Origin of the sequence: Rahnella sp. BIGb0236 (genome assembly GCF_004364755.1) — a bacterium.
In the GTDB taxonomy this organism is placed as follows: Bacteria; Pseudomonadota; Gammaproteobacteria; order Enterobacterales; family Enterobacteriaceae; genus Rahnella; species Rahnella victoriana.
This window is the reverse complement of the sequence record NZ_SOAO01000002.1, coordinates 573,341-688,683: the sequence shown is the minus strand read 5'-3', so window position 1 is coordinate 688,683 and position 115,343 is coordinate 573,341. Positions and strand designations below refer to the sequence as shown.

The following is a 115,343-nucleotide window of genomic DNA, read 5'->3' as shown; positions in this document are numbered from 1 at the left end:
GCTTTCTGACAAATCGAAATCAGATAGTCTGTGCCTGCGTAGCTAAATGTTCCCGGTGTTCCGGCGAGGATCACCGGAGAGTTCATCATCGCGGCAGTTTCTGCCACCACCTGCACGGTCTCGAGATTATGGATATTGAAAGCCGGTACGGCGTAACCTTCGCGCTGTGCTGCCAGCAGCATTTCCCTGTTTGAAATCAGATACATTATTTCAGCTCCCTGTCATGTTCAGCAGGATCTTGCCCGTCATCGGTTTACCTGCCAGCGCCGTGACTTCCCGCACGAATTCGTCCGGATCACCGATACTGGCGATTAACGGCTCAAGATTTAATTTATTCTCAGCAAACAATTGCATGGCCTGTTGCCATTCGCTGCCCGGCCACGGGGCGGAGTAATTCATCCAGCTCCCCAGTAAGGTCAGTTCCTTGCGCAGGATATGGCTGAATGTCGCCACATTGAGGGTCAGATCTTTGTGTAAGGTGCCGACCAGTGCGACCTGCGCTTTGGGGCCGGCAATGTCCAGCGAAAGCGCAACGGTTTGCGGTGTACCGGCGGTTTCAATGATCAGCTGATTAAAACGGCGCTCGTGGGTTTGCTGGCGGATGTCGTCTGCACCCGTCGTCGCACTGTTAAAGACATGGCTGGCACCGGTTTCGCGTGCAAGTGCCAGACGCTGTGGATTGATGTCGATAGCTGTGACCGAGCTGGCACCTGATGCGCTGGCCGCCTGGATGATCAACTGGCCGATAGTACCGGCACCAATCACGATCACTTCTTTTCCGCGGCAGCCTCCCGCCAGTTTCAATGCGTGTAAACCGACGGTGACCGGTTCCAGAAATGCCCCGTGTAACAGGGAAGCACCTTGCGGCAATTTGAATAAGTTATGACGCGGCACTACAACATATTCAGCGTGGCCGCCGTGACGTCGGGATCCAATAAACTGGTAATGTTTACACTGGGAATAAGCGGTTTGTTTGCACTCTTCGCACTGAAAGCATGGCAATAAAGGTACGCAAGCCACAGCATCCCCTTCCTGTAAATCGTGAATGTCTTCTCCGGTACTGACTACCTGACCGCTAAATTCATGGCCGAGAGTGATCGGGTAAAAATGCGAACTGTTAGCAAAAATACGCGGGATATCTGAACCGCACAGACCGGAGTACGCAATACGCACCAGCACGTCATCGGCAGCGCTGATCACCGGCATCGGGCACTCCTCAACGGTCATCTTACCGCCCGCATGGACAACAACAGATTTCATAGTCGGTTTCCTTAAGCGGGGGATCCAATTCCCCCGCGTAGATGAAAGTTAAGAATGGGTCAGCGAAACCGCTGCCAGCTTTTCAGCCTGAGTGAACTGACGGGCGCGACGCCATGTCAGGAAGACGCCGAGGGCATAAATCACGCCAATGATGCTCAGCCCTGCCATGTTCTTCAGTGTGCAGAGTTGAATCAGCAGATAGGTGATCGGTGAGCCGCCCTGATCCATTGAGGCGACTCTGCCCCCCGCCGTCAGCGCGCCTGCATTTGCCGCCAGTTGGGTATGCAGATCAATCATTTGCGTGGCTATCCACAGTGTGATGCTCATGATGATGCAACCGGAAATCAGGGTGCGGAACAGATTGCCCTGATGCACGGCAACGGCGATAGCCACGAAGAAACCGATGGTGGCGAGGTCACCAAACGGCAGAACCTGATTTCCCGGCACCAGTACCGCAATGAGGATCGTGAGAGGAATAAAGATCAGGCTGGCCGATACCACAGCGGTATGGCCGAGCAACAGCGCAGGATCCAGACCAATCAGGAATTCCTCCCCTCCGAAGCGGGCCTGCAAACGGGTACGCGCATGGCGGGCAATGGGTGTCAGGCCGTCCATAATGGGTTTGATCACCCGTGGCATCAGCAACATGACGGCTGCGGTTTTGACAGCCAGTTGCAACACGCCTTTGACGTCATATCCGGCGAGGTAGCCGATAATCAATCCCATGACAAAACCGACGGTGACCGGTTCGCCAAACGGCCCGAAACGTTTTTGAACGTCGTCTGCGCTGAAATGGATTTTGTTCAGGCCGGGGATTTTCTCAATGATGGCATCAACCAGCACCGCGATCGGGCCGAGGTAGGCTGAAGAACCATGCGGAATGGCGATCCCTTCAAGTTGAAAGAAGTCACGTGTGTCCTTTGCAAACCAGTCGCCCAGTTTGTAAATGAACGCGGCGTGTACCACCACGCCCATAATCCCAAGCCAGTAAGAGCCCGTCGCGAGATGCAACATGGCACCGGTAAAGGTCATGTGCCAGATGTTCCAGATGTCCACATTGACAACGCGTGTCATGCGGGTCAGCAACATCAGGATATTCACACCAATCGCAATCGGGATGGCGACCAGTGCAATTTGCGACGCCCAGGTCATCGGTGAAGAACCTGGCCAGCCGATATCCACGACTTGCAGATTAATTTCAAAATGCTCGGCCATGGCTTTCGCCGCAGGCCCGATAGAATCAAGCATCAGGCCGATAACCAGCCCGATCCCGACAAACCCAATGCCAATGTGGATGGCCGATTTAAAAGAATCCCCCAGTTTCATCCCCAATATCAGGGAGAACACGATGATCACGCCGGGTAACATGACGGTCGGTCCGAGGTCGAGGATGTAGCGCATTATGTCGGTAAACATGGCTTACTCCTGCAACAGGGTGAGTATTTGTTTGCGCAAAATATCCATGCCAACGCCGGAGATAAACGGCATTCCGTGGACCACCGGAACATTGCCAAACGTCCTGTCGACTTTGGCTGTTGTGCAGATCAGGTGAGCGCCGTCCATATAGGTTTCGATCTCCGTGACACGGCACTGCACAAGGTCGATAGCGATGCCGTGGGCTTCGCACAACTCTTTGATTTCTTCCGCTGCCAGCGTAGATGTGGCAACGGCACCGCCACAGGCGACAATAATTTTTCGCTTCACGTTAAGGCTCCTTAACAGGTTGTTGTAGGTATTATTTTTTTAGGTAAGACGTCAGATTCATTGGCTCAAAAAGACGTTCAGGTACACACCGGCGCGCGCTGCTCTGGCACGGGAGCCGGGACAAAGATGTGTTGTTTAAACAGCGCGGACAGCTGATCTTCTGGCGCGGTCAGTAAGCTTTCTAAAAAAGCAGGCTCCTGTAACTGGCTGAACAACTGGCGCAGTAACTTCAGTTGCTCGGACGGGTGGGTGACAATCAACGCAATGATCAGTGACGCGGGAACCGTGCCGTCATCATCAGCCTGGAAAAATTCCACAGTGGTGTCAGGACGGATCAGATAAATAGCCGGACAGCGTGCATGTGTCGCTTCGCAATGGGGAATAGCCACCGCGTGGCGTTCCAGCTGGATCCCTGTCGGGAATTCAGCTTCACGCTTAACCAGCGCTTGCGGATAGGTGGCCCCGACCACACCCGCCTGCACCATGCGTTCACCGATATGCGTGAGTGCCTCGTGATAGTCGGTAAATGTGATACCGGTTTTAACGAATACCTCGCAGTTATGCATGAGCAGGCTCCTGCTGAAAGGTGTGATGAGGTGTGCAGCCAAAGTGGTAGGCGCGCAAAACATCCTGAATTTTATCGATGATCAGTTCATGGGGTTCGCTGGCGAGTTCGCCGGTCATCACTCGTTCGAACTGGGCGGGAAGATATTGGCTCAGCAGGCCGAGAGGAATGTCGACGGAACGCAGATTCGTGATCAGCACTTCCATTGCCCGGTTGATACGGGCGTGCGGCCAGTAATAACGAATCCGGTCCGATAAGCTGTAGCGCAGATCGATAAGCGACAGGCTGAACGTCGGGTTGTAATACTTCTTCCAGTAAGCCGGTTCATCGAGCATGACGCCATCGATCACTGTCAGGATGTGGCTGCGTGATTCAGGCGCGATCAGCACCTGTTCGATGTTGGCCAGAGCAAAGATGGCTTCACGTAATGCAAACGTCAGCGCCGGGCCGACTTTGAGGATCGCATAGTGGTCATTCACCAGCTTACGGTAGGACTCACGGGTCTGGTAATCGGTGGAATGTGCCTCATACACCAGCGGTGTTGTGGTGATGTATGCGGAGAGATCTTGCGCAAGTTCAGGCTGATAGTGGATCACCCGGCTGTGATCAAATTCGACGCCTGGCTGGACCACGACAGCGATGATCCGATCAATGGCATCCGTTAACCCAAGCTCACGAAATGCCTGATGGTGCATATCCAGCGTCGCTTTCGCGTCTTCCCTTTTGGTGACATGGACTTGCTGAATAGCCGACGCCTCGCCACCCGGTACCGGTACCTCAGTGCCAATCACATAGGTCAGAAGCTGTTTTTGCTTCGGTGTGGCAACACGTTCTGCGACCTGACACAGCCGCGCTGCGCGTTGTGCCACGATGAGCGGATCCAGAGGGACAGGATCGTCTGCACAGGACATCGATGCATCCAGATGTATTTTGCTGAAACCGGCTTCCACATAGCGGGCGATCAACACTTCTGCTTTACTCATCGCGCTGTCAGCATTTTCGCTTTGCCAGCAATTCGGCCCCAGGTGGTCGCCCCCTAAAATCAGACGCTCAAGAGGGAAGTTAAGTTTTTCCGCAATCGCGAGAACAAAATCCCGAAAATCGATCGGCTGCATGCCGGTATAGCCACCAAACTGATTCACCTGATTGGAGGTGGCTTCTATCAGTACCTTGCGGTCAGTGAGAAGGTCTTCGCGCAGGGCGGCTTCAATCACCAAAGGATGCGCGGAACAGACAGAACAAATGCCTGTGCTTTCGCCTTTCTTGTGTTTAGCAATAATATCTTTCATTTCATGCCTCCGTTTGTTTTCGAAGAGGATCATATCTTTTCGAAAGGTAAACAATAGCGGTTTTTGGTTTTCGTGACAGAGATCGTAATATTTCATAAGTGAATTTCATTCGATATCTTTCGTTTTTCGTGACGGATCTTGAAATGAAAGATAAGATGACGTCATGCCTTGCCACAGGCAGGGAAAGAGGGATGATTCACATCGTGTAAAATTTTTTCTCCTCATTACCTGGCCTTTTGTTTACACTAGAAGGAATGTGACCTTTCGGATCGCCAATCATGAATACCTATGAACGTCGTAATAAAATCATTGATTTAGTGAATGAGAGTGGCAGCGTGCTGGTGGCTGATCTTTCGAGTGCTTTCGAAGTCTCTGAGGTTACGGTGCGCTCTGATTTAAGTTTGCTTGCGCAAAAAGGGCTGCTTAGCCGTTTCCATGGGGGCGCATCAAAACGGAAAGAGGAGGCGGTTACGGAGCATGAAAAGCCGCAGGATGAGATGATGCTTGAGCAGCGTTATCTTCAGGCCACCGATCCTAAAAAACGGATTGCGCAGGAGGCGGCTGGAATGGTGAAACCGGGAGATACCGTGATCCTCGACAGCGGCAGTACCACCATGTTGCTGGCAGAAGAGCTGGTGAAATCAGGCGATATCACTGTCATCACGAATAACCTGCCCGCTGCTTTTGTGCTGTCTGAAAATCCGGACATTACACTGGTGGTCTGCGGCGGAACGTTGCGCCATAAAACCCGTTCCCTGCATGGCAACATCACGGAGTACGCTTTGCAGGGCATTGTCGCTAACCTGATGTTTGTCGGTGCCGACGGGCTGGATGCGGCTACAGGTATCACCACGTTCAACGAAGGCTATAGCATCAGCGGCATCATGGCCGGTGCGGCTCAGCGTGTTGTGGTGGTCACTGATTCCAGCAAGTTTGGGCGTCGCGGATATAACCTGGTGCTGCCGATGGAAAAAATCGACACCATCGTTACCGATACGGGGATCAGCGAGGAAGCGAAGCTGGCGCTGAAAGAGACTTCAACAACACTCATTCTTGTATAACCCTGTTTGTGATGTGACCTGTTGCCGCTGACTTTATGCCAGCAATAAATCAGGGAACAGCGGATATTTTGATTGTTGCGTAACGTCGTCTGAACAACAGAATAACTTGCAGCCGCAGACATTTTTTATGGGAAGGGGATCCGAAAAAACAGACTGCCGTGCGAATCGGTCGCGCGGCAGGGAGCAGCGAAAATCAGGACTTCTTGTTATAGACCTCAAAGGTGAAGTATTTTTTCTCCAGCTTTTCGTATGTGCCGTTTTTGTGGATTTCTGCCAGTGCATTATTAATCAATGTCAGATGTGCCTGATCATCCTTGCGCAGGCCAATGGCCGTGCCTTCACCCAAATAACGGGTGTCGTTTAAGGGTTGCCCGGCAAAGGCATAACCCGTGCCTTCCGGGGTTTTCAGGAAGCCGGTTTCTGCGGCTGCGGCATTGGTCAGGGTCACGTCAATGCGACCGGATGCCAGATCCTGATTCACAAAATCCTGATTCTGATAGGAAACCACATCCACCCCTTTTTTCTGCCATTCGCCCTGTGCGTAGGCTTCCTGCGTCGTGCCCTGAGCCACGCCCACTGTTTTTCCTTTCAGTGAATCCGCAGTGGGTTGCAGGCCGCTGCCTTTCTTCGCAATCAGCACACTGGGTACGTGATAAAGCATGTCAGAGAAAGTGACCTGCGTTTTACGTTTTGGGGTCATCGACATCGCGGAGAGCACGGCATCAAATTTTTTGGCATTCAGCGCAGGAATAATTCCGTCATACGCGGTTTCGACCCATTCACATTTCACTTTTGCCTGCTGACAAATGGCGTTGCCTAAATCGATATCAAAACCGACCAGCTTGCCATCTGGCGCTTTTGATTCAAAAGGCGGAAACGACGGATCTACACCAAATCGTAAAGTCGTCTCCGCATGTGCCAGGCTGCTGGCGGCCGATAATGCCGCGATGATCAGCAAAGTGCTTTTTTTCACAAGTCTTCTCCGGTGGTATGCAATAAAAAAACAAATCCCCGCCAGGATGCCGCGAGGGTAAAAGAATTATTCATATTTTGAATATGACGACCGGACTCATTGTGGTCAAGCGGCAAGCTTATGTTCAAAACGGGCATCAGTGTGACATAGGGAAGATTGGTTTTTGGGCGGAATAAATGAGAATGCTATGGGGGTGTATTAGAGGGTAAGTTCTGAATAATATTTCCAAAACAACAGGATAAATCTTCCAATTTCTCAAGGTAACCGGCAAAAAAAACGCCTTTACCCACAGGGATAAAGGCGATGTAAGGTTTACCTGTGACTTAATATGATATTGTCAAACGCCGTTCATGGAAGATTAATTGTCTTTGATGAACTTGATTGACGATGCTCGGTTGTCGAAATTCCTTCCCTTCAAATCAGGCACATTTTCTCCACCTTTAAAATCAAGGTGATAACCTTTGTAATGTTCATCTTCATAAACTTGGGCAGTCCAGCCCGGAGTGACTTTTAATGAGGACACCACATCGTTAAAGTTATTATGCGTGATAAGCTGGGGTATATCCCCCTCGACAGAAAGAGATGAGCCTGTGTAATTAGCATTTACATACAGTACAGCCTTCACTTCTTTAACCGGATCTGGTTGCGGAGCGGGTTCTGGCTGCGGTTCTGGCTCGAAACTTGTGACGACCATTTTGGCTACAGTCGCCGGGTTCGGTGACACACGTTCAATAACGATTGTTTCACCAATAGAAATATCTTTTTCATCAGATTTAACCTGTGAAATAGCATCTTTTTCAGTCATGGAGCTGTAGTAACATTTTCCATTATCGCAACTGAAAATATAGTTACCCTTTTTCTTATCGTCATTAATCACTTTAGCGACATAAGAAGAACCGTCCGCGTTGTGAAGCATCTCTTTATCAAAATCAACGAAAACGTAAGGTACGTTATTGATTTTCGACACGCTCATAGACTTCACACTGCCATCACTCATGACCGGATTGTTACCGTCCAGCATGTCTTGGGTCACCGTAAGTTGACCGATAACACCTTTATTCGGGTATTCGCGTGTCACTGTGATGACAGAACCCGCTTTCAGGCGGCTCGCGACGTCACCGGTACGCAATGAAGACTCTTTCCCATATTGGTACAGATAGCTGTAGTAATTTTTACTGCCTTCGGTACCAAAAAGATATTTGCCATCAACAGCAACAGTATAGGCATTACCACTGGTGAATTTTTTAGCATCCAGATTGATGGTCACACGGGTTTCATTGTCAAACAGACTAACAATAATGCCCTTCAGATCGGTCTTATCAATAACCGGAACCGGTTCGTCGTCTGGCACATCGGAATCATCCGGCAGTGGCGTGTTTTTCACTTCTTTAACGATATTACCCAGTTCATGTTCAGGCGTATCGCCGCTGATGTCCCAAAGGATCGCGCCACCAAAGCCTTGCTCATTGATATAGTCAACTTTCTCGCGAATGGACTGCGGATCGTCATAGGTCAGGAACTCTTGCGTAGTTTCGCTGTAGAGATAGGGCACGTGTGACTCTGAGTCCCAGTAGCGCGTGTATTCGCCAGTGTTCAGTTTTTGTTTCAGCACATACCACGGGTTGGTACCGGTTAACTGATCCGCGTCGTCCCATGCACCTTTGACAGTCGCTGCACCGGTGTTAAACATGCCCGGCAAACCAGGGATCAGCTCGGTTCCAGGGACATGGCCCCAGCCACGACCGTAATAAGGGATCCCCATCATCAGCTTGGCTTTTGGCACTTGCCAGGTGTTGACGTACGCACTCATGGTGTCGGCCACGTTCAGGTCTTTATCTTCATCATGGCTGTTTTCATACAGTGGCGCGTTATGACCGGTTAATGGATCAAAAGCACCGTGGATGTCATACGCCATCACGTTCACGCTATCCAGCAACGGCGCCGTCACGGCCGGGTTGATGAACTGAATGTTGTTGTGGTTAGTGGTGACCGCCGCAGAAAGTTGATAGTACTTATCATCTTTTTTGCCCTGGGCATCCAGTTTGGTACGCAGGGACTGGAGCAGTTTGGTAAATTGATTTTTCTCAGCTTCGGTATCCGGGTATTCCCAGTCAATGTCGAGGCCGTCAAAATTCCACTGCGCCATATAGCTGACCATGCTGTTGGCCAGTTTCTCAAGGCCTGCATCCGTGACCGTTGCTGCTTCGAAGACACCTTCCTGAGAGTTATTCCAGCCACCGACAGAAATCATATGCGCCACGTTGGCCGCTTCAGTCCGTTTATCCAGATCTTTGATCAGGCCCGGTGCTTTGTCGGTGTCATGCATGGTCACCACACCATCTTTCACTACCGCAAAGCCGTAGTTAAGGTGGGTCAGGCCAGAGTAGTCGACTTTATCCGGGGTAAAGAAATTATGAGCTTCATACACGCCCCATTCCGGGAAGTAGCCAATGACTTTACGTTGCGCGGCCACGCGGGCCTTTTCACGGTTCTGCAGATCGATAGCGTCCTGGCCGGTATACGGCGTGAACTGGAAAGTTGCATACGCATTGATATTGATTGCATCGCCAGATACCCAGACCGGATCGGTTCCCGGGTTGATACCCTGATCAACCCACCATTGCGCAGTCCAGTAGTATCCCAGGAAGCGAACGGTATCGCCGCCTTTATAGGTGCGGTTCGGATCGTAATCCTCTGAAATAATAGCCAGTTCTTGTTTTGGCGCGACTTGTGCTAAAACAGTTCCCGGGAAGTTGTTTTGGGAGGCGTCGGTATACGCAGTCCAGGTGTGACCACCATCTCTGGTGATCATCATCGAGTAATCGAGGCCGGAGAAGGTGTTTGTTTGATCATTTGCCGTCACGGTGGCGGCAGACGAAACTATTGGAAATCCAATAGCAGAAAACAGAATTGCTGCTGTTAATTTATTTAAACGCATAAGTATCTTCCAAATTTGTCCATAAACTCGTTTATTAACGAGGGATACAAAAAATGCACGACTTTATATCATTTGCGTTGTTTGCATAGTATTTAATTATATATTAAGGATGAATAAATCAAATTTATCCATATGTATTTAAACAACAATAATACCCGTATCATTTAAATAAATACTTACTCGAACAATTATATGTAAATGTAATTATTGAGAAAGGGGTAGGGGCTTAACTCACGAGCCTCCTTCTCCCGCACCACCGTGCGTAAGCGGCCGTATACGGCGGTGCAGTTATTTTCGAGTTTGATAAAACTTAATTTTAAACAAACTTAAGATATTTAATTAAAAGCTTCTACGAGGTACGTGAAACGATACCAGATCGGGTGCAGAATAAAATTTTGGAATCAGCGAGATTCATGTTGGGTTACGAAAATCCTGATATTTATATTTACCCAAAATACCTCACAGATGAATTTATCCCAGCCAACTATTTTTTCAGACTGTAACTTTTATTCACTTCTTTAGAATTTTGGCCCAAGAGAAAAATAGTGACGGGTATACGTTTATTGGTATATATCGTGGCGAATACCACTTTGTATACCAACAGACGCCGGTCACAGGCGAATCTTCCCGGACTTCTACAGACGTAAAAAAGCCGCAAACCCTTGCGGGCTGCGGCTTTCTTTGCGGTAACGGCCTTATCTGGTAATAACCGAAACCTTGTTTGGTGGAGCTGGGGGGATTTGAACCCCCGTCCAGAATTACTACACCGTCGGCACTACATGCTTAGTCCAATCTTTACATTCGCCGGTTAGCTGCGGATGGACACGCCACTAACAAACTATCCTGATTGGGTTTAACGCTTTCACCCCAGGCAAGGTGTCCACGCGATCTCTTTTGGGTTTGACCTCTCTTGATCCCCGTCCTAAGAGCGGAGGCTAGGGAGAGAGGGCTCTAAGCAGGGTATTAAGCTGCTAGGGCGTAGTTTTCGTCGTTTGCGACTATTTTTTTGCGGCTTTTTACGAGGCCAACCGCCCCTCGGCATGCTCCTTGGGCTTCGCAAATCCTGTCGAATCCAGAATCAGCCCCAAGTACTATTTCGCAGTATACCAGCAAAACACCAAGCTAAGCCAGAGGCTTAGCGATTTGCGTGCTTCATGATACGTGCTTTGTCTACTTTCCACTCACGATCTTTAATGTCATCGCGTTTGTCGTGCTCTTTCTTACCTTTAGCCAGGCCGATTTTCACTTTTGACCAGGCATTTTTCCAGTACATTGAAAGTGCGACGACGGTGTAACCATCGCGACTGACCTTGCCGAACAGCGTTTCTAACTCGCGCTTGTTCAGCAGTAATTTTCTTGTACGGGTCGGGTCACAAACGATATGACTGGATGCCACGTTAAGAGGTTGAATGGTTGCGCCAAACAAAAAGGCTTCACCGTCGCGGAATGTGACGTAGCTGTCAGTGATGTTTGCTTTACCAGCGCGCATCGATTTGACTTCCCATCCCTGCAAAGCAAGCCCCGCCTCAAATTCATCTTCGATGATATATTCGTGGCGAGCGCGTTTGTTCATCGCGATAGTCGCGGAACCGGGTTTATGTGCTTTTTTCTTTGTCATAGTGACACTTATTATACTGTAAGCGATGCCGATTGAAATCCCCACGCTGTCAGAGTCGGGTGTTTTTCCTGTTTGTGGCGTCCTGTGCTTCGTAGTTTTTATTACCGCGCGGATAAATGGTATTATCTGTACGTTTTATGACACCTGGAAAATGATATGCCACAGATAAGTCGTTCTGCGCTTGTGCCGTTCAGCGTGGAACAGATGTACACCTTAGTGAATGATGTTGATGCTTACCCGCAATTTCTGCCTGGTTGTACCGGCAGCCGCATCCTGGAAAACAGCGATACGTCGATGACCGCCGCGGTTGATGTTTCAAAAGCGGGCATCAGTAAAACTTTTACCACCAAAAATACGTTAATCAACAACAAACGCATTGATATGCAACTGGTTGATGGCCCGTTCCGTAAATTAACAGGTGGTTGGGATTTCATCGAACTCAGTCCCGACGCCTGTAAAGTTCAGCTCAGTCTTGATTTCGAATTTACTAATAAATTGATTGAGTTAGCATTCGGTAAAATCTTCAAGGAACTGGCGGGCAGTATGGTTCAGGCTTTCACCTTGCGCGCGAAAGAGGTCTACAGTGTCTGAGATCCGCGTTGATGTGGTTTACGCGTTGCCGGAACGTCAGTATCTGCGGACGGTAAAACTGGAAGAGGGAAGCAGCGTCGAGCAGGCAGTAAAGGCTTCCGGTTTACTTGAGTTGCGTCAGGATATCGATTTAAAACAAAATAAATTAGGTATCTATAGCCGGCCGGTGAAGCTTGCCGACGTGGTCAGCGACGGTGATCGCATTGAAATCTACCGGCCACTGATTGCAGACCCGAAAGAGTTACGGCGTATCAGAGCCGAACGTTCTAAAAAATAAGGCGCCTGAGGCGCCTTATTTTTTTTACCCTGAAAGATGATTTTTGGTAACTACCAGAGACCATCACACCGGGCGATTTATTTTTGATCGCTCAACTTTGGTTTGTTGTCGATGTTAGTCAGCGTATCAGACTGGTTGAAGGTCAGCGTTAAAGTCTGCTGAGTGATACCTTCATGACCTGGCTCCTGACGGAACACGTAATACCAAACATCACTGCCAAACGGGTCGTGCAGCATCGGCGTGCCAAGAACATAAGCAACTTGTTGTTTAGTCATACCGGTATGAATTTTTTGAACATCAGCAGGAGATAAGTAGTTCCCCTGATTGATGTCAGGCCGATAAACCACCTTTTCCAGAGTGGAACAGCCCGCAGTAAGCATTACAAGAGCTACAGCGGCGGCAGTTAGCGTTTTACAGCGCATAGTCATTACATTCCTTTAGGGCATAAGATGCCGATGATAATAGACCTTTCATCAGTTTGAAACCTTTGCGGGGCACCTGTATGACCGCTTAAATGTAAAAAAGTTGAGCTTTTTACGCTGCGAGCAACTCTTTTGCATTGGCCAGCGTGTTTCGGGTGACTTCACTTCCGCCCAGCAGACGGGCCAGTTCCTGCAATCGCGCCTTTTTATCAAGGCGGTGCATTTGGGTTTCTGTCACTTCGCCGTCGGTTTCTTTGCTGACAAAATAATGCTGATGACCGCAACCTGCAACCTGAGGTAAGTGGGTGACGCACATGACTTGCGTGGATTCCCCTAACTGACGTAACAGGCGACCTACGATCGCGGCTGTCGGACCGCTGATCCCCACATCCACTTCATCGAAAATCAATGCCGGTGTTTCCATTTTCTGCGCGGTGATCACCTGAATCGCCAGTGCGATGCGGGACAGTTCACCGCCGGAAGCCACTTTCGCCAGCGCCTGAAGCGGCTGGCCGGGGTTGGTGGTGACCTGAAACTCAAGGCGATCTGCCCCTTCCATATTTAAATGCTCAGGTTCGAACTGCACCTGAATATTAAATTTACCGTGAGGCATGGAAAGCGCCTGCATGCTTTGCGTGATCAGATGGGTTAATTCATTGGCAAAATATTGGCGTTTTTCGTGCAACTGCTCAGCGATAGCCACGGCCTGTTGATAATGGTGCTGTACCGCTTCGCTCAGTTCTGCCTGATTGGTTTCCTGATCGTCCAGCGCCTGCTGCTCTTCGAGCAACTGGCGATGTAATTCAGGTAACTCTTCAGCACTGACATGGTGTTTACGGGCCAGATTCATCTGGCGGGACAGGCGTTGCTCCAGCTCGAACAGACGGTTGGGATCCATTTCCAGACGTTCGCTGTAATGACGTAATTCATCGCTGGCTTCGCTGACCTGAATGGACGCGTCATCAAGCATCACAATCAGATCATTCATTTTGCTGTCGAGTTCTGCAAGCTCAGCCAACTGATGGCGGGCGCTGTAGAGCAGGCTGACAATATTTTGTTCTTCACCATCCGCCAGTAAATAAAGCGCATTTTGACTCAGTGAAAGCAGTTGCCCGCTGTTGGCAAGTCGTTTGTATTCTTCGTCAATTTGCTCATATTCCCCCGCCTGAGGAGCAAATTCATTGAGCTCTTTTAACTGGTATTGCAGCAACTGACGGCGCGATTCGCGTTCGCTGACCTGCTGCTGATACTGCGCCAGCAGGCGGCAGCTCTGATGCCAGTTTTGGTAAGCTTTGCGCATCTCAGCCAGCAGCAGAGGCTGATCGGAATACGCGTCGAGCAAATCTTTCTGATGCTCAGGTTTGAGCAGAAGCTGATGGGCGTGCTGTCCGTGAATTTGAATCAGATGCTGACCCAGTTCACGAAGTTGTGACAGGGGAACCGGCGTACCGTTGATGAAACCACGGGAGCGGCCATCGCTGCTGATGGTGCGGCGCAGGAGGCAATCCTGACCTTCATCGAGTTGATTCTCAGCCAGCCAGTGTTTTGCCGAGGGGGTATCCGCTAAAGTGAAGCGTGCACAGATATCGGCACGGCTGGCGCCGAGACGCACCATGCTGCCGTCTGCACGGTTACCCAGACAAAGCCCGAGCGCATCGATGGCAATGGATTTACCGGCACCGGTTTCACCGGTAATAGCCGTCATCCCGGCATGAAAATCGATTTCTACTTCACGGACAATGGCAAAGTTACTGATAGTTAATTGCGCCAGCATGATCACCTTCCTGTACATAACAACAGACCTGTAATTACATACAGTATAAACTGGTTTTATATACAGTAAAGGGGCTGGCGAATTATTTTTATCTGATCAGAAGAGTTTTTTTGACCACCCGAGTTTAGTGCTTAATGTATTGAAATAGCTGTAGTCTTTAGGGTGGATTAGGTTCAGGTGGAAGTCACTGCGACGGATGACGACCTCTTCACCCGGCTGGATCGGCAGGGCAATCTGGCTGTCGCAGCTGATTTCCAGGTCATTGCTCATATGTGAAAAACGCAGGCAAATCGTGCTGTTGCTGTTGATGACCAGCGGTCGCGCCGAGAGCGTGTGTGGAAACATAGGGACCAATGCGATGGCTTCTAAGGTCGGCGTCAGGATCGGACCGCCGCCGGAAAGCGAATAGGCGGTCGAGCCAGTTGGCGTAGAAATAATCAGGCCATCTGAACGTTGGGAAAAGGCAAATTTGTCGTCAATATAGACTTCAAATTCAATCATGTGAGCCACTTTCCCGGGGTGAAGCACCACTTCGTTAATGGCGGTACTGACGCGACATTGCTGGTCTTTGCAGCGTACCATCGCTTCCAGCAGGAAACGTTGCTCGCTGATGTATTCGCCCTGCAACACGTCATCGAGCTGTTGCAGCGCGTTGTCCGGATCCAGATCGGTCAGGAAGCCCAGGTTGCCGCGGTTGATACCGATGACTTTAATGTCATAGCGTGCCAGAACGCGGGCAGCGCCCAGCATATTGCCGTCACCGCCGACGACCACGGCGAGATCAGCCAGTTTACCGATCTCCGCCAGGCTGCCTGTCTGTGCGCCCTCCAGGGCTAAATCTTGCGCCACCTGTCGTTCAACGATGACCTGATAACCTTTGGAGATTAACCAGTGGTAAAGCATTTCATGGGTGGCAAGTGCGGAAGGATGACGAGGGTGTCCGACAATCCCAATGCACTCAAATTTTTTATTCATCGCTGTGGTTATCCTCAGCAGGGTGTGATGACTCCTGCATTATGACCGGTTTCATTAAAAACCAAACCTTGAAACCCCGGTTTTGATCCCCATAATAAGCCAACTAGCAAGATTAATGCTAAAACGCGGAGAGATTCATGAGTAGTAAAGAACATAAGACACCTGACGAGCAAGTCTCTGAAGAACTCAATCAGGAACAAGAGCTGCATGCGGAAGCGGAAACTCAGGCGGCAGATGTCGTTGACCCGCGCGATGAACGTATTGCTGAATTGGAAGCACAGCTGAAAGAACTCCAGCAGCGTGAGCGTGACAGCCTGCTGCGTGCGAAAGCGGAAGTGGAAAACATCCGCCGTCGTACCGAGCTGGATATTGAGAAAGCCCACAAATTCGCTCTGGAGAAATTCTCTGGCGAACTGTTGCCGGTTATCGATAATCTGGAACGTGCGCTGGATCTGGCTGATAAATCGAATTCAGAACTGGCGGGTCTGATTGAAGGCGTCGAGCTGACCCTGAAATCTCTGCTGGATGCTGTTCGCAAGTTCGGTATGGAAGTGGTGGGTGATATTCACGTGCCATTCAATCCTGAACTGCACCAGGCGATGACCATGATGGAATCAGAAGAGCTGGAACCTAATCACGTGATGATGGTGATGCAGAAGGGTTACACGCTCAATGGCCGCCTGTTGCGTCCGGCAATGGTGGCAGTTTCTAAAGCCAAAGCCTGATTCAGTTTTAAGCAGACTGATATAACGAAAGAGGCACCTTTGCGGGTGCCTCTTTTTTTACTATTCCGGCAATCGCGGTACCCAGTCAATCGGTGCCAGACCTTGCTGCGCCAGCAAATTATTTGCCTGCGAGAAGTGTTTACAGCCCAGAAACCCGCGATGCGCTGAGAGCGGAGAAGGGTGCGGCGCTTTCAGGACGTGATGACGGTTGCGGTCAATGATATTGCCTTTTTTCTGCGCATGAGATCCCCAGAGCAGGAAGATCACGCCCTCACGATTATCGTTCAGTGCGGCAATCACTTTGTCTGTAAAGGTTTCCCAGCCCAGTTTGGCGTGGGAATGCGCCTGCCCGCCTTCGACCGTTAACACGGTATTAAGCAACAACACCCCCTGATCGGCCCAGCTCTGTAAATAGCCATGGGCAGGGCGCTCAAAGCCCGGGATATCAGTGATCAGTTCTTTATACATGTTCACTAAAGAAGGCGGCGCCGGAATGCCCGGACGGACGGAGAAAGAAAGCCCATGCGCCTGATTTGGGCCGTGGTACGGATCCTGCCCGAGAATAACGACTTTGACGTCAGCCAGTTCCGTCGAGCGAAATGCGTTGAAGACATCCTGTTGGGGCGGATAAATCGTTTTGCCCGCGGCGCGTTCGGCGGCCACAAACTTCAGCGTATCCACAAAATAGGGTTGTTCCTTTTCCTGACCAATCACGTCATGCCAGGTGAGAATTGAAGACATTGACGCTCTCCTTTACCGGTAAATTTAACTGACGGTAGCTTACCTGCTCATCCTGCTGAGTGAAACCCGCCTGAGCTTTTGCTGATGTTTATCTGCGACTTAACCTTTCTGTATAAATTATTTTTGATAATTTACAAAAATAATTTAATCGGAGCCCTTGGAAAAATTGATATAAAACATAAATATGCTGAGAGCGAAGAATACCCACACGGTAAAGATTGATATTTATCAAAGAATGCAGGGTGCCGTGCTGTTATATCTGACAACAGGAAAGCAGGTTCAAGCCTGACACCCATCAATTAACAGTATCGTAGCCAATTATGGAGGCAACATATGATCACCGGGATCCAAATTACCAAAACCAACAACGAAGCGCTGAAAAACTCTTTCTGGCTGCTGGATGACGAGAAAGCGGAAGCGCGCTGTGTATGTGCAAAAGCGGGTTATGCGGAAGACCAGATCGTTGCTGTCAGCGAGCTGGGCCAGTTCGAATACCGTGAAGTGCCGATGGAAATTCAACCGACTGTACGCGTGGAAGGGGGTCAGCACCTGAACGTTAACGTATTGCGTCGTGAGACTCTGGAAGACGCCGTTAAGCACCCGGAAAAATACCCACAGCTGACCATTCGTGTGTCTGGTTATGCGGTACGTTTCAACTCACTGACTGCTGAACAGCAGCGTGACGTGATTACCCGTACTTTTACGGAAAGCCTGTAATCGCCTCTGATTTTTTCAGAGAGCTGCAGACTTTTGGATATAAAAAAACCGCCTTTCGGGGCGGTTTTTCTTTGCATTCAATCAGGCAATGCTTATTTCGAGGCGTCTTTCGCTGCGTCAGGTTTAACGCGGCGCTTGCCGACATTTTTGCTGTCACGATGGCGAACTTTCACTTTCACCTTCGATTTTTCCTGATCCGCTTTCTGCTTCTCTTTGCGTTTCGCCAGCACTTTCTTCGATGGCTTACCGGTTACTTTTTCGCTTGGCGCTTTGGTTTTCGGACGGAATCCTTCCAGCACACGAGCTTTAAGCGGTTCGTTCAGATAACGACCGATTTTACCGAGCAGCAGATGGTCATGCGCTTCCACGAAGGAAATCGCGGTGCCTTTACGACCGGCACGACCCGTACGGCCGATACGGTGCAGGTAAATGTCAGCGGTCAGCGGCAGGTCAAAGTTAAAGACGTGGCTGATGTCGTTGATATCCAGACCGCGGGCAGCAATGTCAGTGGCAACCAGCACGTTAACGCGGTCTTCAACCATACGTTTGACGGCCTCGGTGCGTTTGACCTGTACCATTTCGCCTTCGAGATAACAGGAGTTGATCCCGGCTTCACGCAGCCACGCGACCAGTTCATGTACCCGCTCACGTTTACGCACGAAGATCACTGATTTCGTGACGTCTTCCTGTTTCAGCAAATGGATCAGCATCTGGGTTTTATGCGCCAGATCGTCGGCACGGTAATACCATTGCAGAATTTTCTTGCGTTCGCGGCGTGACGGATCGGCTTCGATTTCTACCGGCTCTGTCAGAATGCGTTCTGCGAATTCACGGATGGCTTCCCCTTCCAGCGTTGCGGAGAACAGCAACGTCTGTTTACGCCAGCGTGCTTCGGCAGAAATGGTTTCGATATCCTGAGCAAACCCCATGTCCAGCATGCGGTCGGCTTCATCGAGGATCAGCGTTTCGATGGCACGGCAGTCAAAGTTTTCTTCTTTGATGTATTGCAGCAGACGACCGGTTGTCGCAACGACAATGTCCTGGTTTTCGCTGAATACTTCTGCGTGGTTCATATACGCCACACCACCGGTGATGGTAGCGATATCCAGATCGGTGTGTTTGGCTAACTCACGCGCCTGTTCCGCCACCTGCATGGCGAGTTCACGGGTTGGCGTGAGGATCAGAATACGTGGCGGACCAGATTTCTTACGCGGGAAATCCAGCAAATGCTGCAATGCAGGCAGCAGGAATGCCGCTGTTTTGCCGGTGCCGGTAGGAGCCGAACCCAACACATCGCGTCCGTCCATTGCTGGCGGAATGGCCTCTGCCTGGATGACAGTAGGGCGGCTATAGCCTTTGTCGCCAAGGGCGTCAATCAGGCGTTCATCGAGTTCGAGTTCGGAAAAAGTGGTTACAGTCATGGTCTACCTCTACTTGGGGCGCCGATTATAGACGTGTTAGACGCGATCTTCACCTATTTAAGCGGTTTGCGTGGCTTTTACTCTGCTTCTCTTTCCCCTATGCTACGACAGTTTTCGTTTACAGGCCTGTTGGCGGGCGTAATTACGGTGAAATCAGTGACCAGAGAAGTCAGTTCCGCACAGCCTTTACGGCGTAATGGATTTACCTTTAAACAGTTTTTCGTTGCCCATGACCGCTGTGCGATGAAAGTCGGCACCGATGGCGTTCTGCTCGGCGCCACGGCACCGGTCAGTAAAGCGCGGCGCGTTCTCGATATCGGCTGTGGAAGCGGGTTAATTGCCATAATGCTGGCGCAGCGCAGTTCCGATGAGACGCGCATTGATGCCGTGGAACTCGATCCGCCTGCGGCGGCTCAGGCCGATGAGAATTTCCGTGAGTCCGTATGGTCACACCGTCTGGCGGTGTTTGCGCAGGACGTCAATGTGTATGCGCAGGAACATCCCGCGCAATACGATCTGATTGTCAGTAATCCGCCTTATTTTGAATCTGCCGTAGCCTGCCGCGACGAGGCCCGAAATGCGGCCCGTTACACGGAAACCCTGACGCATGCAGCCCTGCTGGATTGCGCGCAGAGGCTGATCACGCCAGAAGGATTATTCAGTGTCGTGTTGCCGTATGACATCGGGTTGGCCTTTGAGGCGCTCGCGCATCAGAAAGGCTGGTACAGCGCATGGCAGATGGCGGTTCGCGACAGGCCGGGCAAGCCATTAAACCGTTTGCTGCTGACATTATCCCGGCAAGCCGTTGCACGGGAAGATCACGAGCTGGCGCTGCGGAAGTCGGAAGGGGTTTACAGTGAGGCGTTTTGCGCACTGATTACGGATTTCTATCTGAATTACTGACAGAGAGTGTTGCGGTGGTGAAAAGTGCGTTCCTTCGCACTTTTTGGCGTTATGGCTGCAAAATCGTCGGCTGTGGATTTTCCTGTAAGTCCGGATAATCGAGCGTGAAATGCAGGCCGCGACTTTCTTTACGTTCCAGCGCACTTCTTACAATCAGTTCGGCGACCAGCACCAGATTTCGCAGTTCCAGTAAATTGTTGGAAATGCGGAAGTTCGCGTAATACTCATCAATTTCCTGTTGCAGGGTCATGATACGGCGCAGGGCGCGTTCGAGTCGTTTGGTCGTGCGCACAATCCCGACGTAATCCCACATAAACAGCCTCAGTTCATGCCAGTTATGCTGGATCACCACCTGCTCATCGGAATTATCTACCCGGCTTTCATCCCACTGCGGAATGTTTTTTGCCAGTCTGGCATGAGGCAGACGCTTGATGATGTCTTCCGCCGCTGACCAGCCGTAGACCACGCATTCCAGCAGGGAATTCGATGCCAGACGGTTTGCGCCATGCAGACCCGTATAGCTGACTTCACCAATAGCGTAGAGCCCGTCGAGATCGGTACGACCGTGCTGATCGACCATGACGCCGCCGCAGGTGTAATGTGCCGCCGGCACAATCGGGATCGGCTCTTTGGTCAGATCAATCCCCAGTGATTGCAGCTTTTCATCAATCATCGGGAAATGATGCTTAATGAACTCCGGTGGCCGGTGGCTGATATCGAGATACATGCAATCCGCGCCGAGACGTTTCATTTCATGGTCAATGGCTCTTGCCACCACATCGCGCGGTGCCAGTTCGCCACGTTCATCGAAATCAGGCATGAAACGGGTGCCGTCCGGACGTTTGAGCAGTGCGCCTTCACCCCGCAGGGCTTCTGTCAGCAGAAAGTTGCGTGCCTGGGGATGATAAAGGCAGGTCGGATGGAACTGGTTAAATTCGAGGTTGGCAACACGACAGCCTGCGCGCCACGCCATCGCCACGCCGTCACCGGAGGAAATGTCCGGGTTGGTGGTGTACTGATACACCTTTGCTGCGCCGCCTGTCGCCAAAACCACGGCTTTGGCGCGCAAGGTTTCCACATGTTCTTTATCGCGGTTCCAGACATACGCGCCCACGACGCGTTGCGTGCCCGCTAATCCGAGTTTACTTGAGGTAATTAAATCAACGGCATTATAGCGCTCTTTCACGCAAATATTGGCGTGCGCCCTTGCTTTCCCTACCAGCGTAGTCTCTACTTCTTTACCTGTAGCATCAGCAGCATGCAGGATCCTGCGGTGGCTGTGACCGCCTTCGCGAGTCAGGTGATAGCGCTCTTCTGAGCTGGCGTTGGTTTCGGTATCAAACAGCACGCCCTGGTCGATCAACCACTGGACGCAATGACGCGCATTACTGGCGATAAATTCAACCGCTTCTTTATCGCATAAACCTGCGCCGGCAATTAATGTGTCATCAACGTGTGAGGCAATGCTGTCTGCTTCGTCGAAAACTGCGGCGATACCGCCTTGTGCGTAGAACGTGGAGCCTTCGTTGAGGGGGCCTTTACTGAGAACAGTGACATGACAGTGGTCTGCTAGTCGCAAAGCCAACGAAAGGCCCGCAGCGCCACTTCCGATTATCAATACATCGCTAACAAATTCAGATGAAGGTTGCATAACGTATGATGTTTGCAGAAGAAGAGGGAAATTCATGTTAGCCTAAACCTCCGTGCAAAAGCCACGGGCTTGAGACTTCAATAGAAAAAACAATGACGATGTGGAACTTAATGATCCATGTGAACTCCAAGCAGTACTTGCTCAGGAATATAATGATGAAAGCTGGCAGTACGACTTTATGCGCGGAGATAGTTTTGGGGAGATTTTACCTCGGATGAGCGAGCAGTTAGCCGATCAGGTTCTGGTTGAGCGGGTCCAGAAAGGTGATCAAAAATCGTTCAATTTACTGGTTATTCGTTACCAGCATAAGGTAGCGAGCCTTGTATCCCGCTATGTGCCACAAGGCGATGTGCCTGATGTGGTTCAGGAATCCTTTATTAAAGCGTATCGTGCGCTGGAATCTTTCCGCGGCGACAGTGCTTTTTACACTTGGCTGTATCGTATTGCAGTCAACACAGCGAAAAATTATTTAGTCGCTCAGGGGCGTCGTCCGCCATCCAGTGATGTTGATGCGAACGAAGCCGAGAATTTCGAAAGTGGCGGTGCCCTGAAAGAAATTTCGAACCCTGAGAACTTAATGTTGTCTGAAGAGTTACGGCAGATAGTTTTCCGTACTATTGAAGCACTTCCTGAAGATCTTCGCATGGCGATCACCTTAAGGGAGTTGGATGGATTGAGCTACGAAGAAATAGCCTCCATCATGGATTGTCCGGTGGGTACGGTAAGATCGCGAATTTTCCGTGCCCGGGAAGCAATTGATAACAAGGTTCAACCGCTCATCCAGCGTTAGAGATGACGGACACAGGAAGGGTACTTAGGCATGCAGAAAGAAAAGCTTTCCGCTCTGATGGATGGTGAAGCCATTGATTCTGAACTGTTAAGTTCTTTATCAACCGATCCTAAGCTTCAGCAAGACTGGCAGAGTTATCATTTGATCCGCGATACCTTACGCGGTGATATTGGGAATGTGGTGCATCTGGATATCGCAGACCGTGTGGCCGCAGCGCTGGCAAATGAGCCGGTTAAACTGGTTCCGGGTTCAGCCACTGAATCACAACCTCAGCCTCATACCTGGCAAAAAATGCCTTTCTGGCAGAAGGTGCGCCCGTGGGCGAGCCAGCTGACTCAGGTTGGTGTTGCTGCCTGTGTTTCTCTGGCGGTGATTGTCGGTGTTCAGCACTACAATCAGCCTGATGCGACAGGTGCTTCTCCGGAAACCCCTGCATTCAATACCTTGCCTATGATGGGTAAAGCGTCTCCGGTGAGCTTCGGCGTACCGAATGAAGGCAATACCGCCAGCGGGCAACAAAACGTGCAAGAGCAACGCAAGCGCATTAATGCGATGTTGCAGGATTACGAATTGCAGCGTCGCTTGCATTCAGAGCAGCTTCAACTCGAACCGATTACTCCTCAGCAAGCCGCTGTTCAGGTCCCTGGTACACAGTCTTTAGGAACGCAAACGCAGTAATGAAGCAATTTTGGTTTGCCGTTTGTTTAGCAACGGGCAGCCTGCTTACTCCAAGTATCGCCTCGGCAGATCCCACTTCCGAGGCGTTACTGCAAGAGATGGGCAAGGCCAGTCAGACGCTGAATTATGAAATGGGTTTTATCAACATCACGAAGCAAGGGATTGATTCCTTCCGCTTTCGTCATGCCGTTTCCAATCAAGCCTCACTCGCTCAACTGGTTCTGATGGATGGACCGCGCCGTGAAATTGTCCAGCGCGGAAAAGATATCAGCTACTTTGAGACCGGGTTGCAGCCTTTTACGCTGGATGGCGATCACATCGTTGATTCCCTGCCTTCCATTGTGTTCAGTGATTTCTCTCTTCTGACAAAATACTACGATTTTATCGCCGTAGGGCGCGCGCGTGCCGCCGATCGTCTGAGCCAGGTGATCCGTGTTGTTTCGCGTGATGGTACGCGATTCAGCTATGTTATCTGGGTTGATGAAGAGACGAAGTTACCTATGCGCGTGGATTTGCTGGATCGCGATGGCGAAACACTGGAGCAGTTCCGGGTCATCAGTTTTGATGACGGGAAACAGGCGCTTACCTCGCTTGCTGATCTCGAAAAAGCCAATCTGCCACCTGTGCTTTCTTTACCCGCTTCCGAGCAGGTGAAGTTTGGCTGGCAGGTGAAATGGCTGCCGGCTGGGGTGACCGAAGTCGCCAGCAGTCGCCGGACCTTGCCAAATATGCCAGTCACGATAGAATCACGGTTGTACACTGACGGATTGTTCAGCTTCTCTGTCAATATCAGTGCCACAACTAACGGCCCTTCTGAGCAACTTATCAGGCAAGGGCGCAGAACGGTGCAGACTGAAATACGTAACGGCAACGAAATTACTGTTGTGGGCGAATTGCCGCCTTCAACCGCCAAGCGTATCGCAGAGAGCATTGTTTTCGCAGCGAAATAGCATTACTCACAACGACTGTCTCAGCGAAAGAAATACAGGGTGATCACATGATGAAAGAATGGGCCACGGTTGTGTCGTGGCAAGATGGTATTGCGACTCTGCGTTGTGAAACGCAGGCTGGTTGCAGTAGCTGCCATTCCCGTTCAGGTTGTGGTGCCCGCGTATTGAACGAGCTGGGGCCGCAGACCGAACATAATCTCCAGGTCAGCATCAACGAACCTCTTGCACCGGGTCAGAAAGTTGAACTGGGGATACAGGAAGGCAGCCTGCTGCGTTCAGCATTTCTGGTTTACATGACGCCGTTATTCGGTGTGATCGCGGGCGGCGGAATACTGCAGGCACTGCTGAAAGCAGACATGTACGCAGTGATTGGTGCCGTGCTGGGTGGTGGATTAGGTTTTCTGATTGCCAAAGCACTGGCGGCGAAAGTGGACGGAAAGGCCGGATATCAACCTGTCATCTTACAGGTCGGATTACCTCCCGATGCCTTCCGGTACGCCTCAGACAGCAAACTTCCTTCCTGATATTTCTCAAACCGCAACATGCCAATGTGCCACCGTGTTTCTGAAACCGGTGGCATTTTTAGTTTCTGACCGGTATCCGGTTCTGGATCATATGTTCGATCAGCGCGATGAAGAGATCTGCGCTTGAGAGTGACGTGTAAGCCACAGAAAACAGGATACGACCATGCTTGTCCAGCAGCCTGATCAGCGGACTGTTACTGCCGCCACTGATAAACTGGATATCCTCAACAGGCACAGTTTTGCCTTCATCCGTAGTCAGCATCAGGGCGCTCAGACGGATCCTTTTTTCATGTCCGGCCAGCAGGTTGGCACCGATAAACCGTTTCAAACCGCAATGTGAGTTGTCGAGTTTAGTAAATAAAATATCCCCACCTTGCGCTAGGGTATTTAATGCCCATGGGCCACGGAACATCAGCTGTTCGTTCTTAATCACCTCGATCAGTCTTTCAGAATTGGCGATGTCGGGCGTGATGCGATGCCAGACTTTGCTATTTTCCTCACGAAACGTCATGGTATTTAAAATACGTCGCGTGTATTTCCCGGTTCTGAAACGATATATATCCATAATCCGTTCAAAAGGGATAAAACGGTTTTTTTGATCCGTCTGGCTTATAACTAAAATACCGTTTTCATGAAGCTGATAGAATTGATTTGGCCTGATAATACGCCTCAGCATGATGAGAACCACACCAAGTGCAATACTGAGCAGAGCAGACAGAATCACGCTGTGCAGCCCTTCTGCGGTATGGCCAAAAGCCAGCAGGAATGCAATTTGCACCGCGCCGCCAATCAGTAAAAGAACCGACAGGACCAGAGTGATCCAAGAGTTGGCTTTGGCAAAGCCATGCTGACTGAGCAGCCGCCCTTCATTGATCATATTGATAACCTTGTGACCGGATTGAATTAAAAAGAAAAAAAGATATTTAAGGAAGAAGTTTAATGAGAGCTTTATGAGTGTGAAATTATGTAATTTCTTTTATAACAATATATTAAGATTCAGAGCCGCTTTCTGTAAATGGGTATTTTCCTAAAACGGTGCGCGGGAAGCAGACACATAAAATACTTTCCTGATGTCCCGAAAAGGGGCGACGGCACGCACCGATGATGAAAACAAATGAAAACGGAAGGATTTCGTCTCGTGAAAGCTCGCATAATCTGGAGTTAGCATCTGCCGAGACTAGGTTTTCACGGTGCTGGCATGTAGAATGCTGCGACTTAGGCGAAAGACAGCCAACCTACAAACCGTCGCTGTATGTTCATGGCGAATGATTCAGAAATACCAAGGTAGAAAAACTTTTATAATGAAGCATATACGAAATTTCTCCATTATTGCCCACATTGACCACGGTAAGTCGACGCTGTCAGACCGTATTATTCAAATTTGCGGCGGCTTATCCGACCGTGAAATGGAAGCGCAGGTCCTCGATTCAATGGATCTGGAACGTGAGCGCGGCATCACGATCAAAGCGCAAAGCGTTACGCTCGATTACAAAGCGAAAGATGGTCAGGTTTACCATCTCAACTTTATCGATACGCCGGGTCACGTCGACTTCTCCTATGAAGTTTCCCGTTCTCTCGCAGCTTGTGAAGGCGCGTTGCTGGTCGTGGATGCAGGTCAGGGCGTAGAAGCACAGACGCTGGCGAACTGCTATACCGCGATGGAAATGGATCTGGAAGTTGTTCCGGTTCTGAACAAAATCGACCTGCCTGCCGCCGATCCTGATCGCGCTGCACAGGAAATCGAAGACATCGTGGGTATTGATGCGACGGATGCCGTTCGCTGTTCCGCGAAAACCGGTGTCGGTGTGCCTGAAGTCCTCGAGCGCCTGGTGCGTGATGTGCCACCGCCGGAAGGTGATCCTGAAGCCCCGCTTCAGGCATTGATCATCGACTCCTGGTTCGATAACTATCTTGGCGTGGTTTCTCTGGTGCGTATCAAAAACGGTACCATGAGAAAGGGCGACAAAATAAAAGTGATGAGTACCGGACAGGTGTATAACGCCGATCGTCTGGGTATTTTCACGCCTAAACGTGTCGATCGCGATATCCTGAACTGCGGCGAAGTAGGCTGGCTGGTTTGTGCGATTAAAGACATTCTGGGCGCACCGGTCGGCGATACGCTGACGTTAGCGCGTCAGCCTGCTGAAAAAGCGTTGCCTGGCTTTAAGAAAGTTAAACCACAGGTCTACGCCGGTTTGTTCCCGGTCAGCTCTGATGACTATGAAAACTTCCGTGATGCATTAGGCAAACTGAGCCTTAACGATGCTTCCCTGTTCTACGAACCAGAAAGTTCTACCGCGCTGGGCTTCGGCTTCCGTTGTGGCTTCCTGGGTCTGTTGCACATGGAAATCATTCAGGAACGTCTGGAACGTGAATACGATCTGGATCTGATCACCACGGCGCCAACGGTAGTGTATGAAGTGCTGACGACGGGCAATGAAACCATCTATGTCGACAGCCCGTCCAAACTGCCAGCCCTGAACAACATTCTGGAACTGCGCGAACCGATCGCTGAGTGTCATATGCTGATGCCGCAGGAATACCTCGGCAGCGTGATCACCCTGTGTATTGAGAAGCGTGGCGTTCAGACCAACATGGTTTATCACGGTAACCAGGTTGCGCTGACGTATGAAATTCCAATGGCGGAAGTGGTGCTCGATTTCTTCGACCGTCTGAAGTCAACCTCGCGCGGTTATGCGTCGCTTGATTACAATTTCAAACGTTTTCAGGCTTCTGACATGGTGCGTGTTGATGTTCTAATCAACGGCGACCGTGTGGATGCATTGGCGCTGATCACTCACCGTGGCAATTCACAGTTCCGTGGACGCCAGCTGGTTGAGAAAATGCAGGAACTGATCCCGCGTCAGCAGTTCGACATTGCTATTCAGGCGGCAATTGGTGCTCACATCATTGCCCGTTCCACTGTGAAGCAATTGCGTAAAAACGTTCTCGCCAAATGTTATGGCGGCGACGTCAGCCGTAAGAAGAAACTCTTGCAGAAACAGAAAGATGGTAAGAAGCGCATGAAACAAGTGGGTAACGTCGAGTTACCACAGGAAGCGTTCCTGGCCATTCTTCACGTGGGCAAAGACAGCAAGTAAATCCTTAATTGAGTCGTAGGGAGTATGCATGGCTAACATGTTTGCCCTGATTCTGGCGGTTGCAACGCTGGTGTCAGGGATTATCTGGTGCCTTGATCGTTTCAAGCTGGCACCTGCACGCCGGGCGAAAATTGCCAAAATTAAGGCTGAAACGGGCGGCGCCGTTGACGATTCAACACTGAGTAAAGTGGCAAAGCAGCCGGGCTGGGTGGAAACCTGTGCATCGGTATTCCCGGTATTGTTAGTCGTGTTTGTGGTGCGTTCATTTATTTATGAACCTTTCCAGATCCCGTCCGGCTCCATGATGCCAACCTTGCTGATTGGCGATTTCATCGTGGTTGAGAAATATGCTTATGGCCTGAAAGATCCTATTACTCAGACCAAGCTGATCCCAACGGGTGAGCCTAAGCGTGGCGATGTGGTGGTATTTAAATATCCCCTGAATCCGAGCGTGGACTATATTAAACGTCTGGTCGGCTTGCCGGGTGACCGCGTGACGTATGATCCGTTCAGCAAACAGGTCACGGTTCAGCCAGCCTGTGAAAGCGGTAAAAATTGCAATACGGCTTTAGCGGTGACGTATGACACCGGTGTGGCCAGCGATTTCGTGCAGACGTTTGGTCAGTCTACCGGTGGTGAAGCCAGCAGCGGTTTCTTTGAAACGCCACCAACCAGCAATGTGCCGCAGGACGGTGTCCGTCTGGTTCAGCGCAATGAAACATTGGGCAACGTGACACACCGTATTTTGACGGTACCGGGTGCGCGTGACCAACTGGGTGCTTATTATCAGCAACCGGGTCAGCCGCTGGGAACATGGGTCGTGCCAGCAGGGCACTATTTCATGATGGGCGATAACCGTGATAACAGCGCTGACAGCCGTTATTGGGGCTTTGTTCCGGAACAGAATTTAGTCGGTAAAGCCTCTGCTATCTGGATGAGCTTTAAAAAACAGGAAGGTGAATGGCCTACCGGTGTTCGTTTAAGCCGTATCGGTGGAATTCATTAATTTAATGGTGGCTATTAGCGCAGCATTATATTTCCACTCGTTGTAGAATATCCTTTCGGGCGATAAAAGTTGGCTCCCCTGATTTTAAATCTAAATTTAAAACGCACAGAGGGAGCCACTGCAAACGAAACAGCTTTGGATTGGCTTAGGGCGAAGCAGGCCTGTTCCGTATGCTGAAGTTTTTGACGCATTCTTGATCTATTGGTAACTCATGAATCCCATCGTAATAAACAGGCTTCAGCGGAAGCTGGGCTACACTTTTCAACAGCAGGAGCTTTTATTGCAGGCACTGACTCACCGCAGCGCAAGCAGTAAACACAATGAGCGTTTAGAGTTCCTGGGTGACTCAATTCTTAGTTATGTCATTGCTAACGCGCTGTACCATCGTTTTCCTCGCGTCGACGAGGGCGATATGAGTCGTATGCGTGCCACCCTGGTACGTGGAAATACGTTAGCTGAAATGGCACGTGAATTCGATCTCGGCGAATGTTTACGCTTAGGGCCGGGCGAATTGAAAAGTGGTGGTTTCCGCCGCGAGTCGATTCTTGCGGATACGGTGGAGGCACTCATTGGCGGCGTGTTCCTGGACAGTGATATCCAGACCGTCGAAAAGCTGATTCTCGATTGGTACCGTAGTCGTTTGGACGAAATCAGTCCCGGTGATAAGCAGAAAGACCCAAAAACCCGTTTACAGGAGTTTTTGCAAGGTCGTCATCTGCCGTTGCCTTCTTATCTGGTTGTGCAGGTTCGCGGTGAAGCGCACGATCAGGAGTTTACCATCCACTGCCAGGTCAGTGGCTTGAGCCAGCCGGTTGTAGGAACCGGTTCAAGTCGCCGTAAAGCCGAGCAGGCGGCAGCGGAACAAGCGCTGATACAGCTGGAGCTTGAATGAGCGAAGAAAAGAATTACTGTGGTTTTGTTGCAATCGTCGGCCGACCTAACGTCGGCAAATCGACCTTGCTGAATGAATTATTGGGGCAAAAAATCTCCATTACTTCCCGCAAACCACAAACCACGCGTCACCGCATCATGGGTATCCATACCGAAGGGCCTTATCAGGCCATCTACGTGGACACCCCGGGGCTGCACATTGAAGAAAAACGTGCCATTAACCGCCTGATGAACCGTGCTGCAAGCAGCTCGATTGGTGATGTTGAACTGGTGATCTTCGTGGTCGAAGGCACCCACTGGACTGCCGATGACGAAATGGTGGTCAACAAACTGCGTGATTTGAAATCACCGGTTCTGCTGGCGATCAATAAGATTGATAACGTCACCGACAAGTCTAAATTATTGCCACATCTGCAATTCCTGAGTGAGCAGATGAACTTCGTGGATATCGTGCCTATTTCTGCAGAGAAAGGGACTAACGTCGATACCATCGCGGCACTGGTGCGTAAGCGTCTGCCGGAAGCGGTTCATCACTTCCCGGAAGATTACATCACTGACCGTTCACAACGCTTTATGGCCTCAGAAATCATCCGTGAAAAACTGATGCGTTTCCTGGGCGAAGAGTTGCCGTATTCCGTGACAGTCGAAATCGAACGCTTTGTCAGCAATGAACGCGGCGGTTACGACATCAATGGCCTGATTCTGGTAGAACGTGAAGGCCAGAAGAAAATGGTTATCGGTAACAAAGGCTCTAAAATCAAGACGATCGGCATTGAAGCCCGCCAGGACATGGAAAACATGTTCGAAGCGAAAGTCCATCTTGAATTGTGGGTTAAGGTCAAATCCGGCTGGGCAGACGACGAACGTGCGCTGCGCAGTCTGGGTTATGTAGACGACTTATAAGGTCCGCGCCTATGGAAGGCTGGCAACGCGCATTTGTTTTGCATGGGCGACCTTACAGTGAAACCAGCCTGATGCTGGATTTATTCACTGAGGGACAAGGGCGGGTACGCATACTGGCTAAAGGTGCGCGTGGCCGCCGGTCCAATCTGAAAGGCTGCCTGCAGCCTTTTACGCCTTTACTGGTTCGCTGGAGCGGGCGGGGAGAAGTGAAAACCCTGCGCAATGCCGAACCTGTCTCTCTCGCCCTTCCTCTGTCGGGTCTGATGCTTTACAGCGGCCTGTACGTCAACGAACTCGTTTCCCGGGTTCTTGAGCAGGAAGCGAATTACTCTTCCCTGTTCTTCGATTACCTCAATTGTCTGCAAAATCTGGCGGGTGCCAGCGGCTCTCCGGAGTATGCGTTGCGCCAGTTCGAGCTTTCTTTGTTGCATCATCTGGGCTATGGCGTGGATTTTCTGCATTGCGCGGGCAGCGGTGAAGAAGTCAGCGACACCATGACTTACCGGTACCGTGAAGAAAAAGGCTTTATCGCCAGTCTGGTGATTGATAATTCCAGCTTTACGGGGCGGGATTTAAAAGCGCTGGCCAGCCGTGATTTTCCGGATGTTGCGACGTTGCGCGCCGCGAAGCGTTTTACCCGCATGGCGCTGAAACCTTACCTTGGCGGCAAGCCCCTGAAAAGCCGCGAACTGTTCCGCCAGTTTCAGGTTAAAAAGCCTGTTTCACCTTCTGACAATTCTTCCAGCTAATTCAGACTCCGGGCTACACGCCGCCACTCTCAAGGGTGTAAACTGCAGAAATTAGCGTTGTTGTTCCATTCATAAATCAATTCATTCTTAAATCTGGAGCTGTTATGGCTGAGTTGCTGTTGGGCGTTAACATTGATCACATTGCGACACTGCGTAATGCACGCGGTACGGCTTATCCTGATCCGGTTCAGGCAGCATTTATCGCTGAACAGGCAGGTGCCGATGGGATCACCGTCCATCTGCGTGAAGACCGCCGTCATATCACCGATCGCGATGTGCGCCTTCTGCGTCAGACTATCCAAACCCGTATGAATCTCGAGATGGCCGTCACCGATGAAATGGTGGGGATTGCCTGCGAAATCCTGCCACATTTCTGCTGTCTGGTGCCGGAAAAACGTGAAGAAGTGACCACCGAAGGCGGTCTGGATGTTGCCGGTCAGCTGGATAAAATGACGGTGGCAGTTTCCCGTCTCAGCGAAGCCGGTATTCTGGTGTCTTTGTTTATCGATCCTGATTTGCGTCAGATCGATGCCGCGGTGGCCGTTGGCGCACCTTACATTGAGATCCACACCGGTGCCTATGCCGAAGCGCAAACTGATCTTGAGCGTCAGGCGGAGCTGGAGCGTATCAAACAGGGCGCGGCTTACGCAGCGGGTAAGGGCCTGAAAGTGAATGCGGGCCACGGCCTGACTTACCACAACGTTCAGCCGATCGCGGCCTTGCCGGAAATGCATGAGCTGAATATCGGCCACGCCATTATTGGTCAGGCAGTGATCGACGGATTATCAGGTGCAGTGCGTGAAATGAAAAACCTGATGCGGGAAGCGCGCCGGTAATGAGCATTTTAGGTTTAGGTACGGATATCGTAGAAATTTCCCGTATCCAGGCAGTGATTGAACGCAGTGGTGACCGCCTGGCCCGGCGTATTTTGTGCGCCAGTGAATGGGCAGTTTATCAGCAGCATCAGCAGCCGGTACGTTTTCTGGCGAAGCGGTTTGCCGTTAAGGAAGCCGCCGCAAAAGCGCTGGGAACCGGTATCCGCAACGGGCTGGCGTTTGAGCAATTCGAAGTGGTCAATGATGTGCTGGGCAAGCCGGGGCTGGTTTTTCATGCCCGCGCGGCAGAAATGGCGGCACAGATGGGCGTGAAATCAGTGCATGTCACATTGGCCGATGAGCGCCGTTATGCCTGCGCCACAGTGATTATCGAAAACTAATACCCTTCATCCTTCACAATGCATCACGTGCCATTACACGGCGTGATGCAATACCACAAACTTATCCCAAAGCTGTTCGTTAGTTTCGGTGTGTTGCGGATTGATGATGATGGTATTGTCGATCGGACAGACGCTCTGACAGGTCGGTTTATCGTAATGGCCGACACATTCCGTACAACGATCGCTGTCGATTTCGTAAATCTCATTACCCATCGAGATCGCCTGATTCGGACACTCCGGTTCGCACATATCGCAATTAATGCATTTGTGTGTGATCAGCAGGGCCATGGCGTTTTCTCGTATCGTTCAGTCATCAGGGCGCGCAGTATAGCAGAATTGCGCTGGCGTAGGTTCTGCTCCTGCGCCTTTCCGCCTGCCAAATGATCCTGATCAAACCAGCTTTTTCACCAGTTCTTCGCTATGGCGGATGCGCTCCGGTGCGTGTGCTGTATCTTGCTGAACCAGCGCCACAAACAGTAAATCGGTCAGGGAGTATTGTGCCGTGGTGGCTGAAAGCGCCGCGCCGCGGGTCGCCGGTAATTCTGCCACGGTGTATAAACAGTGGTCGGCCTGTTGCTGCAACGGGTTAGGCGAAAAGCCGGTGATCGCCAGCACTTTCGCGCCGCTTTCCCGCGCTACCCGTGCCGCCAGATTGATCTCACTGCGCTCTCCGCTGAAAGAAATCGCCAGCAATAAATCCTCTTTTGACAGGGCCTGCGCAGTCGCCACCAGCACATGCGTATCGGATTCGGCGATTGCCGTGACCCCGATTTTCAGCAACTTATACGCCAGATCCCTCGCCACCAGTCCCGACGCGCCAATCCCGGTGAGGATAATTTTCCGGGCATCCGTCAGCATCGACAACGCAATTTGCAGGCGGGGTTCGCTGTTGATATCGAGGGTGGCGCGCAATGCCGATTGCTTTTCTGTCAGCAGTTTCTCGCCCACCACATGCAGGCTGTCGGTGCTTAAAATCTGATTATGGACGGTAACCGGCTCGCTGTGTTCGGCTGAGGCCAGCGATTCGCTCATGGCCAGTTTCAGCGCGGGGAAGCCTTTATAACCGAGTTTCTGGGCAAACTTCACCACGCCAGACTGACTGACGCCGGCCATCTCAGCCAGCTTTTGCGAACTCATATGACGGGCTTTTTCCGGCTGAGCCAGTAAAAAATCAGCCAGTTTACGGTCATTTTGCGCCAGTGTCGGATATAGCTGGCGGATACGGATCATACAACTCATGGTGGGTTATCCCGGCGTCTCTGAATACTTACATCACGTTTTACGGATTATGTTATCTAAAATAGCAAATATTCCTCGCATTGATGAATAATATATTCAAATATTGTGTAATAAATTTGAATTAAAAATTCAGGAGAGAAACATGAACACAACCCTCAATCTCGGTGCGCTGGTTTCAGAAAGCCGCAATCCGGACACGATGAATCTCGATGAAATGTCCACGCTGGAACTGGTGGCCTGCTTCAACCGTGAAGACCGCAAAGTGCCGGAAGCCATCAGCCATGTACTGCCACAGATTGCGCAGTCCATCGATAAAGCCGCAGCGTCATTTCAGGCTGGCGGACGACTGATTTACCTTGGTGCTGGCACCAGTGGCCGTCTTGGCGTTCTTGATGCGTCAGAATGCCCGCCAACATTTGGTGTTCCGCACGGCATGGTGGTTGGCCTGATTGCCGGCGGGCCAGGCGCGTTGCTCAAAGCGGTGGAAGGCGCGGAAGACAGCGAATCGCTGGGTGTGGAGGATTTAAAAAATCTCAACTTGAGCGCAAAAGATACCGTGGTCGGGCTGGCGGCCAGCGGCCGGACGCCTTACGTGATCGGCGCCCTGCGCTACGCCAGCGGACTGGGTTGCGCCACGGTGGCGATTTCCTGTAATCCGGATTCGCCGATTGCCCGCGAAGCGGCTATCGCCATTTCACCTGTGGTCGGGCCGGAGGCGCTGACCGGCTCCACCCGCCTGAAATCCGGCACTGCGCAGAAACTGGTTTTGAACATGATCTCAACCGGTGCGATGGTCAAAAGTGGCAAGGTTTACCAGAACCTGATGGTGGACGTGAAAGCCACCAACGTGAAACTGGTCGATCGCGCCTGCCGCATTGTGGTCGAGGCCACGGGCGCGGCGCGCAGTGATGCCGAAGCGGCACTTTCTCAGACTGATTTTGAAGTGAAACCGGCCATTCTGATGCTGCTGGCGGGCATTGATGCCGGACAGGCAAAAACGCGACTGGCGAAACACCACGGATTCCTGCGCGCCGCACTGGCGGATTAACCTCAAGGAGTTGAGCATGGCGATGGCAATGGATAAAACGCAGCGGCTGGCTTCGCAGATTTTGCTGGGGGTCGGCGGCGAGGGCAATATCAGCAAGCTGGAAAACTGCATGACCCGCGTGCGCGTGGAAGTGCGCGACGATGAACGGCTGGATCTGGCCAGCCTGAAAACGCTGGAAGGCATCAAAGGGTATCTGAAGCAGGGCGAACAGCATCAGTTTATTGTCGGGCCGGGTGCGGCGGCAAAAGTGGTGGATGCGATGCGTCTGTTGCTGAGTCCGGCCGGAGCGGTCAGCGGGGCGGGTGAAAACGAGATCGCCCGCAACAAAGCCAGCGCCAAAGCAAAATACTCTGCCCCGATGAGCGGGGCGCTGCGCAAACTGGCCGACGTCTTTATTCCGCTGATCCCGGCCTTTATCGCTTCCGGGCTGATTATGGGCATTATCAATCTGCTCAAACGGCCTGATATCGCCGGTTCCATTGCCCTTGATTACCCCAATATCCTCGGCCTGCTGGCGATTTTTGGCGGGGCGGTTTTTGCCATCATGAACATTCTGGTCGGCGTGAATGCGGCGCGGGTTTTCGGCGGCTCACAGGCGATGGGCGGCGTGATGGCGGGAATTCTCTCCAGCCCTGCGCTGGCGCAAATCACCCTGTTTGGCGAAGCGTTACAGCCCGGTCGTGGCGGGGTGATCGCGGTATTGCTGGTGGTCGCCCTGATGTGCTGGCTGGAGAAAAGATTGCGCCAGTGGCTGCCGGAATCGGTCGAACTGATCCTCAATCCGCTGATCACCACGTTGATCACCGCCACGCTGGCGATTGTGATCCTGCAACCCATCGGCGGTTACATTTCGGATGGCATTGCTCACGGCGTCAATATTGCTATCGATAAAGGCGGATTACTGGTGGGCGCGGTGCTGGCCGGGGCGTTCCTGCCGCTGGTGCTGTCAGGCCTGCATCAGGGACTGGTGCCGATACATGTTGAACTGATCCAGGCGCACGGCTCCAACCCGCTGCTGCCGATTTTAGCCATGGCCGGTGTCGGACAGGTGGGGTCGGCGATCGCGGTGTACATGAAAACCCGCAACGCACGGCTGAAAAAAGTGATCAAAGTGGCGTTGCCGGTGGGGATTTTAGGCATCGGCGAGCCGCTGATATTCGGTGTTACGCTGCCACTCGGTCGTCCTTTTATTGGCGCATGTTTGGGCGGAGCCGTCGGCGGTGCGCTAATCTGTTACTGGAAAGTCGCGACGGTTATCACATTCGGCATTTCCGGCCTGCCGCTGGCACTGACCATTATTTCCGGCAAGGTGATGTTGTATCTGATCGGTTTAGTCATTACGGTAATAGCAGGTTTTATTTTTACCTGGTTGATGGGGTTCAACGATCCCGAGGAGTAACGGATTGAGTACGAAGCCTGATCGACGGGTGGTCTTTTTTGATCTCGATGGCACGCTGCACCAGCAGGATATGTTCGGCAGCTTTCTGCGGTTTTTGCTCAGACGCATGCCGCAGAATCTCATCCTCGTCGTGCCGGTTCTGCCGCTGGTGGGGATAGGATTGTTTATCCACGGACGCGCCGCGCGCTGGCCGATGAGCCTGTTACTGTGGTCGATTACCTTCGGCCACAGTGAGGCACGGCTGAAAGCGCTGGAGCTGCAATTTGTCACTGCGTTTCGTGAGAAAGTGGTGGAGTTTCCGGTGGTGCAGCGCAGGCTGCGGGAATATCTCGACAGCGATGATACGGAAGTGTGGCTGATCACCGGCTCACCGGAAAATCTGGTGCAGCAGGTGTACAACACCTCTCTGTTTTTACCGCAGGTTCGTCTGGTCGGCAGCCGGATTGCGCGCGGTAAAGGCGGCTGGGTGTTGCCATTGCGTTGTCTGGGAGAAGAAAAGGTCGCCCAGCTGGAAAGCCGTATCGGTTCACCGCTTAAACTGTACAGCGGTTACAGCGACAGCAAACAGGACAACCCGCTGCTGTTCTTCTGTGAGCATCGTTTCCGCGTCAGTAAACAGGGCGAGTTACAGCAACTGGAATAACGGCCAGTGCAAAATTCAGATAACATGTCTGCCGGTAAAAAATGATTGAGGTTGAAGTGGCAGAGGCAGAGTTGGCAGTAATGAATGACGATGAACACTGGATGCGGTACGCCATGACGCTGGCGCTGAAAGCGCAGGAAGAGGGCGAAGTGCCGGTCGGCGCGGTGCTGGTTTTAGACAATCAGGTGATTGGCGAAGGCTGGAACCGGTCTATCGGCCATCATGATCCGACGGCGCATGCGGAAATTATGGCATTGCGTCAGGGCGGAAGTGCCGTGCAAAACTATCGTCTGCTCGATGCCACGCTGTATATCACGCTGGAGCCTTGCGTTATGTGTGCCGGGGCGATGGTTCACAGCCGGATCCGCCGCGTGGTGTATGGCGCGGCAGATGCCAAAACCGGTGCCGCCGGTTCCCTGATGGATATCCTGCGTCATCCGGGCATGAATCATCAGATCGACATCACTGCTGGCGTGCTTGCGGAAGAATGTTCGGAACAGCTGAGCGCCTTCTTCCGTTTTCGCCGCAGCCAGAAAAAAGCCCTCAGACAGGCCGAACGTGCGGCGCAAGCTGTGCAACCAACCGACGATAAACCGCAGGAATAAACCGCACCGGCGTTACTGCGCCAGTGCTTCCTGCGGAGCCACGGCCGGATAGCCCTGACCCAGTTGCGCCTGTAACGCGGCTTTCTGCGCCTGTTGCTTCTCTTTTTCCATCAGGTATCCCACCAGACTCAGCTGATAGCGGCGGATATTTTCCACGTAGTTATACGCCTGTGTGCCGCGCGCATAACCGTACGTCGTGCGGCTGAAGAAGCGTTTCTGGTTCAGCATCGGCAGGCGCTGTTTCACATCGGCCCAGCTGTCCGGATTGGCTTTTTGCTGTGCCGTCAGTTTACGGGCATCGAGCATATGTCCGTACCCCATGTTATAGGCCGCCAGCGCAAACCAGATCCGTTCATCCTGCGGAATCGTCTCCGGCATTTTCGCCATCAGATGCGACAGATACTGTGCGCCCCCGCGGATACTCTGCTCGGCATCGGTGCGGTCATCCACATCAAGCCCTCCCGCCGTTGCCCGGGTCAGCATCATGATCCCGCGCACGCCGGTCGGCGATTTGGCCTGCGGATCCCAGTGAGATTCCTGATAGGCGATGGCCGCCAGCAGACGCCAGTCGATGTCCTGCGCATACTTCTCAAACAGCGGTTGCAGGTCCGGCAGCGTACTGTCGATGGCTTTGAGGAATGTCCGCGTATCGACGTAATCAAAATCACCGACGTGACCGAGGTATTTCTCCTCGAGTTTTTCCAGCGTACCGTCTTCTGAAATCTGGCTGAAGAAGTCGAGCATGGCGGCAGACAGGCTGTCGTCATCCGGCACCTTGCGGTAATACCAGGTCACCGGCTCGTCTTCCGTCGCATCAAAAGCAACAGCCAGACGCGGATAAACGCGCTGCATCAGCGCGATGGTCACCGAGTCACCCAGTGTGTAATCCAGCTTGCCGGTTTCCACCTGTTGCAGCAGGTCACGCGGTGACATTTTGTCGGTGGTCGTCCAGGTCAGATCCGGGTATTTGCTTTTGGCCGCTTCCAGTGTCGGGATGTGTGCCGTACCCGCAGAGACCATCAGCGAGCCTTTCACATCCGCGAAACTCTTCGGACGCGGGGCACCCTGCCGGTAAACCAGTTGCTGAGAGATGGAATAATATTCAGGCCCGGCACGGTAGTTTTTCAGCCGCTCATTGTTGTAGACCAGACCCGACGCCAGTAAATCGGCTTTATTGTGATCGAGACTGTCAAACATGGCGTCAACCGTGGTGTGCTGCGTGACGACCAACTGCACGCCCAGATAATCTGCAAAGCGTTTAGCCAGTTCGTAATCGAAGCCGAGATTGCCTTCCGGGGAGTCCATAAAAGTCAGTGGAGAATTGAGCGTGCTGACGCGCAATTCTCCACGGGATTTTATTTGATCCAGCAGGTCGCCTTCACCTCTGTGCCACGGGACGGCTGGCCATAAGGCCAGTGCCAGCAACAGGGCGGCGATCCCCATCAGAACATAATTAATTTTTAGTCGCGTCAAATAGTTATCTCGCTGCGGCGCTCTTGTTTTTTTACGCTATGCTGTGCAGTTTGTATGGTTATATCCCCAGTGCTGACGCATTTTGCTCAACAAAACGGCAGTCTGCAACTTTATTCATGATACCCGTAAGATATGTGGGCCTATAAATGAATATCAAGTTTCACTACGCAAACGGTTTCGTCGGACGCCGGCTTTCTTTATAATAGCCCGCGTTTTCCCCCTGTTGCGCCCAATGAAGCACTGTGGTCAGTGTCTTCGAAGACGAGAGATCTGTGATTATGGAAATACTGCGTGGTTCGCCCGCTTTGTCGGCTTTTCGCATTAACAAATTATTGTCACGTTGTCAGGAAGCCCGCCTTCCGGTCAGCGATATCTACGCCGAATATGTACACTTTGCCGATGTCAGCGCGCCGCTGAATTCGGACGAACAAACCAAGTTACAACGCCTCCTGAAATACGGTCCTTCTCTCGCTGAACACGCTCCTTCTGGTCGTTTACTGCTGGTCACTCCGCGCCCCGGCACCATTTCTCCCTGGTCTTCCAAAGCCACCGACATCGCGCACAACTGCGGTTTGTCGCAGGTTCTGCGTCTTGAGCGCGGTCTGGCCTTTTATGTACAGGCACCGCAACTGACCGAAGCACAGTGGAACGAACTGGGCGCGTTGCTGCATGACCGCATGATGGAAACCGTCTTCACTCAGCCTGAAGATGCCAGCGCGCTGTTCGCGCAGCATCAGCCTGCGCCGGTGCAGCATGTGGATATCCTGGGCGTTGGCCGTGGCGCACTGGAAGCCGCCAACATCAAATTAGGTCTGGCGCTGGCGCAGGACGAAATTGATTACCTGATGGAAGCCTTTACGTCGTTGGGGCGCAACCCGACTGACATCGAACTCTATATGTTCGCACAGGCCAACTCGGAACACTGCCGTCATAAAATCTTCAACGCAGACTGGATTATCGACGGCGAAACGCAGCCGAAATCCCTGTTCAAGATGATCAAAAACACCTTCGAACAGACCCCTGATCACGTGCTGTCGGCGTATAAAGATAACGCCGCCGTGATGGAAGGTTCGCAGGTCGGCCGTTTCTACGCCGATGCGAAAGACGGTCTGTACGATTTCCATCAGGAGCAGGCGCATATCCTGATGAAGGTTGAAACCCATAACCACCCGACGGCGATCTCTCCGTGGCCGGGCGCGGCAACGGGTTCCGGTGGTGAAATCCGTGACGAAGGCGCAACCGGTCGCGGTGCAAAACCAAAAGCCGGTCTGGTGGGTTTTTCTGTGTCCAACCTGCGTATTCCGGGCTTTGAACAGCCGTGGGAAGAAGATTTCGGTAAACCGGATCGTATCGTCACCGCGCTGGATATCATGACCGACGGCCCGCTGGGCGGCGCGGCATTTAACAACGAATTTGGTCGTCCGGCGCTGCTGGGCTACTTCCGGACTTACGAAGAAAACGTTAACAGCCACAACGGACCTGAGCTGCGCGGTTACCACAAACCGATCATGCTGGCGGGCGGTATCGGCAACATCCGCGCGGATCACGTGCAGAAAGGCGAAATCACCGTGGGCGCGAAACTGATCGTGCTCGGCGGCCCGGCGATGAATATCGGTCTGGGCGGCGGCGCGGCATCTTCCATGGCATCCGGTCAGTCGGATGCGGATCTGGATTTTGCTTCCGTACAGCGCGACAACCCGGAAATGGAACGCCGCTGTCAGGAAGTGATCGACCGTTGCTGGCAGCTTGGCGAAGCCAACCCGATCCTGTTCATCCATGACGTCGGTGCAGGCGGTTTATCCAACGCCATGCCGGAACTGGTCAGCGATGGCAACCGTGGCGGCCGTTTCCAGTTGCGTGACATCCTCAACGACGAGCCGGGCATGAGCCCGCTGGAAGTCTGGTGTAACGAATCGCAGGAACGTTACGTACTGGCGGTGTCTCCGGCACAGCTGGAACAGTTCGATGCGATTTGCCAGCGTGAACGCGCACCTTACGCGGTCATCGGTGAAGCGACGGAAGAAATGCATCTGTCTCTGGAAGACAGCCATTTCGATAACCAGCCGATTGATATGCCGCTGGACGTGCTGCTGGGCAAAACGCCAAAAATGACCCGCGACGTCACCACGCTTAAAGCCAAAGGCGACGAGCTGAATGCGGAAAACATTCAGATTACCGAAGCGGTGAAACGCGTTCTGCATCTGCCTGCAGTGGCTGAGAAAACCTTCCTGATCACCATCGGCGACCGTACCGTCACCGGTATGGTGGCACGTGACCAGATGGTCGGTCCGTGGCAGATCCCGGTTGCTGACTGCGCGGTCACTACCGCCAGCCTCGACAGCTATCACGGCGAAGCCATGTCTCTGGGCGAACGCGCCCCGGTGGCCTTGCTGGACTTCGCGGCGTCCGGCCGCATGGCGGTGGGCGAAGCACTGACTAACCTCGCTGCCGTTGAAATTGGCAGCCTGAAACGCGTCAAACTTTCTGCAAACTGGATGTCGGCGGCCGGTCACCCGGGCGAAGATGCCGGTTTATATGCGGCGGTTAAAGCGGTGGGCGAAGAACTTTGTCCGGCGCTGGGTATCACCATTCCGGTGGGCAAAGACTCGATGTCGATGAAAACCCGCTGGCAGGAAGGTAACGAACAACGCGAGATGACCTCTCCGCTGTCGCTGGTGATCACCGCCTTTGCCCGTGTCGAAGACGTGCGCCACACCGTAACGCCGCAACTGCGCACCGACAAAGGCGACACCGTGCTGTTGCTGGTCGACCTGGGTGCCGGTCATAACGCGCTGGGCGCGACCGCGCTGGCGCAGGTTTACCGTCAGCTCGGCAACACGCCTGCCGACGTGCGCAGTGCTGAGCAACTGGGTGGTTTCTTCAACGCCATGCAGGCGCTGGTGTCTGAGCAGAAATTACTGGCCTACCATGACCGTTCCGACGGCGGTTTGCTGGTGACACTGGCGGAAATGGCCTTTGCCGGACATTGCGGCCTGACCGCAGATATCGCGGCGCTGGGCAACGATTCGCTGGCCGCGCTGTTCAACGAAGAACTGGGTGCCGTGATTCAGGTACGTGCGTCCGACCGCGAAGCCGTTGAGAAAACGCTGGCCGACTTTGGTCTGGCGGACTGCACGCATTACCTCGGCAGTGTGGAAACCGGCGATCGCTTCATCATCACTTCCGGCAGCAAACCGGTGTACAGCGAAAGCCGTACCACGCTGCGCACCTGGTGGGCAGAAACCACCTGGCAGATGCAGCGTCTGCGCGATAACCCTGAGTGTGCCGATCAGGAACATCAGGCGAAAACTCAGGATCTTGACCCGGGTCTGAACGTCAAACTGACATTCGCACCGGATGAGGACGTGGCTGCGCCATACATCGCCAAAGGTGCGCGTCCGAAAGTCGCTGTGCTGCGTGAGCAGGGCGTCAACTCCCACGTGGAAATGGCGGCCGCCTTCCACCGTGCCGGTTTTGATGCGGTTGACGTGCACATGAGTGACCTGCTGGCCGGTCGCCGCGATTTGCAGGATTTCCACACGCTGGTGGCGTGCGGCGGATTCTCTTACGGTGACGTGCTGGGCGCGGGCGAAGGCTGGGCGAAATCGGTTCTGTTCAACGACCGCGTGCGTGAAGAGTTCGAAGAATTCTTCCACCGTCCGCAAACACTGGCGCTGGGCGTGTGTAACGGCTGTCAGATGATGTCGAACCTGAAAGAGCTGATCCCGGGCGCAGAACACTGGCCGCGCTTTGTGCGTAACCTGTCTGACCGCTTTGAAGCGCGCTTCAGTCTGGTGGAAGTGACCGCCAGCCCGTCGATGTTTATGCAGGGGATGGCCGGTTCACGGATGCCCATCGCGGTGTCTCATGGCGAAGGCCATGTGGAAGTGCGTGATGCGGCACATCTGGCGCAAATCGAACACAGCAATCTGGTGGCGCTGCGTTTCGTGGACAACAACGGTCAGGCGACAGAAAACTATCCGGCGAACCCGAACGGTTCACCGAACGGCATCACGGCGGTCACTAACCTGTCAGGCCGTGTCACCGTGATGATGCCGCACCCTGAACGTGTCTTCCGTACTGTCAGCAACTCCTGGCATCCGGAAGAGTGGGGCGAAGACAGCCCGTGGATGCGCATGTTCCGTAACGCGCGTAAACAGCTTGGCTGATGCGTAAACGGAACCGGTAATAAAAATCCGCAGTGCGAAAGCCTGCGGATTTTTTTATGGCGCTGACTTATTTCTTACGAACTGTTCATATTTTGTCTTATTTATCCTGCTAGGAAAACTCCCATAATAAAACCCTCAATGCCTGATATTTCAGGCAATTAAACCCATTCTGACTGCTGTTCTTCTGTTGTTTAATTATTTCCTGGCCGGGGTTAGGTATAATAAAACCTTACGTCAGGGAGTTATTTAAAAGATGTCTTATAAAAAATTAATCAGGGATTTTAGCCTTACTGTTTCCATGGCTTTTTGTGTTCCGGCTTTTGCGGCCAGCAACGGAGATAATCCCGTCAGCGATCCCAACAAGGTACATAAAGAATCGATCATTCCCGGTATCTGGTCGTCGTTCACAGAGAAGGTGTCCACCACCTGGAATGAACCACAGTCGCAGGATCTGTATTTGCCGGTGATCACCTGGCATAACCGTTTTACCTACGATAAAGAGAAAACCGACAAATATAACGAACGTCCGTGGGGCGGGGGTTACGGTATTTCCCGATACGATGAAAAAGGTAACTGGAACGGCATTTATTTTATGGCGTTTAAAGATTCCCATAATAAATGGGAACCTATCGGGGGTTATGGCTGGGAAAAAATATGGACGCCTGCGCAGGATAAGAATTTTCGCTTAGGGTTAGGATATACCGCGGCCGTGACAGCGCGTGACGACTATAAATATATTCCGATCCCGATTGTCTTACCGCTGGCGTCCGTCGGATACGATCGTCTGACATTTCAGGCGACCTACATTCCCGGCACCTATAACAATGGTAACGTGTTCTTCGCGTGGCTGCGCTTCCGGTTCTGAGTGAGTTAACGCCTTTATGGGGAGAGGTTGTGAAGCTGATCCCCCACTTCTGCTGAATAATCCACTATGCTGAAAATTCACCGGACGAATCAATCTGTTGGCGCGTCCGGTGCTTTCTTATTACAGGGAATCAACAGAAGAGGATCACTCGTGAAAAAAGCATCCCGTTTTCTTGTGCTGTCTGCACTTGCCTGCGCATTACCGCTTGCCATGCCTGCCGCTCAGGCGGCGCAATCCGACAATTTAGAACTGCAACAGGTGCTGGTGCTCAGCCGCCACGGCATCCGTGCGCCGCTGGTCAACTATGGCGATGTGCTTGCCGAATCCACCACGCACACCTGGCCGGTATGGAAAACCGAAGGCGGATTGCTGACGCCAAAAGGTGGCCAGATTTCCGAACATATGGGGCATTATTTCCGCGCCTGGCTGGCGAAAGATAACCTGCTGCCTGCGGCGGAGTGTCCGGATAAAAATCAGGTGTTTACCTACGCCAACAGCCTGCCGCGTACCATCGATACCGCGAAGCATTTCAGCACCGGTGCTTTCCCCGGCTGTGATGTCGCTGTGATCAACCGCGTTGAAATCGGCAAAATGGATCCGGTCTTCAACCCGATTATCACCGCCGAAGTGAACGACAGTTTTAAAACCAGTGCGCTGAACTCAGTGAATCAGCACGCCGGGCAGGGCGGTCTTGATGGCCTGAATCAGCGTCTCAAGCCAAACTATGCGTTGCTCGAAAATATCCTCGATTACAAAAACAGCAAAATCTGCAAAGAGAAACAACAGTGCGATCTGGCGTCTCAGCCTTCGGACGTGGTGCTGACGCAGGGCAAAGAGCCGGGCATTACCGGTCCGTTGCGGATGGCGACCGGTGCGACCGATGCGTTCATGTTGCAGTATTACGAAGGTTTCCCGATGAAGGACGTCGCCTGGGGGCAAATCAGCACGCCGGACCAGTGGACCAAACTTGAAACCATCAAGAACCTGTATCACGAAACGCTGTTCGGCTCACCGGCTATCGCAGCGAATGCCGCGAAACCCCTGCTGACATTTATCGCCGGTGCGCTTGATGCTCAGCCTGCCACGTCAGACGATCAGAAAGCCGCGCAACAGGCAAAACTGGCGGTGCTGGTCGGGCATGATTCGAACATCGCTTCATTGCTCGCGGCGCTGAAAACTCGCGATTACCAGTTGCCGGGGCAGTATGAACGTACGCCGATCAGCGGCACGGTGGTCTTCCAGCGCTGGCACGATAAGAAAGCCAATAAAGATCTGATGAAAATCGAATACGTCTATCCGACGGCGCATCAGATCCGCAACAATGTGGCCCTGAGCCTGAAAAATCCGCCGGAGCGTGTCACCCTGCAAATTGAAGGCTGCACCGTTGATAAACAGGGCTTCTGCCCGATGGAGCAGTTCACTCAGGCCGTGCAAAAGGATCTGCAAGGCTGAGTCGCTTAGCTGCTGACTGGCAATAGATAGTGTTTTAAGTTAGTTAGCGGCGGTCCCCGGCTGCCCGATAATGTGCCAAAGGTTTCTGACTCTGGCACATTATGGCGTCCTCTTCGTTTTACCTCAGCGCCCGCCAGCGGGCCGACATTGCAGCCCGTCGCCGCAGCCTCGGGTGGCGGCTGGAAATCCCCACCTGGTTATTGATTGCCTCGGTTTATGGCGGCTGGTTTGCCGGCGTATTCTTCTGGCGCGATCTGGGTCCGTGGCTCGGCACGCCGTGGCTTATCTGGTTCACCACCTGGTATATGTCGCTGCAACACGAATTAATCCACGGGCATCCGACCCGCAAACCCTGGCTTAATCAGCTGTTCGGAATGCTGCCGCTGGCGGTCTGGTATCCCTACGGTTTATACCGCGACACCCATTTGCAGCATCACCGTAACGAGCATCTGACGCTGCCGGGCGATGATCCTGAAGCCTATTATTTCAGCCGTGCCCGCTGGGAAACCCTGTCACCGGCGATGAAGACGGCGGTGCGCCTGCGCAATACCTTGCCCGGAAGAATGCTGACCGGCCCGCTGCTGGATATCCTCAGTACGCTGACCGGCGCGCTGCTGGCTGTTTTACGCGGCGAATGGCGCACCGTCAGTATGTGGCTGGTGCATGGCGCACTGCTGGCGATGTTGCTCGGCTGGATGGCGCAGCGCGGATTATCGCCGCTGTATTTTATTCTGGCGGTGAGTTATCCGGCGCTCAGCCTGACCAAAGTCCGCTCCTTCTTCGAGCACCGCGCCGAACGCCTGCCACAGGCGAGATCGACCCTCAACGAAGCCGGTGTGGTCTGGCGGTTGCTGTTCCTCAACCTGAATTATCATCTGGTCCATCATGATTTACCCGGCGTGCCCTGGTATGCACTGCGACAGGTGTATGTCGCCGATCGCGAGGTCTATATTCAGCGCAGCGACGGGTTTGTGGTGAAAGGATACCGGCAGTGGTTCCGCGATCACACGCGGGTGCCTGTTGACGTCGAAGCGCATCCGTTTGCCACCGGCACAACAGCGGCGCAACCCGCGCGCAGCGACTATGATTATCAGCAGGAAACCCCCTGACGGAGTGGCCAGATGATGCTGATGTCTTTGCCGATGTATGCGATTTCTCCGCCGGATGTCGAGGCTTTCGCCGATATTTTGCGCCAAAAACTGAAAGATGCTGGCCTGAATGCCGTGCCGGATGCGCTGAGCTGGCCGCAGGATTTACTCCATCACTGGCAGACACCGGATCTGCTGCTCAGCCAGACCTGCGGTTATCCGCTGGTGGAAAGTCTGCCGCAGGTTCAGCTGGTGGGGACATTCAGCTACCGTGCGCCGGGCTGTGACGGATTCCGTTACCGCAGCTTTTTGCTGGCGCGGGAAGAAGATGCCAGTCTGCACCTTGCCGGTTTTCGTCAGCGTCGTCTGGCGTTTAACAGCACGGATTCGCAATCGGGTTACAACAGTTTGCGGGCGCTGGTCGCGCCTCTGGCGGTGGACGGACGCTTTTTCTCGCAGGTCACCGCCACCGGCAGTCACCGTGGATCCCTGCGCTACGTTCAGCAAAACCTTGCCGATCTGGCGGCGATAGATTGTGTGACGCTGGAACTCCTCCGCCGCACGGAACCGCAGGCGCTGGAAGGACTGGCGGTGATCGGACAAACCGCAGCCGTACCGGGTTTACCGCTGATTACGTCGGCGAAGACATCGCCTGAGGATTTGGCTGTTTTGCGGCAGGCATTGCGCGAGACGGCGCATGATCCGGTCAGCGCGTGTTTGCTGATCGAAGAGTTCACTGTGGTGCCGAGGCCGGCTTACAGCGTGATCAGTCAGATGAAAGACATGGCGCTGGCGTTTGGCGTCAGCGAACTGACGCCATTACCGCAACCAGAAATCAGTGGGTTTCAATCGGGAAGTCTTCGTTAACATCGCCCCATTCGGCCCATGATCCGTCATACAGCATCACGTCTTTCACCCCCAGAGAATCCAGGCCGAAAGCCAGCGCGGCCGCCGTCACACCGGAGCCGCAACTGGTGATCACCGGTTTGTTCAGATCCACGCCCAGACCTTCGAACGTCGCTTTCAGTGCCTGCGGCGATTTCAGGTGTCCGTCCTGCGTCAGTTCGGTAAAAGGTACGCTCAGGCTGCCCGGAATATGGCCGCCATGCAGCCCCGGACGCGGTTCCGGCGCTTCGGCTTTAAAGCGTGCCAGCGAGCGGGCATCGATAATCTGTACCTTGCCGAGGGCGTTTTTCACTTCTTCGGCGCTGACCACCACCGGACGCACCAGTTTTGCATTAAACGTCGACGGCACGCGGGTGTGCTCACCGCTTTGTGTCGGTTTGCCTTCCGCTATCCACGCATTCAGCCCGCCATCCAGCACGCGCACGCTTTTCGCGCCGAAACTGGTCAGCATCCACCACACACGCGGGGCGGAGAACAAATCACCTTCATCGTAAAGCACGATGGTTTGCGTGTCGGCCACACCCAGACGACTCATCGATGCGGCGAATTCTTCCTCCGTCGGCATCATATGCGGCAGGCCGGTGCTGCAGTCGGAAATGCTGTCGACTTCCACATAGATCGCGTTGGGAATGTGCGCTTCGAGATATTTGCCATGAAAATCCACCGGCGGCGTAATGCCCGGTTTGGATTTACGGCAATCGATAATGACCACGTCCGGTGAATTCAGATTCTTCGCCAGCCAGTCGGTAGATACGGTATGGGTAGAAAAAGTCATGTTCTGTTGCCTTATCTTTTTTGTGGAGCCAGCCTCAGAGATCGCCCGGGATCAGGGAATACATCCAGGCATCACGCGGCTGACCGTGATAATAAAGCCGGTTACGGTGCAGACCTTCGGATATCGCGCCGGTTTTTTCGGCCACCCGGCGGCTGCGGTCATTGCCATCCATCACCACGATTTCCAGACGGGTCAGTTCCAGCCCGGTAAATGCAAAACGTGCCGCAGTTCTGGCCGCCAGTGTCGCCAGTCCGCGGCCGGTATAACCGGTGCGGATCCAGTAACCGAGGTTGGCGAACTTATACTCCGGCGTGATGCGGTTGATGCCCACGCTGCCAATCAGATTTCCGCTGGCACGCTCAAACAGACAGAAATTAAACTCTGCGCCGCGATGGCGTTTTTGCTCGCAGTCAGCCAGATATTTCCGGCTGTCTTCCAGCGAGTATTTATCCGAACACCAGGATTCCCACGCGCCGATATCCTTCACGGATGCCTGAACGGCGGCAAAATGCGTGATGGCTTCAAGCTCGGTCGCGACGCGGATCTCGAACTCTTCATCCTGATAAATCTGGCGTGTCATCATGGGCGTTATCCTGTCATAAAGGAAACCAATCAAATCAGCCTCACATATCTGGCATCCGTATGTCAATTGGTGAAAAGGCGCATTAAGTGAGAAAAAACAGCAGGCTGGCCGGGCGATGCTGTCATGCGTCCGGCACCAGGATCACCAGCTTGCATTCTGCATAACCGGCGGGGAAAAAGGTCTGCTGGCGGTAACAGATTTCACCCTTGAGCGGATGATGGAAGCGCCGTTCTCCGCCTTCGCGCGCCAGTACTTCCTGCTGCGACCACCACTGATTAAATTCACTGCTGCGCTCCCGCAGACTGATCACCGACTGACGGACCGCATCAGAATGGGCGTAATGGCTGGTTTCGGCACGGAATTCGGCCACCACCCGTTTGGCGCGTTCGGCCCAGTTGGTGACCAGTTCGCGCGCCAGCGGATGCAGAAACATGAAATCCAGCAGATTAGGGTGTTCGTCAACGCCCAGCCAGCCGCTGAACAACGCCTGCGCCTGCGGGTTCCATGCCAGCACATTCCAGCCGCTGTCGAGCAGATAGCCGGGGCAGGTCAGCTGATTGACGCAATCTCTCAGGCTGGCATCCGGTGCGCCGGAGGAGGGCAACGCCTGCGGATCTTTCACCGAAGCTAAACTGAATAAATACTCGCGGGCGGCAGGCTCCATGCGCAACGCCTTCGCCAGACTGTCCAGCGTGGCGGCGGAGATGGACACGTCGCGCCCCTGTTCAATCCACGTGTACCAGGTGGCGCTGATGCCGCTGATTTGCGCCAGTTCTTCACGGCGCAATCCGCTGGTTCTGCGACGTGAAGAACCGGGCAGCCCGACCATTTCAGGTGTCACCCGCTCGCGGTGTGTGCGTAAAAATGTCCCCAGTGCCTTTGGACCGCTCAGTGAGTCTGCGTTATCAATCATGCTTTGCTCTTAAACAGGGAGTAACTCATACCAGTATAAACGCTCATATTGTACCCGTATAGAACAATGCCTATAGTGATTTTGAGGTCATTTGAAACCCGCTTTCTCAATACAAAAACAAGACAGACAGGAGCAATGATGAACATGAAAAATACCCACAGTCAGGCGGTCGATAAGCAGTTTGGTTCACAGGCACAGGATTATCTGACCAGCGCCGTGCACTCGCAGGGGGCGGATTTACAACGTCTGGCGACGCTGCTGGCACCCTTTCCGCATGCGCAGGTGATTGATCTGGGCTGCGGTGCGGGGCACGCCAGTTTTGTCGCGGCGGGCATCGTCAATAATGTCATTGCCTATGATTTGTCGGCGCAGATGCTGGACGTGGTGGCGCAGGCCGCCCGCGACAAGCAACTGGCGAACATCAGCGTACAACAGGGTGTCGCGGAATCACTGCCGTTTGCCGACCACAGCGCAGATGTGATCATCAGCCGTTATTCTGCGCACCACTGGCATGATGTCGGGCTGGCGCTGCGCGAGGTGGCGCGCGTGCTGAAGCCGGGCGGCAAATTCATCATGATGGACGTGGTGTCGCCGGGGCATCCGCTGCTGAATATTTATCTGCAAACCGTCGAAGTGCTGCGTGACACGTCCCATGTTTGCAACTATTCACCAGGCGAATGGCTGAACATGACCGCTGAAGCCGGGCTGATTACCCGTGAAGTGACGACAGACCGTCTGCCGCTGGAATTCACCAGCTGGATCGCGCGTATGCGTACACCGGAACATTTTGCTGTCGCCATCCGTGAGCTGCAAAAAACGATGTCTGAAGACGTGGTTAAACATTTTGAGATCCAGCCTGACGGCACCTTCACCAGCGATATCATGATGCTGGTGGCGTCGAAGAACTGAAGAGAAGTGCGATGAGTTGCGCCCTTCCGCGGAGGGAAGGGCGCAGAATGTGATCTTATGACGATTTGCCGAAGATCTTTTTCCCCAGTAGTACCAGCACCAGCACGGCAGCACCGACCACCAGACCAACCACTAAATCGGTCGCGCCGGTGATCAGTGTATTTACCCAGCTTTCATGGCCGTGGGTCAGCGGCTCAATCAGGCTGTGCATAAACGGCAGGCCGTGGCTGATGATACTGCCACCGACCAGGAACATCGCGATGGTGCCGACGACAGACAGCGTTTTCATCAGCAGGGGGGCGGCGTTGACGATACCGCGACCAAAAGCGCGTACGGCGTTCATCATCCCGCTTTCGCCGTTGAGGTTGCTCAGATACAGACCGGCGTCATCGATTTTCACAATCGCCCCCACCAGCCCGTAAACCCCGACAGTCATCGCCACCGCAATCAGTACCATCACGGTGACCTGATTCAGGAACGGTGCTGCTGACACAATACCTAACGAGATAACGATGATTTCAGCCGAGAGAATAAAGTCGGTGCGCACCGCACCTTTAACCTTTTCTTTCTCCAGCTTTTTGGCATCCGCTTCATTTTTAATTTCAGCGGCTGCCGGTTTTTTTTCTTCATGATGCTCGCCCGGCATCAGCTTATGGGCGACTTTTTCGAAACCCTCGTAACACAGATAAGCACCGCCAATCATCAGCAAGGGTGTGATGGCCCAGGGAATAAACGCACTGATCAGCAGCGCCAGCGGCACCAGAATGGCTTTATTGATCATCGACCCTTTGGCCACTGCCCAGACGATAGGCAACTCACGATCGGCTTTCACCCCCGTGACCTGTTGTGCATTCAGCGCCAGATCGTCACCCAGCACGCTGGCTGTTTTTTTCGCCGCGACCTTACTCATCGCCGCCACATCATCAAGAATCGACGCGATATCATCGATTAACGCCAGAAGGCTGCCACCCGCCATAAATCACTCCCTTTTATCATTGTGCAATGGGCTTTCCGCGCACGCGGTCACCCGACCTCTGTTGCCCTGACATGCAGGTGATCACAACAACAGAAAATTCATAAAAAATAATCATAACAGTGATTGCATCCCGGCGTCGATTTGTGCGAATGTTGTCCGGGTCATAAATAACATTAACAACTCTCCACACTTTCTCCATTAAATATCTTTATTTCCTCGTAAGTTACCTTCTCAGAAATATTTATTTTCATCCTCTCCTTATTTTTACCACAATGGTTGAAGTTCTTTACATTCGATTACGTCCGCTTTCATTGATTCGCCGATAATTATTTCAACGGATTGCTTCCGCCCCATTAATTAACGAAACTAACGAAAGAAAGGTGCGTAATATGAAAATCTTACCTGCAATTGCCGCTGTTGCTATTACTGTCGCTTCATTCTCAGCCCTCGCGGCTACGCCTATTTCAGAAATGCAGGCGCAAAGCGGTAACTTTCAGTCACTGGGTACCGTGTCTGTGAGTGCGCCGAATACGGTTCCGGGTAGCATGCGTGACCAGCTGAACCAGATTGCCAGCGATAAAGGGGCAACCCATTACCGCGTCATCGGTGCCGACACCCCGGGGGATTCCAGCCTGAGCCGTGCCAGCGTTGAGCTGTATAAATAAAATCGTCTGACGGAATATCCCTCAACGTTTTTTATTTAAGCGTGATTAAGTGAATGTAGTGTGAGAAGGCCAATGTCACCTGACATTGGCCTTTTTATTATCTGAATCCTGCCAGCGGTTGACGTCTTTTTTGAGAGTTATCCCATGTGATTTATTTTGTTTGAATCTTACTGGTCATTATTTCTCTTATTAATCATTTCTTAAGAATTTTTTGGCCTGATAGGGGTCTATCCCTTTCAGGAGGACGTATATATGCTGAACGCCGCAATAATGACGATTAAGAACACCGGACTTTCGATTCAGAACCGCTTTTTTTATTTACAGAATTTTATGACTTCACCCAGGACCATGGGCACGCTGATGCCGTCGTCACCCTGGTTATGCCATGCGATGCTCAGCCAGATTGACTGGACCACCTCGCTGGATATTGCAGAACTTGGCGCGGCCGACGGGGTGCTGACCCGCCGTATTCTCAGCCGGATGCGCGCCGATGCCAAACTCGAGGCTTTCGAAATTCAGCCTGCCTTTGTGCGTAAGCTGAATCAGATGGAGGATCGCCGTTTGCAGGTGATGGCGCATTCTGCGGAGCACATGAGCACGAATTACGACGCGGTATTTTCTTGTCTGCCGCTGCTGTCGATGCCCGTGCGTACCAGCATCAGGATTTTGCAGAGAACACAGCAACAGCTGAAGGAGAAAGACGGAGTGCTGATTTTGTTTCAGTACAGCCAGCTGTCAGAAAAACTGTTGTCACGCTATTTCACCTGGAAAAAAATCCGTGTGGTCAGGAATTTTCCTCCCGCGCTGGTGTATATCTGTAAACCCTGCTGATACAGTCACTTAAGGGCGGAGGCTCGCAAAGCTCATTGCAGGCCGTTGCGTAACAAGGATTTTTCAGTATGATGCCCTGAATGGCGTAAATAAAACGCTACAGAAGCTTCACCGGCAGGTGACAAAAATCTGCCAGTGAAGCTTTTTTGTTGTACTATCTCGCGAGTACAACGACAGTCAGCACATCAGGTAACGTTTGACGTTCAACCTCCTTACAGAGGATGGATTTTTATCAGGCGAGCAACGGGGCTCCCGGGGAATAAAGGAAGCGGTAATGACACAACCCATCTTCATGGTAGGCGCGCGCGGCGCGGGTAAAACGACAGTAGGTAGCGAGCTGGCGAAAGTGCTGGGCTACAAATTTGTCGATACCGATCTGCATCTGCTGCGCACTTCGGGTCTTAGCGTCGCAGACATTGTCGAACGTGAAGGCTGGGAGGGATTCCGTCGTCGTGAAACTGAAACGCTGAAAGCGATTTGTTCGCCGCTGACTGTCATTGCCACCGGCGGCGGCGTGGTGCTGGCGCAGGAAAACCGCGATTTTATGCGGGAAGCGGGCACCGTGATTTATCTGCGCTCACCGGCCTCGACGCTGGCAAACCGTCTGGAAGATGCTCCGCTGGAAGATCAGCGCCCGACGCTGACCGGCAAACCGATCACTGAAGAAATGACGGAAGTGCTGAACGAACGTGAAGCGCTTTACCAGCAGGCCGCCCATCATGTGGTCGATGGCACGCAGGATCCTGCCGACGTGGTGAATGCCATTATGGATGCGCTGGCCTTGCCCATGGCGCGCTAAATTCAGCATTGAACGTGATGATGTCTTTTCAGAAACGAGCCGCTGTGGCTCGTTTTTTTTGCCTGAACGCGGGCAGGGTGGCGGCATGTAAACAAAACGGGCCATCGCCTGTGAGGAAGATCACAGTCGTCTAAGTATTGTACTGGTGAATTAGTGGGCGTAAAATAATAACCCATGTGATTAGTTCAGTTCTAAAACCTGGAACCCATGATGAAATCCCTGATGTCGTTCTTCCACCAGCACGCCAAAGCCATGCCCGCTATCTGGTCAGTCACCATTATCCTCGTCGAAGCCTCCATCGCTTTGTATATTTTGCGTAATATTTAATCACGATAATCTGCTGAGTTTGACGTCCGTCACCTCATAAATACTCGGCATCCACTCTTTCTCTCCCAAAAATAAATGGCTTTAGGAATTTCTTTAAGCATATTCCTTTGCCTGTTCCGTTCTGAGTGAAAAATAAACGGCTTGACGCTGACACGTATCAGCTTTAGTTTTTATTTAACTTAACAGGAACCCTGTTCCATATACCGGAACTCACTCCTTTATGACCACTTTAGAAAATGCGTCGGCGGTACTGAAATTATTTTCCAGACAGGGCATCCGTCAGGGACATCCCGGTTTGTCATTCAGTGACGTGGTCGAAAATTTAAAATTACCGAAAAGTACGGTTTCACGATTACTGATGACCATGGAAACAGAAGGATTGCTGGAACGCGATCCGGACAGTCGCCTGTATCGCATCGGAAAATTATTACTGGCCGTCTCAAGTCATTATTTATCGACGCCGCTGGTGGATACCGCATCGCCGTATATGACGCAACTCAGTCAGCTGACGCAATGCACCGGCTATATCTCGATGCTGGAAGGGCGGGATATTTTGGTCATGCGGATGTTTCCCGGCAGAACCTATCTGCAGGTGGTGACCCCCGCAGGCAGCCTGCTCCCGGCGCATGAAACCGCGATTGGCCGGGCGATTCTGGCACGGTATTCCGATGACGAGGTGATGCAGCGTTTTCACGGGGAATATCAGGTGAATTCGGTGAATGCCCCGGCCAGTATGGCATTGTTATTAGCCCGTCTGGCAGAGGTACGGAACACCGGTGTGTCTTTTGCCAATAATGAAACCTTGCTGGGCATCAGTTCATTAGCCACCAGCATTTTTAATAAACACCGTAATGAAACCGTCGGATTATGTTTGTCTTTCCCTTCGCCTGCACAAGGGAAAGAAATTCCGCAAGGAATAAAAGAAGGGCTGATTGCTGTAACCCGGCAACTCGCCGAAAAATTGGGTGATGAATACTGGCATTTACCGACACGGGAATAATCCGCAAAGGGAATGACCGGTAACGGGCCCGGAATTTTTTTATGTGAAATACTTGCTCAACACCAGGGGCCTTATGTCAGATCAACCTGTTAAGAATAATAAGGAAAATCAGCTAAAGGATATTGGCACTCTCATCGTGATGATTCTGTTGTCTGTGTTAGGCGCAATCATCGGTGTTCAACTGATTACCACGTTAGGCGTGACGCCTAATACTTCCATTATCGGCGCGCTGTTTGCCATGCTGCTGGCGCGCATTCCGATGCAGGCGTTTCAGCGTTACCGTTCTGTTCATACCCAGAATCTGGCGCAAACCGTCATTTCCTCTGCCACCTTTGGCGCGGCAAACAGCCTGCTGATGCCCATCGCTATCCCGTATGTCATGGGGCAACCGCAACTGATCATGCCAATGTTTACCGGTGTGGCGGTGGCGATGTTGCTCGATGCCTATCTGCTTTACCGCCTGTTTGACACCAAAGTGTTCCCGGCCAGCAATGCCTGGCCGCCGGGTGTGGCGGCAGCGGAAGCCATTAAAGCGGGGGATAACGGCGGGCGTCAGGCCTGGCTGCTGGTCGCCGGTGTGGTGATCGGGCTGGGCGGCGCGATGCTTAAAATTCCGATGGCGGCATTTGGTACGGCATTTATCGGCAATATCTGGGCGCTGAGTATGTTCGGGATTGGTTTGCTGATCCGCGCTTACGCACAGCCGCTGGCCGGGCTGGATCTGAATGCGATGTATATTCCACACGGCATGATGGTCGGCGCGGGGCTGGTCTCGCTGTTGCAGGTGATTCAGGTGGTGCGAGCGAAAAATGCCGATGCCAGAACCACCTTTACCCAACCGGCGAAAGAAGTGCGAACCGCGCTCGGGCTGGGCGCATTTGGCTATATCGCCATTGCCGCGCTGCTGGCGCTGGCGGGCGGTTTATATAGCGAGATGTCCGTCGGCATGCTGATTGCGTTCGTGATTTACGCCGCTTTTGCCGCCTTCTTCCATGAACTGATTGTCGGCATTGCCGCGATGCACTCCGGCTGGTTCCCGGCCTTTGCTGTTGCGCTGATCACGCTGATTATCGGTATTCTGATTGGCTTCCCGCCGCTGGCCTTGTGCGTGCTGACCGGCTTTACCGCCGCGACCGGCCCGGCATTTGCCGACATGGGGTTTGACCTCAAAGCCGGATTTATCCTGCGGGGTTATGGCAAAGATTTGCAGGCTGAACTCGCCGGTCGCCGCATCCAGTTATTCGCCGCCCTGCTGGCCTTTATCATCGCCATTCCGGTGGTCTGGTATGCCCATTACGGTTACTTCGCACAGGATCTGGTGCCGCCGGTGGCGCGCGTGTATGCCAAAACTATTCAGGCCGGTGCGCAGCCGGGCATTGCCCACAGTCTGCTGATCTGGGCCATTCCGGGGGCGCTGATCCAGCTGATTGGCGGGCCGAAACGCCAGCTCGGCGTATTGCTGGCCACCGGTTTACTGATCAACAGCGTGATGGCCGGATGGGCTGTGGTCTGCGGCATTGTGCTGCGCATCATCATTATTCGTATCTGGGGTGAAAAAGGGCGTACGCCAATGGAAGTGCTGGCGGCAGGATTTATCGCCGGTGACGCACTTTACAGCTTCTTCACGTCGGTTTTCAGTGCCAAAAAGTAGTGAGTACCGCACCAACACCAGGGCTGATGTTTAGCCAGCATTAAACACCTGACTGTTCCACGATGAACAGCGCCCGCGACTGTTTTGGCTACTGCGTGAAATACGCCAGCCGCGATGTTTTAAGAGGATTTTGTGATGAGTTTGCAACAGACATTAATGGTATTCGAACTGATTGACAGTGCACACGTCAGCGGTCAGGACATTGTGGACTTATTCGCCCGCTATCCGGGCATCACGGCCAGCACGCATCGCGCTGATGGCCCGAAAGGCGGCACGGATTTTGTCCGTATCACCGTGCCGGGCAGTCAGGGTAAAAGCAGCGGCGGCACCGCGCCGACGTTGGGCATTATCGGCCGTCTGGGCGGTATCGGCGCACGTCCGACACGCATCGGTCTGGTGTCTGATGGCGACGGCGCGATTGCCGCCGTCACCAGCGCGCTGAAACTGGCTGACATGCAGCGCAAAGGCGATGTGCTTGACGGCGATGTGATCATCACGACACACATCTGCCCGAACGCCCCGACCCGTCCGCACGATCCGGTGGATTTTATGGATTCACCGATTGACGACGTGACCATGAATGACAACGAAGTGGTGGACGGTGTGGATGCGATCCTCTCCATCGACACCACCAAGGGCAACCGCATTATCAACCACAAGGGATACGCCATTTCGCCGACGGTGAAAGAGGGGTACATCCTGCGTGTTTCCGAAGATTTACTGCGCATCATGGAAATGACCAGCGGCAAACCGGCGGTGACGTTCCCGATCACCACACAGGACATCACGCCTTACGGCAACGGCGTGCATCACCTGAACAGCATTCTGCAACCGTCCACGGCGACCTGCGTACCGGTAGTCGGTGTGGCGATCACCGCAGAATCGGTGGTGCCGGGCTGTGGCACCGGGGCAAGTCACGAAGTGGATATCGCACTGGCGGCAAAATTTGCCGTGGAAGTGGCGAAAGAGTTTGGCCGCGGCACCTGTCAGTTCTTTGATGCCGATGAATATCAACTCCTGTTGTCGCTGTACGGAAGCTTGCGTCACCTGCAAAACCGGAAGTAACACCATGATGACATCCTTTGCGACGTTAACCATCGGACAGGCGCCACGCAGCGATATCATGCCGCTGCTGATGGCGCATCTGCCAGCCGGATCCGTGACCCATGTGGGGTTACTGGACGGGCTGAGCACGGAGCACATTGAACAGCGTTATGCCCCTGCGGAAGGCGATGCCGTGCTGGTCACGCGGTTGCTGGATGGTTCACAGGTGTCGATGGCCGCGCACCTCGTCGAGCGCGGTCTGCAGGAAAAAATCGATGTGCTGGAAGCGCTGGGTTGCCAGACCATTCTGCTGCTGTGCACCGGTGAATTTAACCGTCTGCATGCCCGCAACGCGCTGCTGCTCGAGCCTGACCGCATCATTCCGCCGCTGATCGGCGCGATAGTCGGGAAGCACCGGGCGGGCATTGTGGTTCCGGTGGAATCGCAGGTGGTTGAGCAGGCGAACAAATGGCGAAAATTAGCCACGCCGCCGTGCTTCGCGGTCGCCAGCCCGTACATTTCAGATGACCAGACGCTGACGGAAGCGGCCACACGTCTCGCAGAGCAGGGCGCGGAAGTGGTGGTGCTCGACTGCATTGGTTACAACCGTCATCACGCTGACGTGCTGCAAAAGCATCTGAATATTCCGGTGCTGTTGTCGAATGTGCTGATGGCAAAACTGGCGGCGGAACTGGTGGTCTGAGGTTGAGACGAACAGGGCGGACAGCCACCCACAATGGCACTGTGTGGCCGTAAAATCAAATCAGCGATACCGCTTTGCGGGCGGTGTCGTCTGGTGCAGATAAAGCGGTAATAATCAGTGACAGAAGACGGTTTCTGCCCCTAATATGAAGGCTCTGAAAATTATCGCAAAGGGCCAATCTATGTTGAAAAATAATGAGTATTTTGACGGGAAAGTGAAGTCGATTGGTTTCGACAGCGAAAGTACGGGTTCAGCCAGTGTTGGCGTGATGGCCGTCGGCGAGTACACCTTCGGTACCGCAAAACCGGAAGAAATGACTGTGATCAGCGGCTCCCTGAAAGTGCTGATCCCGGGATCGCCGGACTGGCAGGTGTTTAAGCCGGGCGAAACTTTCTACATTCCGGGTAAAAGTGAATTCAACTTGCAGGTCGGTGAAACCACGTCGTACCTGTGTAAATACCTGACCAAGTAATTTATTCAGACACCGTTAAAACAGAAAAGGCGCCGGTTAGCGCCTTTTTTATGTGCTGAATCTGGTGTTAACGCTGCGCTTCGCCGCCCAGTGCTTCGATCAGATTCTGAATTAACGCGGCCAGTTCACCGGTCATCAGCACGAAGTCCGCATCGAAACGTCCGGCGAAATCTTCGCGGTCGATGTCTTCGTTCTGATCGCGGATCACGTCGCTGAATTTCAGGCGTTTAATGCTGCCGTCGTCGGCCAGCACCACCGCAATACGTTCCTGCCAGTCCACTGCCAGTTTGGTCACCAGTTTGCCATTCTCGATGTGCGTGGCGATTTCGTCGCTGACCAGCGCCTGTTTTTTACAGCGGATCACGCCGCCTTCTTCCAGAATCGCTTTCAGCTCGGCTTCGTCCTGCAAGGCAAACCCGGCCGGAGTATCGCCTGAACGCACCCATTCGGTCAGCGTCAGTTCGATAGGGCTTTCCATGGTCAGTGGCACCACCGGCAGCGAACCGAGGCTTTTACGCAGCAGCGCCAGCATGTCTTCGGCTTTCTTGGCGCTGGCGGCATCGACCATGATCAGGCCGTTAACGGTGTCGATCCACATGAACGTCTGGCTGAAACGGCTGAAGGCGCGCGGCATCAGGCTGTGCAGCACTTCATCTTTCAGGGAGTCTTTTTCGGTCTTCTTCAGCTTGCGGTGTTGCTCGCCTTCAAGCTGTTCAATCTTGGCCTGTAACTCCTGTTTGATCACCGGAGAAGGCAGAATTTTTTCTTCTTTACGGGCGCAGATCAGGATCTGCCCGCCGTTGACGTGCGTCAGTGCATCGCCACCGTGAGAACCCATCGGCGAGACCCAGCCGGTTTTCGCCATATCCTGACTGCCGCACGGGGTAAAGGTGAAAGCACTGAGCTGTTTTTCCATTTCGTCAGCAGATAACGAAACTTCACGGCTCAAACGGTAAACCAACAAATTCTTAAACCATAACATGGCGTTATCCCTGTCCCGGCGCACCCGTGGTACGCTGAATAAATGAATGCAGGGCGGCATGATAACCAATTGAGCGCCAGTCGTCGTTAAGAAATCGCGGCACCCTGTAACATTGCATAACAGCTTATTCTGGTGACAGTCGCGTCTGGCTTCTAAACTGAATAAACTCAAAAAAAACTGACCCTGCAAGGTGTAAAAGGAGAACAACACGTGCGAATTGGCATTGATTTAGGCGGCACAAAAATAGAAGTGATTGCGTTATCTGATGAAGGCAAAGAGCTGTTTCGCAAGCGTGTTGATACGCCGAGAAATGACTACGAGCGCACGCTGAAAGCGATTGAGGGGCTGGTGCTGGACGCCGAAAAGGCGACCGGTCAGCACGGCAGCGTCGGGCTGGGGATCCCCGGCACACTGTCGCCGTTTACCGGCAAGGTGAAAAATTCAAACTCGGTCTGGCTGAACGGACAGCAGCTGGATGAGGATCTGGCGCTGCTGTTAAAACGTGAAGTGCATATCGCCAACGATGCCAACTGTCTGGCGGTGTCAGAAGCCACCGACGGCGCAGGTGCCGGTCGTCATACGGTGTTTGCGGTCATCATCGGCACCGGCTGCGGTTCCGGCGTGGCACTGAACGGCGCGGCCCATGCGGGCGGCAACGGTAACGCAGGAGAATGGGGACACAATCCGCTGCCGTGGCAGGATGAAGAGGAAATGCAGTTTGCCCGCGAGGTGCCGTGCTACTGCGGGAAATCCGGCTGCGTCGAGACCTTTGTTTCCGGCACCGGCTTTGCTGAAGATTACTTCCGTCTGTCCGGTCAGCGGCTGAAAGGCGCAGAAATCATTGCGCTGGTGGAGCAGGGCGACGAAACCGCAGAGCGGGCGCTGGGGCGTTATGAACGTCGTCTTGCAAAAGCCCTGGCGAACGTGGTGAACATTCTCGATCCGGATGTGATTGTCTTTGGTGGCGGCATGAGCAACGTCGATCGCATTTATCAGACCGTGCCGTTGCTGATTAAACAATGGGTGTTTGGCGGCGAATGTGAAACGCCGATGCTGAAAGCGGTTCACGGCGATTCGAGCGGCGTACGCGGCGCCGCCTGGCTGTGGCCGCAATCGCGTTTCGCGTTATAAAACAGGGCGTTGTCAGGCAATAAAAAGGGGCGCAGTTTTTGCGCCCCTGATCTCATTCCTCGCGTCACCGTTAAAGCGCCATCTCCCGTTTAAACACCTCCAGCGTATGCGCCTTCACGCGGATAAATTCCGGATGGCTCATGATTTCTGAACCACGCGGACGTGGCAGATCGAACGGCACGATTTCTGCGATCTGCGTCGGCCGCCGCGTCAGCAGTAAAATCTCATCCGCCAGAAACACCGCATCTTCCAGATCGTGCGAGACAATCAGCATGGTGACGCCGGTCGCCAGCTGCACTTCCTGTAATTTATCGCGGATAAACAAGGTCATTTCGAAATCCAGCGCCGAGAAAGGTTCGTCGAGGAACATCACTTCCGGCCGCGTTGCCAGCGCACGCATGATGCACACGGTTTGCTGCTGGCCGCCGGAAAGCTCGTACGGATAGCGTTTCAGATCGAAACGGATATCAAACATCTGCGTCAGTTCCTCCACTCGCGCATTCACATCCGCTTTGCTCATGCCGTGGCGGATCAGCGGGTAGGCGATGTTGGCGCGTGCGCTCATCCACGGAAACAGCGCGTCGCGGTAGTTCTGGAATACGTAGCCGATGGTGGTCTGTGCCAGCGTTTTTCCGTCAAACAGAATGTCGCCTTTATCGACCGGGATCAGCCCGGCGATCATGTTCATCAGGGTCGATTTTCCGCAGCCGTTCGGCCCGAAAATCGATACGATTTTGCCACGCGGCAGATCCAGATTCAGATCGGTGTACAGCGGCTGTCCGGCAAATGCCTTGCTCAGCCCGCGGATCGTTACATGGGTGTCGGGGCGGGTGGCGTATTGCGGCAACTGCGGGCCTTTATAATCCGGGTTCAGCGAGAGAGGTTGCGTCATGCTTTGCTACTCCAGTGGACGGTTTTTTTCTCGATCAGCAAAAAGGCCAGATTAAGCAGGTAACCCAGCGCGCCGGTGATCAGGATCGAGGCGTACATGTCTTTGATATTGAACACCTGCTGGGCATCAATGATCCGGTGGCCGAGGCCGGTTTCGGATCCGATAAACATTTCGGCGACGATGACGATCACCAGCGCTATCGACACGCCGGTACGCAAACCGACAAACGTCTGCGCCAGACTTTCCATCAGCATGATGTCTTTGAAAATATGCCAGCGGGAAATCCCCATCACTCTGGCCGCCATCAGGCGGGTTTTTTTGGCATTCATCACGCCGTAGGCGCTGTTAAACAAGATCACCAGCACGGCGGCAAAGGCGGCGATAGCGATTTTGTTGGCATCGGTGATGCCGAAAATCAGCATAAACAGCGGGATCAGTGCCGACGAGGGAGTAGAGCGAAAGAAGTCGATGAGGAATTCCAGACTGCGGTAAACCTTTTCGTTACTGCCTAAGATCACGCCGAGCGGCACGCCGATCACCGCCGCAAAGGCAAAGGACACCAGCGTGCGGTAGAGGGTTGCGCCGATGTCAGTGCGCATGGAAGCATCCGAAAACGACTGAAACATGTAGCCGATTGTCTCGACGGGTGAGGGCAGAAGCACCGGATTCAGCCATTTTGCGCTGACGGCCAGTTGCCAGAATAAAAACAGCAATACCGGACCGACCAGCGGCAGTAACCTTGAAGACCAGCGTGAAGTCATCCTGTTTCTCCTTATCCCTGATAAATCAGCGAGGCGACATCTACCGGCTTGCTGAAGATTTTTCTTTCGGTAAAGACGTCATAAAACTTCTGGAACCATTGCAGGTTGTCGCCTTTTAAATCGGGATACATCACAAAGCCCGGCAGCGGCACTTCCTTCACCAGCGCCGGTTCAATGCTGGTGTAACCGGCGACGTTTTCGCGGGCTTTGTCAGGCTGTGCGGCGATGAACTCCACGGCTTTCTGATAAGCAGCAATAAACTTTTTGGTTTGTTCCGGTTTGTCCGCGATAAAGCTGGCGTTCAGTGCCGCCGCGCCGCCAAACCACGGGGCGTCGGCATTGCCGAGCACGTATTTAGAAATCACGCCGGTTTCCAGCGTGCGGGAAAGATGCTTCATGCGCCCGACCGTGCCGGTCGGTTCCAGCGTATAGACGCCGTCAATTTGTCCGGTCGCCAGCGCCGGAGCGTGCTGGCCGACCGGCAGTTCGATCACCGACGGGTGAGTGAAGCCATTTTTCTCCAGAATAATTTTTGCCATGGTGACGTTCTGGATCCCCGGACCGCAGGCGATTTTCTTGCCTTTCAGGTCACTGATGGCGCTGGCTGTGCTGTTCAGCGGCACCAGAAATTCATCCAGCACCAGCTTATGGTTGGACGGGTTGGAGCAGATAATTTTGAACAGCCCCGGTGAGGTGATCGCCCCCAGCCCCAGCGCGCCGGTTGCCGTGCCGTTGGCGCAGCCGTGGATCCTGCCGGTGATCATCCCCTCGACAATTTGCTGGGCGCTGGCGAATTTGACGCCTTTCACATTCAGTCCGGCTTGTTTAAAAAAGCCCTGTTCCAGCGCCACATACAGCGGTAAACCGCCGACAATCGGCCAGTAACCGATGCGGATCTCATCGTCTTCGGCGGCAAAGACGGACGTCGGGATCATTCCGCCAAGGGTGGACACTCCGCCGGTAATGGCGAGCCATTTCATCAGCTGGCGACGTTTTTTATCAACTTCAGGTTTGATGTTTTTCATTGGCGGTTCCCTAAGCGGTTATGAGGGCGTTGCAACTTGTACTGCAACTTGTATACATAACGTTAAGCACAGGGCGTGCCAGTTCATTCCGGCAGCGGGAATAAACGTAAATTCAGCAGGTTGGGGAAAAAGCGCGCACTGAACTGGTGCGATTTTTGTGCACGCTTTCACAAAAAGGATCCACCGCAGGGCATGCGGCTAGCAATTTATCTAGCAACCTGCCCGGCGGTGGCGAGGGATCAGACTTTAAATTCACTGCTCAGGCGGCTGATGCCCAGACCGTTCACTTTGGTGACTTTAATCTGCACCGGAATACGGTCTTTCATCGCCTCGACATGGCTGATTACGCCGATGGTTTTACCCGAGGCATTCAGACTGTCGAGCGCATCCAGCGCGGTGTCCAGCGTGTCGGCATCGAGCGTGCCGAAACCTTCGTCGAGGAACAGCGAGTCGATGCGGGTTTTATCGCTGACCAGATCCGACAGCGCCAGCGCCAGTGCCAGACTGACCAGGAAACTTTCGCCGCCGGATAACGTGCGGGTGTCGCGCACCGCGTCCGCCTGCCAGGTATCGACCACCTGCAACTCCAGCGCATCGCTGGTTTTACGCTGCAACAGATACCGGCCATGCAGTTTTTCCAGCTGACGGTTGGCCAGATACACCAGATGATCGAGCGTCAGACCCTGCGCAAATTTACGGAATTTCGCGCCATCGCTGGAGCCAATCATCTGATTGAGATAGCCCCAGTCATCACAGGTCAGCTGCGCCTGCGCAATCTGAGCAATCAGCGCCTGTTGTCCGCTGTGACGCTGTTTGTCGCTTTCCAGCTGATTCTTCACTTCCCCCAGACGTTGCTGTAAGGCTTTCAGCTGTTGCGCCAGCTCCGCCTGTTGCGCGGTCAGCGCGTGAAGATCGCTGCCGGTCTCACTGAGATGCGCGGGGCGGGCAAGCCGCTGTTTTTCCAGCATGTCTTTGGCGTCGACCAGCAAGGCCTGCGCCTGCGCCAGTTGTTGTTGCAGATGTTCTTTACGTTGCTGAAGCTGCTGACGTAACGCGTCATCCAGCAACGCCTGTTTTACGGCGTCCTCATCCGCAAAGCCGCTGGCGCCGAGCGCCTGTTGCCACGCCTGTTCCGCCTGCGTCAGACGTGTCAGCGCCTGCTGCTGTTGCTGCTGCGTACTGGCGAGCTGACCGGCAAGCTGATCACGCTGTTCCTGCGCCTTTTGCAGCGCGGTCTGAGCATCGCTGACGGCCTTTTCTGCCGCCTGCTGTTGCTGATGTAAGTGCCCGCGTACCTGCGCCACCTGACGATCGCCGAACAGTTCGTGACGTCTGGCGTTCAGTTCCGCCAGTGATTTTTCACCCTCAGCGCACTGTTTTTGCAGCTTCGCGAGATGTTCCTGGGATTTCGCCTGCGTCTCTTCCAGCCGGGTGAAACGTTCGGTCAGCAACGCGCTTTGCTGCTGCACTTTCTGCTGTGCGTTCAGGGCATCATTCAGGGCATCTTTGGCCTGTTGCAGCGCCCGTGCCAGCTGTTCGTGCTGGCTGATCAGCGTCTGAGACTGCTGCTCTTCGTCGTCGCGTGCGGTCAGCCATTGTGTGATGTCAGCGGTGTCATGCAGCGTGAAGGTCAGATTCAGCGATTCGCGGAGCTGCTGCCACTGCGCGGTATGCGCATTCAGTTGCTGCTGATCCTGCTCCAGCTGGCTTTGCAGGCGGGTTTGCTGCTCTTTCAGACTTTTGATTTTCGCTGCCAGTTCGATGCCGCTGGCTTTCGCCGCATCAAACTCCAGCTGCATTTTCTCGACGCGCAGCGCCGTTTCAGAAGGTTTTACCTCCTGATAATGTTCAATTGCCGGATGCGATGTCGAGCCGCACAGCGGGCAGGCCTGGCCGCTTTGCAGGCTGGCGCGTTCGGCTTCGAGGCTGACGATCAGCATTTCCTGTTTATGCAGGGTTTTGACATCGTTGAGATGGTCCAGCTGTTTCTGACATTGCAGACGGATGGCGCCCAGACGCTGTTCTTCTTCAGCCAGTTGTGTCTGGTACTGCGCGGCATCGTTGTGTTGTTGCAGCACCCGCTGGTTCAGTTGCGGGAAAATTTGCATCAGCGAGAACAGCTGCTGACGCACCGGGCGCAGCTGGATGAGTTCAGTCTGCCTTTGCTGCAATGCCGCCCGCGGGTGCTGTTTTTCCAGCGCCGCCTGTTGTTGTTGTGCGCTGCTCAGTGCGTCGGTCAGTGCGGTCTGGCGGGTCTGATGCTGACGGCTTTCTTCGTCCAGTTTCTGACGTTCTGCCGTGATTTGCACCAGCGCCGCGTGTTGTTCAACGACCTGTTTCTGTGCGTCACCGGCCGACTGCTGCATTTCAGCCAGCGATTTATGCAGCAGGGCGATGTCGCCATCCAGCGGCAGGATCTTTTCCTCGATCAGCGTCTGCATCTGGCGCTGTGCTTCCGCCTGTGTCTGCCGCGCCGTTTGTGCCTGTTCTTCCGCCTGTTTCAGCGGCATCAGCTGCGCAATCTGCTGTTCCTGCTGCTGCGTCAGTTGTGTCAGCCATTGCTGAAGGCGTTGCGATTCGTCCTGACAACGCTGGCGATCCACGAGTAACGGACGCAGTTTTTCTGCCGGTTCACTGCGCGCCAGTTGCTGTAACTGCGGCGCGGCGGCCAGATTTTCCTGCTCTGCGGCGGTCAGTTGTTGCTGAGATTGCTGCTGTTTTTGCTGCACCTGCTGCCACTGTTGCAGCCAGTTCAGATCCTGCTGGCGCTGTTGCGCCTGCTGACTGAGCGTGATTTCCTGCGCGTTCAGTTCAGCAAGTTGTGCTTCAAGCGTCTGGCGCTGTTCTTCGCTGAGCAGTTCGATCCCGGCCATGCGCTGGTGCAGACCATCAAGCGTTATCCGCGCTTCTTTATGTTGCTCAAATACTCGCTCAGACAGCAGTCCGTAAATTTCGGTGCCGGTCAGTTCTTCCAGCAGTTCGGCGCGATCGTTGGCATCCGCATTCAGGAACGCGGCGAACTGCCCCTGAGACAGCATCATCGATTTGGTGAAACGTCCAAAATCCAGTCCGGTCAGTGAGGCGATGGTGTCGAGTTTGTCGCGCACTTTGTCAGCCAGAATTTTGCCGTCGGCCAGCAGAGCCAGCTCCACTTTCGGTGCCTGCAGGTTGCCTTCCGGCGAGTTTTTGGCGCGGCGCTGGCTCCAGAATGCGCGGTAACCCACGCCTTTGACTTCAAACTCCACCTCCGCCAGCGATTCGGCGGTGTGGCGGGTCATCAGTTCGTTCTGGCTTGGCGTGATGTTCAGACGCGGCGTCTGGTGATACAGCGCCAGACAGATGGCGTCGAGCAGGGTGGTTTTCCCCGCGCCGGTCGGGCCGGTAATGGCGAACAATCCGTTACTGGCAAAAGGCTCGGCGGTGAAGTCAATTTTCCATTCGCCTTCCAGCGAATTCAGGTTTTTTAAACGCAGGCTGAGAATTTTCATTGTGCGCTGTCCTCCGCGTTCTGACCGCTGGTGACCTGTTCAACCACCTGCGCAAATAAGGTACGCATCCGCGCCTGACGCGGTTCATCGGGATCGGGTTCCAGCGCCAGCCGCCGTTCAAAGACATCGCCGACGCTCAGTTCGCTGAGGGTTTCTTTTTCCTGTTGCTCAATGCGGTTGATGCGCTGTTCTTTGCTGCGGCGTAACAGCACCACTTCTACCGGTAAATCTGCCGTCAGCGCCTGAATACGTCGCTGAATATCGCTGAGATAATCCTGCGTGGAGACTTCAATATCCAGCCAGACGGGTTTTGCCGGATCGCCGCCTTCGAACTGTTTCAGTTGCTTTTCAATCTCCGCCAGCGAGCCTTTGATGATCTGCATCGGCTGGAAAACCGGGATTTCCAGCGTCTCGATGGCGTTGAGTGTCGCACCCTCGAAATCAAGCAGATAGACGCTTTTGGCCTTGCTCAGCTCGTCAAAACTCAGGGCAATCGGCGAGCCGCTGTAGCGGATATGGTCGGTTTTGGCGACGCACTGCGCGCGGTGAATATGGCCGAGTGCCACATAATCGACTGGCGGGAAAGCCTGTGCCGGAAACGCATCGAGCGTGCCTATATAAATGTCGCGCACGGAATCGGAGGTGCTGACGCCGACGGTGGTCAGATGGCCGGTGGCAATCACGGGCAGCGGTACGCCCAGTTCATCGCGTTTCGCCTGCGCGGCCTGCCACAGCGCGTCATAATGGGCGGCAATGGCTTCCTGTAATGCCAGCTGTTTGTCGCTGCCGGATTGTCCGGCCTGACTGGCAAGCAAATCACGCGGACGTAAAAACGGAATGGCACACAGCACCGCGCCGGGCGTTCCGTCGCGCTGACGGAGCACTAAAATTTGTTCCGCCAGGTTTTCACCCACGGTGGCAATCACCCGGGTATTCAGACAGGAAAGCAGTTCGCGGGATTCGTTGAGCGTGGCGACAGAATCGTGATTACCGGCCAGCACCACCAGCTGGCAGCCGGTTTGTTGTAATTCCACCACGAAGCGGTTATACAATTCGCGGGCATAACTGGGCGGTGATCCGGTATCGAAAATATCCCCCGCGACAATCACGGCATCGACCTGATGTTGCTGCACCTGACCGGTCAGCCAGCGCAAAAATGCCTGATGTTCGGCAGCGCGGCTTTTGGTAAAAAAGTACTGGCCGAGGTGCCAGTCTGACGTGTGGATCAGGCGCATGAGACTCCCGTATGGATCCTGGATGACAACGATGGGGCAAAGTATAAACGTCGGCGGGGGACGCTGTCCCCGATAAATCAGACCAATTTCAGCAAGATGCCCGCTAAATAGAAGAAATGTCTCTGTCATATTTGACTGTAATGAACCATCCTTTCTATTCATAAATCTGTCACAAAACTGACGCATAATGGCGCCCGCAATCAAATAAAAGATCGCTAACCTATTGGCAGGACCTACGATGGCTAGACGTATATTGGTGGTTGAAGACGAAGCTCCAATCCGTGAAATGGTGTGTTTTGTACTGGAACAGAATGGCTATCAGGCAGTAGAAGCTGAGGATTTTGATTCAGCGATCGGGCAGCTTGTTGAACCTTACCCTGAACTGATCCTGCTTGACTGGATGTTACCCGGCGGTTCCGGTATTCAGTTTATTAAACACCTGAAACGTGAAGCCCTGACCCGCGAAATCCCGGTGATGATGCTGACCGCGCGCGGTGAAGAAGAAGATCGGGTGCGCGGCCTCGAAGTCGGTGCCGATGATTACATCACCAAACCGTTTTCTCCGAAAGAACTGGTTGCCCGCATTAAAGCCGTGATGCGCCGCATCTCGCCAATGGCGGTAGAAGAAGTGATCGACATGCAGGGTTTAAGCCTGGATCCGTCGTCTCACCGTGTGATGGCCAACGAGCAGGCGCTCGATATGGGGCCGACAGAATTTAAATTATTACACTTCTTTATGACGCACTCCGAACGTGTTTACAGCCGCGAGCAGTTGCTGAATAACGTCTGGGGCACTAACGTTTATGTGGAAGATCGCACGGTTGACGTGCATATTCGTCGTTTGCGTAAGGCGCTGGAAACCAGTGGACATGACAGAATGATCCAGACTGTTCGCGGTACCGGATACCGTTTTTCAACGCGTTATTGAGCCCTCACAGCGGAGAATCTGTGTGCTAGAACGTTTGTCATGGAAACGGCTGGCAGGTGAATTTTTTCTCTTTTGCCTGCCCGCGTTAATCCTCGGTATCTTCGTCGGCCATTTTGGCTGGCTCCTCTTTGTGTCGCTGATGGCGGCACTGGGCTGGAATTATTACAACCAGCTGAAACTTTCTCACTGGCTGTGGCTCGACCGCAGCATTACCCCGCCGAATGGCCGCTGGAGCTGGGAGCCGCTGTTTTACGGCCTGAACCAGATGCAGATGCGTAACCGGCGTCGGCGTCGCGAATTAGGCCAGCTCATCAAGCGTTTTCGCAGCGGTGCCGAATCGTTGCCGGACGCCGTGGTGCTCACGACCGAAGAAGGCAATATTTTCTGGTGTAACGGACTGGCTCAGGATTTGCTCGGTTTCCGCTGGCCGGAAGATAACGGCCAGCACATCTTTAACCTGCTGCGTTATCCGGAGTTCCGGCTGTGGATCCAGACCCGTGATTTCAGCCGCGCCCTGAATCTGCAACTCAATAATGAGCATTACGTCGAGTTTCGCGTCATGCCCTATTCCGAAGGGCAACTGCTGATGGTGGCGCGCGACGTCACGCAGATGCGCCAGCTCGAAGGCGCACGGCGTAACTTTTTCGCCAACGTCAGTCATGAACTGCGAACCCCGCTGACGGTATTGCAGGGTTATCTGGAAATGATGGAAGACGCCAAGCTGGAAGAACCGTTTCGCAGCAAAGCGCTGGATACCATGCAGGAACAGACGCGGCGGATGGACGGGCTGGTGAAACAGCTGCTGACGCTGTCGAAAATTGAAGCCTCAGCGAATATCGATTTGCACGAGAAAGTCGATATTCCGCTGATGCTCGGCATGCTGGAACGTGAAGTGCAAACGCTCAGCAACGGCAGGCATGACGTGGTGTTCCGGGTAAACGACAAGCTGAAAGTGTTCGGCAACGAAGATCAGCTGCGCAGCGCGGTGTCGAACCTGGTGTATAACGCGGTCAACCACACGCCAGCCGGTACCCGGATTGAAGTCAGCTGGCAACAAACGCCGCACGGCGCGCAGTTCCAGATAAGCGACAACGGACCGGGTATTGCACCGCAACATCTGCCGCGCCTGACGGAACGTTTCTACCGCGTCGATAAAGCCCGCTCACGCCAGACCGGCGGCAGCGGCCTCGGACTGGCGATCGTCAAACATGCGCTCAGCCATCATCACGCCAAACTGGAAGTGATGAGTGAAGTCGGCACCGGAACCCGCTTTATATTTACGCTGGCACCGAAGTTGATTGTTCCTGAGGAACAGACCACGCAAAGCGATGTGAAAGGATAAACCACCACGCCACAGCACTCGCTGTGGCTTCTTCTAGCAGATGATCTGCAAACCTTTTTCTTCGATCAGCATCAGTAAGATCAGAGCCGCACCGGTGGGTTTGGTTTCATCCCGCTCCCATTTTTGAATGCTGTTAGCCGACATATTGATGAGTCTGGCCAGTACACCCTGACTGATTTTTTCTTTTTCCCGCAGCGCACGAATACGTTCAGCTGAACTTTCGGCAAAGGCTTTCAATCTCTCTTCCTGCATGGCTTCATCAACAATTTTGTTAATTTCGCGCATCGTGGTTTGGGTTACCACGCCAGATGAATCATGGAAGCGTTGAGCCATCCGCTGCATTTTTAGCAAACGTTCATCAACCATTAGAAATCACCTCTTTAATTAATCCATTTCGAAGTTCTGTTTCGAGTTGAAGCTCTGTGAAGTTGAGCAAATCTCTAGCAATTGCTTTATATAAAGACAGAAGTTTGTCGGGAATTTCATTGCCTTTCTTGCGGACACTATTTTTCAGCCACCCGTCGATATAAAAGATCTTATCTTCAAAACGAAAAGCGATGACTGCACGACCAAAGCCTGACTTCGATCTTCCTGAAGGCGCGATTCTCTTCTTGTAAACGTTGCCGGACAAATCCGCATCAAAAAGTCCGTTTGCCAGCTCATGCGCAGACTTGAGGATATCCTTTTCCGACAGTTTGCTGGCGTTCATGAAATCGTGAAAATCCTCTGTAACGAAAATACGTAAACAGTTCATGCTATCGTCCCTGGTAAAAATAACTATAGTATTTATTACCACAGATCGCAATGGGACAAATATTGTCCAGCATCATGAAACATCGCGAAGCGATCATGAATTTTATTCACGTCCCATGAAGATTCCTCTGTTGCCCCTGAACATTCTGCATGACAATATCGGTTTAAAGACGTTTAGACATCCAGATGTCTACATATAACGCCGCGTAATTATTTACTTTGTAAATCATTCGTATTCCGCCATTAGAAGCGGGGTGCCTAAAAGGAGTCATGCATGCAACGTACAACCCCTCCGTTCCGCGCCGATGTCGTCGGCAGTTTCCTGCGCCCTGCGGCGATTAAAGAAGCGCGTAAGCAGTTCCAGGCCGGTGAGATTGATGCCGCCCAGCTGCGTGCGGTGGAAGACACCGAAATCCGCCGTGTGGTGGATTTACAACGAGAAGCGGGTCTGCAAGTGGTCACTGACGGTGAGTTCCGCCGTGCGTGGTGGCACTTTGATTTCTTCGAAGGGCTGGAAGGGGTGGAAGGTTACGACGCAGTGCAGGGCATCCAGTTCAACGGCGTTCAGACCAAAGCGCGCAGCATCAAAGTGGTCAGCAAACTCGGTTTCGGTTCACATCCGATGCTGGAAGATTTCCGCTTCCTGAAAAGCATCAGCGGAACGGCCGTGCCGAAAATGACCATTCCAAGCCCGAGCGTGATGCATTTCCGCGGTGGTCGTAATGCCATCAGCAAAGAGGTGTACCCGGATCTGAAAGATTATTTTGACGATCTGGCACAGGTTTACCGTGATGCGATTAAGGCGTTTTACGATGCCGGTTGTCGCTATCTGCAACTCGATGACACCGTCTGGGCTTATCTGTGTTCTGAAGATCAGAAGAAACAAATCCGCGAGCGTGGCGATTCTCCGGAAGAGTTAGCACGCACTTACGCGGATGTGCTGAACAAAGCCATCGCCGGTAAACCGGATGATCTGGTGATTGGTCTGCATGTGTGCCGTGGCAACTTCCGTTCCACCTGGATTTCAGAAGGCGGCTATGAGCCGGTCGCGGAGATCCTGTTTGGCGGCGTGAACATTGATGCCTTCTTCCTGGAATATGACAATGAGCGTTCCGGGGGCTTCGAGCCACTGCGTTTCATTAAGAAGGGGCATCAGCAGGCAGTTCTGGGTCTGATCACCACCAAATCCGGTGAGCTTGAACTGGCAAAAACAGTGGAAGCCCGTCTGGCAGAAGCGGCCGAATATCTGGATATCAACCAGATTTGCCTCAGCCCGCAATGTGGCTTTGCGTCAACGGAAGAGGGTAACAGCCTGACCGAAGCGCAACAGTGGGAAAAACTGAAACTGGTGGTCGATATCGCTGCCCGCGTCTGGTAAATATCTCGCCGGCAAATTACCGGCTTGGTAAATATTCTGAATATTGTGCGTGAAATGACCTTCTGGTGGTGATTTCACGCATTTTTCATCTCATCGGAGCATATCTTGTGCTCTGTTAGCGCAAAAATCATACATATCATATGGCGCGTTTTTCGCTGTATTTAGTGAATATTACTGCTTTCCATTCTTAATCTGGTCGAAGACTCTGCTTTTTGGATCACGGCTTGCCTTTATACGCTATAAAAGATTACCTTAGCCTCCGCTGTCGCTCGATACTCCCTGCATAACAACGTAATCATCTGCATATCATCAGGCGTTTTTAGCTCACTTCGATCCTCACATTGGTGCTCTCTGGCTTTTTCAGGCCATTCATCCTTTTGACGAAGTAGCACGACGACAGCATCGGACACTTTATTCATTTGAACAGGCAACACGACACCAATCATGAGTACTCGTTTAACAAATAAAGATATTCTGGCGTTAGGTTTCATGACCTTCGCCTTATTCGTCGGGGCCGGAAATATCATTTTCCCGCCTATGGTTGGCTTGCAGGCAGGTCATGACGTCTGGTGGGCAGCCGCCGGATTTATGATCACTGCGGTCGGACTCCCGGTGATGACGGTAATTGCACTGGCGCGCGTTGGCGGCGGTGTGGATGCCCTGAGTACGCCGATTGGTCGTGGTGCCGGTATTCTTCTGGCCACCGTGTGTTATCTGGCTGTCGGCCCGCTGTTTGCCACGCCACGTACCGCGACGGTTTCCTTTGAAGTGGGTATCGCGCCGATGACCGGTGACGGCCCGCTGCCTCTGCTGATTTACAGCGTGATTTACTTCTCTCTGGTGATCGGCATTTCCCTGTATCCGGGCCGTCTGCTCGATACCGTCGGCCATTTCCTGGCTCCGCTGAAAATGGTGGCACTGGGTGCGCTGGGTATCGCTGCTGTGCTGTGGCCTGCCGGTTCGCCGATGCCTGCGGTTGACGCTTACCAGACGGTGCCGTTTTCCAGCGGGTTTGTGAACGGCTATCTGACCATGGATACGCTGGGTGCGCTGGTGTTTGGTATCGTTATCGTCAATGCCGCGCGTTCCCGTGGTGTGTCTGACGCCAAACTGCTGACCCGTTATACGGTGCTGGCCGGGCTGATTGCCGGTCTGGGGCTGATGCTGGTTTATCTGAGCCTGTTCAAGCTCGGCGAAAACAGTGCTTCACTGGTGCCTGACGCGACCAACGGGGCGGTTATTTTGCATGCCTATGTGGCGCATACTTTCGGTGGTGTGGGCAGTTTCTTCCTCGGTGCGCTGATCTTCATCGCCTGTATGGTCACGGCTGTGGGCCTGACCTGCGCCTGTGCGGAGTTCTTTGCTCAGTATCTGCCGCTGTCTTACAAGTCACTGGTCTTCATTCTGGGTCTGTTCTCCATGCTGGTGTCCAACCTGGGTCTGAGCCATCTGATTGCGATTTCTGTACCGGTGCTGACGGCGATTTATCCGCCATGTATCGCGCTGGTCGTGCTGAGCTTCACCCTGCGCTGGTGGAACAGCACCACGCGTATCGTGGCGCCGGTGATGGTCGTGAGTCTGGTGTTCGGCATTGTTGACGGTATCAAGGCCTCTGCTTTTGCTGACCTGATGCCAGCCTGGACTGCGAACCTGCCACTGGCTGCGCAAGGTCTTGCCTGGTTACCACCGTCATTATTAATGCTGGTACTGGTCGGGATTTATGACAAAATCAGCGGCCCGCGCAGCGTTACCGCGCACCAATGATCATCGGGTGAATGTTCGAAGACATAAAAGCATGATCGTCTGACGAATGTTTCGCCAATCAGGCCACGGAGACCCCTTCCGTGGCTTTTTCATTGGCAGGCTAAAAGTCATTTTTTAGAATACGATTTTTGAAAGTTAAAAAAACAATACGGGTCAATGCACATGCAGCAAGAAGCTGAACAACCAACCGCGCAGAATCAAGCGCCGGGCACGAAGTTAAAACGTGGCCTGACAACGCGCCATATCCGCTTTATGGCACTGGGATCAGCCATCGGAACCGGTCTGTTTTATGGCTCGGCAGATGCCATCAAAATGGCCGGACCGAGCGTATTGCTGGCGTATCTGGTCGGCGGGATCATCGCGTTTATCATCATGCGCGCGCTCGGTGAGATGTCTGTTAACAACCCGCAAAGCGGTTCGTTTTCACGTTACGCTCAGGATTATCTCGGCCCGATGGCGGGTTACATCACCGGCTGGACCTACTGTTTCGAAATCCTGATTGTCGCCATCGCGGATGTGACGGCATTCGGTATTTATATGGGCGTCTGGTTCCCGGATGTACCGCAATGGACCTGGGTGCTCAGCGTGGTGCTGATCATCGGCGCGATCAATCTGGTCAGCGTGAAAGTGTTCGGTGAGCTGGAGTTCTGGTTCTCCTTCTTCAAAGTCCTGACCATCATCATCATGATCGTGGCAGGCTTTGGCATTATCTTCTGGGGCATCGGCAATGGCGGTCAGGCGACCGGTATCCACAATCTGTGGAGCAACGGCGGCTTCTTCAGTCAGGGTATTATGGGGACGATCCTGTCGCTCCAGCTGGTGATGTTTGCTTACGGCGGCATTGAGATTATCGGCATCACTGCCGGTGAAGCTGAAGATCCGAAGAAATCCATTCCGAAAGCGATCAACTCCGTACCGCTGCGTATTCTGGTGTTTTACGTGGGTACGCTGTTTGTGATCATGTCTATTTTTCCCTGGAATCAGGTGGGTACGCAGGGCAGTCCGTTTGTACTGACCTTCCAGCATATGGGCATTACGGCGGCGGCGACCATTCTGAACTTTGTGGTGATCACCGCGTCGCTTTCGGCCATTAACAGTGATGTATTCGGCGTGGGCCGTATGCTGCACGGTATGGCAGAGCAGGGACAGGCACCGAAAATGTTCAGTAAGGTATCGCGTCTGGGGACGCCGTGGGTCACCGTGCTGGTGATGATGGCGGCGCTGCTGGTGGCGGTTTACCTGAACTACATCATGCCGTCTAACGTGTTCCTGGTGATCGCGTCTCTGGCGACGTTCGCAACTGTCTGGGTGTGGATTATGATCCTGTTCTCCCAGATTGGTTTCCGTCGCAAGCTGAGCAAACAGCAGGTGAAAGAACTTGAGTTCCCGCTGCGTGGCGGTGTTTACACCTCCGTGTTCGGTATCATTTTCCTGGTGTTCATTATTGGCCTGATTGGTTACTTCCCGGATACCCGTATTTCGCTGTACGTCGGGATGGTGTGGGTTGTGGCGCTGCTGGTCGGTTATGCCTTTAAACTGCGCAATGACCGCAAAAAACAAGCGCTGGCGCTGAACAACAAAGCGTAAGCAAGCACTTACCTTCCGGTAAAGAAAAGCCCCCGGGATCTGATGATCCCGGGGGCTTTTTGCTGTTTATACATTTTATTAACCCACTCGTTCGGGCTATATCAAGGCGGCAACGCAGAGACAGCCCGAAGGATGGCGGTTAATAACCGATGGCGGCACCAGCGGGGCGTCGCACATCATTCGCGCCATACAGATAACCTTCGCGAACCTTGCCGGACACCGCAGAGTCATTGCCTGAGTTCGCTGATGTCACGCCAGCAGCCCCCGGTAATCCCACCATAATCAGCTCTGTCGCGCCCCACGGCGTCTGTTCAACCATTTTGTAACCCATCTTCTGCAGGATGTTCAGGCTGTCCTGAGAAACGCCGCGCTGCTCGTAATACACTTCATCCGGCAGCCACTGATGGTGAATACGCGGCGCATCGACCGCTTCCTGTGGTGCCATGCCGTAATCAATGACATTCAGCGCCGCCTGCAAGGTGATGGTGATAATGCGTGAACCGCCCGGCGAACCCAGCACCATGAAGATCTTACCGTCTTTGGTCACCAGACTCGGGCTCATAGACGATAGTGGGCGCTTACCGGGGGCGATGGCATTTTTGGTTCCCTGCACCAGACCGTAGAGGTTTTTCTCGCCGACTTTGGTGGTGAAATCATCCATTTCGTCATTGAGGAAGAAACCGGTACCCGGCGCAATCACCACCGAACCAAAGCGGCCATTGACCGTATAAGTGGTGGACACGGCGTTGCCCAGGTTATCGACAATAGAATAATGCGTGGTTTCCGGCTTCTCGTGCGGTTCCATACCCGGCTGAACCGCCGTGGACGGCGTGGCTTTATCCGCTTCTATTTTCTTACGGATTTCATCGGCATAGCTTTTACTGACCAGACGGTCGATCGGGTTTTTCACAAATTCCGGATCGCCGAGATAGGTATTGCGGTCCATATAGGCATGACGCATGGCTTCGGTGAGGACGTGAATCGAAGCCGCGGAGTTGAAGCCCATGCTTTTCAGGTCATAGCCTTCGACAATATTGAGAATTTCACACATCGTCACACCGCCGGAGCTTGGCGGGGGCGCTGAGACGAATTTATACCCGCGATAGCTGCAGGAAATCGGTGTGTCTTCGGTGACTTTATAGTTCGCAAAATCTGCCGCTGTCAGGATGCCGCCGCCTTTTTTGGAGGCCGCTTCCACCGCCGCCGGGATATTGCCTTTGTAGAACGCATCCGGTCCGTGTTGAGAAATGGATTCCAGCGTGTTGGCTAAATCGGTTTGCACCAGTTTGTCGCCAGGTTGCAGCGGACTGCCGTCTTTACGCAGGAAAATACGCGCGGTTTCAGGGTCTTCTTTGAAGCGTTTCACCGTGGTATCGAGAATATCGGTATCGGCGCGGGTCAGTACAAAGCCCTGACGGGCGAGTTTAATCGCCGGTCCCATCACCTGCTGACGCGTCAGTTTGCCGTATTCCTTTTGCACGGTATCCATGCCCAACACGGTACCCGGCACGCCTGCGGCGAGATAGCCGTACAGGCTGGCACCTTTTTTCACGTTGCCGTCGGCATCCAGATACATATTGGCGCTGGCCGCCGCCGGGGCAGTTTCGCGGAAGTTGATGAATGTGTCCTTGCCATCAGCAAGATGCACCGTCATGAAGCCTCCGCCGCCGATATTGCCACAGCATGGGTTGACGACCGCCTGCGCATAGCCAACGGCCACGGCAGCATCGATGGCATTGCCGCCCATTTTCAGAATATCCACGCCGACCTGAGAGGCCAGATATTGCGAGGTGACGACCATGCCGTTTTTGGCTTCAACCGCAGGATTCGACGCGGCGTACAGCGGGAGACTGGTCAGCATGGCCAGCGCGATGAGTGATTTCCGTAACATAGGGGCTCCTGTTTATTACCCTGTCTTATGAGTCATAACCTTCAGGTTATTGTGTGGTAACGCTTTTTTGTGATTTCAGTCCGACAATGTTTATGCAATCAGCACGCCAGAATGACGCGGTCAGACCGTTTTCAGCGTAGACGCAAAAGAGGCAACACGAGGAGCGGGAAGGGGAAAATGTGATCGTGCCGGATGGCAGGCAAAAAAAACGGCCAGCGAGGCTGACCGTTATTGACCTTTACATCCGTGAAGGGATTACAGGTTTGATGCGTTTTCTGTCAGGTATTTAGCCACGCCGTCCGGAGATGCGCCCATACCTTTTTTGCCTTTTTCCCACTGAGCCGGGCACACTTCGCCGTGCTCTTCGTGGAATTGCAGCGCGTCAACCATACGCAGCATTTCGTCGATGTTACGACCCAGTGGCAGATCGTTCACTACCTGGTGACGAACAACGCCTTCTTTGTCGATCAGGAAAGAGCCGCGCAGTGCAACGCCAGCGTCCGGATGTTCGATACCGTAGGCTTTCTGGATTTCGCGTTTGATGTCAGCAACCATTGCGTATTTAACAGGACCGATACCGCCTTTCTCTACCGGAGTGTTACGCCATGCGTTGTGAACGAACTCAGAGTCGAAGGACACACCGACAACTTCTACGCCACGTTTCTGGAATTCTTCGTAACGGTGATCGAAAGCGATCAGCTCAGAAGGACAAACGAAAGTGAAGTCCATTGGCCAGAAGAAGATAACAGTAGGTTTGCCTGCAGTGTGTTTTTTGAAGTTGAAGTTTTCAACTACTTCGCCGCTACCGAGAACTGCTGCTGCGGTGAAGTCAGGGGCTGGACGAGTTACCAGAACCATAATATTACTCCTTATGAAACCCTTACGGGCGTCGTAGGTGAGAAGGAAGGGTGAACAAAACGACTGCCAGTATAGGGGCAACCCTCGGGTGAATAAACCCCATCGCACCAATCAATCAGATAGCATCCGGCTATCAGTCTTTGAAGTAAGTCTCATACTTCTTTAACAACAACCTTTTGTTTTGCAGGGAAATGTGGCGTATTTCACAAAATTCGCCGGATGTTTCAGAGCTGGCGGTCTTTGGCCTGTTGCATCATGACCGGATAAAACTGCCAGAACAGTTGCTCCAGGGCGTCGTAATTGAGTTCGATATCATGAAATGAGCCGGTCAGCGCGCTCAGCTTTGGTCGCCGGTTAGCCATACCGCGTAACACATTGCCGATAAAAGGCAGCGCGGCATACCGTTCCATCCAGCGTTCCGGCCATAAATACGCATTCAGATTTTGGAAACGTTCCGGCATGTCAGGCAACTGCGGTTCGATTTCCTGCTGGCAGGCCTCAAGAAAATCTTCCAGCGATTGCTGAGGATGAAGGGTGGACCAGTGACGTGAGAGAAAGTGATCCCAGACGACATCAAGGGTGATCGGCGCGACGCGGCGAAAATCCTCACGAAAATAGCTGCGGGCAATTTTCACTTCCGGCAGCGCATCGGTCATGGTATCTACGCGACGGTGCATGCGGATGCCACTGACGATTTCAGCAGAAAACTGACCGTCAGGATTGCCGCGAACGAAGTCTGCCAGCAGGTTGCCGGTCAGCGAGCTTCCGGCTAAAGAAGCCAGATGGAGATGGGCTAAAAAATTCATTCGCGAAGTATAACGCAGGAAAGTTGATCTCTGACAGGGCAGCGGATGCCTTTATTGACGCAGATGCTTGCAGGGGATGCCCCGTCCCACTAGACTAAGCCGCCTGTTTTTGTCGTTAAGTGAAGTGAAAAGCCATGCGTGTTGCCGATTTTTCTTTTGAACTCCCTGAATCCCTGATTGCCCGCTATCCGCAGACCCAGCGCAGCGGCTGTCGTTTGTTGTCTCTGGACGGGCCGGGCGGTGAGTTAACGCACGGCGTGTTCACCGACATTCTCGATAAAATTCATCCCGGCGATTTGCTGGTATTCAACAATACCCGCGTGATCCCGGCCCGCGTGTTTGGCCGTAAGGTCAGCGGCGGTAAAATTGAAGTGCTGGTTGAGCGTGTGCTTGATTCGCACCGCGTACTGGCGCATGTGCGTGCGTCCAAATCGCCAAAACCGGGTGCTGAACTGCTGCTCGGTGATAAAGAAGACATTAAAGCCACGATGGTGGCGCGCCACGATACGTTGTTCGAGCTGGAATTTAATGAAGACCGTGATGTCTTTACTCTGCTCAACGAAATCGGCCATATGCCGCTGCCGCCGTATATTGATCGTCCCGATGAAGATGCAGACCGTGAACTGTATCAGACCGTGTACAGCGAACGTCCGGGTGCGGTAGCCGCGCCCACCGCTGGCCTGCATTTCGATGAGCCACTGATGGATGCGCTGAAAGCGAAAGGTGTGGAATTTGCTTTCGTCACGCTGCACGTGGGCGCCGGGACGTTCCAGCCAGTTCGCGTGGACACCATCGAAGACCACATCATGCACGCGGAGTATGCCGAAGTGCCTCAGGACGTGGTGGATGCCGTCCTGGCCTGTAAAGCGCGCGGGAATAAAGTCGTCGCCGTAGGCACCACGTCTGTGCGTTCGCTGGAAAGCGCGGCCAAGGCCAGTGAAGATGCGCTGATTGCGCCGTTCTTTGGCGATACCAAGATTTTCATTTATCCGGGCTATCACTATCAGGTGATTGATTCCCTGATCACCAATTTCCACCTGCCTGAATCAACGCTGATCATGCTGGTGTCGGCGTTTGCCGGCTATAAAAATACGATGAATGCCTATCATCAGGCCGTCGCAGAGCAGTACCGTTTCTTCAGTTATGGCGATGCGATGTTCATCAACCGTAACCCGCTGGCGCCGCAGGAAGTGGTCGGCCAGTAACGATTTTTGTAACTACCGGCCCGGTCGCACTCGGTGCATCCGGGCTTTCTTTTCCGGGCGTCATGCCACGGACTTAACCTCATCAGACTGTTTCTCTGATGCTGGAGGCAATGTGAAGTACGAATTAAGCACTACCGATGGCCGCGCACGCCGCGGGCGTCTGGTCTTTGAACGTGGCGTGGTCGAGACGCCGGCATTTATGCCGGTGGGCACTTACGGCACCGTAAAAGGCATGACCCCGGAAGAAGTGAAAGAGACCGGCGCACAGATTTTACTGGGCAACACTTTCCACCTGTGGCTGCGCCCGGGTCAGGAGATCATGAAACTGCATGGCGACCTGCACGATTTCATGAACTGGCACGGTCCGATCCTCACCGATTCCGGCGGCTTCCAGGTGTTCAGCCTGGGTGCGATGCGTAAAATCAAAGAAGAGGGTGTGCATTTCCGCAACCCGATCAACGGTGATCCGGTCTTCCTGAGCCCGGAAAAATCCATGGAGATCCAAAACGATCTGGGCTCCGACATCGTGATGATCTTCGACGAATGTACGCCATATCCTGCTGACTGGGATTACGCAAAACGCTCGATGGAGATGTCTTTGCGCTGGGCAAAACGCAGCCGCGATCGCTTCAACGAATTGAATAATAAGAATGCTTTGTTCGGGATTATTCAGGGAAGCGTTTACGAAGATTTACGAGATGCATCATTAAAAGGGCTGGTAGATATCGGCTTTGATGGTTACGCTGTGGGCGGCCTGGCAGTCGGCGAGCCTAAGGAAGACATGCACCGTATTCTGGAGCACGTTTGTCCGCAAATTCCGGAAGACAAACCTCGTTATCTGATGGGCGTCGGTAAACCGGAAGATCTGGTGGAAGGCGTACGTCGCGGCATCGACATGTTCGACTGCGTGATGCCAACGCGCAATGCGCGCAATGGTCATCTTTTCGTGACCGACGGTATCGTGAAAATCCGAAATGCGAAGCATAAAGATGACACGTCAACGCTCGACGAGCACTGTGATTGCTACACATGTCGCAATTATAGCCGTGCCTACTTGCATCATCTCGACCGTTGCAACGAAATTCTGGGTGCGCGGCTGAATACGATCCACAATCTGCGCTATTACCAGCGTCTGATGGCCGGTTTACGTCAGGCTATCGAAGAGGGTAAATTAGACGCGTTTGTGACAGACTTCTATGAGCGTAAAGGCAAACCGGTTCCGCCTTTAAACTTCTGATTTCTTTCTCGCGTCGGCATCTTCGAAAGGGGGTGCCGATTTTATAATTTCTTGGGCCGGCATTATGGGGTATTGTGCGAGACGTTTCATCGCCAGACTCCGGGTCGGATCCCGGGTTAGTTTTACATCAATTTGCTTCACAACAACAATGAGGGAAGTTAAATGAGTCTTTTCATTTCCGATGCAGTCGCAGCGACCGGCGCACCGTCACAGGGAAGTCCTTACTCTCTGGTCATCATGCTGGTGGTCTTTGGTCTGATTTTCTATTTCATGATCTTGCGCCCGCAGCAGAAACGTACGAAAGAACACAAAAAACTGATGGACTCTATCGGTAAAGGTGATGAAGTTATGACCAGCGGTGGCCTGATCGGTCGCGTAACCAAAGTATCCGAAACCGGCTACGTGGTTATCGCACTGAACGACACTAACGAAGTGATGATTAAACGTGACTTCGTGGCAGCTGTTCTGCCAAAAGGCACGATTAAGTCTATCTAATTTTCGATTTTCCCGAAGGGAACTGCCGTGTTAAACCGTTATCCTGCGTGGAAGTATCTGATGTTGATCGTCGTGATCATCGTCGGGCTGCTTTATGCACTTCCCAACCTTTATGGTGAGGATCCGGCTGTTCAAATCACTGGTGCTCGGGGTTCCGACGCCAGTGAAGCAACGCTGGACCAAGTCCGTAATGTATTAGATCAAAGCAAAATCCAGATCAAATCAGTTGCTCTGGAGAATGGCGCTATTCTTGCCCGTTTCAAAGACACGGATGTACAACTTCGTGCACGTGAAGCGCTGACTGAAGCGCTGGGCGATAAGTTTGTTATTGCACTGAACCTTGCACCGGCAACGCCGCGCTGGTTGAGTATGCTGGGCGCTGAGCCGATGAAGCTGGGCCTCGATTTACGTGGTGGTGTGCACTTCCTGATGGAAGTGGATATGGATACCGCGTTAACCAAGCTGCAAGAACAAACGATGGACAATATGCGCAGTGATCTGCGCGACAAGAATATTCCTTATGCCACGGTGCGTAAGCTCGACAACTATGGCGTTGAAGTGCGTTTCCGCGATGCTGCTACCCGTGATTCTGCGGTCAGCTACCTGAGCCCACGTCACCGCGATTTAGTGATCACCAACAGCGGCGACAATGCCGTCAAAGTGGTGATGACTGATGCTCGCCTGAGTGAAGCTCGCGAGTATGCCGTTCAGCAAAACATCACCATCCTGCGTAACCGTGTTAACCAACTGGGTGTCGCCGAGCCGCTGGTACAGCGTCAGGGTGCTGACCGTATCGTGGTTGAGCTGCCGGGTATTCAGGATACTGCGCGTGCCAAAGAAATCTTAGGCGCGACTGCGACACTGGAATTCCGTCTGGTTAACACCAATGTGGATGCTTCAACTGCCGCGACCGGTCGTGTACCGGGTGACAGTGAAGTGAAAAACATGCGTGATGGCCGTCCGGTTGTGCTGTACAAGCGCGTGATCCTGACCGGTGACCACATCACTGATTCCACATCCAGTATGGATGAATACAATCAGCCGCAGGTTAACATCTCTCTCGACAGCGCTGGCGGTAACGCCATGTCTAACTTCACCAAGGACAACATCGGCAAACCGATGGCGACCCTGTTTGTGGAGTACAAAGACAGCGGTAAGAAAGATGCCAATGGCCGTTCGATTCTGGCGAAACAGGAAGAAGTCATCAACGTGGCGACTATTCAGTCACGTCTGGGTAACAGCTTCCGTATCACCGGGGTGAACGATCCGAATGAAGCCCGTCAGCTCTCTCTGCTGCTGCGTGCCGGGGCGTTGATCGCGCCAATTCAGATTGTTGAAGAACGCACCATCGGCCCGACCTTAGGGATGGAAAATATCAAGCAAGGTCTGGAAGCCTGTCTGGCAGGACTTGTGGTCTCAATTATCTTCATGCTGTTCTTCTATAAGAAGTTTGGCCTGATTGCGACCTCTGCGCTGATTGCTAACCTGGTGCTTATTGTTGGGATCATGTCTCTGATACCAGGGGCAACACTCACCATGCCGGGTATAGCGGGTATCGTATTAACCCTTGCCGTAGCGGTTGATGCCAACGTACTGATTAACGAACGTATTAAAGAAGAACTTAGTAACGGACGTACAGTACAGCAGGCTATTGATGAAGGTTACAAAGGCGCGTTCAGCTCCATTTTTGATGCCAACGTCACGACGCTAATCAAGGTCATCATCCTGTATGCCGTCGGCACCGGGGCAATTAAAGGCTTTGCGATTACAACCGGTATTGGTGTAGCGACGTCCATGTTTACCGCAATCGTCGGTACCCGTGCCCTCGTAAATCTGTTGTACGGCGGCAAGCGCATCAAAAAGCTGTCTATCTGAGGAGTGCGTTGTGGCACAGGAATATACTGTTGAACAATTAAACCACGGCCGTAGAGTCTATGACTTTATGCGCTGGGATTACTGGGCTTTCGGTATCTCTGGTTTCCTGTTGATCCTTTCTATCGCCATTATCGGTGTGAAAGGTTTCAACTGGGGTCTGGATTTCACCGGCGGTACGGTCATTGAAATCTCGCTGGAAAAACCTGCGGATTTGGACGTGATGCGCGCTTCGCTTGAGAAAGCAGGCTTTGCAGAACCGCTGGTACAGAATTTTGGTAGCAGCCGTGACATCATGGTTCGTATGCCACCGACTAAGGGTGAAACAGGCGGCCAGGAACTGGGTGCTAAAGTTCTTAGCGTGATTAACGAAACGACCAGCCAGAATGCTCTGGTAAAACGTATCGAGTTCGTGGGGCCAAGCGTAGGGGCCGATTTGGCGCAAAATGGTGCTATGGCACTGTTAGTGGCATTGATCGCTATCTTGGTTTACGTCGGTTTCCGCTTCGAGTGGCGTCTGGCAGCCGGTGTGGTTATCGCGCTGGCTCACGACGTTGTGATCACCATGGGTGTGCTCTCGTTGTTCCATATCGAGGTTGACCTGACCATTGTCGCATCGTTGATGTCGGTTATCGGTTACTCGCTTAACGACAGCATCGTCGTATCGGACCGTATTCGTGAGAACTTCCGCAAGATCCGTCGCGGAACGCCTTACGAAATCTTTAACGTGTCGTTGACTCAGACGTTGCACAGAACATTAATCACATCCGGTACCACGTTAGTCGTGATCCTGATGCTGTATTTGTTTGGTGGTGCATTGCTGAGTGGTTTCTCACTGACCATGTTGATTGGTGTTTCAATCGGTACGGCTTCATCGATTTACGTGGCGTCCGCGCTGGCTCTGAAACTGGGCATGAAGCGTGAACACATGTTGCAGCAAAAAGTGGAAAAAGAAGGCGCCGATCAGCCTTCAATTCTTCCTTAAGCTACCCGTGTGAAAGCCATAAAAAACCCCGCATTGCGGGGTTTTTTTTTATCTGCGGTTCGTTGTGCTCACGGCGCGACGACGGGCTGCGTCTGCGGGATCGCCACGATATTATGCAGATGAACGAACCCCAGCGTATCCACCGTCACCTGATTAAACTTCACTTCGACGGTTTTCAGCGGCCCCGGCAGCAGATCGGGTTCCACGGTAATGGTCTGGGTTTGCATGTCGACGGTCAGCGGTTTGCCGGTCACCGGATCCAGCTGTCCCCAGCTGACTGACGCGGTAAACGGCGGCAATGGCTGACCGGCGTTGTTTTTGATTTCCAGCACCGCCTGGACACCGCTGGCATCCGGCGCAACGCGGGTCAGCTGAACACTGAGCTCGCCGATGTCACTTTTCAGCAGCGCGGCACTTTTGGCCGCCGGTAACAAATAGACACCATTATTTGACTGGCGGTTGAGGGTGGTTTGTTGCTCCAGCGCGGTGGCTAAATCAGTCAGGCGTTGCAGCTTTTGATTCAGCTGGCCGACTTCCGTTTTCAGCTCGGGCATTGGTGAGTTTTGCGTCGCACAGCCCGTCAGGCTGACAAACGCAGCGCAGGCCAGTAACAGGCGCGGGTGTTTAGTCATATCAGAGACTTCCTTTCATCTGCCCGTTGAAACATTCCGTCCGGGCACCCATATCGATAACTAAGTTTAACCCGATGTCGATGAAAGTAGCGACAGCCTTTGTTGTCGGCACACTTCGGGTTAAACTAATGTCCAATTGAGTTCGCGATCAGGAAGTGCTATGCATTGCCCATTTTGTGCCGCTGTTGATACTAAAGTCATCGATTCCCGCCTGGTAGGCGACGGATCGCAGGTTCGCCGTCGCCGTCAGTGCCTGGTGTGCCATGAACGTTTCACCACCTTTGAAGTGGCGGAACTGGTGATGCCGCGCGTCATTAAAAGCAATGAAGTCCGTGAACCCTTCAACGAAGACAAACTACGCGGCGGATTCCTGAAAGCACTGGAAAAACGCCCTGTCAGTTCTGATGACGTGGAAACCGCCATCAGCCACATTAAGTCACAATTACGCGCGACCGGTGAACGTGAGATCCCTGCCAAAATGATTGGCAATCTGGTGATGGATGCCCTGAAGGGGCTGGATAAAGTCGCCTATATCCGTTTCGCGTCGGTGTATCGCAGCTTCGAAGATATCCGTGAATTTGGTGAAGAGATCGCCCGCCTTCAGGACTGAGGAAAGTTGATGTTGCCCGGACAGCCTGCTGAACCACAATCTGCTGAATTGCATTCCGATGAACGCTATATGGCGCGCGCTTTCGAACTGGCGCGTCGCGGGCGTTTTACCACCACCCCGAATCCGAATGTCGGTTGTGTCATTGTATTGAATGGCGAAATTGTCGGTGAAGGCTATCATTTGCGTGCCGGTGAACCGCATGCCGAAGTCCACGCCTTGCGCATGGCCGGTGAGAAAGCGAAAGGGGCGACAGCGTATGTGACGCTGGAGCCTTGCAGCCACCACGGGCGCACGCCGCCTTGTGCCGATGCGTTGCTGGCAGCGGGTATCACCCGCGTGGTCGCCGCGATGCAGGATCCTAATCCAGAAGTGGCGGGGCGCGGGTTATACCGCCTCAAACAAAACGGCGTGGATGTCAGCCACGGGCTGATGCATCCGCAGGCCGAAGCGGTGAATCTGGGTTTCCTGAAACGCATGCGCACCGGTTTTCCTTACGTGCAGCTTAAAATGGGCGCGTCTCTGGATGGCCGGACGGCGATGGCCTCTGGCGAAAGTCAGTGGATCACCTCGGCGGCGGCCCGTGCGGATGTTCAGCGTTTTCGTGCCGAAAGCTCGGCGATACTCAGCACCAGTGCCACCGTGCTGGCGGATAATCCGTCACTGAATGTGCGCTGGAGCGAACTGGGCAGCGACGTACAGGCAATTTATCCCGAGGATAATCTGCGCCAGCCGCTGCGCATTATTCTCGACAGTCAGAACCGTGTGACGCCACAGCATCAGCTGGTGAATCTGCCCGGTGAGGTGTTGCTGGCACGGCTGGAAACAGATAATCAGATCTGGCCGGAGTCTGTCGAACAATGGCGTGTGGCTGAGCGCGATAACCGTATTGATCTGGTTCTGCTGATGATGCAGCTGGCGAAACGTCAGATAAACGCCATCTGGGTCGAAGCGGGTGCTCAACTGGCGGGTGCCTTATTACAAGCCGGTCTGGTTGATGAATTAATCGTTTATATGGCGCCTAAGTTATTGGGTAATAATGGCCGCGCGCTGTGTGACCTGCCCGGGCTGCAACATCTGGCTGATGCGCCGGAATTCGTTTTCAGCGATATCCGTCAGGTTGGCCCGGATTTACGTTTGCGCCTGAAACCAGTGTACTGAGAATTTTACTCCTCCCTGCGGAATGGCTTTAAAAGCGCATGTCCAGACAGGGTAATTTTATGATAGAATCCGCCCCCCTGCGGCTGGGGTTGAGAAACTCCTGAACCCACTTTAAGGAAAACTATGAACGTTATCGAAGGTGTTGTAGCCACGCCTAACGCGCGCGTAGCGATCGCGATTGCTCGTTTTAACAATTTTATCAACGACAGCCTGCTTTCCGGTGCTGTTGATGCGTTGAAACGTATTGGTCAGGTCAGCGATGACAACATCACCGTAGTCTGGGTCCCTGGCGCATACGAATTGCCTCTGGCAACCCGTGCACTGGCTGAAAGCGGTAAGTTTGACGCGGTGGTTGCACTTGGCACCGTGATCCGCGGGGGCACTGCCCACTTTGAATTTGTAGCGGGCGAATGCAGCTCTGGCCTGTCCAGCGTTGCCATGAACAGCGAAATCCCGGTTGCCTTTGGTGTGCTGACCACAGAAAGCATTGAACAAGCCATCGAACGCGCAGGGACAAAAGCCGGTAACAAAGGTGCAGAAGCTGCACTGACCGCGCTTGAAATGATTAATGTTATCAAGGCTATTAAGGCCTGAATCTAGTTAAGGGGAAATCCGTGAAACCTGCTGCTCGTCGCCGCGCCCGTGAATGTGCCGTTCAGGCGCTTTACTCCTGGCAGTTGTCGAAAAATGACATCGCCGATGTTGAATTAGAATTCCTGACCGAGCAGGATGTCAAAGACGTAGACATTGCCTATTTCCGCGAACTGCTGGCTGGTGTAGCAAACAGTGCTGAGAAACTTGACGCACTGATGGCGCCATACCTGTCCCGCCAGCTGGATGAACTGGGCCAGGTGGAAAGAGCGATTTTGCGTCTGGCTCTGTTTGAGCTGAGCAAACGCCAGGACGTTCCTTACAAAGTGGCGATCAACGAAGCGATCGAGCTGGCGAAAACCTTCGGCGCCGAAGACAGCCACAAGTTCGTCAACGGTGTGCTGGATAAAGCAGGTCCGCATATTCGTAAAAAGTGATCGTCAAAAAGAGTCAGCCCCGGTCACAAATGGCGACAGTCATTTTGGCTGATTTCTGGCTCTGTTGATAATCTGGTGATGTCACCCTGTTTATCCTTTGTGTGACACCCTTCTTAAGGCCGGATTTCCGGCCTTAAGTCATTCTAACGATTTGGAAATGTACTATGGCATGCGGCGAATTTGATGTTATCACTCGCTACTTTAACCGGTTCAGAACCGCCCGACAGGATGTGCATTTGGGCATTGGTGATGATTGTGCCTTACTGACGGTTGGCGAGAAGCAGCTATTAGCAGTCAGCACCGATACTCTTGTTGAAGGCATCCATTTTCTCAAAACGATTTCACCGGCCGATCTGGGCTATAAAGCCCTGGCGGTTAACCTGAGCGATCTGGCCGCCATGGGCGCGGATCCGGCCTGGGTTTCACTGGCACTGACGTTGCCGGAAGTGAACACCGACTGGTTGCAGGCATTCAGCGACAGTCTGTTTGAACAGCTCAATTATTACGGCATGCAGCTGATTGGCGGCGACACCACACGCGGCCCGCTGAGCATGACGTTAACCATTCAGGGTCTGGTGCCCGCGGGCCGTGCCTTAACCCGCTCTGGCGCTGGAATTGGCGACTGGATCTTCGTCACCGGAACGCTCGGTGACAGTGCCGCAGGGCTGGCCATTCTGCTGGAACAGCTGAGCGTGGCCGATACCGATACGCGTGAATTCTTGCTCAAACGTCATCTGCGCCCTACGCCGCGTGTTCTGCAGGGGCAGGCGCTGCGCGATTTAGCGACATCCGCTATCGATCTGTCTGACGGGCTGATTTCCGATCTTAAACATATACTGAATGCCAGCGAATGCGGTGCACGGCTCGATCTGGATACCCTCCCGTTATCGGCTGCGTTAACGCAGGTCACCGACCCTGAGCAGGCGCTGAAATGGGCACTGACCGGGGGTGAGGACTATGAACTTTGCTTCACGGTGCCGGAAATTAACCGGGGCGCGGTGGACGCGGCGCTGAGCCATCTGGGCATCGACTTTACCTGTGTCGGTCAGATTGCGCCGCTTTCAGAAGGGATCAAGTTTATGCGTTCAGGCGTACCGGTGGAACTGGAATGGCATGGGTTTGACCACTTTGCCGGAGAGGAACTGTTGTGAATATAGGCCGTAAAAAACGCCCGGCAGGGTACAAAGGAAAAACCGGTGATCCGGTTCAGGACATGGCCGCCGCCAAAAAACGTCTGGATTTACGCAATCCGTGGCATTTACTGGCCACCGGTTTTGGCAGCGGTTTATTCCCTGTCGGCCCCGGTACCGCAGGCTCGGTCGCCGCGATCCCGTTCTGGATTGTCATGACCTACCTGCCGTGGCAGGTCTATTCCATGATCGTCATGTTCAGTATTTGTATCGGGGTATATCTGTGCCGCCAGACAGCACGCGACATGCGGGTGCATGATCACGGCAGTATTGTCTGGGATGAATTTGTCGGTATGTGGATCACCCTGATGGCGATCCCGGTGAATGACTGGCGCTGGGTATTAATCGGTTTTATCGTTTTCCGCGTGCTGGATATCTGGAAACCCTGGCCGATCCGCTGGTTTGACCGTAACGTGCAGGGCGGAATGGGCATCATGATTGATGACGTGGTAGCCGGTGTACTGGGTGCGGCGATTATCTATCTGATCGGGCATCACTGGCCGCTGGGTCTGTTCTGATCCGTGTCAGAAAGTCATCAAAAAGGCGTTGCCGGGTTTCCCTGACAACGCCTTTTTTACGATCTGATATTACTGGAAACCGGTCGCCTGATGCGGCACGTAAGCCATTTCCAGCTCGGCGATCTCCTCAACAGAGAGTTTAACCTCCAGTGCCGCGATAGCATCTTCCAGATGAGCAGGGCGGGAAGCACCAATGATTGGCGCGGTCACCACATGTTTGCTCAGGATCCACGCCAGTGCGATTTGCGCACGCGGTACGCCATGATCTTCCGCGATTTTCCCCACTCGCTCGGCGATTTTCCCGTCGGCCTCATCGGTGGCGTCATACAGCGTTTTGGCGAAATTATCAGAAACCGAACGTGCGGTAGTTTCTCCCCACGGACGGGTCAGTTTACCGCGCGCCAGCGGGCTCCACGGCAATACCGCAATGTTCTTTTCCAGACACAGCGGATACATTTCATTTTCTTCTTCACGCTGGATCAGATTGTATTGATCCTGCATCGACACAAAACTTGCCCAGCCGTTTTGCTCAGAGACATCCAGAGCCTGTTTAAACTGATGGGCGTGCATTGATGACGCGCCAATAAAGCGCGCTTTACCCGCTTTCACGACGTCATTCAGTGCTTCCAGCGTCTCTTCAATCGGTGTGTCGTAATCCCAGCGATGGATTTGCAGCAGGTCGACATACTCCATGCCGAGACGGCGCAGACTGTCGTCGATGGATTGCATAATCGAGGCGCGGGAAAGTCCCGGTTTTAAGCCGGTAACAGCGTTGTACACTTTGGTCGCCACGACAATGTCATCGCGTTTCGCGAAATCCCGGAGGGCGCGACCGACGATTTCCTCACTGCTGCCGTCAGAATAGCTGTTGGCCGTATCAAAGAAATCGATCCCGGCATCCAGCGCTTGCTGAATGATCGGGCGGCTGCTCTCTTCCGGCAGAGTCCAGGCGTGCGTGCCGCGATCCGGTTCGCCAAACGTCATACAACCCAGACACAGCTTCGAAACTTTTAATCCGGTTTTTCCCAATGTGGTGTATTGCATAGCATTTCTCCATTGCGGTTTGTGTGGCTATCTGATTGTTTTTAATCGATAACCAAACTAGCAGAACATGATGAAAATGGTTAGCACGCTATAACTGTAGCTTACAGAACGGCAGGAACGTGTGACAGAGAAGGAAATCAGAGAGGAAAATCCCCTCTTTCAGGCAGAAAGAGGGGGGAACAATCAGGCCAGCCAGTCGGTGATCTGGCGGTCAATGCCTTCGGCATCCAGGCCGACATCGTGACGAATTTCTTCCTGTGTGCCTTGCGGAACAAAGCTGTCCGCCAGACCGATATTCAGCACCGGCACCAGAATACGTTTAGACATCAGCAGTTCATTCACGCCGCTGCCCGCACCGCCCATGATGGCGTTTTCTTCCAGTGTCACCAGCACTTCATGACTGGCAGCCAGTTCCTGAATTAACGCTTCATCCAGCGGTTTCACAAAGCGCATATCCACGACGGTGGCATTGCGTTTTTCCGCTGCCGCCAGGGCTTCAGGTAACAATGTCCCGAAGTTAAGAATAGCGACTTTTTCGCCTTCACGGCGCACCACGCCTTTGCCTATAGGCAATGAAGCCAGCGGTTCACAACTCGCGCCCGTCCCGTTGCCACGCGGATAACGCACGGCAACCGGCCCGCTGTTGTGGTGATAACCGGTATGCAGCATCTGGCGACATTCATTTTCATCGCTAGGCGTCATGATGGTCATGTTCGGGATACAGCGCAGGAAGGAGAGATCGAACGCGCCCTGATGCGTTTGTCCGTCCGCGCCGACAATGCCACCGCGATCGATCGCAAACAGCACCGGCAGATTCTGGATCGCCACGTCGTGAATAACCTGATCATACGCACGTTGCAGGAACGTCGAGTAGATCGCCACGATCGGCTTGTACCCGCCAATCGCCAGACCGGCGGCAAAGGTCACGGCGTGTTGCTCGGCAATCGCCACATCGAAATATTGCTGCGGGTATTCGCGCGAGAAACGCACCATACCTGAGCCTTCACGCATCGCGGGCGTCACCGCCATCAGCTTGCTGTCTTTCGCGGCGGTTTCGCACAACCAGTCTCCGAAAATCTTCGAATACGTTGGCAGACCTTCTTTGCTTTTCGGCAGGGTACCGGAAGCCGGATCGAATTTCGGCACCGCATGGAAACTGATCGGATCTTTTTCGGCTGGCTCGTAGCCTTTGCCTTTTCTGGTCATGATATGCAGTAACTGCGGGCCTTTCAGGTCGCGCATGTTTTTCAGTGTCTGCGCCAGCGCCATCACGTCATGACCGTCTACCGGCCCGATATAGTTGAAGCCGAGCTCTTCAAACAACGTCCCCGGCACCATCATGCCTTTCAGATGTTCTTCGGTGCGGCGTACCAGCTCTTTGATCGGAGGCAGGCCGGACAGGACTTTCTTACCGCCTTCACGCAGGCGTGAATAGAGTTTGCCGGACAACAGTTGTGCCAGATGATTGTTCAGCGCGCCGACGTTTTCTGAAATCGACATCTCGTTGTCGTTGAGGATCACCAGCATGTCAGGTTTGATGTCGCCCGCGTGGTTCATCGCTTCAAACGCCATACCGGCGGTGATCGCGCCGTCACCAATCACACAGACGGTGCGGCGGCCTTTGCCTTCACGTTCAGCCGCCACGGCCATGCCCAGACCGGCACTGATGGACGTCGATGAGTGACCGACGGACAGCGTGTCGTATTCGCTTTCACCACGCCACGGGAACGGGTGCAGGCCGCCTTTCTGGCGGATAGTCGAAATACGATCACGGCGACCGGTGAGAATTTTGTGCGGATAGGCCTGATGGCCGACATCCCAGACAACGTGGTCAAACGGCGTGTTATAGACGTAATGCATCGCCACGGTCAGTTCAACCGTCCCGAGACCGGAAGCAAAGTGTCCGCTGGACTGGCTGACGCTGGCCAATAAATATTGGCGCAGCTCATCGCAGAGCCTCGGCAGGCTCTCTTTAGGGAGCGAACGGAGATCTTCAGGATCCTCCGCCAGCGCCAGTGTCGGGTATTTGGCTAATTCAAGACTCATCAGTTGCTCATAGTAAGTTTAATTATCGCGTTCAATGACAAAGCGGGCTAACGCGAGAAGTGGCGCGGTGTTGTAAGAGCGTGCCGCGAGCTGATCCAGCGCGGCAACGGCTTCCTGATACAGATCCGCGGCCTTGGCTTTTGCACCGTCCAGCCCCAGCAGGGCAGGGTACGTGCTTTTACCAAGCTGCTGATCAGCGCCCTGACGTTTACCGAGCGTGGCGGTATCACCTATTACATCCAGAATATCGTCCTGAACCTGGAACGCTAAGCCAATGGCCTGAGCGTAGTTATCCAGTATCGGTAAAACGGCACGGCCGGTTTCCCCGGCAGCCAGCGCGCCCATGCGCACGGCAGCGCGGATCAGCGCACCGGTTTTGTGACGATGAATTTTTTCCAGTGCGGCGAGATCAACCTGATGACCTTCCGCCGCTAAATCCAGTGCCTGACCGCCGCACATTCCGCTTGCTCCGCTGGCGCGTGCCAGTTCGGAAACCATCGCCAGACGATCTTTCACCGCGACATCCGGCATCTCGCTGTCAGCCAGAATGGAGAAAGCCAGGGTCTGCAGGGCATCGCCCGCCAGAATCGCATTGGCTTCGCCAAATTTAATGTGACAGGTTGGCTGACCACGGCGCAAATCGTCGTCGTCCATGGCCGGTAAATCATCGTGGATCAGTGAATACGCGTGGATGCATTCCACAGCCGCCGCCGGGGCATCAAGATTTTTCAAATCAAGGCTGAATAACTGGCCGCTGGCGTAAACCAGATACGGGCGCAGGCGTTTTCCGCCCAGCAGCGCACCGTAGCGCATGGCCTCAACCAGTGGCAAGTCTGCCAGCGGCTGGGTGCTGACATATGCCGTTAATGCCTCATCGACACGCTTTTGCATCGTGCGCAGTTCGCGCGTAAACCCGTCGATGGAAGAGGGAGAGATCGCTTCAGACATGCCAGTTACTCAGCTTCCGGGGTGAAAGGCGTCAGCGGCGCATCGTTATCACTGTCGAGCAGGATCTGGACGCGTTGCTCTGCCTGTTGCAGCTTTTGTTGCCCCTGACGTGCCAGCTGGACGCCTTGCTCAAATTCAGTGAGAGCCTCTTCCAGAGGCAACTCGCCGGATTCGAGGCGGGAAACGATCTGTTCCAGTTCGGCCAGAGCCGTTTCAAAATTGGCAGGTGGTGCAGATTTTTTTGGCATAATTCTCTTTTAATATCGTTGATCAGAATGGATGATCGAAGTACTGAGGCGGCAGAGTCGGCGCTCAGCCTCAAGAGACATTCCTGTTCAGCATGACATCTGCTGTCGGGTTTTGTGCACAGAGTACCCATTTTAAGTGATATACTCTGCGCCGCAGATATTATTGCTAAGCCCAATGTGACACAGAACCAACATTTGGCTTAGCAATAATAGGATCCTAGATCCTTATTCAGCGACTTACTACCCCGTTTTTTCACCCGCTAACAAAAGACTGCCATGAAGTTTATCATTAAATTGTTCCCTGAAATCACCATCAAGAGCCAATCTGTGCGTTTGCGCTTCATTAAGATCCTCTCAAGCAGCATTCGCAATATCGTGCGACCGCATGATGAGACACTGGCCGTGGTCCGCCACTGGGATCATATCGAAGTTCGCAGCAAAGACGAAAGCAAACACGACCTGATCCAGGAATTGCTCTGTCGCATTCCCGGCATCCGTTATGTCGAGGAAGTGGAAGACCGTCCTTATACTGATGTTCACCACATTTTCGAACAAACGCTGGAAGCCTATCGTGCTGAAGTGGAAGGGAAAACCTTCTGCGTGCGTGTTAAACGTCGCGGTAAACATGACTTCACGTCCACGGAAGTGGAACGTTACGTCGGCGGCGGCCTGAATCAGCACATCGAATCGGCAAAAGTCAGCCTGAAAGATCCGCAGGTGACGGTGAAACTGGAAATTAATGACGATCAGCTGGTGCTGGTGAAAAGCCGTCTCGAAGGTCAGGGCGGTTACCCGATTGGCACGCAGGAAGATGTACTGTCACTGATTTCCGGCGGTTTCGACTCCGGCGTATCCAGTTATATGCTGATGCGTCGCGGCTGTCGTGTGCATTACTGCTTCTTTAACCTCGGTGGTGCGGCGCATGAAATCGGTGTGAAACAGGTCGCGCATTATCTGTGGAACCGGTTTGGCAGCTCGCACCGTGTGCGTTTTATCGCCGTGGATTTTGAGCCGGTCGTGGGTGAAATCCTCGAAAAAATCGAAGACGGTCAGATGGGCGTGGTGCTGAAACGCATGATGGTGCGTGCGGCGTCAGCCATTGCTGAGCGTTATGGCGTGCAGGCGCTGGTGACCGGCGAAGCGCTGGGACAGGTTTCCAGCCAGACGCTGACCAACCTGCGTCTGATTGATAACGTTTCTGACACGCTGATCCTGCGCCCGCTGATTTCTCACGATAAAGAGCACATCATTAAGATTGCCCGTGAGATCGGTACGGAAGATTTTGCGAAAACCATGCCGGAATATTGCGGTGTGATTTCGAAAAGCCCGACGGTGAAAGCGGTGAAAGCGAAGATTGAAGCCGAAGAAGCCATGTTCGATTTCAATGTGCTGGATAAAGTGGTCAGCGAAGCGCGAAACGTCGATATCCGTGAAATTGCCACCCAGGCGGCAGAAGTGGTGCCGGAAGTGGAAACCGTCGCGGAGTTCACTTCAACTGACATCGTTCTGGATGTGCGCGCACCGGATGAAGTGGAAGCGCAGCCGCTGGCACTGGAAAACGTCGAAGTGAAACCGTTAGCATTCTACAAGCTGGCGACGCAGTTTGGCGATCTGGACCAGAGCAAAACGTATCTGTTGTATTGCGACCGTGGCGTAATGAGCCGTTTGCAGGCGCTGTATCTGAAAGAACAGGGCTTCGATAACGTGAAAGTGTATCGCCCGTAACACGCGGTCCTTATATATAAAAAAGGGGTTCAGCAATGCTGAGCCCCTTTTTGTTTGCTCAAATTATTGTCGGGATCTTGTGGCTCAGGATTCCCGTGCGCCTTCATCGGTATAGTTATAAATTCCCGGCGCGAGCACCAGCTGTGCGGCAATCTCTGCGGCTTTGGCTTTGCCCAGCAACAAATCGATAATCTTCAGGGCGAATTCCATCGCCGTGCCCGGCCCCTGACTGGTCAGCAGATTGACGCGCGGATCAAAGATCACCCGGCGATCAGACCATTTGTTCGGGTCGATTTTATCTTTTAAGCCCGGAAAACCGGTCATATTGCCGACCGGGAATAAATCGTGATATTCCAGTACCAGCGCAGTCGCGGCGCAGATGGCCGCAACAATTTTACCGCTGACGTGCATCTGACGGACTTTTTCCACCAGCAGCGGACTTTCGCTGAAACAGGTCGCGCCGCCCAGGCCGCCGGGCAATACGATCACATCGTATTCATCATCCGCCACATCCACCAGCGCAGTATCAGCCAGAATACGCACGCCGCGAGAACAGCGGATCTCCAGATTGCCGTCGCCTGCGACGCTGGCGGTGGTCACGTTAATGCCCGCCCGCACCAGCAAATCAATCACGGTGACGGCTTCAATTTCTTCGCTACCAGGTGCCAGGCAGACCAGAACCGATGCGCTCATAATCGTTTTCCTTTTTCTTAATCTGTTCAAATATGCGGGTATTGACCGGCAGGGGCAGGCCGAATTTGCGCCCGCGACGCAGAAGATAGCCGGTGATGTAATCAATTTCGGTATGACGCTGGTTGCGGATATCCTGCAACATCGACGAATGGTTGGCGGAGGTGGAATCAATCACCTGATAGACGAAGCTGAGCAATGATTCTCTGTGGATTTCGACGCCTTCAATCGCCATCACCTGCGCGACTTCCTGACAGATCTGCTCAATCTGACCGGCATACGCCAGCAAATCACCATTGGTGCAGTCGTACAACGCAGTCAGCGGATTGATGACACAGTTCACCGCCAGCTTGTTCCACAGCGACGGTTTAATGTTGTCATGCCACGCCACGTCGGGTAAGGCATTGTGCAACGTGTCGGCCAGCGAACTCAGTGCCGCACCGCGCGGTGTCACCGGCCCGATGTGCGTCGCACCGGCCGCCACATGGACAATGGCGTTGCCTTCATGACGTGCCGCGTGGGTCGTGGCACCCTGTAAAATGGCCAGCCGGTTCGCCGGTAACTCATCAATGGTACCCATGCCATTATGCAGCAATAATATGGCGCAGTTATCATTGAGCATCGGCATCAGGGCGCTTACCGCGCCGGAAACCTGCCACGCCTTGAGCGTGACCAGCAGTAATTCGCTTTGTGCCAGATGTTCCGGGTCGTTAGTCGGCATATTGCGGTTGAAAGCCATGCCTTCCGGTGAGATCACGTTGACGGCACAAAAAGGCTGCGGAATACGCACCCAGCCCTGAACGTCGTGGCCTTGCTGATAAAGAGCAGAAAGCCAAAGTTGTCCCAGTGCACCGCAACCCAGTACTGTTATTTTCATTGTGCCTCCCGGGAGTTGTGGCGAAATCCGCCGGCCAGTCCGGTTGTAGAAAGAATATTCTGCTGTCCGGTTATCTTATTAGTATAGACATTTGTGCTGCGCATCACATTTTCACCTGCACTTTTTGACCATCGGGGCATTTTATGTTCGGTGCTTTGCTGTTGTTTGGCATCGACGGTTGAAGGCGGTATTATGCACGCCATATAACGTGCAATACAAAAACTACAGGGAGAAGCGATTATGCCGTCTTTTGACATTGTTTCCGAAATCGACATGCAGGAAGTGCGCAATGCCGTGGAAAATGCCAGCCGTGAACTGCAAACCCGCTGGGATTTCCGCAACATTCCTGCCAGCTTCGATCTCAATGAGAAAAACGAGAGCATCAAAGTGGCCAGCGAATCAGATTTTCAGGTAAACCAGCTGGTCGATATTCTGCGTGAGAAACTGGCCAAACGGGGTATTGAAGGCGGGGCGCTGGAAATTCCTGAGCAGATGGATCACAGCGGTAAAACCTACAGCGTTGACGCCAAACTGCATTCCGGCATTGAATCCGCGCTGGCGAAGAAAATCGTCAAGCTGATCAAAGACAGTAAAATCAAAGTGCAGGCGCAGGTGCAGGGCGACGAAGTGCGCGTCACCGGTAAAGCGCGTGATGATTTGCAGGCCGTGATGGCGCTGGTTAAGAAAGGTGATCTTGGCCAGCCCTTCCAGTTCAAGAATTTCCGCGACTAAATAGCCTTCGTTCTTTGAACTGCAGATGCGTTGGCTGCATTCAGTAACCCGAATCACTTACTCCAGTAAGCTCATCGGGTTCCTTCATTTGCCGCCTTCCTGCAGCTCAAATTACTTGGCTCTTTGCAATTAAGATCGGGACGCAAATGCGTCCCTTTTTTATGGCGGTTACTTCCGCTGGCGCAGTCTTTTCACCAGTTCGAAGTCTTTAAAGTAAACCGGTTTATCATGCTGCATCGACAGATTTCCGGCGATACCGGTCAGGATCGACATCGCTCCGGCGCGGTGATCGGCGGCGCGTTGTAACGGATCGTGTTTACGTTCGCCAAACAGATCCTCCAGCATGGCGTTATCGCCGCCGCCGTGACCGCCTTCTCCCAGCTGGAATTCGGCCTTCCAGGGTTCGGCAAATAACGGATAAACGGTGATTTCGGCTTTCTCAATGCTGCCTTCGTTTTCGCGTTTGCCCCCGGCATTCACGTAAGACATCTCGACGATTTTCATTTCAATGCGGCCCCGGGTGCCGTTGAATACCACGTTCAGACCTTCCCACGGCAGATAGGCGTTCAGCGAATAGGTCAGCTGCACTTTGTTCTGATATTTCACCAGCACCGAGAGCGTGTCCTCAATACTGATACCGTCGCTGAATACGCTCTGATCACGGAAGTAGTTATCTTCATGCTCCGCATCCAGATACAGCGCTTTTAGCTGGGCGTTATCGGCCATATGCAGAGCAAACGGATCGTTCTGTGCCTGCGGATAACAATGCGCCCGTGGATAAAACTGAGTGACGCCCCGCTTCTCGGCATTCTCTTTACCGTAAAAACGCAGATCGCCCTGGGCATAGACTTTCTCCGGCGTGCTGTTGAGCCAGAAATTCATCAGGTCAAAATGATGGGTGGATTTATGCACCAGCAGACCGCCGGAATTTCGTTTTTCGCGGTGCCAGCGGCGGAAATAATCGGCGCCATGTTCGGTATTCAGCAGCCATTCAAAATGCACGGAAAGCACTTCGCCAATGGTGTCCTGCATCAGCAGTTCGCGCATTTTGCTGTGATGCGGGGCGTAGCGGTAATTGAACGCTACCCGCACCTGATAGCCGGTGGCATCGACGGCATCGAGAATGCGCAAAGCTCGCGGCTCATCAATGGTCATCGGTTTTTCAGTAATGACGTCGCAACCGGCGTGCAGGGCGCGAACGATGTAATCGTCATGCGTGCGATCCATGCTGGTGACAATCACGATATCGGGTTTAGTTTCATCGAGCATCGCATTGAAATCAGACGCTTTCCAGGTGGATACCGGGGCGACGCCGTTCTGCTCCAGTTGCCGGTTCGCATAATCCATTCGCGTCTGGTTTGTATCACAGAAGGCCACAAATTTTGCGTTGTGGCGGTACTTGCCGGTGATCGCTTCAATGTATAAACCCGAGCGTCCGCCGGTGCCAACGAGAGCATATGTTTTCATGAGATCCTCAAAAGGCCCGAAAGCCGTCATCACTGACAAAAATTTTTGTTAAGGAATTCCTGAGGATAATGATTATTGAGGTTTTTTAAGTGAGGGAGGTCACGCGGTGGGGATAAAAATGAAACGCTGTGCCAGTTTCCCGGTACAGCGTTTTTAAGCAGGGAGATGTCAGGCGGCGCTGACCAGTTGCTCGAGTGCTTTGCGGTTGGTCTGTTTGGTATCTACTTTCACATAGGCACTGAATTCTTCCGGTACGACAACCGCTTCTGCCACGCCCGGCTGGGCGAGAATGCGCGCCTGCAGGGCGGAATCTTTCACTGCCAGCTCAGATAACGTGATACGCAGACTGCTGACATACGGCGGTTCGGTCATGGTGGAACTGACCAGCAGCCAGACCATGGCAATCGCCGCACACACCAGGAATACCGCACCGGCACCGGCGTGACCGTAGACGTAACCGCCCAAGCTGCCGCCAATCGCTACGCCGATAAACTGGCTGGTGGAGTAAAGCCCCATCGCCGTGCCTTTGTAGCCCGCAGGCGATTCTTTACTGATAAGCGAAGGCAGAATCGCTTCCATCACATTGAAGGCCAGGAAGAACAGCTGAATACCGGCAATCACGGCCCATAAATGCAGACCCGCTGCCCACAGCACGACTTCTGCCAGCAGCAACACCACCACGCAGCCCATGAAAACCTGCTTCATGTGACGCTTTTTCTCGGCGTAGATAATCACCGGGATCACCGCGACGAATGACGTCAGCATGGTGATCAGATACACGCGCCAGTGCTCACTCGGCGGGAAGCCCGCATGTTCCATGACTTGCGGTAATACCACGAAGCTCGACATCAGCAATACGTGCAGACATAAAATGCCGAAATTCAGCTTCAGCAATTTGGGGTTGCCCATCACTTTGCCGAAACTGCCTTTTACCATGCTCGATTCACGGTTCAGGATATGCGTGGCAGGGGAGGGGACCACGGCGACGGTAATGATGATGCCGAGAATGGTCAGCGCGGCGATTGCCCAGAACAGGGCGTGTAAACCCCAGGCGTGGGTAATGATCGGCCCGAGCACCATCGCAATCGCAAAGGTAATACCGAAACTGATACCGATAAACGCCATCGCTTTGGTGCGGTTTTGTTCGCGGGTCAGGTCAGAAAGCAGGGCCATCACGGCGGCAGCAATCGCGCCGGAGCCTTGCAGGGCACGACCAATGATCACGCCCCAGATAGATTCGGTGGAAGCAGCCACAATGCTGCCGATGCAGAAGATGACCAGACCGAAGACGATCAGTGGTTTGCGGCCAACGCGGTCAGAAAGCAGTCCAAATGGGATCTGGAAAACAGCCTGTGCCAGCCCGTAAATGCCGATGGCGATGCCGATAAGCGTTTCGCTGGCGCCGGATAATTTCATGCCATAGGTGGTCAGCACCGGCAGAACCATGAACATGCCAAGCATGCGCAAAGAAAATACTGTCCCTAGTCCCCATGTCGCCCGACTTTCCTGCGGGGTCATCTGGTTATCGTTCACATTACTACCTCAAAATAACAATCCGACATTTTAATGATTAAGCCGGCCTGGGTAAAACGATGGATCTTTAGCAGATATTACGGGATTTGCCCGTGAGACGGAGCAAAAGAAAAGGCCAGTATTGCTACTGGCCTTTAGCTGTGATCTCAGTGAGTTACACTGGAAGTTTGCGTTACCAAACGTAGGTCAGCAACGATGTCGGTGCAGAATTAAAATCCACGGACATCATGAAGCTCAGCGACATGATCGTGATGATGGAGAAACCAAACAGCTTTCTCGCCCACAACACGTCGTTTTCCGTTTTGTAACCCTTCAGTGCCATACCCAGCCACCAGATACTGACAGCAGCGGCAACAATCAGGTATTTGTAACCTGCGTAACCGCTCAGGGTCAGCATCAGTGTCGCAATCATAAACGCCAGAATGTAGACGATAATATGATGCTTGGCGACGGAGATGCCTTTAACCACTGGCAGAACCGGGATGCCTGCTGCCTGATAATCTTTGAAGCGGAAGATGGCAATCGCGTACGAATGGGGCATCTGCCACAGGCTGAAAATCAGAAGCAGGATCAGCGCACCGGTATCGAACTGGCCTGAAACGGCACAGTAACCAATAACCGGTGGCGCTGCGCCAGACAAGCTGCCGATCAACGTGCCGTATACCGAGTTGCGTTTCATGTACAGGCTGTAAACGCCGACATAAACCACAAAGCCCATCACTGCCAGCCACATGGCCAGCGGATTTGCTCCGATATACAACAGCGCAAAGCCTGCAATACCCAGAAGGGTCGCATAAACCAGGCTTGTTTTCGGCGGAATAAGCCCTTTCACCAGGACCCGGTTCTTCGTTCTTTCCATGATCCGGTCGATGTCGCGGTCGATAAAGTTGTTAAATACACAACCCGATGCGACAACCAGCGAAACACCCACCAAAGTGGCGAGAAAGAGTGGGAAGTCGATGCTGCCTTTGGCAGCAAGGAGAAATCCCCCGATGACAGAAATTAAGTTGCCGAAAATAATTCCTGGTTTCGTTACTTGCAGGTATTGCTTAATCATCACGTGCAACTCGGCTCTTTAACTGACCATCATATTGAGGTTGAGGTTATACATAATCCACAATGAGCCCACAACGACGATAAAGATAATCACAGCGGTGAACAGAAGTGCCACCAGGTTCCAGCGCTCTTCCGACGACGTATTCATGTGCAGGAAGAACACCAGATGGACAACGATCTGGATGATTGCGGACGCAACCACGGTACCCAGGATCAGTGAATGTGATGCCGTGTCGGTCATGACCATGGCAAACGGGATCACCGTCAGGATAACCGACAAGATGAAGCCAATCGCGTATGACTTCAGGCTGCCGTGGCTTGCGCCACCATGGGAAGTAGCAGAATGACTCATTACATCGCTCCCATCAGATAAACAACGGTAAACACGCAGATCCACACCACGTCCAGGAAGTGCCAGAAGAGGCTCAGACACATCAGACGGGTTTTGTTGACTTCAGTCAGACCGCGACGTGAAACCTGAACCATCATGGTCAGGATCCAAATCAGACCACAGGTCACGTGCAGACCGTGGGTGGCGACCAGCGCAAAGAAGCCAGACAGGAAACCACTGCGCTGCGGGCCATAGCCTTCAGCAATCAGGTGATGGAATTCATAGAGTTCCATCCCGATGAAGCCTAAACCGAACAGGAAAGTCAGGAACAACCAGCCGTTAACCGCAGCTTTGTTGCCTTTGTTCATGCCCAGCATCGCAAAGCCGTAAGTGATACTACTGAACAGCAGGCAGAAGGTTTCTACCAGCACGAACGGCAGTTCAAAAATGTCTTTACCAGAGGGACCGCCAGCGGTCCCGTTTACCAGTACTGCATAGGTTGCGAACAGGCTCGCGAACAAAATGCAGTCACTCATCAGGTAGATCCAGAAGCCGAAGACTTTGGTTGCACCTGCATCGTGGTGCCCATGCTCAGCATGGGCCTCATCGTGGTGAGTCAGAGTATCAGTTGCCATGTTTCACACCTGCTTTACGGATTTGTTCATAATGTTGGTTTTCAATACGTTCCACTTCTTCAACTGGCACGTAGTAATCAACATCTTCGTCGAAGCTTTTCGCAATCCAGGTCGCAGCCAGGGCAATGAAGCTCACTGCTGCCAGCCACCAGATATCCCAGATTAAGGCGAAACCACAAACCAGACTCAGCATAGCGATGATGAAACCGGCGCCGCTGTTACGTGGCATATGAATCGGTTCATATTTAGCAGGCTGCTTGTAAGCGGTACCTTTCTCTTTCATGTCCCAGAACTCATCACGGTCGTGAATTTGCGGCACGATAGCGAAGTTGTAGAACGGAGGAGGAGAAGAAGTTGACCACTCCAGAGTACGTGCGCCCCATGGGTCACCGGTCAGATCACGGTTCTGGTCGCGGTCGCGAACGGAAACGAAGATCATGATCAGCTGGCAGAGGATACCGCAGGCAATCAGTGCAGCACCGCATGCCGCAACAACCAGCAGCGGGTGGAACTCAGGATCGATGTTCTGGCTGACACGACGGGTCATGCCCATGAAGCCCAGTACGTACAGTGGCATGAACGCAACGAAGAAGCCGATGATCCAGAACCAGAATGAACGCACACCCCATTTTTCGTTCAGCGTGAAGCCGAAGGATTTAGGGAACCAGTAAGTCAGACCCGCGAAGCAACCGAAGACCACACCACCGATGATGACGTTGTGGAAGTGGGCAATCAGGAACAGGCTGTTGTGCAGCACGAAGTCAGCACCCGGCACCGCCAGCAGAACCCCGGTCATCCCACCCACAGAGAAGGTGATGATGAAGCCAACGGTCCACAGCATGGCTGCGTTCAGCGTGATACGACCCTGATACATGGTGAACAGCCAGTTGAAGATTTTTACCCCGGTCGGGATAGAAATGATCATCGTCATGATGCCGAAGAAGGCATTGACGTTTGCGCCTGAACCCATGGTGAAGAAGTGGTGCAACCAAACGATGAACGACAACACGGTGATGGCGATGGTTGCCCATACCAGCGAGGTGTAACCGAACAGACGTTTTTTGGAGAAGGTTGCGGTAACTTCTGAGAACACACCAAAGACTGGCAGAACCAAAATGTACACTTCCGGATGGCCCCAGGCCCAAATCAGGTTGATGTACATCATCATGTTGCCGCCCATATCATTCGTGAAGAAATGGGTGCCCAGATAACGGTCTAAAGTCAGCAGTGCAACAGTGACGGTCAGAATCGGGAAAGACACGATAATCAACACGTTGGTGCACAGTGCGGCCCAGGTAAATACCGGCATTTTCATCAGCGGCATACCAGGAGCGCGCATCTTCAGGATGGTCGCAAAGAAGTTAACACCGGTCAGCAAGGTCCCGACACCGGATATCTGGAGACTCCAGATCCAGTAATCTACCCCGACCCCCGGACTGTATTCCTTACCTGACAGTGGCGGATAGGCCAACCAGCCGGTCTGCGCGAATTCACCGACACCCAGAGAGATGTTGATCAATACAACCGCAGCAGCGGTAAACCAGAAGCTCACGTTGTTCAGGAACGGGAACGCAACGTCGCGTGCACCGATTTGCAAAGGAACAACCACGTTCATCAGACCGATTACGAACGGCATCGCCATGAAGAAGATCATGATCACGCCGTGCGCGGTAAAGATTTGGTCGTAGTGATGAGGAGGGAGGAAGCCCGGCTCGCCCGCAGAGGCAAGCACCTGCTGGCTACGCATCATGATCGCATCGGCAAAGCCACGCAGAAGCATGACGAAAGCCAGAATGATATACATGATACCTAATTTTTTGTGGTCGACGGAGGTCAGCCACTCGGTCCACAGATACTTCCACTTACCGAAATAGGTGATGCCGGCAACCACTGCCAGGCCACCGATAATAATCGCGGCAACTGTGACCATGATAATCGGTTCATGATACGGAACCGAATCAAGCGTTAATTTTCCGAACATCGTTTATTCCTCGGCTCCGGCTGCGTGAGACTGTCCACCCATATCCATGCCTTTCATGTCGCTGCCAGCAGGCATTGGCATGGTGTGACCTTCTGGCGCTGCCTTCATGTCATGCATGGAGTATTTGCCAATGATTTCTTTGAACAGGCCTGGTTTTGCAACAGAGAAGTATTCGACCGGGTTGTCGATACTCTGTGCAGCCAGTTTGTTAAAGTCATCAGTGGTGGCCAGCTGGTTCGGTGCGCTTTTCACTTTCGCTACCCAGGTGTCGAAATCGGCACGGGTTGGAGTCGCAATTGTGTTGAATTTCATACCTGAGAAGCCGCGGCCGCTGAAGCTTGCTGAGATGCCTTTATACGTACCCGCTTCATTTGCAATCAAATGCAGCTGAGTTTGCATACCGGCCATCGCATAAATCTGCCCGCCTAACTGAGGAATAAAGAACGAGTTCATCACAGAGTCTGAAGTGACTTTGAACTGAACCGGCACATCTTTAGGAATGACGAGTTCGTTAACGGTCGCGATGCCCTGTTCCGGATAAATGAACAACCATTTCCAGTCCAGAGAAACGACTTCAACCGTCATCGGTTTTTCGTCAGTCACGATAGGCTTGAACGGATCAAGCGAGTGGGTGGTTTTCCAGGTAATCGTTGCCAGAATGGCAATGATAATAATTGGAACTGTCCAGACGACGGCTTCAATTTTGTTGGAGTGGGACCAATCAGGACTGTATTTTGCTTTTGTGTTGGAAGCACGATACTTCCACGCAAAGGCAAACGCCATGATAATAACTGGTATAACAACGATCAGCATTAAACCGATCGCCGTTAAAATCAGCGTTCTCTGCTCAAGTCCAATTGCTCCCTTGGGATCCATCAATGCCGTATTGCAACCGCTCAACATTACCGCGGAGGCAAATAAGGACAACATCCCAATACTTTTATTGTATTTCTTAAGTCTCATCTAACGACCTCAATAACTAGGGCTCTATTGTCGCTTCAGGTGTGCGGGCATTTTACGGGAAGGTTGCAGGACTGTAAACACGCTTAAACAAGTGTCAAAGCGCTGTTGACACTTTATGTTAACGCAGTCACACATGTCACGGATCGTGACAATTTACAGTGGGCAACAATATGTTGCGTATAGATTTTTTTCTATAGTGATGAAAAACAAGGGGTGACAGATTTTGACATTATTATTGTCGTTCGTTATCTCATCGATAGGTTTAATTAATGTTAAATTAATGTAGAAATCAGGTGAAATAAAATGCACCGTAAGCGCGAAAGAAAAATCATCGCGGAAAATATTATTTTTTCTGAATTTAATTTAGTGAGCGATATTTATAGATCATTTGTTAAATCGAATGCGCCATTCATTTTCACATGAATGGCGATAAATCAGGAACGTGCGGTCCGCCGCAGTGATAAAAAGTCGAGCAGACTGCCTAAAATAACACCAGCAAGACAAATCAATGCGCCCGTTTCAAGCAATGCCGTGGCCAGACTTTGCCATGACGCCCAGCCAAGGCTGTCCACAACCAGGGTAAGCAGCCAGAGCACCAGCAGCAAGCTGCCCGTCATCATGCAACGTAACGCCCAGCGATACGGGGTGGCGAAGTGGATGCGCGGCAGGAAACTGTCGGTTTTCTGAGTGTATTCCAGCGTCTGACGGCAAACCGCCAGCAGAAACAATCCGGGAATGGCCGCCACAATCGAGAAAAGGTAAAACCACGGCCAGCCATAGGCTTCCACAAACCATCCGGCAATCGGCCCGACGTACACGCGGCCCACGGCAGACAGCGCGGAGAGCAGGGCGAACTGGGTGGCAGAGAATGAACGGTTACATAACGTCATCAGTAACGCCACGAACGCCGCCGTCCCCATCCCGCCGCACAAGTTTTCGAAGAAAATCGCCGCGCCCATGGTGGTTAAATCTTTATCGGTGATGGCGAGGATCCAATAACCCGCATTGGACACGGCCTGCAAAATGCCAAACAGCATTAATGCGCGGAACAGACTCAGCCGCTGCATTAACATGCCGCCAAACAATGCGCCGATGATGGTCGCCATCAGCCCCAGTGTTTTGTTCACCAGTCCCACTTCCCCGGCATCAAACCCGACGCCACGGATTAAAAATGTGGTGCTCAGGCTGCCCGCAAAGGCGTCGCCCATTTTGTACATCACGATCAGCAGCAAAATCAGCCAGGCATTGTTACGGCCAAAAAAGTCTTTTAGCGGTGCGACGACGGCCATTTCAATAGTACGCGGCGCAGGTTGCGAGTTTTCCGGCTCCGGTGACAGCAGGGTGGCGAAAACGCCCATCAGCATTAACACGGCCATCAGCCAGTACATGTGCTGCCAGCCGAGGTAACGGTCAGCCAGCCATAACGCCAGTCCGCCCGAAACCAGCATCGCCAGACGGTAACCCAGTACCGAGACGGCAGCCCCGTTTCCGCGTTCTTCCGGGGGCAGTAAATCGGTTTTATAGGCGTCGAAAACGATGTCCTGCGACGCCGAGGCGAAGGCAATCAGCACGGCCAGTGCCGCCAGCCAGAATAAGTCTTTTGACGGATCCATGAATCCCATGGCGAAAATCGCCACGACCAGTAACAACTGCGTCAGGATCAGCCAGCCGCGACGGCGTCCGAGAAAAGAGGGCGTGTAGCGGTCCATCATCGGCGACCACAGGAACTTGAACACATAAGCCTGACCCACCAGCGAAAAAATGCCGATGGTTTTCAGATCGACATTTTCGACCGTCATCCACGCCTGCAATGTGCCGGAGGTCAGCGCCAGAGGTAAACCGGAAGCGAAGCCAAGAAGCAGTAAAATGACCGTATTGCGTTGCGTGAAAATTTTAAAGTACTGACTGATCATGAAGATTGTGTTCCTGCGAACCGGTGAGAGAGTGACGCATACGCATAATAAAGGAAGGGAGACAGGTCGGGAAAGCGAATCACTGGCTTAAAAAGCATTCTGCCCGGACGAGCCGGGCAGAATTCATCATGCAAACTTCAGCCGAACTTAATGGGCGTTCGCTTTAATGAAGTCACTGATGCTGGTGTCTGACGCCATGTCACTGATGACATCGCCCAGCGTGGTGTTAACCGCGTTGGTGATTTTGGCGTTAGTTGCAGACAGCGCGCCCTGAACGTTATACGTCGAGCGGTAGTTTTTCACCTGCTTGCTGCCGTTTTTAGCCGACGCGATGATGGAGATATCGGCTTTGGTGGTGATGTTGTAACGCAGATTGCCTTCCTGAACGTCTGCATACAGGTTGTTCACGACGATTTGCAGATCGACTGCACCGTCAGCACCGATCATATAGCCACGGGCGGTCATTTGTTTTTCCAGAGATTCCTGCAACAGGAAACGCAGATCGCGTGATGGCGTCAGGGAAATCAGCTGACCGTCGCGGTTCACTTTTGCCAGTGCCTGATCCTGACGCTGGTCAGCACCGTTGATGCTGATGGTGATGCCCTGCAGGGTAGGGTCCTGTGAAGGCAGGACAATTTTCGGCGAAACGTCCAGGGTGTTGGTGCTGGTGGCGCAACCGGCCAGCATGAACATGGCCAGCACAGGGAATAGAATTTTCTTCAGCATGTGTATTTTCTCAATATTAATAAGGGAATAGTGCTCAAAAATTTGCCGACATCATAACATTGCCATTTGCTGGGGGAAGTCCAAACAATCTGGAAAAGCGTGTTTTTCGCGTTTTTTTTCAGCAAAGTCGCAGTAAAGCTGCAGGCCGCTGCGGTCAGCCGTAGCGAAGCGGCACTTTCTTTGACAGACTGAGCGGCATTTTTATCAATCCGCAGCAGAAATTTATTGTTCTGGCGTGCGAAGAATCTGGAAAGCAGCCTATCATTATAAAGAGATAGGTGTACCAGACAGGCGCAGTTCTCTGCTGATGCGGTGTAAGGAGATTGCTATGATTCGTGAGCAAATAGAAGCAAAATTAGTTGAGGCATTCGAACCTGCGTTTCTGGAAGTGACTGACGAAAGCTATCGTCATAATGTCCCGGCAGGCTCCGAGAGCCATTTTAAAGTGGTCATGGTGTCCGATAAGTTTATCGGGGAACGTTTCCTGGCGCGCCATCGCGCCATCTATGGGAGATTAACCGAAGAGCTGGCTGGCAGCGTGCATGCTCTGGCATTGCATACTTACACCCTGAAAGAATGGGAAGGCTTACAGGACACGGTTCCGGCCTCTCCACCTTGTCGCGGCGCAGGCACGTTGGCCTGATCGTCGCGATCTGTTTCACAAAAGGCATAAATATCGCCGTTTGACACGGTAACACTGGAACTTTCCTTGTCTAATGCGGTATTAGTAGATGCGAATTTCAAGAAACGGCCTGCGGGCCGTTTTTGTTTTTCTTCTGACGGACTGACGGTAAGAGGTTTATGCCTCTGAATGGCCGCATTTTTCGAAGGATCGAGTCCCGTGTGAGTTTCCTCCCGCGCAACAGATACCGTCCTCGACTCAATGCCCATGCGCCGCTATAATGTCGCGTCTAATTTTTCCGGAATGGTTTCGGACGCTCTCGAATACAGGGCTACGTTCTGATACAGAACTGTCCCGGTTCTTAGAAGTCGTTTTCAAGGTAAGTTTGCGCTCATCTTGAGAACGACTTCTGGAGTTGACCGAGCACTGTGATTTTTTTTTGAGGTAACAAGATGCAAGTTTCTGTTGAAACCACTCAAGGCCTTGGGCGCCGCGTAACGATTACTGTTCCTGCTGAAAGCATTGAAAAAGCAGTGAGCAGTGAACTGATCAACGTCTCTAAAAAAGTACGTATTGACGGCTTCCGTAAAGGCAAAGTACCAAGCCACATCATCGAACAGCGTTACGGCGCGTCAGTACGTCAGGACGTACTGGGTGATCTGATGCAACGCAATTTCGTTGATGCGATCATCAAAGAAAAAATCAATCCAGCTGGCGCACCTAACTACATCCCAGGTGAGTACAAGCAGGGTGAAGACTTCAACTTCTCCGTAGAATTTGAAGTGTACCCGGAAGTTGAGCTGAAAGATCTGGAAAACATCGAAGTTGAAAAACCTGTCGTTGAAGTGAACGACGCTGATGTTGATACCATGCTGGAAACTCTGCGTAAGCAACAAGCTGACTGGAAAGAAACTGACGCTGCAGCGACTGCTGAAGATCGCGTGACCGTTGATTTCTCCGGTTCTATCGACGGTGAAGAATTCGAAGGCGGTAAAGCCTCTGATTTCGTACTGGCTATGGGCCAGGGCCGCATGATCCCAGGCTTCGAAGAAGGTCTGGTCGGTCACAAAGCCGGTGAAGAATTCACCATCGACGTAAACTTCCCTGAAGATTACCACGCTGAAAATCTGAAAGGTAAAGCGGCTAAGTTCGCGATTACTTTGAAGAAAGTTGAAGTGCGTGAACTGCCAGAACTGACACCTGAATTCATCAAACGTTTCGGCGTGGCTGATGGGTCTGTTGAAGGTCTGCGTGCTGAAGTGCGTAAAAACATGGAGCGCGAACTGAAAGGTGCTGTTCGTAACCGCATCAAAACTCAGGCTATCGACGGTCTGGTCAGCGCTAACGAAATCGACGTGCCATCTGCACTGATCGACGGCGAAATTGATGTGCTGCGTCGTCAGGCTGCACAACGTTTTGGCGGCAACGAAAAACAAGCGCTGGAACTGCCACGCGAATTGTTCGAAGAGCAAGCTAAACGTCGCGTCGTTGTAGGTCTGCTGCTGGGTGAAGTGATCAGCCAGCACGAACTGAAAGCTGATGAAGATCGCGTTAAAGCGCTGATCGAAGAAATGGCTTCTGCGTACGAAGATCCACAGGAAGTTGTTGAGTTCTACAGCAAAAATAAAGAGCTGATGAACAACATGCGTAACGTCGCGCTGGAAGAACAAGCGGTCGAAACTCTGTTGTCTAAAGCAAAAGTGACTGAAAAAGCCACGACCTTTACTGAACTGATGAACCAGACTCAACCTGCATAATTGATTTGCACGTTGCTGAACCTGTTTACAGGTTTGCTTCCCAAGCCCGCAGTTTTTACTGCGGGCTTTTTATTTCCTGAAAATCAGGTATTTTTTGTTTTTGGCTGTTGTTTTTGCACTATATTTATCACTATAAGGCACAGCCCACGTAGAAACCGTTCACTGACCCCCTCAATATGGCGTATCTCGCTATTTTGGGGAGTGTATGAAAAAGAAATATCCCGGCAGGCTTGAAAAAGGGGGCTAAATCCCCCAATTGATAAGAACGATCCCAGGTAAATTTGTAGTTAAAATCTGACTGATAAAGACCGTCAGGCGTGTAAATGGCGACTTGGCCGCTTGAGCATAGTCATGTGTGCCTATCTCAAGTAGAATCGGTTTTAAAGAGCGCCAAACAGAATCTATTAGGAGACGGTTATGTCATACAGTGGTGAAAGAGAGCAATTTGCACCAAACATGGCGTTGGTACCCATGGTGGTTGAGCAAACTTCACGGGGCGAGCGTTCATACGACATCTTCTCCCGTCTGCTTAAGGAACGTATCATCTTCCTGACCGGCCAGGTTGAAGACCATATGGCTAACCTGATTGTTGCCCAGATGCTGTTCCTGGAAGCAGAGAGCCCGGAAAAAGACATTTACCTGTACATCAACTCACCAGGTGGCGTGATCACTGCCGGGATGTCGATTTACGACACCATGCAGTTCATCAAACCGGATGTCAGCACCATTTGTATGGGGCAGGCATGTTCAATGGGGGCATTCCTGTTGACCGCTGGCGCAGAAGGCAAACGCTTCTGTCTGCCGAATTCACGGGTGATGATCCACCAGCCACTGGGTGGTTTCCAGGGTCAGGCGACGGATATTGAGATCCACGCCAAAGAAATCCTGAAAGTGAAATCTCGTATGAATGAGCTGATGGCGAAACATACGGGCAAAACTCTTGAAGAAATAGAGCGTGACACTGAGCGCGACCGTTTCCTGTCTGCTGATGAGGCTGTACAGTACGGTTTAGTGGACTCCGTATTTACCCATCGCGCCTGACGGCTTATTTCTGCCGGGCTGATGGTCTATAGTTATACTCATACGGACGTCTCAGAGGCAGAGCTTGGATCCTGATGGCTCTGCCAGCAATGAGTAATAACAGGAATGAACAGACATCAGCCAACCATGCGGCTGTTGTGTAATATGGTCGTGCCGTGGTGTTATTGTTACGCTGCGGGACTGATACTAGAGAAGAGGTTTACTGATGACAGATAAGCGCAAAGACGGTTCAGGAAAGCTGCTGTACTGCTCTTTTTGCGGCAAAAGCCAGCATGAAGTGCGTAAGCTGATTGCCGGGCCGTCAGTGTATATCTGCGATGAATGTGTCGACTTATGTAATGACATTATTCGCGAAGAGATCAAAGAAGTCGCGCCACACCGTGAACGCAGTGCCTTACCGACGCCGCATGAAATTCGTCAGCACCTTGACGATTATGTTATCGGTCAGGAACCGGCGAAGAAAGTGCTGGCCGTGGCGGTCTACAACCACTACAAGCGCCTGCGTAATGGCGATACCAGCAACGGTATCGAATTAGGCAAGAGCAACATTCTGCTGATCGGGCCGACCGGTAGCGGTAAAACGCTGCTGGCTGAAACCCTGGCGCGTTTCCTGGATGTGCCCTTCACGATGGCCGATGCCACCACGCTGACCGAAGCCGGTTATGTGGGTGAAGACGTTGAAAACATCATTCAGAAACTGCTGCAGAAATGTGATTACGACGTTCAGAAAGCGCAACGCGGTATTGTTTATATTGATGAAATCGACAAGATTTCCCGCAAGTCTGACAACCCATCGATCACCCGTGATGTGTCCGGTGAAGGTGTCCAGCAGGCGCTGCTGAAACTGATTGAAGGCACCGTGGCTGCCGTTCCTCCGCAAGGTGGACGTAAGCACCCGCAGCAGGAATTCCTGCAGGTTGATACGTCGAAAATCCTGTTTATCTGTGGCGGCGCGTTTGCCGGTCTGGATAAAGTGATTGGTCAGCGTATCAACACGAATACCGGCATCGGTTTCGGTGCTGAAGTGAAAGGCAAAGAGCAGAAAGCGACGGAAGGTCAGTTACTTGCGCAAGCTGAGCCAGAAGATTTGATCAAGTTTGGTCTGATCCCTGAGTTCATCGGTCGTCTGCCAGTGGTCGCGACCCTGAGTGAACTGAACGAAGAAGCACTGATTCAAATTCTGAAAGAGCCGAAAAATGCCCTGACTAAGCAATATCAGGCATTGTTCAATCTGGAAGGCGTTGAACTGGAATTCCGTGATGAAGCGCTGACGGCGATCGCCAAAAAAGCCATGGTCCGTAAAACCGGTGCCCGTGGTCTGCGTTCGATCGTAGAAGCCGCATTGCTGGACACGATGTATGATCTGCCGTCTCTCGAAGATGTCGAGAAAGTGGTAATTGATGAATCCGTGATTGCGGGTCAGTCAGAACCTCTGATGATTTATGGCAAACCGGAAGCTCAACAGGCATCTGGCGAATAATTAGCCAATCTATCCAGAGAGTTAGCCACGAAATGGGGGATTTAGTCCCCCATTTTTTTTTCGCACATTCTTATCGTTGAATGTCAGACATTCATCCCCATATACTCAGTTAACGACTTGCTGAAACCCGTCTGACTCGTGTTTCACGAGATTTCCTTAACCTGGCGGAAGCTAAACTAAGAGAGAGCTCTATGAACCCTGAGCGTTCTGAACGCATAGAAATCCCCGTATTGCCTCTGCGCGATGTGGTGGTTTATCCGCACATGGTGATCCCGTTGTTTGTTGGCAGGGAAAAATCGATTCGGTGCCTCGAAGCCGCGATGGATCACGACAAAAAAATCATGCTGGTGGCGCAGAAAGAAGCCTCAACAGATGAGCCGGGCGTTAATGATCTCTTCTCCGTGGGTACGGTTGCCTCAATATTACAAATGCTGAAGCTCCCGGACGGCACGGTCAAAGTGCTGGTGGAAGGGTTACAACGCGCGCGCATTACGACACTTTCCGACAGTGGCGAGCATTTTGCTGCCCAGGCGGAATACCTTGAATCTCCGGCCGTGGATGAACGCGAGCAGGAAGTTCTGGTGCGTACGGCGATTAATCAGTTTGAAGGCTACATCAAACTGAACAAAAAAATCCCGCCGGAAGTGCTGACGTCCCTGAACAGCATTGAAGATGCTGCACGTCTGGCTGACACCATTGCCGCGCATATGCCATTGAAACTCGCTGACAAACAATCCGTGCTGGAAATGTTTGATATCACCGAGCGTCTGGAATATCTGATGGCGATGATGGAATCGGAAATCGACCTGTTACAGGTTGAGAAACGCAT

The 115,343-nt window shown here is 53.0% G+C and carries 109 protein-coding genes and 1 other RNA gene (2 of these 110 running past the window's edge); 59 read left to right on the top strand and 51 right to left on the bottom strand.

Annotated features, from left to right (window positions below; genetic code table 11):
- From EDF78_RS06745 to gatZ, 6 genes are all read right to left on the bottom strand, one after another.
- Positions 1-206 carry the 5' portion of a tagatose bisphosphate family class II aldolase gene (locus tag EDF78_RS06745; protein WP_133822767.1) on the bottom strand. 649 nt of this gene lie to the left of the window's left edge, so only the first 206 of its 855 coding nucleotides appear in the window; it begins with the start codon at positions 204-206; its stop codon lies off the left edge, out of view.
- Positions 207-210: 4 nt separating this feature from the next.
- Positions 211-1,260 carry a galactitol-1-phosphate 5-dehydrogenase gene (gene gatD / locus EDF78_RS06740; RefSeq protein WP_131694507.1) on the bottom strand — a complete coding sequence of 350 codons (1,050 nt, stop codon included), beginning with the start codon at positions 1,258-1,260 and terminating at the stop codon, positions 211-213.
- A 48-nt stretch (positions 1,261-1,308) separates the two neighbouring features.
- Entirely contained in the window at positions 1,309-2,676 is a 1,368-nt protein-coding gene (locus EDF78_RS06735; RefSeq protein WP_133822766.1) for a PTS galactitol transporter subunit IIC, read from the bottom strand.
- A gap of 3 nt (positions 2,677-2,679) precedes the next feature.
- On the bottom strand, positions 2,680-2,964 hold the full coding sequence (gene gatB / locus EDF78_RS06730) for a PTS galactitol transporter subunit IIB (protein ID WP_095924860.1): 285 nt from the start codon (positions 2,962-2,964) through the stop codon (positions 2,680-2,682).
- Between the two features lie 77 nt (positions 2,965-3,041).
- Complete coding sequence (gatA, locus tag EDF78_RS06725) at positions 3,042-3,530, bottom strand: PTS galactitol transporter subunit IIA (RefSeq protein ID WP_133822765.1); 489 nt, start codon at positions 3,528-3,530, stop codon at positions 3,042-3,044.
- Positions 3,523-4,818 carry a tagatose-bisphosphate aldolase subunit GatZ gene (gene gatZ, locus EDF78_RS06720; RefSeq protein ID WP_095925287.1) on the bottom strand — a complete coding sequence of 432 codons (1,296 nt, stop codon included), beginning with the start codon at positions 4,816-4,818 and terminating at the stop codon, positions 3,523-3,525. Before gatZ ends, gatA begins: the two co-directional genes overlap by 8 nt.
- A gap of 278 nt (positions 4,819-5,096) precedes the next feature.
- On the opposite strand from gatZ, the gene EDF78_RS06715 reads away from it, so the two are divergent.
- Complete coding sequence (locus EDF78_RS06715; protein WP_095924862.1) at positions 5,097-5,879, top strand: DeoR/GlpR family DNA-binding transcription regulator; 783 nt, start codon at positions 5,097-5,099, stop codon at positions 5,877-5,879.
- A gap of 193 nt (positions 5,880-6,072) precedes the next feature.
- Here the strand turns inward: EDF78_RS06715 and EDF78_RS06710 are convergent, their stop codons facing one another.
- The 4 genes from EDF78_RS06710 to smpB form a co-directional block, all read right to left on the bottom strand.
- Positions 6,073-6,852, bottom strand: a complete 780-nt coding sequence (locus EDF78_RS06710) for an ABC transporter substrate-binding protein (protein WP_095924863.1) — start codon at positions 6,850-6,852, stop codon at positions 6,073-6,075.
- 358 nt (positions 6,853-7,210) lie between these two features.
- Complete coding sequence (locus EDF78_RS06705) at positions 7,211-9,790, bottom strand: glycosyl hydrolase family 18 protein (RefSeq protein WP_133822764.1); 2,580 nt, start codon at positions 9,788-9,790, stop codon at positions 7,211-7,213.
- Between the two features lie 722 nt (positions 9,791-10,512).
- Positions 10,513-10,876, bottom strand: a transfer-messenger RNA (tmRNA) gene (gene ssrA, locus EDF78_RS06700).
- 49 nt (positions 10,877-10,925) lie between these two features.
- Positions 10,926-11,408: an SsrA-binding protein SmpB gene (gene smpB / locus EDF78_RS06695; RefSeq protein ID WP_015698410.1), complete on the bottom strand. Its 483-nt coding sequence runs from the start codon at positions 11,406-11,408 to the stop codon at positions 10,926-10,928.
- A 156-nt stretch (positions 11,409-11,564) separates the two neighbouring features.
- Between smpB and EDF78_RS06690 the strand changes: the two genes are divergently transcribed.
- Both EDF78_RS06690 and EDF78_RS06685 read left to right on the top strand, forming a co-directional pair.
- Positions 11,565-11,999 (top strand): type II toxin-antitoxin system RatA family toxin, encoded by a 435-nt coding sequence (locus tag EDF78_RS06690; protein ID WP_095924872.1) that lies wholly within the window; start codon positions 11,565-11,567, stop codon positions 11,997-11,999.
- Positions 11,992-12,276: an RnfH family protein gene (locus EDF78_RS06685; RefSeq protein ID WP_095924873.1), complete on the top strand. Its 285-nt coding sequence runs from the start codon at positions 11,992-11,994 to the stop codon at positions 12,274-12,276. Before EDF78_RS06690 ends, EDF78_RS06685 begins: the two co-directional genes overlap by 8 nt.
- A gap of 77 nt (positions 12,277-12,353) precedes the next feature.
- Here the strand turns inward: EDF78_RS06685 and bamE are convergent, their stop codons facing one another.
- The 3 genes from bamE to nadK all read right to left on the bottom strand — a co-directional run bounded on the left by bamE (position 12,354) and on the right by nadK (position 15,447).
- Positions 12,354-12,698, bottom strand: coding sequence for an outer membrane protein assembly factor BamE (gene bamE / locus EDF78_RS06680; protein ID WP_095925288.1), 345 nt, complete (start codon positions 12,696-12,698; stop codon positions 12,354-12,356).
- A gap of 112 nt (positions 12,699-12,810) precedes the next feature.
- Positions 12,811-14,472: a DNA repair protein RecN gene (gene recN, locus EDF78_RS06675; protein WP_166654443.1), complete on the bottom strand. Its 1,662-nt coding sequence runs from the start codon at positions 14,470-14,472 to the stop codon at positions 12,811-12,813.
- 96 nt (positions 14,473-14,568) lie between these two features.
- Positions 14,569-15,447, bottom strand: coding sequence for an NAD(+) kinase (gene nadK, locus EDF78_RS06670; protein WP_095924875.1), 879 nt, complete (start codon positions 15,445-15,447; stop codon positions 14,569-14,571).
- Positions 15,448-15,584: 137 nt separating this feature from the next.
- Here nadK and grpE point away from each other — a divergent pair, with 137 nt between their 5' ends.
- On the top strand, positions 15,585-16,172 hold the full coding sequence (gene grpE, locus EDF78_RS06665; RefSeq protein ID WP_095924876.1) for a nucleotide exchange factor GrpE: 588 nt from the start codon (positions 15,585-15,587) through the stop codon (positions 16,170-16,172).
- Between the two features lie 60 nt (positions 16,173-16,232).
- On the opposite strand, the gene ung is transcribed toward grpE, so the two are convergent.
- Positions 16,233-16,913: a uracil-DNA glycosylase gene (ung, locus tag EDF78_RS06660; RefSeq protein ID WP_095924877.1), complete on the bottom strand. Its 681-nt coding sequence runs from the start codon at positions 16,911-16,913 to the stop codon at positions 16,233-16,235.
- A gap of 333 nt (positions 16,914-17,246) precedes the next feature.
- Here ung and grcA point away from each other — a divergent pair, with 333 nt between their 5' ends.
- Entirely contained in the window at positions 17,247-17,630 is a 384-nt protein-coding gene (gene grcA, locus EDF78_RS06655; RefSeq protein ID WP_056770823.1) for an autonomous glycyl radical cofactor GrcA, read from the top strand.
- 92 nt (positions 17,631-17,722) lie between these two features.
- On the opposite strand, the gene srmB is transcribed toward grcA, so the two are convergent.
- Complete coding sequence (gene srmB, locus EDF78_RS06650; protein ID WP_095924878.1) at positions 17,723-19,051, bottom strand: ATP-dependent RNA helicase SrmB; 1,329 nt, start codon at positions 19,049-19,051, stop codon at positions 17,723-17,725.
- A 243-nt stretch (positions 19,052-19,294) separates the two neighbouring features.
- Between srmB and EDF78_RS06645 the strand changes: the two genes are divergently transcribed.
- Entirely contained in the window at positions 19,295-19,954 is a 660-nt protein-coding gene (locus tag EDF78_RS06645; RefSeq protein WP_243839424.1) for a methyltransferase, read from the top strand.
- 49 nt (positions 19,955-20,003) lie between these two features.
- Here the strand turns inward: EDF78_RS06645 and nadB are convergent, their stop codons facing one another.
- The gene (gene nadB, locus EDF78_RS06640; RefSeq protein ID WP_195816767.1) at positions 20,004-21,605 is read right to left on the bottom strand and encodes an L-aspartate oxidase; all 1,602 of its coding nucleotides are present in this window, start codon (positions 21,603-21,605) and stop codon (positions 20,004-20,006) included.
- Positions 21,606-21,819: 214 nt separating this feature from the next.
- Here nadB and rpoE point away from each other — a divergent pair, with 214 nt between their 5' ends.
- The 4 genes from rpoE to rseC are packed head-to-tail and all read left to right on the top strand — an operon-like array spanning position 21,820 to position 24,547.
- Entirely contained in the window at positions 21,820-22,395 is a 576-nt protein-coding gene (gene rpoE, locus EDF78_RS06635; RefSeq protein WP_095924881.1) for an RNA polymerase sigma factor RpoE, read from the top strand.
- A gap of 30 nt (positions 22,396-22,425) precedes the next feature.
- Entirely contained in the window at positions 22,426-23,073 is a 648-nt protein-coding gene (rseA, locus tag EDF78_RS06630; RefSeq protein ID WP_095924882.1) for an anti-sigma-E factor RseA, read from the top strand.
- Entirely contained in the window at positions 23,073-24,023 is a 951-nt protein-coding gene (gene rseB / locus EDF78_RS06625; RefSeq protein WP_095924883.1) for a sigma-E factor regulatory protein RseB, read from the top strand. The genes rseA and rseB overlap by 1 nt, the downstream gene beginning before the upstream one ends.
- Positions 24,024-24,070: 47 nt before the next feature.
- Complete coding sequence (gene rseC / locus EDF78_RS06620) at positions 24,071-24,547, top strand: SoxR-reducing system protein RseC (protein WP_095924884.1); 477 nt, start codon at positions 24,071-24,073, stop codon at positions 24,545-24,547.
- A gap of 58 nt (positions 24,548-24,605) precedes the next feature.
- Here the strand turns inward: rseC and EDF78_RS06615 are convergent, their stop codons facing one another.
- Entirely contained in the window at positions 24,606-25,424 is an 819-nt protein-coding gene (locus tag EDF78_RS06615; RefSeq protein WP_095924885.1) for a DUF6585 family protein, read from the bottom strand.
- Positions 25,425-25,848: 424 nt separating this feature from the next.
- Here EDF78_RS06615 and lepA point away from each other — a divergent pair, with 424 nt between their 5' ends.
- From lepA to acpS, 7 genes are all read left to right on the top strand, one after another.
- The gene (gene lepA, locus EDF78_RS06610) at positions 25,849-27,648 is read left to right on the top strand and encodes a translation elongation factor 4 (RefSeq protein WP_095924886.1); all 1,800 of its coding nucleotides are present in this window, start codon (positions 25,849-25,851) and stop codon (positions 27,646-27,648) included.
- Between the two features lie 28 nt (positions 27,649-27,676).
- A complete protein-coding gene (gene lepB, locus EDF78_RS06605) occupies positions 27,677-28,654 on the top strand; it encodes a signal peptidase I (RefSeq protein ID WP_095924887.1) in 978 nt (325 codons plus the stop codon).
- Between the two features lie 211 nt (positions 28,655-28,865).
- Positions 28,866-29,546: a ribonuclease III gene (gene rnc, locus EDF78_RS06600; RefSeq protein WP_015698392.1), complete on the top strand. Its 681-nt coding sequence runs from the start codon at positions 28,866-28,868 to the stop codon at positions 29,544-29,546.
- Positions 29,543-30,448: a GTPase Era gene (era, locus tag EDF78_RS06595; RefSeq protein WP_095924888.1), complete on the top strand. Its 906-nt coding sequence runs from the start codon at positions 29,543-29,545 to the stop codon at positions 30,446-30,448. Before rnc ends, era begins: the two co-directional genes overlap by 4 nt.
- 11 nt (positions 30,449-30,459) lie before the next feature.
- Positions 30,460-31,197, top strand: a complete 738-nt coding sequence (gene recO, locus EDF78_RS06590) for a DNA repair protein RecO (RefSeq protein ID WP_095924889.1) — start codon at positions 30,460-30,462, stop codon at positions 31,195-31,197.
- A gap of 104 nt (positions 31,198-31,301) precedes the next feature.
- A complete protein-coding gene (gene pdxJ, locus EDF78_RS06585) occupies positions 31,302-32,033 on the top strand; it encodes a pyridoxine 5'-phosphate synthase (RefSeq protein ID WP_095924890.1) in 732 nt (243 codons plus the stop codon).
- Entirely contained in the window at positions 32,033-32,413 is a 381-nt protein-coding gene (gene acpS, locus EDF78_RS06580) for a holo-ACP synthase (RefSeq protein WP_095924891.1), read from the top strand. Before pdxJ ends, acpS begins: the two co-directional genes overlap by 1 nt.
- A gap of 33 nt (positions 32,414-32,446) precedes the next feature.
- Here the strand turns inward: acpS and EDF78_RS06575 are convergent, their stop codons facing one another.
- Entirely contained in the window at positions 32,447-32,701 is a 255-nt protein-coding gene (locus EDF78_RS06575; protein WP_095924892.1) for a YfhL family 4Fe-4S dicluster ferredoxin, read from the bottom strand.
- Between the two features lie 102 nt (positions 32,702-32,803).
- Positions 32,804-33,652: a MurR/RpiR family transcriptional regulator gene (locus EDF78_RS06570; protein ID WP_095924893.1), complete on the bottom strand. Its 849-nt coding sequence runs from the start codon at positions 33,650-33,652 to the stop codon at positions 32,804-32,806.
- Between the two features lie 142 nt (positions 33,653-33,794).
- Here EDF78_RS06570 and murQ point away from each other — a divergent pair, with 142 nt between their 5' ends.
- Genes murQ through tadA form a run of 4 tightly spaced genes read left to right on the top strand, consistent with a single transcriptional unit; the run spans position 33,795 to position 37,347 of the window.
- Positions 33,795-34,700, top strand: a complete 906-nt coding sequence (gene murQ, locus EDF78_RS06565; RefSeq protein ID WP_133822761.1) for an N-acetylmuramic acid 6-phosphate etherase — start codon at positions 33,795-33,797, stop codon at positions 34,698-34,700.
- A 28-nt stretch (positions 34,701-34,728) separates the two neighbouring features.
- On the top strand, positions 34,729-36,099 hold the full coding sequence (locus EDF78_RS06560) for a PTS transporter subunit EIIC (RefSeq protein WP_133822783.1): 1,371 nt from the start codon (positions 34,729-34,731) through the stop codon (positions 36,097-36,099).
- Positions 36,100-36,103: 4 nt separating this feature from the next.
- Positions 36,104-36,742: a phosphatidylglycerophosphatase C gene (yfhb, locus tag EDF78_RS06555; RefSeq protein WP_133822760.1), complete on the top strand. Its 639-nt coding sequence runs from the start codon at positions 36,104-36,106 to the stop codon at positions 36,740-36,742.
- Between the two features lie 41 nt (positions 36,743-36,783).
- Positions 36,784-37,347 (top strand): tRNA adenosine(34) deaminase TadA, encoded by a 564-nt coding sequence (gene tadA / locus EDF78_RS06550; RefSeq protein WP_208294462.1) that lies wholly within the window; start codon positions 36,784-36,786, stop codon positions 37,345-37,347.
- A 12-nt stretch (positions 37,348-37,359) separates the two neighbouring features.
- Here tadA and mltF read toward each other — a convergent pair whose 3' ends face one another.
- Complete coding sequence (gene mltF, locus EDF78_RS06545; protein WP_095924896.1) at positions 37,360-38,820, bottom strand: membrane-bound lytic murein transglycosylase MltF; 1,461 nt, start codon at positions 38,818-38,820, stop codon at positions 37,360-37,362.
- Positions 38,821-39,095: 275 nt separating this feature from the next.
- On the opposite strand from mltF, the gene purL reads away from it, so the two are divergent.
- The 5 genes from purL (at position 39,096) to EDF78_RS06520 (ending at position 47,261) form a co-directional block, all read left to right on the top strand.
- Positions 39,096-42,989: a phosphoribosylformylglycinamidine synthase gene (gene purL / locus EDF78_RS06540; RefSeq protein WP_208294464.1), complete on the top strand. Its 3,894-nt coding sequence runs from the start codon at positions 39,096-39,098 to the stop codon at positions 42,987-42,989.
- A 253-nt stretch (positions 42,990-43,242) separates the two neighbouring features.
- A complete protein-coding gene (gene pagP / locus EDF78_RS06535; protein ID WP_095924898.1) occupies positions 43,243-43,854 on the top strand; it encodes a lipid IV(A) palmitoyltransferase PagP in 612 nt (203 codons plus the stop codon).
- A 150-nt stretch (positions 43,855-44,004) separates the two neighbouring features.
- Positions 44,005-45,306 (top strand): bifunctional glucose-1-phosphatase/inositol phosphatase, encoded by a 1,302-nt coding sequence (agp, locus tag EDF78_RS06530; protein ID WP_133822758.1) that lies wholly within the window; start codon positions 44,005-44,007, stop codon positions 45,304-45,306.
- 101 nt (positions 45,307-45,407) lie between these two features.
- Positions 45,408-46,415 (top strand): fatty acid desaturase, encoded by a 1,008-nt coding sequence (locus tag EDF78_RS06525; RefSeq protein ID WP_133822757.1) that lies wholly within the window; start codon positions 45,408-45,410, stop codon positions 46,413-46,415.
- 12 nt (positions 46,416-46,427) lie between these two features.
- A complete protein-coding gene (locus EDF78_RS06520; RefSeq protein ID WP_131693523.1) occupies positions 46,428-47,261 on the top strand; it encodes a PhnD/SsuA/transferrin family substrate-binding protein in 834 nt (277 codons plus the stop codon).
- On the opposite strand, the gene sseA is transcribed toward EDF78_RS06520, so the two are convergent.
- From sseA to EDF78_RS06505, 3 genes are all read right to left on the bottom strand, one after another.
- The gene (gene sseA / locus EDF78_RS06515) at positions 47,230-48,075 is read right to left on the bottom strand and encodes a 3-mercaptopyruvate sulfurtransferase (protein WP_131693522.1); all 846 of its coding nucleotides are present in this window, start codon (positions 48,073-48,075) and stop codon (positions 47,230-47,232) included. The two genes, EDF78_RS06520 and sseA, sit on opposite strands and share 32 nt — an antisense overlap.
- A gap of 34 nt (positions 48,076-48,109) precedes the next feature.
- Positions 48,110-48,658, bottom strand: coding sequence for a GNAT family N-acetyltransferase (locus EDF78_RS06510; protein ID WP_133822756.1), 549 nt, complete (start codon positions 48,656-48,658; stop codon positions 48,110-48,112).
- A 121-nt stretch (positions 48,659-48,779) separates the two neighbouring features.
- Complete coding sequence (locus EDF78_RS06505; RefSeq protein WP_119826823.1) at positions 48,780-49,571, bottom strand: helix-turn-helix transcriptional regulator; 792 nt, start codon at positions 49,569-49,571, stop codon at positions 48,780-48,782.
- A 138-nt stretch (positions 49,572-49,709) separates the two neighbouring features.
- Between EDF78_RS06505 and EDF78_RS06500 the strand changes: the two genes are divergently transcribed.
- Positions 49,710-50,480, top strand: coding sequence for a class I SAM-dependent methyltransferase (locus tag EDF78_RS06500; protein WP_133822755.1), 771 nt, complete (start codon positions 49,710-49,712; stop codon positions 50,478-50,480).
- Between the two features lie 55 nt (positions 50,481-50,535).
- On the opposite strand, the gene EDF78_RS06495 is transcribed toward EDF78_RS06500, so the two are convergent.
- Complete coding sequence (locus EDF78_RS06495; RefSeq protein ID WP_095924906.1) at positions 50,536-51,456, bottom strand: DUF808 domain-containing protein; 921 nt, start codon at positions 51,454-51,456, stop codon at positions 50,536-50,538.
- Between the two features lie 389 nt (positions 51,457-51,845).
- Between EDF78_RS06495 and EDF78_RS06490 the strand changes: the two genes are divergently transcribed.
- The 8 genes from EDF78_RS06490 (at position 51,846) to ppnP (ending at position 58,948) form a co-directional block, all read left to right on the top strand.
- Positions 51,846-52,121 (top strand): DUF1471 domain-containing protein, encoded by a 276-nt coding sequence (locus EDF78_RS06490; RefSeq protein WP_095924907.1) that lies wholly within the window; start codon positions 51,846-51,848, stop codon positions 52,119-52,121.
- Positions 52,122-52,373: 252 nt separating this feature from the next.
- Complete coding sequence (locus tag EDF78_RS06485) at positions 52,374-52,952, top strand: rRNA adenine N-6-methyltransferase family protein (protein WP_133822754.1); 579 nt, start codon at positions 52,374-52,376, stop codon at positions 52,950-52,952.
- A gap of 274 nt (positions 52,953-53,226) precedes the next feature.
- Complete coding sequence (gene aroL, locus EDF78_RS06480; RefSeq protein ID WP_095924909.1) at positions 53,227-53,751, top strand: shikimate kinase AroL; 525 nt, start codon at positions 53,227-53,229, stop codon at positions 53,749-53,751.
- A gap of 547 nt (positions 53,752-54,298) precedes the next feature.
- Positions 54,299-55,078 (top strand): IclR family transcriptional regulator, encoded by a 780-nt coding sequence (locus EDF78_RS06475; RefSeq protein WP_095924910.1) that lies wholly within the window; start codon positions 54,299-54,301, stop codon positions 55,076-55,078.
- 73 nt (positions 55,079-55,151) lie between these two features.
- Positions 55,152-56,729 carry an OPT/YSL family transporter gene (locus EDF78_RS06470; protein WP_095924911.1) on the top strand — a complete coding sequence of 526 codons (1,578 nt, stop codon included), beginning with the start codon at positions 55,152-55,154 and terminating at the stop codon, positions 56,727-56,729.
- A gap of 135 nt (positions 56,730-56,864) precedes the next feature.
- The gene (locus EDF78_RS06465) at positions 56,865-57,794 is read left to right on the top strand and encodes a DUF1177 domain-containing protein (protein WP_133822753.1); all 930 of its coding nucleotides are present in this window, start codon (positions 56,865-56,867) and stop codon (positions 57,792-57,794) included.
- A gap of 4 nt (positions 57,795-57,798) precedes the next feature.
- Complete coding sequence (locus tag EDF78_RS06460) at positions 57,799-58,476, top strand: AroM family protein (protein WP_131693519.1); 678 nt, start codon at positions 57,799-57,801, stop codon at positions 58,474-58,476.
- Between the two features lie 181 nt (positions 58,477-58,657).
- Positions 58,658-58,948 (top strand): pyrimidine/purine nucleoside phosphorylase, encoded by a 291-nt coding sequence (ppnP, locus tag EDF78_RS06455; RefSeq protein WP_013576688.1) that lies wholly within the window; start codon positions 58,658-58,660, stop codon positions 58,946-58,948.
- 67 nt (positions 58,949-59,015) lie between these two features.
- On the opposite strand, the gene rdgC is transcribed toward ppnP, so the two are convergent.
- Positions 59,016-59,930 (bottom strand): recombination-associated protein RdgC, encoded by a 915-nt coding sequence (rdgC, locus tag EDF78_RS06450; RefSeq protein WP_119826819.1) that lies wholly within the window; start codon positions 59,928-59,930, stop codon positions 59,016-59,018.
- Between the two features lie 210 nt (positions 59,931-60,140).
- On the opposite strand from rdgC, the gene mak reads away from it, so the two are divergent.
- On the top strand, positions 60,141-61,061 hold the full coding sequence (mak, locus tag EDF78_RS06445; RefSeq protein WP_095924915.1) for a fructokinase: 921 nt from the start codon (positions 60,141-60,143) through the stop codon (positions 61,059-61,061).
- Between the two features lie 70 nt (positions 61,062-61,131).
- On the opposite strand, the gene EDF78_RS06440 is transcribed toward mak, so the two are convergent.
- From EDF78_RS06440 to sbcD, 5 genes are all read right to left on the bottom strand, one after another.
- Entirely contained in the window at positions 61,132-61,953 is an 822-nt protein-coding gene (locus tag EDF78_RS06440) for an ABC transporter ATP-binding protein (protein WP_229920935.1), read from the bottom strand.
- Complete coding sequence (locus tag EDF78_RS06435; protein WP_095924916.1) at positions 61,950-62,714, bottom strand: ABC transporter permease; 765 nt, start codon at positions 62,712-62,714, stop codon at positions 61,950-61,952. Before EDF78_RS06435 ends, EDF78_RS06440 begins: the two co-directional genes overlap by 4 nt.
- 11 nt (positions 62,715-62,725) lie before the next feature.
- Entirely contained in the window at positions 62,726-63,739 is a 1,014-nt protein-coding gene (locus tag EDF78_RS06430; RefSeq protein WP_095924917.1) for an ABC transporter substrate-binding protein, read from the bottom strand.
- Positions 63,740-63,978: 239 nt separating this feature from the next.
- A complete protein-coding gene (gene sbcC / locus EDF78_RS06425; protein WP_133822752.1) occupies positions 63,979-67,227 on the bottom strand; it encodes an exonuclease subunit SbcC in 3,249 nt (1,082 codons plus the stop codon).
- Positions 67,224-68,462: an exonuclease subunit SbcD gene (gene sbcD / locus EDF78_RS06420; RefSeq protein ID WP_133822751.1), complete on the bottom strand. Its 1,239-nt coding sequence runs from the start codon at positions 68,460-68,462 to the stop codon at positions 67,224-67,226. The genes sbcC and sbcD overlap by 4 nt, the downstream gene beginning before the upstream one ends.
- A gap of 238 nt (positions 68,463-68,700) precedes the next feature.
- On the opposite strand from sbcD, the gene phoB reads away from it, so the two are divergent.
- Positions 68,701-69,390, top strand: coding sequence for a phosphate response regulator transcription factor PhoB (gene phoB / locus EDF78_RS06415; RefSeq protein ID WP_013576682.1), 690 nt, complete (start codon positions 68,701-68,703; stop codon positions 69,388-69,390).
- 22 nt (positions 69,391-69,412) lie between these two features.
- Positions 69,413-70,732: a phosphate regulon sensor histidine kinase PhoR gene (phoR, locus tag EDF78_RS06410; protein WP_095924920.1), complete on the top strand. Its 1,320-nt coding sequence runs from the start codon at positions 69,413-69,415 to the stop codon at positions 70,730-70,732.
- A gap of 33 nt (positions 70,733-70,765) precedes the next feature.
- Here the strand turns inward: phoR and EDF78_RS06405 are convergent, their stop codons facing one another.
- Together EDF78_RS06405 and EDF78_RS06400 are read right to left on the bottom strand one after the other, a co-directional pair.
- On the bottom strand, positions 70,766-71,098 hold the full coding sequence (locus EDF78_RS06405) for a helix-turn-helix domain-containing protein (RefSeq protein ID WP_095924921.1): 333 nt from the start codon (positions 71,096-71,098) through the stop codon (positions 70,766-70,768).
- Complete coding sequence (locus tag EDF78_RS06400) at positions 71,091-71,486, bottom strand: type II toxin-antitoxin system RelE/ParE family toxin (protein WP_095924922.1); 396 nt, start codon at positions 71,484-71,486, stop codon at positions 71,091-71,093. The genes EDF78_RS06405 and EDF78_RS06400 overlap by 8 nt, the downstream gene beginning before the upstream one ends.
- 273 nt (positions 71,487-71,759) lie before the next feature.
- On the opposite strand from EDF78_RS06400, the gene EDF78_RS06395 reads away from it, so the two are divergent.
- From EDF78_RS06395 to proY, 3 genes are all read left to right on the top strand, one after another.
- Positions 71,760-72,863 (top strand): cobalamin-independent methionine synthase II family protein, encoded by a 1,104-nt coding sequence (locus EDF78_RS06395; RefSeq protein ID WP_133822750.1) that lies wholly within the window; start codon positions 71,760-71,762, stop codon positions 72,861-72,863.
- Positions 72,864-73,307: 444 nt separating this feature from the next.
- Positions 73,308-74,627: a branched-chain amino acid transport system II carrier protein gene (gene brnQ / locus EDF78_RS06385; protein ID WP_095924924.1), complete on the top strand. Its 1,320-nt coding sequence runs from the start codon at positions 73,308-73,310 to the stop codon at positions 74,625-74,627.
- A gap of 162 nt (positions 74,628-74,789) precedes the next feature.
- Positions 74,790-76,214 (top strand): proline-specific permease ProY, encoded by a 1,425-nt coding sequence (proY, locus tag EDF78_RS06380; RefSeq protein WP_205948387.1) that lies wholly within the window; start codon positions 74,790-74,792, stop codon positions 76,212-76,214.
- A gap of 139 nt (positions 76,215-76,353) precedes the next feature.
- Here the strand turns inward: proY and ggt are convergent, their stop codons facing one another.
- The 3 genes from ggt to EDF78_RS06365 form a co-directional block, all read right to left on the bottom strand.
- Entirely contained in the window at positions 76,354-78,105 is a 1,752-nt protein-coding gene (ggt, locus tag EDF78_RS06375; protein WP_133822749.1) for a gamma-glutamyltransferase, read from the bottom strand.
- Between the two features lie 255 nt (positions 78,106-78,360).
- Entirely contained in the window at positions 78,361-78,963 is a 603-nt protein-coding gene (locus EDF78_RS06370; RefSeq protein ID WP_095924927.1) for a peroxiredoxin C, read from the bottom strand.
- Positions 78,964-79,187: 224 nt separating this feature from the next.
- Positions 79,188-79,769, bottom strand: coding sequence for an ACP phosphodiesterase (locus EDF78_RS06365; RefSeq protein ID WP_095924928.1), 582 nt, complete (start codon positions 79,767-79,769; stop codon positions 79,188-79,190).
- A gap of 134 nt (positions 79,770-79,903) precedes the next feature.
- Between EDF78_RS06365 and queA the strand changes: the two genes are divergently transcribed.
- From queA to secF, 5 genes are all read left to right on the top strand, one after another.
- Complete coding sequence (gene queA, locus EDF78_RS06360) at positions 79,904-80,974, top strand: tRNA preQ1(34) S-adenosylmethionine ribosyltransferase-isomerase QueA (protein WP_095924929.1); 1,071 nt, start codon at positions 79,904-79,906, stop codon at positions 80,972-80,974.
- A gap of 112 nt (positions 80,975-81,086) precedes the next feature.
- A complete protein-coding gene (gene tgt / locus EDF78_RS06355) occupies positions 81,087-82,211 on the top strand; it encodes a tRNA guanosine(34) transglycosylase Tgt (protein WP_133822748.1) in 1,125 nt (374 codons plus the stop codon).
- Between the two features lie 162 nt (positions 82,212-82,373).
- Positions 82,374-82,706, top strand: coding sequence for a preprotein translocase subunit YajC (gene yajC / locus EDF78_RS06350; RefSeq protein WP_095924931.1), 333 nt, complete (start codon positions 82,374-82,376; stop codon positions 82,704-82,706).
- Between the two features lie 27 nt (positions 82,707-82,733).
- Positions 82,734-84,581, top strand: coding sequence for a protein translocase subunit SecD (gene secD / locus EDF78_RS06345; RefSeq protein ID WP_119826807.1), 1,848 nt, complete (start codon positions 82,734-82,736; stop codon positions 84,579-84,581).
- A gap of 10 nt (positions 84,582-84,591) precedes the next feature.
- Positions 84,592-85,563, top strand: coding sequence for a protein translocase subunit SecF (gene secF / locus EDF78_RS06340; RefSeq protein WP_095924933.1), 972 nt, complete (start codon positions 84,592-84,594; stop codon positions 85,561-85,563).
- 68 nt (positions 85,564-85,631) lie between these two features.
- Here the strand turns inward: secF and EDF78_RS06335 are convergent, their stop codons facing one another.
- On the bottom strand, positions 85,632-86,195 hold the full coding sequence (locus tag EDF78_RS06335) for a DUF3251 domain-containing protein (protein ID WP_133822747.1): 564 nt from the start codon (positions 86,193-86,195) through the stop codon (positions 85,632-85,634).
- 160 nt (positions 86,196-86,355) lie between these two features.
- On the opposite strand from EDF78_RS06335, the gene nrdR reads away from it, so the two are divergent.
- The 6 genes from nrdR (at position 86,356) to pgpA (ending at position 90,699) form a co-directional block, all read left to right on the top strand.
- Positions 86,356-86,805 carry a transcriptional regulator NrdR gene (gene nrdR / locus EDF78_RS06330; RefSeq protein WP_015698341.1) on the top strand — a complete coding sequence of 150 codons (450 nt, stop codon included), beginning with the start codon at positions 86,356-86,358 and terminating at the stop codon, positions 86,803-86,805.
- Between the two features lie 48 nt (positions 86,806-86,853).
- Positions 86,854-87,963 carry a bifunctional diaminohydroxyphosphoribosylaminopyrimidine deaminase/5-amino-6-(5-phosphoribosylamino)uracil reductase RibD gene (gene ribD, locus EDF78_RS06325; protein WP_162928695.1) on the top strand — a complete coding sequence of 370 codons (1,110 nt, stop codon included), beginning with the start codon at positions 86,854-86,856 and terminating at the stop codon, positions 87,961-87,963.
- 123 nt (positions 87,964-88,086) lie between these two features.
- Positions 88,087-88,557 (top strand): 6,7-dimethyl-8-ribityllumazine synthase, encoded by a 471-nt coding sequence (gene ribE / locus EDF78_RS06320; RefSeq protein ID WP_095924936.1) that lies wholly within the window; start codon positions 88,087-88,089, stop codon positions 88,555-88,557.
- Between the two features lie 20 nt (positions 88,558-88,577).
- Complete coding sequence (gene nusB / locus EDF78_RS06315) at positions 88,578-88,991, top strand: transcription antitermination factor NusB (RefSeq protein WP_013576663.1); 414 nt, start codon at positions 88,578-88,580, stop codon at positions 88,989-88,991.
- A 164-nt stretch (positions 88,992-89,155) separates the two neighbouring features.
- Positions 89,156-90,142 carry a thiamine-phosphate kinase gene (gene thiL / locus EDF78_RS06310; RefSeq protein WP_133822745.1) on the top strand — a complete coding sequence of 329 codons (987 nt, stop codon included), beginning with the start codon at positions 89,156-89,158 and terminating at the stop codon, positions 90,140-90,142.
- Positions 90,143-90,204: 62 nt separating this feature from the next.
- Positions 90,205-90,699: a phosphatidylglycerophosphatase A gene (gene pgpA / locus EDF78_RS06305; RefSeq protein ID WP_095925292.1), complete on the top strand. Its 495-nt coding sequence runs from the start codon at positions 90,205-90,207 to the stop codon at positions 90,697-90,699.
- 69 nt (positions 90,700-90,768) lie between these two features.
- Here pgpA and EDF78_RS06300 read toward each other — a convergent pair whose 3' ends face one another.
- From EDF78_RS06300 to xseB, 4 genes are all read right to left on the bottom strand, one after another.
- Positions 90,769-91,743 carry an aldo/keto reductase gene (locus tag EDF78_RS06300; RefSeq protein ID WP_133822744.1) on the bottom strand — a complete coding sequence of 325 codons (975 nt, stop codon included), beginning with the start codon at positions 91,741-91,743 and terminating at the stop codon, positions 90,769-90,771.
- Between the two features lie 183 nt (positions 91,744-91,926).
- Complete coding sequence (gene dxs, locus EDF78_RS06295) at positions 91,927-93,789, bottom strand: 1-deoxy-D-xylulose-5-phosphate synthase (protein ID WP_095924939.1); 1,863 nt, start codon at positions 93,787-93,789, stop codon at positions 91,927-91,929.
- 18 nt (positions 93,790-93,807) lie between these two features.
- Positions 93,808-94,737 carry a (2E,6E)-farnesyl diphosphate synthase gene (gene ispA, locus EDF78_RS06290; RefSeq protein ID WP_095924940.1) on the bottom strand — a complete coding sequence of 310 codons (930 nt, stop codon included), beginning with the start codon at positions 94,735-94,737 and terminating at the stop codon, positions 93,808-93,810.
- 5 nt (positions 94,738-94,742) lie between these two features.
- Positions 94,743-94,985: an exodeoxyribonuclease VII small subunit gene (gene xseB, locus EDF78_RS06285; protein WP_095924941.1), complete on the bottom strand. Its 243-nt coding sequence runs from the start codon at positions 94,983-94,985 to the stop codon at positions 94,743-94,745.
- A 276-nt stretch (positions 94,986-95,261) separates the two neighbouring features.
- Here xseB and thiI point away from each other — a divergent pair, with 276 nt between their 5' ends.
- Positions 95,262-96,710, top strand: a complete 1,449-nt coding sequence (gene thiI / locus EDF78_RS06280; RefSeq protein ID WP_095924942.1) for a tRNA uracil 4-sulfurtransferase ThiI — start codon at positions 95,262-95,264, stop codon at positions 96,708-96,710.
- An 84-nt stretch (positions 96,711-96,794) separates the two neighbouring features.
- Here the strand turns inward: thiI and yajL are convergent, their stop codons facing one another.
- Both yajL and panE read right to left on the bottom strand, forming a co-directional pair.
- Positions 96,795-97,403, bottom strand: a complete 609-nt coding sequence (yajL, locus tag EDF78_RS06275) for a protein deglycase YajL (protein WP_133822743.1) — start codon at positions 97,401-97,403, stop codon at positions 96,795-96,797.
- Complete coding sequence (gene panE / locus EDF78_RS06270; RefSeq protein WP_133822742.1) at positions 97,366-98,277, bottom strand: 2-dehydropantoate 2-reductase; 912 nt, start codon at positions 98,275-98,277, stop codon at positions 97,366-97,368. Before panE ends, yajL begins: the two co-directional genes overlap by 38 nt.
- Before the next feature lie 240 nt (positions 98,278-98,517).
- Here panE and EDF78_RS06265 point away from each other — a divergent pair, with 240 nt between their 5' ends.
- The gene (locus EDF78_RS06265; RefSeq protein ID WP_095924945.1) at positions 98,518-99,009 is read left to right on the top strand and encodes a YajQ family cyclic di-GMP-binding protein; all 492 of its coding nucleotides are present in this window, start codon (positions 98,518-98,520) and stop codon (positions 99,007-99,009) included.
- A gap of 168 nt (positions 99,010-99,177) precedes the next feature.
- Here EDF78_RS06265 and EDF78_RS06260 read toward each other — a convergent pair whose 3' ends face one another.
- The 9 genes from EDF78_RS06260 to EDF78_RS06220 form a co-directional block, all read right to left on the bottom strand.
- On the bottom strand, positions 99,178-100,476 hold the full coding sequence (locus EDF78_RS06260; protein WP_095925293.1) for a Gfo/Idh/MocA family oxidoreductase: 1,299 nt from the start codon (positions 100,474-100,476) through the stop codon (positions 99,178-99,180).
- Positions 100,477-100,644: 168 nt separating this feature from the next.
- Positions 100,645-102,009, bottom strand: a complete 1,365-nt coding sequence (locus tag EDF78_RS06255) for an MFS transporter (RefSeq protein WP_133822741.1) — start codon at positions 102,007-102,009, stop codon at positions 100,645-100,647.
- A gap of 172 nt (positions 102,010-102,181) precedes the next feature.
- Positions 102,182-103,066 carry a heme o synthase gene (gene cyoE / locus EDF78_RS06250; RefSeq protein WP_119826790.1) on the bottom strand — a complete coding sequence of 295 codons (885 nt, stop codon included), beginning with the start codon at positions 103,064-103,066 and terminating at the stop codon, positions 102,182-102,184.
- A gap of 18 nt (positions 103,067-103,084) precedes the next feature.
- Positions 103,085-103,417: a cytochrome o ubiquinol oxidase subunit IV gene (locus tag EDF78_RS06245; protein WP_013576648.1), complete on the bottom strand. Its 333-nt coding sequence runs from the start codon at positions 103,415-103,417 to the stop codon at positions 103,085-103,087.
- A complete protein-coding gene (locus tag EDF78_RS06240; protein ID WP_013576647.1) occupies positions 103,417-104,031 on the bottom strand; it encodes a cytochrome o ubiquinol oxidase subunit III in 615 nt (204 codons plus the stop codon). The genes EDF78_RS06245 and EDF78_RS06240 overlap by 1 nt, the downstream gene beginning before the upstream one ends.
- Positions 104,021-106,012, bottom strand: coding sequence for a cytochrome o ubiquinol oxidase subunit I (gene cyoB / locus EDF78_RS06235; protein WP_013576646.1), 1,992 nt, complete (start codon positions 106,010-106,012; stop codon positions 104,021-104,023). The genes EDF78_RS06240 and cyoB overlap by 11 nt, the downstream gene beginning before the upstream one ends.
- Positions 106,013-106,015: 3 nt before the next feature.
- Entirely contained in the window at positions 106,016-106,975 is a 960-nt protein-coding gene (cyoA, locus tag EDF78_RS06230; RefSeq protein WP_095924948.1) for a cytochrome o ubiquinol oxidase subunit II, read from the bottom strand.
- Positions 106,976-107,409: 434 nt separating this feature from the next.
- Positions 107,410-108,888, bottom strand: a complete 1,479-nt coding sequence (ampG, locus tag EDF78_RS06225; protein WP_095924949.1) for a muropeptide MFS transporter AmpG — start codon at positions 108,886-108,888, stop codon at positions 107,410-107,412.
- 147 nt (positions 108,889-109,035) lie between these two features.
- Positions 109,036-109,614 carry a lipoprotein gene (locus EDF78_RS06220; protein WP_133822740.1) on the bottom strand — a complete coding sequence of 193 codons (579 nt, stop codon included), beginning with the start codon at positions 109,612-109,614 and terminating at the stop codon, positions 109,036-109,038.
- A 328-nt stretch (positions 109,615-109,942) separates the two neighbouring features.
- Between EDF78_RS06220 and bolA the strand changes: the two genes are divergently transcribed.
- From bolA to lon, 5 genes are all read left to right on the top strand, one after another.
- Positions 109,943-110,257, top strand: coding sequence for a transcriptional regulator BolA (gene bolA / locus EDF78_RS06215; RefSeq protein WP_095924951.1), 315 nt, complete (start codon positions 109,943-109,945; stop codon positions 110,255-110,257).
- Between the two features lie 431 nt (positions 110,258-110,688).
- On the top strand, positions 110,689-111,993 hold the full coding sequence (gene tig, locus EDF78_RS06205) for a trigger factor (RefSeq protein WP_095924952.1): 1,305 nt from the start codon (positions 110,689-110,691) through the stop codon (positions 111,991-111,993).
- Between the two features lie 417 nt (positions 111,994-112,410).
- On the top strand, positions 112,411-113,034 hold the full coding sequence (gene clpP, locus EDF78_RS06200) for an ATP-dependent Clp endopeptidase proteolytic subunit ClpP (protein WP_056771081.1): 624 nt from the start codon (positions 112,411-112,413) through the stop codon (positions 113,032-113,034).
- A 205-nt stretch (positions 113,035-113,239) separates the two neighbouring features.
- The gene (gene clpX, locus EDF78_RS06195; RefSeq protein WP_095924953.1) at positions 113,240-114,514 is read left to right on the top strand and encodes an ATP-dependent protease ATP-binding subunit ClpX; all 1,275 of its coding nucleotides are present in this window, start codon (positions 113,240-113,242) and stop codon (positions 114,512-114,514) included.
- A 191-nt stretch (positions 114,515-114,705) separates the two neighbouring features.
- Positions 114,706-115,343: the beginning of an endopeptidase La gene (gene lon / locus EDF78_RS06190; RefSeq protein WP_095924954.1), read on the top strand. The gene runs 1,717 nt beyond the window's last position; only the first 638 of its 2,355 coding nucleotides appear in the window; the start codon lies at positions 114,706-114,708; the stop codon falls past the right edge of the window.

What these genes read in the sequence shown, in the direction of transcription:
- proY (WP_205948387.1), top strand. Translation starts at nt 74,790, where the DNA reads ATGCAGCAAGAAGCTGAACAACCAACCGCGCAGAATCAAGCGCCGGGC.
- EDF78_RS06335 (WP_133822747.1), bottom strand. Translation starts at nt 86,195, where the DNA reads ATGACTAAACACCCGCGCCTGTTACTGGCCTGCGCTGCGTTTGTCAGC.
- smpB (WP_015698410.1), bottom strand. Translation starts at nt 11,408, where the DNA reads ATGACAAAGAAAAAAGCACATAAACCCGGTTCCGCGACTATCGCGATG.
- EDF78_RS06510 (WP_133822756.1), bottom strand. Translation starts at nt 48,658, where the DNA reads ATGATGACACGCCAGATTTATCAGGATGAAGAGTTCGAGATCCGCGTC.
- rseA (WP_095924882.1), top strand. Translation starts at nt 22,426, where the DNA reads ATGCAGAAAGAAAAGCTTTCCGCTCTGATGGATGGTGAAGCCATTGAT.
- EDF78_RS06405 (WP_095924921.1), bottom strand. Translation starts at nt 71,098, where the DNA reads ATGGTTGATGAACGTTTGCTAAAAATGCAGCGGATGGCTCAACGCTTC.
- dxs (WP_095924939.1), bottom strand. Translation starts at nt 93,789, where the DNA reads ATGAGTCTTGAATTAGCCAAATACCCGACACTGGCGCTGGCGGAGGAT.
- EDF78_RS06570 (WP_095924893.1), bottom strand. Translation starts at nt 33,652, where the DNA reads ATGAGTTGTATGATCCGTATCCGCCAGCTATATCCGACACTGGCGCAA.
- EDF78_RS06260 (WP_095925293.1), bottom strand. Translation starts at nt 100,476, where the DNA reads ATGAAAACATATGCTCTCGTTGGCACCGGCGGACGCTCGGGTTTATAC.
- sbcC (WP_133822752.1), bottom strand. Translation starts at nt 67,227, where the DNA reads ATGAAAATTCTCAGCCTGCGTTTAAAAAACCTGAATTCGCTGGAAGGC.
- EDF78_RS06395 (WP_133822750.1), top strand. Translation starts at nt 71,760, where the DNA reads ATGCAACGTACAACCCCTCCGTTCCGCGCCGATGTCGTCGGCAGTTTC.
- pdxJ (WP_095924890.1), top strand. Translation starts at nt 31,302, where the DNA reads ATGGCTGAGTTGCTGTTGGGCGTTAACATTGATCACATTGCGACACTG.
- EDF78_RS06705 (WP_133822764.1), bottom strand. Translation starts at nt 9,790, where the DNA reads ATGCGTTTAAATAAATTAACAGCAGCAATTCTGTTTTCTGCTATTGGA.
- acpS (WP_095924891.1), top strand. Translation starts at nt 32,033, where the DNA reads ATGAGCATTTTAGGTTTAGGTACGGATATCGTAGAAATTTCCCGTATC.
- pgpA (WP_095925292.1), top strand. Translation starts at nt 90,205, where the DNA reads ATGGCCGCCGCCAAAAAACGTCTGGATTTACGCAATCCGTGGCATTTA.
- EDF78_RS06485 (WP_133822754.1), top strand. Translation starts at nt 52,374, where the DNA reads ATGCTGAACGCCGCAATAATGACGATTAAGAACACCGGACTTTCGATT.
- panE (WP_133822742.1), bottom strand. Translation starts at nt 98,277, where the DNA reads ATGAAAATAACAGTACTGGGTTGCGGTGCACTGGGACAACTTTGGCTT.
- EDF78_RS06475 (WP_095924910.1), top strand. Translation starts at nt 54,299, where the DNA reads ATGACCACTTTAGAAAATGCGTCGGCGGTACTGAAATTATTTTCCAGA.
- tadA (WP_208294462.1), top strand. Translation starts at nt 36,784, where the DNA reads ATGATTGAGGTTGAAGTGGCAGAGGCAGAGTTGGCAGTAATGAATGAC.
- era (WP_095924888.1), top strand. Translation starts at nt 29,543, where the DNA reads ATGAGCGAAGAAAAGAATTACTGTGGTTTTGTTGCAATCGTCGGCCGA.
- EDF78_RS06240 (WP_013576647.1), bottom strand. Translation starts at nt 104,031, where the DNA reads ATGGCAACTGATACTCTGACTCACCACGATGAGGCCCATGCTGAGCAT.
- pagP (WP_095924898.1), top strand. Translation starts at nt 43,243, where the DNA reads ATGTCTTATAAAAAATTAATCAGGGATTTTAGCCTTACTGTTTCCATG.
- murQ (WP_133822761.1), top strand. Translation starts at nt 33,795, where the DNA reads ATGAACACAACCCTCAATCTCGGTGCGCTGGTTTCAGAAAGCCGCAAT.
- EDF78_RS06220 (WP_133822740.1), bottom strand. Translation starts at nt 109,614, where the DNA reads ATGCTGAAGAAAATTCTATTCCCTGTGCTGGCCATGTTCATGCTGGCC.
- thiL (WP_133822745.1), top strand. Translation starts at nt 89,156, where the DNA reads ATGGCATGCGGCGAATTTGATGTTATCACTCGCTACTTTAACCGGTTC.
- EDF78_RS06505 (WP_119826823.1), bottom strand. Translation starts at nt 49,571, where the DNA reads ATGATTGATAACGCAGACTCACTGAGCGGTCCAAAGGCACTGGGGACA.
- rnc (WP_015698392.1), top strand. Translation starts at nt 28,866, where the DNA reads ATGAATCCCATCGTAATAAACAGGCTTCAGCGGAAGCTGGGCTACACT.
- EDF78_RS06495 (WP_095924906.1), bottom strand. Translation starts at nt 51,456, where the DNA reads ATGGCGGGTGGCAGCCTTCTGGCGTTAATCGATGATATCGCGTCGATT.
- EDF78_RS06645 (WP_243839424.1), top strand. Translation starts at nt 19,295, where the DNA reads ATGAAAGTCGGCACCGATGGCGTTCTGCTCGGCGCCACGGCACCGGTC.
- EDF78_RS06465 (WP_133822753.1), top strand. Translation starts at nt 56,865, where the DNA reads ATGAGTTTGCAACAGACATTAATGGTATTCGAACTGATTGACAGTGCA.
- rseB (WP_095924883.1), top strand. Translation starts at nt 23,073, where the DNA reads ATGAAGCAATTTTGGTTTGCCGTTTGTTTAGCAACGGGCAGCCTGCTT.
- ggt (WP_133822749.1), bottom strand. Translation starts at nt 78,105, where the DNA reads ATGTTACGGAAATCACTCATCGCGCTGGCCATGCTGACCAGTCTCCCG.
- tig (WP_095924952.1), top strand. Translation starts at nt 110,689, where the DNA reads ATGCAAGTTTCTGTTGAAACCACTCAAGGCCTTGGGCGCCGCGTAACG.
- EDF78_RS06575 (WP_095924892.1), bottom strand. Translation starts at nt 32,701, where the DNA reads ATGGCCCTGCTGATCACACACAAATGCATTAATTGCGATATGTGCGAA.
- EDF78_RS06500 (WP_133822755.1), top strand. Translation starts at nt 49,710, where the DNA reads ATGAACATGAAAAATACCCACAGTCAGGCGGTCGATAAGCAGTTTGGT.
- phoB (WP_013576682.1), top strand. Translation starts at nt 68,701, where the DNA reads ATGGCTAGACGTATATTGGTGGTTGAAGACGAAGCTCCAATCCGTGAA.
- EDF78_RS06300 (WP_133822744.1), bottom strand. Translation starts at nt 91,743, where the DNA reads ATGCAATACACCACATTGGGAAAAACCGGATTAAAAGTTTCGAAGCTG.
- srmB (WP_095924878.1), bottom strand. Translation starts at nt 19,051, where the DNA reads ATGACTGTAACCACTTTTTCCGAACTCGAACTCGATGAACGCCTGATT.
- nadB (WP_195816767.1), bottom strand. Translation starts at nt 21,605, where the DNA reads ATGCAACCTTCATCTGAATTTGTTAGCGATGTATTGATAATCGGAAGT.
- ampG (WP_095924949.1), bottom strand. Translation starts at nt 108,888, where the DNA reads ATGATCAGTCAGTACTTTAAAATTTTCACGCAACGCAATACGGTCATT.
- gatZ (WP_095925287.1), bottom strand. Translation starts at nt 4,818, where the DNA reads ATGAAAGATATTATTGCTAAACACAAGAAAGGCGAAAGCACAGGCATT.
- EDF78_RS06715 (WP_095924862.1), top strand. Translation starts at nt 5,097, where the DNA reads ATGAATACCTATGAACGTCGTAATAAAATCATTGATTTAGTGAATGAG.
- gatA (WP_133822765.1), bottom strand. Translation starts at nt 3,530, where the DNA reads ATGCATAACTGCGAGGTATTCGTTAAAACCGGTATCACATTTACCGAC.
- EDF78_RS06365 (WP_095924928.1), bottom strand. Translation starts at nt 79,769, where the DNA reads ATGAATTTTTTAGCCCATCTCCATCTGGCTTCTTTAGCCGGAAGCTCG.
- EDF78_RS06735 (WP_133822766.1), bottom strand. Translation starts at nt 2,676, where the DNA reads ATGTTTACCGACATAATGCGCTACATCCTCGACCTCGGACCGACCGTC.
- recO (WP_095924889.1), top strand. Translation starts at nt 30,460, where the DNA reads ATGGAAGGCTGGCAACGCGCATTTGTTTTGCATGGGCGACCTTACAGT.
- EDF78_RS06435 (WP_095924916.1), bottom strand. Translation starts at nt 62,714, where the DNA reads ATGACTTCACGCTGGTCTTCAAGGTTACTGCCGCTGGTCGGTCCGGTA.
- cyoB (WP_013576646.1), bottom strand. Translation starts at nt 106,012, where the DNA reads ATGTTCGGAAAATTAACGCTTGATTCGGTTCCGTATCATGAACCGATT.
- EDF78_RS06440 (WP_229920935.1), bottom strand. Translation starts at nt 61,953, where the DNA reads ATGACGCAACCTCTCTCGCTGAACCCGGATTATAAAGGCCCGCAGTTG.
- bamE (WP_095925288.1), bottom strand. Translation starts at nt 12,698, where the DNA reads ATGCGCTGTAAAACGCTAACTGCCGCCGCTGTAGCTCTTGTAATGCTT.
- cyoE (WP_119826790.1), bottom strand. Translation starts at nt 103,066, where the DNA reads ATGATTAAGCAATACCTGCAAGTAACGAAACCAGGAATTATTTTCGGC.
- ung (WP_095924877.1), bottom strand. Translation starts at nt 16,913, where the DNA reads ATGTCTTCAATTCTCACCTGGCATGACGTGATTGGTCAGGAAAAGGAA.
- sseA (WP_131693522.1), bottom strand. Translation starts at nt 48,075, where the DNA reads ATGACTTTTTCTACCCATACCGTATCTACCGACTGGCTGGCGAAGAAT.
- grcA (WP_056770823.1), top strand. Translation starts at nt 17,247, where the DNA reads ATGATCACCGGGATCCAAATTACCAAAACCAACAACGAAGCGCTGAAA.
- ppnP (WP_013576688.1), top strand. Translation starts at nt 58,658, where the DNA reads ATGTTGAAAAATAATGAGTATTTTGACGGGAAAGTGAAGTCGATTGGT.
- EDF78_RS06265 (WP_095924945.1), top strand. Translation starts at nt 98,518, where the DNA reads ATGCCGTCTTTTGACATTGTTTCCGAAATCGACATGCAGGAAGTGCGC.
- EDF78_RS06690 (WP_095924872.1), top strand. Translation starts at nt 11,565, where the DNA reads ATGCCACAGATAAGTCGTTCTGCGCTTGTGCCGTTCAGCGTGGAACAG.
- nrdR (WP_015698341.1), top strand. Translation starts at nt 86,356, where the DNA reads ATGCATTGCCCATTTTGTGCCGCTGTTGATACTAAAGTCATCGATTCC.
- ispA (WP_095924940.1), bottom strand. Translation starts at nt 94,737, where the DNA reads ATGTCTGAAGCGATCTCTCCCTCTTCCATCGACGGGTTTACGCGCGAA.
- ribE (WP_095924936.1), top strand. Translation starts at nt 88,087, where the DNA reads ATGAACGTTATCGAAGGTGTTGTAGCCACGCCTAACGCGCGCGTAGCG.
- aroL (WP_095924909.1), top strand. Translation starts at nt 53,227, where the DNA reads ATGACACAACCCATCTTCATGGTAGGCGCGCGCGGCGCGGGTAAAACG.
- clpP (WP_056771081.1), top strand. Translation starts at nt 112,411, where the DNA reads ATGTCATACAGTGGTGAAAGAGAGCAATTTGCACCAAACATGGCGTTG.
- rseC (WP_095924884.1), top strand. Translation starts at nt 24,071, where the DNA reads ATGATGAAAGAATGGGCCACGGTTGTGTCGTGGCAAGATGGTATTGCG.
- recN (WP_166654443.1), bottom strand. Translation starts at nt 14,472, where the DNA reads ATGCTGGCGCAATTAACTATCAGTAACTTTGCCATTGTCCGTGAAGTA.
- EDF78_RS06525 (WP_133822757.1), top strand. Translation starts at nt 45,408, where the DNA reads ATGGCGTCCTCTTCGTTTTACCTCAGCGCCCGCCAGCGGGCCGACATT.
- rpoE (WP_095924881.1), top strand. Translation starts at nt 21,820, where the DNA reads ATGAGCGAGCAGTTAGCCGATCAGGTTCTGGTTGAGCGGGTCCAGAAA.
- queA (WP_095924929.1), top strand. Translation starts at nt 79,904, where the DNA reads ATGCGTGTTGCCGATTTTTCTTTTGAACTCCCTGAATCCCTGATTGCC.
- lepB (WP_095924887.1), top strand. Translation starts at nt 27,677, where the DNA reads ATGGCTAACATGTTTGCCCTGATTCTGGCGGTTGCAACGCTGGTGTCA.
- EDF78_RS06400 (WP_095924922.1), bottom strand. Translation starts at nt 71,486, where the DNA reads ATGAACTGTTTACGTATTTTCGTTACAGAGGATTTTCACGATTTCATG.
- EDF78_RS06490 (WP_095924907.1), top strand. Translation starts at nt 51,846, where the DNA reads ATGAAAATCTTACCTGCAATTGCCGCTGTTGCTATTACTGTCGCTTCA.
- grpE (WP_095924876.1), top strand. Translation starts at nt 15,585, where the DNA reads ATGAGTAGTAAAGAACATAAGACACCTGACGAGCAAGTCTCTGAAGAA.
- xseB (WP_095924941.1), bottom strand. Translation starts at nt 94,985, where the DNA reads ATGCCAAAAAAATCTGCACCACCTGCCAATTTTGAAACGGCTCTGGCC.
- bolA (WP_095924951.1), top strand. Translation starts at nt 109,943, where the DNA reads ATGATTCGTGAGCAAATAGAAGCAAAATTAGTTGAGGCATTCGAACCT.
- EDF78_RS06370 (WP_095924927.1), bottom strand. Translation starts at nt 78,963, where the DNA reads ATGGTTCTGGTAACTCGTCCAGCCCCTGACTTCACCGCAGCAGCAGTT.
- cyoA (WP_095924948.1), bottom strand. Translation starts at nt 106,975, where the DNA reads ATGAGACTTAAGAAATACAATAAAAGTATTGGGATGTTGTCCTTATTT.
- brnQ (WP_095924924.1), top strand. Translation starts at nt 73,308, where the DNA reads ATGAGTACTCGTTTAACAAATAAAGATATTCTGGCGTTAGGTTTCATG.
- rdgC (WP_119826819.1), bottom strand. Translation starts at nt 59,930, where the DNA reads ATGTTATGGTTTAAGAATTTGTTGGTTTACCGTTTGAGCCGTGAAGTT.
- EDF78_RS06560 (WP_133822783.1), top strand. Translation starts at nt 34,729, where the DNA reads ATGGATAAAACGCAGCGGCTGGCTTCGCAGATTTTGCTGGGGGTCGGC.
- EDF78_RS06615 (WP_095924885.1), bottom strand. Translation starts at nt 25,424, where the DNA reads ATGATCAATGAAGGGCGGCTGCTCAGTCAGCATGGCTTTGCCAAAGCC.
- gatD (WP_131694507.1), bottom strand. Translation starts at nt 1,260, where the DNA reads ATGAAATCTGTTGTTGTCCATGCGGGCGGTAAGATGACCGTTGAGGAG.
- yajL (WP_133822743.1), bottom strand. Translation starts at nt 97,403, where the DNA reads ATGAGCGCATCGGTTCTGGTCTGCCTGGCACCTGGTAGCGAAGAAATT.
- thiI (WP_095924942.1), top strand. Translation starts at nt 95,262, where the DNA reads ATGAAGTTTATCATTAAATTGTTCCCTGAAATCACCATCAAGAGCCAA.
- clpX (WP_095924953.1), top strand. Translation starts at nt 113,240, where the DNA reads ATGACAGATAAGCGCAAAGACGGTTCAGGAAAGCTGCTGTACTGCTCT.
- EDF78_RS06520 (WP_131693523.1), top strand. Translation starts at nt 46,428, where the DNA reads ATGATGCTGATGTCTTTGCCGATGTATGCGATTTCTCCGCCGGATGTC.
- nadK (WP_095924875.1), bottom strand. Translation starts at nt 15,447, where the DNA reads ATGAATAAAAAATTTGAGTGCATTGGGATTGTCGGACACCCTCGTCAT.
- EDF78_RS06245 (WP_013576648.1), bottom strand. Translation starts at nt 103,417, where the DNA reads ATGAGTCATTCTGCTACTTCCCATGGTGGCGCAAGCCACGGCAGCCTG.
- EDF78_RS06430 (WP_095924917.1), bottom strand. Translation starts at nt 63,739, where the DNA reads ATGAAAAACATCAAACCTGAAGTTGATAAAAAACGTCGCCAGCTGATG.
- sbcD (WP_133822751.1), bottom strand. Translation starts at nt 68,462, where the DNA reads ATGCGCCTGATCCACACGTCAGACTGGCACCTCGGCCAGTACTTTTTT.
- EDF78_RS06470 (WP_095924911.1), top strand. Translation starts at nt 55,152, where the DNA reads ATGTCAGATCAACCTGTTAAGAATAATAAGGAAAATCAGCTAAAGGAT.
- EDF78_RS06460 (WP_131693519.1), top strand. Translation starts at nt 57,799, where the DNA reads ATGATGACATCCTTTGCGACGTTAACCATCGGACAGGCGCCACGCAGC.
- yajC (WP_095924931.1), top strand. Translation starts at nt 82,374, where the DNA reads ATGAGTCTTTTCATTTCCGATGCAGTCGCAGCGACCGGCGCACCGTCA.
- lepA (WP_095924886.1), top strand. Translation starts at nt 25,849, where the DNA reads ATGAAGCATATACGAAATTTCTCCATTATTGCCCACATTGACCACGGT.